This is a genomic window from Scandinavium manionii, assembly GCF_024764775.1.
Lineage (GTDB): Bacteria > Pseudomonadota > Gammaproteobacteria > Enterobacterales > Enterobacteriaceae > Scandinavium > Scandinavium manionii.
This window is the reverse complement of sequence record NZ_JALIGC010000029.1, coordinates 1-107,283: the sequence shown is the minus strand read 5'-3', so window position 1 is coordinate 107,283 and position 107,283 is coordinate 1. Positions and strand designations below refer to the sequence as shown.

Here is a 107,283-nt window from a genome sequence, read left to right as displayed (position 1 = left end):
GGCCTGCCGCCAGCGTTCAATCTGAGCCATGATCAAACTCTTCAATTTAAGTTTGATGCTCATGAATTAAACTTCGTAATGAATTACGTATGTTCACTCATAAGACTTGGTATTCATTTAGTGTCCGAAGACATTAAGAATCCATGTCACTTTGAGTGCCCACACAGATTGTCTGATAAATTGTTAAAGAGCAGTGAGTTACGCGCTTTCGCTTGCTAACTCGAGGTCCCGTATAATACGCTTTCCTCATTCAGAGTCAAGCAATTATTTTCGCTTTTCTCTGTCAGGATTTCCTGAGAAACCCTTCTGACCCGGCGGCTAGCGTGCCGTTGTTCCGTGTCAGTGGAGGCGCATTATAGGGAGTTCTGAGACGTTGACAAGCCCTGTTTGCAAAAAACTTTTCAACCGTCTCTTTTTTACTCAAATGCCTACTAAACAGACAGCTTTTCGAGCCTTTCGAAGCCATAACGCTGCAAAACGGGGAAAAGTTGTTCAGTTTCTGCTGTCTGAGCCATACAGAAAGCGATATTCGTATCTGAAGATTTGGCATCAGGCGCTTCATGTTCAAGCAGCCAGGCCGTTCGCCGTGCAATTGCCGCGCCGGAATCAACCAGCCGCGTACCTTCCGGCAGAACTTCAAGCAGCTCATCCTGCAATAAAGGGAAATGCGTGCATCCCAGAACGACCGTATCTGGTGGCTCTGCCATTCTCAACCATGGGCGCAGAATGCGACGCAGTTCATCGAGTGGTACCGGTTCGCCATGCAGTTTCGCTTCCGCCAGTTCCACCAGCTCCGCTGAACCCAGCATTTCAATATGGCACTCATTCGCAAAGCGCTCGATCAACTCACGTGTATAAGGACGCTTTACCGTGCCACGCGTCGCCAGCAACCCAACCACACCGTTCGCCGTGAGACGTGCTGCCGGTTTAATCGCTGGCACCACCCCCACCACAGGAAAGGCGAATTTTTCGCGCAGACCAGGAAGTGAAACGGTACTTGCCGTGTTGCAGGCGATGATCGCCAGGGCGAGGGGATAACGCTGTTGAACCGCGGTGACTATCTCAAGCACGCGCTCGACGATGAAGGCTTCGCTCTTCTCGCCATAAGGAAAGGCAACGTTATCGAAAGCGTAGATGTAATGAAGATCCGGCAGCAGGTGCCGAATCTCATCATAAACCGACAACCCACCGACCCCGGAATCAAACACCAGGACAGTGGGACGTGGATCAGAAGGTGTAGCTGCCAGACAAGTTGTATTCCCGTCCTGCAGTTTCGTAGCCATAAACTGTCTCGTAGTCTTTATCGAACAGGTTGGCGATTTTACCACGAACTGTCAGGTGAGAGGTGACCGGATATGAAACTGCGACATCCCACAGGCTTACACCACCCATCTTAACGGTCTGATAGGTGTTGTAGTCGGTGTCGTATCGGGTGCCCAGGTAGTGGTACGTCACTCCCCAGTCAAAATCATACACCTGCCAGTCCAGCTGGTACTTCACCTGCTGTTTGGCTCGTCGCGGCAGCAGCTCATCGGTCTGGGCGTTACGAGCATCAAGATAGTCATAGCTCAGGGTGTGCGCTAACGGACCCGTGTCAAAGGATGCGGTAGCCTCAATACCTTTAATGCGCGCTTTGCCCACGTTATAATATTGATTCAGGTGGCTGTCGTAATCGATAAGATTATCGACATCATTACGATAACCAGACACACGCCAGTTCACGCCTGCCGTTAAGCCCTCAAAGGCCCCTTCCCACTGCTTACTTTCTTCCGGATCGAGATTCTCGTTGCCATAGAAGCCGTACAGCTGCCCCAGGTTCGGCGCTTTAAATGCCGTCCCGTAGGACGCCACGAAGCGATAGCCGTCGACAAATTCCCAGGCCGCACTGCCCTGCCAGGTGCCGTGATCGCCAAACTGCGAGTTATCGTCGCCGCGCACTGCGCCTTCAAAGGTAAACTCACCAAACTGTTGCAACGCCGTCAGGAAAATGCCGGTGTTACGAATATCGTAACCATTGGTCACGTAGCTGGTCCCTGGCTCGGTGCTTTGCTTCTGCCAGTCGATACCTGCGCCAACGTTGCCGTGGCCGACATCCACCGAATTCGCCCACTGTACGTTGTATTGTTTGACTTCGTCCAGCGTCGCCGTGGAATCATAGCGACCCAGATTTGGATCGTAGTTGTAATCTTTGCTGTGGCTGTAGCTGGACGTCAGCTGTGAATGGAAGATGTCATTATTGAAACGCACACCCGCGTCCCAGGTCTGGCTATAGAGCTGGCGCGTGTCGACCAATACATCAGGTGTATATGGACTGTAATAGGCATCGTAGGCCGTACGGTTGTCGTAGCCATAGCCACGAACAAACGCGCTCCACTCATCTGAGAAATTATGCTCCAGCGCGCCATACAAACTTTTACTGATAAAGCCATCGCGGTCCGGCTGTGCCAGTCCACCGTTATTACCGTCCGCTACGACATCGTAGCCTTTGGTATAGGTGTAGTCTCCGGCCAGCGTCACACGCGTGTTACCACCCAGCGTCTGCTGAGTGCTCCCGTTATAGCTCTGGTAGCCGTTTGACCCAATCCCGGCGTTCAGCGTCGTGCCATCTTTATCACGAGTGGTGATAATGTTAACCACGCCGCCGATCGCATCAGATCCATATACCGCCGAGCGCGGCCCGCGAATGTATTCGATACGCTGAACCAGGCTCACAGGGAACTGACTCAGGTCTGAGGAACCACTGACGCCGGCCTGGTTGAAACGAACGCCGTCCACCAAAATCAGCACATGGCTGGAGTTAGTTCCGCGAATAAATAAAGAAGAGCTTTGCCCGAGTCCACCATTCTGGGAAATATCAACACCAGGCAATCGACGCATAACGTCAGTAACAGAGGTGGATTGCCAACGGTCGATATCCTCACGCGTCACCACGGTGACAGGCGCCAGAACCGTATTAATAGGTTGTTGAAAACGGTTTGCCGTGACGACCATCGTGTCTGAGCTGCTATCCTGCGCCCAGCCAGAAAAAGCTGTGACGGAGAGCGCCGTCAGCAGCGAAGCTTTTTTAATCATTGTTAAAAGCATCCAATAAATAAGAAGGATGCCGCTGGTCTCATCAGTAGCTCGCGATGATGAGGATCCGTTGCGACGTACTCCGGCAGGTCTTCGGGCTAGAAGGCTCCCCAAACATAATCGGGGCAATGAAACGATGACTTCCCACCTACCGGCAGTGTCTGCTTACGCTCTCATTTCGCCTTACTCTACCGCTGCGCGTCAGCTCCAGATTTACACTGGATTCCCTTTTAACTCACAAGACCGGAAACAGGATGCTACATTCAGTAACATACAGATGTCCAGACTGCTAATCATGTAAGCCTGGCTATCAAGGGCTGGACATCCTGTGAGCATTCCCTACAATCGCCGCGTTATTTATCTCTTTCAGGAAGCATCATGACCCCCGAACACCTGCCGACAGAACAGTACGAGGCCCAGCTAGCAGAGAAAGTTGTCCGCCTGCAAAGCATGATGGCGCCACACAATGCCCCTGCGCCGGAGGTGTTCCGCTCACCTGTCAGTCACTACCGCATGCGTGCAGAATTCCGCATCTGGCACGACGGCGACGACCTCTATCACATCATCTTCGATCAGGCGACCAAACAGCGCATTCGTGTCGATACCTTCCCGGCGGCCAGCGAATTAATTAATGCGCTGATGAAAGCCGTGCTGGATGGCGTCAAGGGCGAAAAAGTCCTGCGTCACAAGCTGTTCCAGATTGATTACCTGACTACCATGAGTAATCAGGCTATCGTTTCTCTGCTTTATCATAAAAAGCTGGATGACGAATGGCAGGTCGCCGCGACCGCATTGCGTGATGTCCTGCGAGCTGCGAATCTGAATGTCCATCTGATTGGTCGTGCGACGAAAACCAAAATCGCGCTTGATCAGGACTTTATTGATGAACGTTTGCCGGTCGGCGGGCGGGAGATGATTTACCGTCAGGTGGAAAACAGCTTCACCCAGCCGAATGCGGCAATGAACATTCAGATGCTGGAATGGGCGCTTGCTGCGACCCAACATTCAAAAGGCGATTTGCTGGAGCTGTACTGTGGCAACGGTAACTTCTCGCTGGCGCTGGCGCGCAACTTTGACCGTGTATTAGCGACAGAAATTGCCAAACCGTCCGTGGCAGCGGCGCAATACAACATCGCGGCAAACCATATTGATAATGTGCAGATTATCCGGATGTCAGCGGAAGAGTTTACCCAAGCGATGAACGGCGTCCGCGAGTTTAACCGCTTGCAGGGTATCGATCTGAAGGGTTATCAGTGTGAAACGATTTTCGTCGATCCACCGCGCAGCGGGCTGGACAGCGAAACCGAGAAGATGGTGCAGGCGTACCCACGCATTCTGTACATTTCCTGTAATCCAGAAACGTTATGTAAGAATCTGGAAACGTTAGGCCAAACGCACAACGTTGAGCGCCTGGCGCTGTTCGATCAGTTCCCGTACACCCATCATATGGAGTGTGGGGTCTGGCTGACGAAGAAATAATCCGCCTTTTAGCCCTCTCATTGAGAGGGCTCATCCGCATTATTCCGCGATTTCAGCGTTACGATTACGCATCCGGAAACCAATCCAGAACACCATAATCACCGACAGCACGGCCGGGAAGAAGTTAGAGCCGATGTCCGGGTATTCCGCACGAACGACGGTACTGTAAACCAGTACGCCGAGGATGAAACACGCGGCGGCAAGCCCTGGCAGCCCAACCGGCATGGTGCGATTTTGGTAACGTTGATGCAGGCAGTACACCGTCAGCACCAGCGCAATCAAGGGGAATACGGTAAAGGGTACGATGGAGCTGAACAGTGCAGCAAATGTCCCATTAATGGATAAACCAGCGACCAACGCCAGTAACAACGTACCTCTGTCTTGACCTGTCTGTTTCATTACTCATCCTTCACGTTTTTCGGAATGGAGTGCACTTTCTCTTGTTCACGGCGATACCAGTAATACGCGCCTTTGGAAATCATCCGCAGCTGCAGTACCAGTCGCTCTTCTAATTGCCGACGCTGTTCAGGGCCGACGTCCAGTGCTTCTGCACCTGCACTAAATACGATGGTGACCATCGCTTCGGCTTGCGCTTCAGTGAAGGCGCGCGGCATATGGTTTTCGATTTCCAGATAGTCAGCAAGTTCCGCAATAAAGTGCTGAATCTCACGGGCGACGGCGGCACGAAACGCCGCAGAGGTGCCGGAACGTTCACGCAGCAGTAAGCGGAATGCGTTGGGGTTATTTCCAATAAACTCCATAAAGGTCGACACGGACGTACGAATAACGCTGCCGCCTTTGGCAATACGCTGACGCGCCTGACGCATAAGCTGACGTAGCATTAACCCGCTTTCGTCGACCATGGTCAGCCCGAGTTCGTCCACATCGCGGAAATGACGATAGAAAGAGGTCGGCGCAATCCCCGCCTCTCGCGCAACTTCACGCAGGCTCAGGCTGGCAAAACTTCTTTCAGCACTCAGTTGACTGAATGCTGCTTCCACCAGCGAACGCCGGGTTTTTTCTTTTTGTAGCGCTCTAACGCCCATCACGATGTCTGAATCCTTCCATCTGCCTTATCGGCACTATACCAGAGATTAAAACTAATCTGTTTGAGGTGCTTTGTGAATGATTGTTTACGGGCGGTTTGTGCTCTCCAGTGTGAAAAAAGCACAACGATAATTGGGTTATCGGGGCAATGATGTTACTATTCTGTTGCTTTTATGTATAAGAACAGGTAAGCCTTACCATGCCACACACCTACGATTATGATGCAATAGTAATTGGTTCTGGCCCGGGCGGCGAAGGCGCTGCAATGGGGCTGGTTAAGCAAGGAGCCCGTGTCGCCGTCATCGAGCGTTATCACAACGTCGGTGGTGGCTGTACCCACTGGGGCACCATCCCATCGAAAGCGCTTCGTCACGCCGTAAGCCGCATTATCGAATTCAACCAGAACCCTCTCTACAGCGACCATACCCGACTACTTCGTTCTTCATTCGCCGACATTCTCAACCATGCCGACAGCGTGATTAACCAGCAGACGCGGATGCGCCAGGGGTTCTACGAACGTAACCACTGCGAAATTCTGCAGGGCGACGCCCACTTTGTTGATGAGCACACCCTCGCACTCGAATGCCATGACGGCTCGGTCGAAACAGTGACTGCGGAGAAATTCATCATCGCCTGCGGCTCGCGCCCTTATCGTCCGGACGACGTCGACTTCTCGCACCCACGTGTCTACGACAGCGACTCCATCCTCAGCCTGCATCATGAACCACGCCACGTGATCATCTACGGGGCCGGGGTGATCGGCTGCGAATATGCATCTATCTTCCGCGGAATGGAGGTCAAAGTTGATTTGATCAACACCCGCGATCGCCTGTTGGCATTCCTCGATCAGGAAATGTCAGACTCCCTTTCGTATCACTTCTGGAACAGCGGCGTGGTCATTCGCCACAACGAAGAGTACGAGAAAATTGAAGGGATGGACGACGGCGTGATCATGCACCTGAAGTCCGGCAAAAAGCTCAAAGCAGACTGTTTACTGTTCGCTAACGGACGTACCGGTAACACCGACAGCCTGGCGTTGGAAAACATCGGCCTGCAAACCGACAGCCGCGGTCAGCTGAAAGTGAACAGCATGTACCAGACCGCCATTCCGCATATCTATGCGGTCGGCGACGTTATCGGTTACCCGAGTCTGGCCTCTGCGGCATACGATCAGGGCCGAATTGCTGCCCAGGCGCTGGTCAAAGGCGAAGCCACCGCGCACCTGATTGAAGACATTCCAACGGGCATCTACACCATCCCGGAAATCAGTTCTGTCGGGAAAACCGAACAGCAGCTGACGGCGATGAAAGTGCCGTACGAAGTCGGTCGGGCGCAGTTTAAGCACCTGGCGCGGGCGCAAATTGTCGGAATGAATGTGGGAACGCTGAAGATCCTGTTCCATCGGGAAACCAAGGAAATTTTGGGGATACACTGCTTTGGCGAGCGCGCGGCCGAAATCATTCACATCGGCCAGGCGATAATGGAGCAAAAAGGGGGTGGTAACACCATCGAGTACTTCGTTAACACCACCTTTAACTACCCGACCATGGCGGAAGCCTATCGGGTTGCTGCGCTGAACGGCTTAAACCGCCTGTTTTAACGGTTTATCGAAATGGCCATCCATCTGCGTGCGGATGGCCTCTGCCAGCTGCTCATAGCGGCTGCGCAGCGGTGACCCTGGACGGTAAACCAGACCGACGGTACGACGAGGCTCCGGCTTAATGCACGGCAGATAAACCACGCCATCACGTTTACGTTCTGGCGGCACAGCCAGCGCCGGTAACAGCGTGATGCCGCTGCCTGCTGCAACCATATTGCGCAGCGTTTCCAGACTGGTGGCGCGGAAATGGGTATCTTCATCCGCCCCCGCTTCAAAGCAAAAGCCCATCGCCTGGTCGCGCAGGCAGTGCCCGTCCTCCAGCATCAGCAGCTTTTCACCGGCCAGATCGGACATCGGCACGCGGTCGCGATTCGCCCACGGGTGATCTTCGTAAATAGCCAGCATCATCGGCTCATCGAACAGCGGCACCTCAATAAAGGCTTCACTCTCTTTGACCAATGCCAGGATTGCACAGTCGAGCTTACCGCTGTCGAGTTGCGCCAGCAGCTGATGGGTCTGTGCCTCGTGCAGATACATTTCCAGTTTCGGGAACGCCTGATGCAGCATAGGGATAATCTGCGGTAGCAGGTAAGGCCCCACGGTGGGGATCAGGCCAATATGCAGCGGTCCGGACATCGCTTCGCCCTGTTGGCTCGCCATTTCCTTGAGCACTTTTACCTCGCGCAGCACGGTGCGCGCCTGATCCACCAGCAATAATCCTGCCTGCGTAAACAGCACCTTACGGCTAGTACGCTCCAACAGCATTACGCCCAGCTCATCTTCCAGCTTACGGATCTGCCCACTTAACGTTGGCTGACTGACGTGACAGGAATCCGCCGCACGGCGAAAATGACGATGCTCAGCTAAGGCAACCAGGTATTCAAGATCACGAATATTCATTATCCATCCTCCATCGCCACGATAGTTCATGGCGATAGATAGCATAGCAATGAACGATTATCCCTATCAAGGGTTGTGGTCAATAATACTCCACATAAACGAGGCGGTACCTCACAAACCCTTGAAGCCACCGACCCGTTCAGAGTTCCTCTCTGATATGAATAACGAAAGCCAACGTGAACTTTGCGGACCCCGTGGTCCGCTTTTTTTACATAAAAAAGCCCGGCATTTCGCCAGGCTCGAACGGTATTTGTAAGCCGGGTAAGCGCAGCGCCACCCGGCATCAGCGATGATCAGAGTAAGCGCGCCTGCGCATCTTTAATCGCCTGCGCAACCTGCTTCGGCGAGACGCCGCCTTGAGCGGCACGCTTATCGAGGCACGATTGCAGCGACAGAATCGGATAAACATCGTCGTCAATCACTGCACTAAACTTCTGCAACTCTGCCAGCATCAGCGCTTCCAGCGGTTTGCCCTGGCGAATGGCTTCCACCACCGCTTCACCCACGATATGGTGCGCTTCACGGAATGGCACGCCTTTGGCGACCAGATAATCTGCAAGTTCGGTAGAGTTGGCATAACCCTGTTGCGCTGCTTCCTGACAACGCGGGCGTTTCACCTGAATACCGTCCAGCACCAGCGCGCCCATATGCAGGCAGTCGAGCCAGGTGTCCAGCGCGTCGAAGAGCCCTTCTTTGTCTTCCTGCATATCTTTGTTATACGCCAGCGGCAGACCTTTCAGGGTCATCATCATACCCGTTAGCGCGCCCTGCACGCGGCCGCATTTACCGCGAATAAGCTCCAGCGCATCCGGGTTTTTCTTCTGCGGCATCAGGGAAGAACCTGACGTCACGCGGTCAGAAAGCTCGACAAAGCCTGCTTCACCGGAGTTAAAGAAAATCAGGTCTTCCGCAAAACGCGACAGATGCACCATGCCAATGGAGGCGTTCGACAACAGCTCCAGCACGTGGTCCCTGTCGGACACGCTGTCCAGGCTGTTACGGGTTGCCGATGCAAAGCCCAGCCAGCCTGCCAGCTGTTCACGATCGATTTCATACGCGGTACCGGCCAGCGCACCGCTGCCCAGCGGGCTCACGTCCAGACGACGCAAGGTATCCTGCAAACGGCTTTCATCACGGGCCAGCATTTCGACATAGGCCAGACACCAGTGAGCAAAGGTCACCGGCTGTGCGCGTTGCAGGTGGGTATAACCCGGCATCACCGCGTCCTGATTGTTTTGCGCGGTTTCCACCAGGGCGACCTGCAACTGGCGATTAGCGCTCAGCAATTCAGCCACGGTGTCTTTGCACCACAGCTTGAGATCGGTCGCTACCTGGTCATTACGGCTACGTCCGGTATGCAGTTTTTTCCCCAGCTGGCCGACTTTATCGATAAGCTTGCCTTCCACCCAACTGTGAATATCTTCCGCGTCGCTCTCCAGAATCTGCTGCGGATTCGCACGCACTTCTTCGAGCAATACGTTCAGCGCTTCTTCAAGCTGCTGCTGTTCCGCTGCGGTCAATACGTGCACCGTCACCAGCGCTTTAGACCAGGCCACAGAGCCAATAATATCCTGCTCCGCCAGACGGTAGTCAAAGCGCAAAGAGTCGTTGAACTGTTTGAACCGCTGATCTGCTGCCTGAGTAAAACGCCCGCCCCAAAGTGCCATAACATGCTTCCTTCTCATTAATTTTCAGTGCCGGATGGCGCGATGCTTATCCGGCCTACAAGCTCAGGTAGGCCCGGCAAGCATCGCGCCGCCGGGCATCAGATCTTAAGCCAGAATACGCGTACCGATTGGCGTGCCGTTAAACAGCGATGGGAGCTGTTCGGCGTGACGCCATGAGGCGATATCTACCGGACGGCCCAGCGTGCGGGCGGCATCCAGCGCGGCATTCACTTTGACGACCATGCCATCGGTGATGATACCCTGGTCGATTAGCTGTTCCGCCTTCGCCGCCGTCATTTCGGCAATACGCTGGCCTTTACCGTCAAGAATACCGCTCACGTCGGAAAGCAGGATCAGATCCGCGCCGAGCGTGGCGGCCAGCGCCGTGGCTGCCTGGTCGGCGTTGACGTTCATCAACTGACCTTCTTCGGTCACGCCGATGGAGCTCACCACTGGCAGGAAACCACCTTCCAGCAAAGTATTAATCAGCTTCGGCGAACCCGGCTTCGCCAGACCGACGTGACCCAGCTCTTCGTCGAGCTGAGAAACCGTCACGCTGTCGCCGTCACCGAGATACAGGCCCACGGAGGCAATATGATGCTTTTTGGCCCACGCCAGCAGCGTTTTGTTGGCCGTTCCCGCCAGCGCACCAGTAATGATGTCAATCTGATCGGCAGGCGTCACACGCAGGCCATTCTTCTTTTTCACGGGCAGATTCAGCTGTTTCATCAGCTCGTCCACCACGCAACCGCCGCCGTGTACAATCACCAGCGGGCGTTGATGTTCCGTGCGGTAATGCACCAGCGCGGTAAACAGACGCTCCAGCGCTTCTTCACTGTCCAGCAGCACACCACCGAGTTTGATAATTAAAGGATTCATCATCAGGTATCCATTAAAGAAGAGACTGGGTTTCGGCATAGCCAAAACGAATGTTCGCGCACTGCACAGCCTGAGCCGCCGCGCCTTTCAGCAGGTTATCTTCTGCGGCGACCACAATCAGGTGCTCGCCCTGAACGGCAAAACCGATATCACAGAATGGCAGGCCAACCACATTTTTCAGTGCCGGCACGCCGTTGTCATACAGGCGCACCAGTGGTTTGCTGGCATATGCCTGATTAAAGACATCAGCCACCTGTTCGCGGGTCACACCCGGTTTCAGACGACAGGTAATGGTTTCCAGAATACCGCGTTTAAAGTTACCCAGATGCGGAGTGAAAATCACTTCTGCGCCCAGGTGAGTGGTGATTTCCGGATGATGGCGGTGGTTGAACACGCCATAAGGCTGCAGGCTAACTTCACAGAAACTATTGGCAATCGCCGCCTTGCGCCCGGCACCGCTGACGCCACTGGTGGCGTTGATCACCGGCCATTGGGAAAGATCTAACAGCCCGGCGTCGATCAACGGTTTGAGCGACAGCTGTGCCGCGGTCGGGTAGCAACCCGGCACAGCAATCAGATTCGCTTCTTTAATTTTGTCACCGCTCCACTCCGCCAGGCCATACACCGCCTGCACCAGCAACTCAGGGTGCTGGTGAGTGAAACCGTAATATTTCTGATAAAAATCAGCATCGTTAACGCGGAATGCGCCGGAAAGATCGAACACCACGCAGCCTGCGTCGAGGAACTGCGGCGCCAGATCGTGGCTCACTTCATGCGCTGTCGCGAGGAAAACCACGTCCACACCCGCGGAAAATTCGCGAATATCGGACATCGGCTGCAGTGGCAAATCGACAATGCCTTTCAGCTGCGGATGCAGATCAGAAATTAACTTTCCGGCATCATTGCTTTGCGCTGAGACCGTCAAAGCGGTTATGTTCATGTGCGGATGACGATTTACGTAACTCACCAGCTCAGCGCCTGCATAACCGCTTGCGCCTACAATCAGCGTATTCAACATCGGGTTCCTTTATGCTCAACGATAGTGTATTTTTATTCACTAATACTGCATGAATATTGATACTATCATGACCTGAGGTGTGTCAACAATGAAAAACAATTTACCGCCATTTATCGAGATTTACCGCGCATTGATCGCCACACCGTCCATCAGCGCCACCGAAGAATCCCTTGATCAAAGCAATGAAGGTTTAATCAATCTGCTGGCAGACTGGTTCTCCACGCTCGGCTTTAAAGTCGCCATTGAGCCAGTGCCTGGCACGCGCCATAAATTCAACCTGCTGGCCAGCATCGGAGAGGGTGCGGGCGGGCTACTTTTAACCGGTCACACGGACACCGTTCCGTTCGACGATGGTCGCTGGACGCGTGATCCTTTCACCCTGACCGAGCACGACAACAAGCTGTATGGCCTTGGCACCGCTGACATGAAGGGCTTCTTCGCCTTTATTCTCGATGCCCTGCGTGATGTCGACGTTACTCAGCTGAAAAAACCGCTGTATATCCTGGCCACCGCCGATGAAGAAACCAGTATGGCGGGCGCGCGTTATTTTTCCGAATCGACCGCGCTGCGTCCGGACTGCGCCATTATTGGCGAACCCACCTCGTTGCAACCGGTACGTGCTCACAAGGGCCATATTTCCAACGCCATTCGTGTGCTTGGGCAATCGGGGCACTCCAGCGATCCGGATCGTGGTGTGAATGCTATCGAGCTGATGCACGATGCGATTGGACGAATTATGCAATTGCGCGATTCACTGAAAGAGCGTTATCACTACGACGCTTTCGCTGTGCCTTACCCAACGCTCAATCTCGGCGCCATTCACGGCGGTGATGCTTCCAACCGCATTTGTGCCTGCTGCGAGCTACACATGGATATCCGTCCGCTGCCGGGCATGACGCTGGACGATCTTAATGGGCTGCTCACCGAAGCGCTGGCACCGGTCAGTGAAAAATGGCCAGGCCGCCTGACGGTGTCCGATTTACATCCACCAATCCCGGGCTACGCCTGCCCGCCAGATCATCAGCTGGTGCAGGTGGTGGAAAAACTGCTCGGCACCAAAACCGAAGTGGTGAACTACTGTACCGAAGCGCCGTATATTCAGACCCTGTGTCCGACGCTGGTACTCGGCCCAGGTTCGATAAACCAGGCGCATCAGCCAGATGAATACCTCGAAACGCGCTTTATCAAACCGACTCGCGAGTTGATTACCCAGGTCGTCCATCACTTTTGCTGGCATTAATTCTGCCATCACCCTCTCTGCCTGAGAGGGTGATCCTCCTCACATTTCCATAAGTAGCGCTTATCTCACTGCCGCTGAGTTAAATTTGGCAAATTTCCGCCATTTCTTCGTTTGCTGAAGCGATTTCGCAACAATTGACGTAGGGGTTTTTACGTGGCTTTATAAAGTGAAGACGAGAAAATACCGAATACCATGTCCGAACGATTTTGTATCGCCGTCAGCGGTCTCATTACGGTTGTGCGAAATCCAGGGACATACATAAATGAGATGGGGTGTCTGGGGTAATGAACGAACAATATTCCGCTTTGCGTAGTAATGTCAGTATGCTCGGTAAGGTGCTAGGGGAAACCATCAAGGATGCCCTTGGCGAGAACATTCTTGATCGCGTTGAAACCATTCGTAAGCTGTCAAAATCCTCCCGTGCAGGCAATGAAGCCAACCGCCAGGAGCTGCTTACCACGTTACAAAACCTGTCTAACGACGAACTGCTGCCGGTCGCCCGTGCATTCAGTCAGTTTCTGAATCTGGCGAATACCGCCGAGCAACATCACAGCATTTCGCCAAAAGGTGAAGCGGCCAGCAACCCGGAAGTGATTGCCCGCACCCTGCGTAAACTTAAAGATCAGCCCAACCTGAACGAAGCGATCATCAAAAAAGCGGTAGAAAACCTGTCGCTGGAACTGGTGCTGACCGCGCATCCGACGGAAATCACCCGCCGGACGCTGATCCACAAAATGGGGGAAATAAACAGCTGCCTCAAACAGCTGGATAACAAAGATATCGCCGACTATGAACGTCACCAGCTGATGCGCCGTCTGCGCCAGCTGATTGCCCAGTCCTGGCATACCGATGAAATCCGTAAGCATCGCCCCAGCCCGGTGGATGAAGCCAAATGGGGCTTTGCGGTGGTCGAAAACAGCCTGTGGGAAGGCGTGCCGAACTACCTGCGCGAGCTGAATGAACAGCTGGAAGAGAATCTTGGCTATCAACTGCCGGTCGATTTCGTGCCAGTGCGCTTCACCTCATGGATGGGTGGCGACCGCGACGGCAACCCGAACGTCACGTCCGATATCACCCGCAATGTCCTGCTGCTGGGCCGCTGGAAAGCCACTGATCTGTTCCTGAAAGACGTCCAGCTGTTGATCTCCGAGCTGTCGATGGTGGAATGCACCGACGAACTGCGCGAATACGTCGGTGAAGCGGGTGCTGCCGAACCTTATCGTTACCTGCTGAAAACCCTGCGCAGCCAGCTGATGGCGACCCAGGCCTGGCTCGAAGCGCGCCTGAAAGGCGAAAAACTGCCGAAACCGGCAGGCCTGCTGACGCAAAATGAACAGCTCTGGGAACCGCTGTACGCTTGCTATAAATCTCTGCAAGCCTGCGGGATGGGCATTATCGCTAATGGCGAACTGCTCGATACTCTGCGCCGCGTGAAATGCTTTGGCGTGCCGCTGGTGCGTATCGACGTGCGTCAGGAAAGCACTCGTCACACCGAAGCCCTGGGCGAACTGACCCGCTATCTCGGCATTGGCGATTACGAAAACTGGTCTGAAGCCGACAAGCAGGCGTTCCTGATCCGTGAACTGAATTCCAAACGCCCGCTGCTGCCGCGCCAGTGGCAGCCGAGCGAAGAAACGCGCGAAGTACTCGATACCTGTAAAGTGATTGCCGAAGCGCCGCAAGGCTCCGTTGCCGCCTACGTTATCTCAATGGCGAAAACGCCGTCCGACGTGCTGGCCGTGCATTTGCTGCTGAAAGAAGCCGGGATCGGCTTTGCGCTACCGGTTGCGCCGTTGTTTGAAACCCTCGATGACCTCAACAATGCTAACGATGTCATGACCCAGTTGCTGAATATCGACTGGTATCGCGGCTTCATCCAGGGCAAGCAGATGGTGATGATTGGCTATTCCGACTCCGCCAAAGACGCGGGCGTGATGGCTGCGTCCTGGGCGCAATATCAGGCGCAGGACGCGCTGATCAAAACCTGCGAAAAAGCAGGCATTGAGCTGACCCTGTTCCACGGTCGCGGCGGTTCTATTGGTCGCGGCGGCGCACCCGCCCATGCAGCGCTGCTCTCTCAACCGCCGGGCAGCCTGAAAGGCGGCCTGCGCGTTACCGAGCAGGGTGAGATGATCCGCTTCAAGTACGGCCTGCCGGAAGTCACCATCAGCAGCCTGTCGCTGTACACCAGCGCAATTCTCGAAGCGAACCTGCTGCCGCCACCGGAGCCAAAACCGGAATGGCGTCACATCATGGCCGAACTGTCGGATATCTCCTGTGACATGTATCGCGGCTACGTGCGTGAAAATAAAGATTTCGTGCCGTACTTCCGCTCTGCCACACCGGAACAGGAACTCGGCAAACTGCCGCTGGGTTCGCGTCCGGCAAAACGTCGTCCGACCGGCGGCGTAGAATCTCTGCGAGCCATTCCGTGGATTTTCGCATGGACGCAAAACCGACTGATGCTGCCGGCCTGGCTGGGTGCCGGTGCGGCGCTGCAAAAAGTGGTCGAAGACGGCAAACAGAGCGAACTGGAAACCATGTGTCGCGACTGGCCGTTCTTCTCAACGCGTCTGGGGATGCTGGAAATGGTCTTTGCCAAAGCCGACCTGTGGCTGGCGGAGTATTACGACCAGCGCCTGGTGAAGAAAGAACTGTGGCCACTGGGTGGCGAGCTGCGTCAGTTGCTGGAAGCGGACATCAAAGTGGTGCTGGATATCGCCAACGATTCGCATCTGATGGCTGACCTGCCGTGGATTGCCGAGTCTATCCAGCTGCGTAATATCTATACCGACCCGCTGAACGTGCTACAGGCCGAACTGCTGCACCGTTCACGTCTGGCCGAAGAAGAAGGCAAAGAACCGGATCCGCGCGTCGAGCAGGCGCTGATGGTCACCATCGCCGGGGTTGCGGCGGGTATGCGTAATACCGGCTAACAGCTCCACGCGATACGTTATAAATGCAAAACAGGCATCGCACAGCGATGCCTGTTTTTTTTGGCTCAGGAAACAGCTTGCTGGATTTTTGTAATATCAGTGTAAAAACACATACTGTTAATAGCCTGCACAACCTCCGAATCAGAAAGGACTAGTCTCATTTTGTGATGTGCATCACACATCAAAATGTGCATTACATTTGTCCAGTTTTTGGCAGATATGTCACGTGGTGGAGAGAGGCCAATCTCCCGTATTCTGTCACCAGAAAATCATTCCGGCTCTCTCCTCGGCGATGTTCATTTTAGGGCACGACGGAGAAGAGATTACTGTTCAGTAAGAGGAAAAAGACTGTGGAATTATATCTTGATACCGCCAACGTGGCGGAAGTAGAACGTCTGGCGCGTATCTTCCCCCTGGCTGGGGTGACAACCAACCCAAGCATTGTTGCAGCAGGAACAGAAACGCTCTGGGAAGTCCTCCCTCGCCTGCAAAAAGCCCTTGGCAAAGAAGGCACGCTGTTTGCACAGACCATGAGCCGCGATGCTCAGGGTATGGTGGAAGAAGCCAGACGTCTTCACGATGCTATACCGGGTATTGTGGTGAAAATCCCGGTAACAGCAGAAGGCTTAGCCGCCATCAAGCAACTGAAGAAAGAAGGAATAACCACCCTCGGGACTGCCGTATACAGTGCATCTCAGGGGCTGCTGGCAGCACTCGCAGGTGCGAAATACGTCGCCCCTTACGTAAATCGCATTGATGCTCAGGGCGGGGACGGTATTCGGACGGTGCAGGAGTTGCAAACCCTGCTCAAACTTCATGCACCTGACGCGATGATCCTGGCTGCAAGTTTTAAAACCCCGCGCCAGGCACTGGACTGCCTACTGGCAGGATGTGAAGCCATCACTCTGCCGTTAGATGTCGCACAGCAGATGCTTAACACGCCTGCGGTGGAATCTGCGATAGAGAAATTTGAGCAGGACTGGAACAGCGCATTTGGTCAACTGACCCTGTAACCGCACCCTTCATACTCCCGGCGCCTGCCGGGAGTATTCAATAACCGCCCAGTTTCATTCTGATGATGTCACACGAAGACCTTACAGCAGGTCGAAGCGATCCAGATTCATCACTTTCACCCACGCCGCCACGAAGTCTTTCACAAACTTCTCTTTGGCATCTTCACAGGCATACACTTCAGCCAGGGCGCGCAGTACGGCGTTAGAACCAAATACCAGGTCTGAACGCGTTGCGGTGTATTTCACTTCCCCGCTCTGGCGGCAACGACCTTCAAACAGCTCATTAGAGGTATCCGTTGCTTTCCACTCGTTGCGCATATCCAGCAGATTTGCGAAGAAATCGTTGCTGAGCACGCCCACGTTTTCAGTGAATACGCCGTGTTTACTGCCATCAAAGTTCGCGCCGAGCACACGGAGACCACCGACCAGGACAGTCATTTCCGGCGCGGTCAGCGTCAGCTGCTGGGCTTTATCAATCAGCAGTGATTCAGTGGTTGCAGCATCCAAACGCGCACGGTAATTACGGAAACCGTCAGCCGCAGGCTCCATCAGATTGAACATTTCAACGTCCGTCTGATCCTGACGCGCATCGACACGGCCAGCAACGAAAGGCACGGTGACAGACACGCCCGCTGCTTTGGCTGCTTGCTCAACACCCACCACGCCTGCCAGCACGATGATATCGGCCAGTGACGCTTTGTGCGCAGATTTATAGATGCCTTCAAGTACCGGAAGAACACGTGCCGCCGTGGCGTTCACTTCCCAATGACGCTGCGGATCCAGTGCCAGACGTGCGCCGTTAGCGCCGCCACGCTTATCACCACCGCGGAAAGTAGACGCAGATGCCCACGCTACCGACACCAGCTCACTGACAGACAGTCCTGAAGCGGCAATATCCTCTTTCAGACTCTCAATATCATACGCTGATGGCTGGAAGAACGGATGCGGCAACGGATCCTGCCAAATCAGATCTTCTTTTGGTACTTCCGGCCCGATATAACGTGCCTTCGGCCCCATATCCCGGTGCGTCAGTTTGTACCACGCGCGAGCAAAGGCTTCATTGAAGGCCTGAGGATCGTTAAGGAAACGACGGGAAATTTTTTCGAAATCCGGATCGAAACGCAACGTCAGGTCGGTGACCAACATGGTCGGCTTACGTTTCTTCGACGGATCGAACGGGTCAGGAACAATTTCTGGTGCATCAGCGGCTTCAAACTGAATCGCACCCGCCGGGCTGCGGGTCTGTACCCACTCATATTTGAAGAGGTTCTCGAAGAAGTAGTTGCTCCACTGGGTCGGGGTTTGCGACCACACCACTTCCAGACCAGAGGTGATCGCGTCTGCACCCACGCCGGTACCGTGGCTGCTCGCCCATCCCAGACCCTGGGACTCAATCGACGCCGCTTCAGGATCGGCCCCCACATGCGTTGCGGCAGCAGCACCGTGGGTTTTACCCAGCGTATGCCCACCCGCAATCAGCGCCACGGTTTCTTCGTCGTTCATCCCCATGTTGCCGAAAGTGGCGCGAATGGCCGCCGCGGCAGACAGCGGCTCGCCGCTGGCGTTTGGCCCTTCCGGGTTCACGTAAATCAGGCCCATTTCAGTGGCTGCCAGCGGGCGTTTTGCCAGAACTTCAGGGTCACGGTGTTCCAGCCAGGCTTTTTCATCGCCCCAGTTTACGTCGAGGTCCGGTTCCCAGACGTCTTCACGCCCGGCACCAAAACCAAAAGTACGGAAGCCGGAGTTTTCCAGGGCGACGTTACCCGCGAGGATAAACAAGTCAGCCCAGGAAATTTTCTGCCCATATTTCTGTTTGACAGGCCACAGCAGTCGGCGAGCTTTATCGAGGCTGACGTTGTCCGGCCAGGAGTTCAGCGGCGCAAAACGTTGCTGACCGCGACCGGCACCGCCGCGACCGTCAACGGAGCGATAAGTACCGGCCCCGTGCCAGGCCATACGGATAAACAGGCCTGCGTAGTTGCCCCAGTCGGCTGGCCACCACGGCTGTGAATCGGTTAACAGCGCTTTGAGGTCGCCTTTCAGCGCGGCATAATCTAATTTGCTAAATTCTTTGCGGTAATCAAACGCTTCGCCCAGCGGGTTCGAGCGGTTGGAATGCTGATTGAGGAGATCGACTCGAAGTTGTTTTGGCCACCAGTCACGCGTGCTGGTCCCTGCTCCTGCGCTTTCATCATGTCCGCCCTGATGAAACGGGCACTTTCCTGCTGACAACGTATTGTGATCGTTTTCGTTTGTGCTCATCTTCCTGCTCCCTTCAGTGTTTTAATACCAGGATATACAGCTCTGCAGATAAGTTATAGATGAAAAAATCTACAGATTTGATAGTTATTTCCTTATGGCTATGAACAAGCTAACAAAAGCTATTAGTGGAAACGTTGATGTATCCGTAAACTTTCAGTAATAGACATAGATTATGCATGGAAAAGCATCTCATGATCTTTCAGCGTTTCTTCGTGAATCAATCGGGAGTGTTAACTTTATGGAACAGAAGGATATCCGCATTACCCGAATCATGGCGTCATTGATTGAATCAATGGATGTTCCCGGCACCTGCTATTTCGCGTCGGAACGCGGAACCCTGCCACCGCTGGCGTTTAAGGTCGATTCCCCCCGCCTGGAGATAGTCCTGAGCGGTGAAATCGGCGACGGCCCGTTTAACCTGCGTCAACACGACATGCTGTTTGTACCTGCGGGGAGCTGGAATTGTCCGCAGTGGACAACACCTGCCACCACTCTCAGTATTCTGTTTGGTAAACAACAGCTAGGCTTTAGCGTCAAGCACTGGGATGGCCAGCAGTTAGTAAACGTGGCGAAGCAGCACGTCGCCCGCCGAGGCCCGCGCGTAGGCTCGTTTTTGCTACAGGCGCTGAATGAAATTCAGATGCAGCCTCAGGAGACGCACACGGCAAAACTGATCGTGTTTAGCCTGCTGAGTCACTGTGCGGATTTGCTGGGTAGTCATATTCAGACGGCCTCCCGCAGTGGCGCGCTGTTCGAAGCGATCCGCAGCCACATCGACACCCATTATGCCGAACCGTTAAGCCGGGAATCCGTGGCCCACGCGTTTTATATTTCGCCCAACTATCTGTCGCATCTGTTCAATAAAAGCGGCACGCTGGGCTTTAACGAATACCTGAACTATACCCGGCTGGAAAAAGCCAAAACGCTACTCAAAAACTATGACCTGAAAGTGAAAGAAGTGGCGCACGTTTGCGGTTTTACTGACAGCAACTATTTTTGTCGCCTGTTTCGTAAGAATACCGAACGCTCCCCGTCGGAGTACCGTCGGCAATATCACAGCCAGTTGCTTATGAAAGAGTGATAGGGGGTGCTGAGGCGCGGAAAGAAGTTTTCGTACCGCGGTGGGCCCCTGCCGATCCTGACCCAGCATCGGCGACAATCCGCCATCGGCAAGTTGCTCTCCGGCGAACCGTCCATCCAGCGTGGCACCCAACGGTACATGCGCGGACACGGTGTATGAACCAGGGGGAAACAGCCCACCGCGCGGGTTGCGGTATTTTTCCACCTCTTTGCAGTAATAACGCAGCAGATCGGCGCTGATGTTGTCCACTTCGTCGATGTCGTTACCGTATTTCTCAAAACGATTGATCAACCTGGCGCGGATTTTTATCCCGTCTTCGCTGGCGAAGTTCGCCTTCAGCACCGCCTCAACGGATGCGCCGTGCAGCGCACTTTCCGTTATTTATACCGACGACGGCGAGAAACCAACTGGCCCTCTCACGAGGGCCGCTTTTTTTACACCGCCGGGCGCACGCCCAGAGTGTGGCAGATGGCGTAACTCATTTCGGCGCGGTTCAGGGTGTAGAAATGGAAATCCTTCACCCCTTCGCGGCTGAGGATTTTCACCATGTCCATCGCGATATTAGCCCCTACCAGCTTGCGGGTTTCCGCGTCGTCGTCCAGCCCTTCGAACATTTTCGCCATCCAGGTTGGGATGCGCACGTTGGTCATGTCGGCAAATTTCTTTGCCTGTTTGAAGTTAGAGACCGGCAGAATGCCCGGAATAATTTCTACGTCGATACCGGTTGAAGCACAACGATCGCGGAAACGCAGATAACTTTCCACGTCGAAGAAGAACTGGGTGATCGCGCGGTTTGCCCCGGCGTCTACTTTACGTTTCAGGTTGAGCAAATCCGCCTGCGCGCTTTTCGCTTCCGGATGCACTTCCGGGTACGCCGCAACTGAGATATCAAAGTCACCCACATCTTTCAGCAGTGCGACCAGGTCTGTGGCATACATGTCCGGTTTACCGCTGCCCGGTGGCAGGTCGCCACGCAGTGCGACGATATGACGAATACCGTTGTTCCAGTAGTCCTGGGCGATGGCGCGCAGTTCATCACGCGTTGCATCGATGCAGGTTAAATGTGGCGCGGCTTCAAGCCCGGTGCGATCCTTGATGCCTTTGATGATGCTGTGCGTACGGTCACGCTCGCCAGAGTTCGCACCGTAAGTGACGGAAACGAATTTCGGCTTCAGGCTGCTCAGGCGATCGATAGAGGCCCACAGGGTCTGCTCCATTTCACTGGTGCGCGGCGGGAAAAACTCAAAGGAAACGTTAATCTGGCCCTGTACTTCTGCCAGGCTCTGATTCAGGGCTTCCCGCTGGTTGGCGTGAAAAAAGCTCATACCTTACCTCTTCAATCGCATGTCGTTATATGTTGTGTTATGAGCATCTATACGTTTAGACGTCCAGATGTAAAAATGACGGAAAAGAGTGATGACGTCAACAGAAAAAACAGCAGAAAGCGTGAGGATTGTTCAGCGAAGATGAAAAAAATTCAGGATGGCAGGGCGTCCTCTCCCGTTGCGGGAGAGGACGTAAACACTACAGCAGCTGTGCCAGACGATTAATGTCCGACTGAATGGCACCGGCGGTCACATCACGACCGGCGCCCGGACCGCGGATAACCAGCGGGTTATCGCGATACCATCGGCTTTCGATGGCAAAGACGTTATCACACGGCAACAGCGCCGCCAGCGGGTGCTCAGGGCGCACGGCTTCAACGCCGACACGCGCTTTACCGTTGGCATCGAAACGCGCCACGTAGCGCAGCACAAGGCCCATTTCCTGCGCGGCTTCCAGACGCTGAATCATCTGCTCGTTAAGGTCTTCACCGTTTTCAAAGAAGTGATCGATAGACCCTTCTTCGCAATGCGATGGCACCAGCGATTCGACACGCACCTGGTCAGGCTCGATGTCGTAACCCGCTTCACGGGCGAGGATCACCAGCTTGCGCATGACATCTTTGCCGGACAAATCAACGCGCGGGTCCGGTTCAGTCAAACCTTGCTGCCACGCCTGATCCACGAGCTCGGTAAACGGCACGGTGCCGTCGAACTGCAGGAACAGCCACGACAGCGTGCCGGAGAAAATCCCGCTGATGGACAGAATAGTGTCGCCGCTGTCACGCAGATCGCGCACAGTGAAGTTCACTGGCAGGCCCGCGCCAACCGTGGCGTTATACAGCCAGTGGCGACCCGTTTTCTCGAACGCATCGTGGATCTGACGGTATTGATCGCTGCTGCTGGCCCCGGCGAGTTTATTGGCACTGATGACATGGAAGCCGTGGCTGGCGAAATCCAGATACTGCCCGGCAAGCTGGCCGCTGGCGGTGACGTCCAGTACCACTAAATCATCGTACGGGTGCGCACGCATCCACAGGAACAGCGATTCTTCATCCTGCTCCACCGCTTCATCATTAAAGAATGCGAGCGCGCGGCTGGCGTCCAGGCCTTCGTAGTTCAGCAGACTGCGACGGCTGTCGACCACGCCTGCCAGCACAAACTCAAACCCGGTACGCGCCGAAAGCGTGCTTTGCTCACGGGCAAACAGCTCCAGCCAGCGTGAACCGATGTTGCCTTTGCCGAACAGCACCAGGCCGATGCGTTTTTCCGCGCGGAACAGCGATTGATGCAGACCCTGAATCAGGCTTTCAGTCGGCCCGGTACGCAGAACCGCCACCAGGCTGATGCCTTCCTCCGACTGCCAGGTGAATTCCACCGGTTGGCCTTTCAGCTGTTGCCAGAAGCGATGGCAGTGCAGCGGGTTACGGGTCACACCCGCGCCGACCATGGCAATCAGGGCCAGATCCTGGCGTAAACGCAGCTCGCCCGGCAGGCCCGCTTCATCGAGCAGCTTCAGCGCGCTGTCCGCCACTTCGGCGGTATAGCAGAACTGCAGCAGATGACGGTCCGGATGCACCCCCACCGCCAGCGGACGCACATGCGCACGCTTGAAAATGAGGTCAATTTCTTTGTGTGCCAGCTTAAAGTCCTGGCTGGTCGGCACCTGGAATTCAATCAGGCAAACGTCATCATGGCTGGTGACGATGCGCGCCCCGGTTCCGGACGCCAGTACGCGTTCGATGCGGGTTGAGCCCTGATCCGGGGTGTAACTGCAGCGCAGTTGTAAATCGATATCGCTGCCGGAGACCGGTTGCAGCGTACGGGCGTGAAGCACCGGAGCCGCCAGTCGTGCCAGTTCACTGGCTTCGTCGAGACGCAGCAGCGGCAGCAGACACGCATCTTTCACTTTACGCGGGTCGGCGCTGTACACGCCTGCCACATCGCTCCAGATGGTGACGCGGGAAACCCCCGCCAGGGCACCAATTTGCGTTGCCGAGTAGTCAGAGCCGTTACGGCCCAGCAGTACCGTGCCACCTTCTGCGTCGCGGCTGATAAACCCAGTCACCACCAGGCGTTTGTTTGGATGCTGCGCCAGCAGTTGCTGAAGCAGCGGGAAAGAGAGGCCTTCATCGACCTGTGGCTGAGCGCCACGTTCGGCGCGCAGAAACGCACGCGCGTCGAGCCAGGCGGCATCCAGACCTTGTTGTTGCAAAACAGCGGCCATCAAACGCGCGGACCACACTTCACCGTGGCCCACGACTTCGGCGTAAACGACCTCGTTGATACCGCCGTCGAGGAGCGTAGCCAGACGTTCAAGATCGTGAATAAATTCAGCGATCATGCTATCGGCTACCTCGGCAGGCAGCAGCCCGGTCATCAGTTCAATCTGATAACGGCGCAGCGCCTGCTGAACCTGATGCGCAGAAAGTCTGTCGGTCTGGCTGAGTTTCAGCCAGCTGATCAGCTGGTTGGTGGTACTGCCAGCGGCGGAAACGACCATCATGTCTTCTGGCTGCGAGTGCTCAGCCATAATCCCTGCCACACGCAGGTAACATTTCACATCCGCCAGACTACTCCCACCAAACTTATGCAGTTGACGAGCCTTCGTCCCTGCCTGCGCTGTCACACTCATGTTTACCCCTCGTTTGCTGCCCGGAACCCATTTTCCAGGTCGGCAATTAAATCTTCACTGTCTTCAATACCGGTCGAAATACGCAGCAGCGTTTCTGAAATCCCTGCCGCTGCACGTGCTTCTGGCGCCATGCCCGCGTGAGTCATGGTTGCCGCGTGAGAAATTAAACTTTCCACGCCGCCTAACGATTCCGCCAGCGTGAACAACTCCAGCCCACCCAGGAAACGGCGCAGGGTGTTTTCGTCGCCGTCCAGTTCAAAACTGAGCATCGCACCGAAGCCTTTCTGCTGACGGGCCGCGATTTCATGGCCCTGGTTTTCCGGCAGAGAAGGATGATACAGCTTTTTCACCAGCGGTTGCTGCTTCAGGAACTCAACAATTGCCGTGGCGTTGCGCTGGGCGACTTCCATACGCGGAGAAAGCGTACGCAGGCCGCGCAGCAGCAGGTAGCTGTCAAATGCTCCGCCGGTGACGCCGATGTTATTCGCCCACCATGCCAGTTCGGTGACGGTTTCCTGATCTTTGGCAATCACCACACCCGCAACGACATCAGAGTGGCCGTTCAGGTATTTGGTGCAGGAATGCAGAACCAGATCGGCGCCCAGCGCCAACGGGTTTTGCAGTGCCGGGCTGAGGAAGGTGTTATCCACCACGCTCACGGCCCCGACTTCACGCGCCAGCTCACAGATTTTCGCAATATCCACGACGCGCAACAACGGATTACTTGGGCTTTCGACCAGAACCAACTTCGGTTTTTCCGCCAGCGCCGCTTTGAGCGCCTGCTCGTTGCTCTGATCGACAAACAGCACGCGATAACAGCCGCGTTTTGCCAGGCTGTCGAACAAACGATAGCTGCCGCCGTAACAGTCATGTGGCGCCACCAGCAGATCGCCCGGCTTGAGGTAAACGGTGGTGACCAGAAGAATGGCGGACATGCCGGTGTTCGTCAGAACAGCACCCGCGCCGCCTTCCAGTTCTGCCAGCGCACGCTGCACGACATCACGGGTCGGGTTACCGCGACGGGAATAGTCATGGGCACGCGGTTCGTTAAATCCGGTGAAATTATACGTACTGGAGAGGTGGATCGGGGGGACAACGCAGCCATATTGCTCGTCATCATTTAACCCGCTACGCACTGCGATAGTGGCTTGTTTACGCGTCATGGTGAATCGTTCCTGGCTTCATCGGTGAAAAGTCAGGCCTCAGAGTAACCACTGCCACAATAGACGTCAATACATCTGGACATCTAAACTTCTTTGCGTATAGATTGAGCAATCGGGAAATAGCCGTTAAAATTATACGCATTAGCGCACATACACAGAGGCTTTGCTGGTGTCATGGTCACACCTCTGGGGTAAACTGTGCGGGATTATGGTCCGGGCGCGCGCCCAGGCCTTTTATTAATGATTAGAGGATGAGAGTCTCATGGCTGAATGGAGCGGCGAATATATCAGCCCCTACGCTGAGCACGGTAAGAAGAGCGAGCAAGTTAAAAAAATTACGGTGTCCATTCCTCTGAAGGTTTTGAAAATCCTCACCGATGAACGTACCCGTCGCCAGGTGAACAACCTGCGCCACGCCACTAACAGCGAACTGCTGTGTGAAGCGTTCTTACATGCGTTTACCGGTCAACCGCTGCCGAACGATGAAGATCTGCGCAAAGAGCGTAGTGATGAAATTCCGGAAGCAGCGAAGATTATTATGCGTGAGCTGGGGATCGACCCGGATACGTGGGAATACTGATTTTCAGATACAAAAAAGGCGCCTTTCGGCGCCTTTTTCTCGGGTAGCTTATTTCGCGCCCGGGATGCTGAAACGCTTGTTGAAGCGGTCAACACGGCCACCGGTAGCAACGTCACGCTGCTTGCCAGTGTAGAACGGGTGGCATTTGCCGCACACGTCCAGGTTCAGATCGTGACCAACGGTAGAACGGATGGTCATTACGTTACCGCAAGAACAGTTTGCAGTAATTTCTGCGTAATTTGGGTGAATACCTTTTTTCATGGGAAACCTCAGTAAAGGCCACGCCGCTCTTCCAGCCCTAACGCCAGACACCGCGTGAAGTTAATAGTATAGGTCTTTTTGGTACGACGTAATGTGCACCAAAGGCGGCGAATCATACAGAATATAACCAGGGGTTGCAATCTGATCCGCACCTCTCCTTGGTGTAATGTGTATACTAACGCGCTCCTTTTCAAGTCAGGAAGATTCGATGCCCGTCGCACACGTTGCCCTGCCCGTTCCGCTTCCCCGTACCTTTGACTATGTGCTGCCAGATGGCATTAGCGCTCAGGCCGGGTGTCGCGTACGCGTGCCGTTTGGCAAACAGCAAGAACGTGTGGGGATTGTGGTCTCAGTCAGCGACGACAGCGAACTGCCGCTCAAGGATTTAAAAAGCGTCATTGAGGTGCTGGATGACGAACCCGTTTATTCGCCTGCCGTCTGGCGCATGCTCCAGTGGGCCGCAGACTATTATCACCATCCAATTGGCGATGTACTGTTTCACGCGCTGCCGATTCTGCTGCGTCAGGGGAAGCCCGCCAGCGCTGCGCCATTGTGGTACTGGTATGCGACGGAACAGGGCCAGGCAGTGGATATCCACACCCTTAAGCGCTCCGCCAAACAGCAGCAGGCCCTGGCCGCACTGCGTCAGGGCAAGATCTGGCGTCATCAGGTTGCCGATTTAGAATTCAACGACGCCGCCCTGCAAGGCCTGCGTAAAAAGGGTTATAGCGATCTGGCAAGCGTAGCGCCTGAGATTTCCGACTGGCGTAATGGCTATGCGGTTACCGGCGAACGTCTGCGTCTGAATACCGAGCAGGCCACCGCCGTAGGGGCCATTCACAGCGCATCGGACAAATTTTCCGCCTGGCTGCTGGCGGGCGTCACCGGCTCCGGCAAAACCGAAGTCTATCTGAGTGTCCTGGAAAACGTGCTGGCGCAGGGGAAACAGGCGCTGGTGATGGTGCCGGAAATCGGCCTGACGCCGCAGACCATCGCCCGTTTTCGCGAACGCTTTAACGCGCCGGTCGAAGTGCTGCACTCCGCGCTCAACGACAGCGAACGCCTGTCGGCCTGGCTGAAAGCAAAAAACGGTGAAGCCGGAATTGTGATCGGCACGCGCTCTTCCTTATTTACGCCGTTCAAAAACCTCGGCGTGATTGTCATCGACGAAGAACACGACAGCTCCTACAAGCAGCAGGAAGGCTGGCGCTATCATGCCCGCGACTTGGCCGTCTGGCGCGCGCACAATGAGCAAATTCCGATCATCCTCGGCTCCGCAACGCCCGCCCTGGAAACATTGCACAACGTTCGCCAGGGAAAATATCACCAGCTCAAACTGACCAAACGCGCCGGGAACGCACGTCCGGCGACTCAGCACGTGCTGGATTTGAAAAGCCAGCAGTTACAGGCCGGGCTTTCTCCGGCGTTAATCAGCCGGATGCGCCAGCATTTGCAGGCCGACAATCAGGTCATTTTGTTCCTCAACCGTCGCGGGTATGCCCCGACGCTGCTGTGTCATGAATGCGGCTGGATAGCGGAATGCCCGCGCTGCGACAGCTATTACACGCTGCATCAGACCCATCGTCACCTGCGCTGCCATCATTGCGACAGCCAGCGCCCGATTCCGCGTCAGTGCCCCTCCTGCGGCTCGACACACCTGGTGCCGGTGGGTTTAGGCACCGAACAGCTTGAGGATGTGCTGGCGCCGATGTTTGCCAACGTCCCGATTTCGCGTATCGACCGCGACACCACCAGCCGCAAAGGTGCGCTGGAACAACACCTGGCGGAGGTGCATCGCGGCGGAGCGCGCATTCTCATCGGCACCCAAATGCTGGCCAAAGGCCACCACTTCCCGGATGTCACCCTGGTGGCGCTGCTCGATGTCGACGGCGCGCTGTTCTCGGCTGATTTCCGTTCCGCCGAACGTTTCGCGCAGTTGTATACCCAGGTGTCTGGCCGTGCGGGCCGGGCCGGGAAACAGGGCGAAGTGATTTTGCAAACCCATCACCCGGAACATCCGCTGCTGCAAACCCTGCTACATCAGGGCTATGATGCCTTTGCACAGCAAGCACTGGCGGAACGTCAAACGCTTCAACTGCCGCCATGGACCAGCCACGTGCTGATCCGCGCGGAAGATCACAATAATCAGGAAGCACCGCTGTTTCTCCAGCAGCTGCGCAATTTGCTGCAGGCCAGCCCGCTGGCGGATGACAAACTGTGGCTGCTCGGTCCGGTGCCGGCTCTTGCGCCAAAACGCGGCGGGCGCTGGCGCTGGCAAATCGTGCTGCAACACCCGTCACGTTTGCGTTTACAGCATATCGTCAGTGGGGCGATGGCGCTGATAAATACCCTTCCCGCCTCGCGAAAAGTGAAATGGGTGCTGGACGTTGACCCAATCGAAGGCTAACCCCTCGCGCTGCGAGGCAGATCGAAAAATTTAGCTTCCGTCACAATTTTCATGAAATTTCTGTAACTCCCCTGACTTACTCTCTGATAAAAAAGAGACTGTTGTCAGAGACAGTGGAAGTCTCTGCCCCCGTCAGCGAGGAGAACCCAGGTGAAGTCCAAAAAAGAGGTTGTTTCGGCAACCATGAAGGATGTGGCTCAGAAAGCGAATGTCTCTACGGCAACCGTTTCCCGGGCATTGATGAACCCCGACAAAGTGTCGCAGTCCACACGTAATAAAGTGGAGCAGGCCGCGCTGGAAGTGGGATATTTCCCACAGGCTTTGGGCCGTAACATGAAGCGTAACGAGTCGAGAACCATTCTGGTGATTGTGCCGGACATCTGCGATCCTTTCTTTAGTGAAATCATCCGGGGTATCGAAATTACCGCTGCTGAACAGGGGTATCTGGTGCTGATTGGCGACTGCGCTCATCAGAATCAGCAGGAAAAAACCTTCATCGATCTCATCATCACCAAACAAATCGACGGCATGCTGCTGCTGGGTTCGCGCCTGCCATTCGACGCCAGCATTGAAGAGCAACGGAATTTGCCGCCAATGGTGATGGCCAATGAGTTTGCACCTGAACTCGAACTGCCGACGGTTCACATCGACAACCTCACTGCGTCCTTTAACGCCGTGAATTTCCTGCACGAGCTCGGACATCAGCGCATTGGCTGCATCGCCGGGCCTGAAGAAATGCCGCTGTGCCACTACCGTTTACAGGGTTACGTGCAGGCGCTGCGCCGCTGCGGGATTACCGTTGATCCGCACTATATCGCTCGCGGTAACTTTACTTTCGAAGCAGGGGCCAATGCGCTGGAGCAACTGCTGGCCCTGCCGCAGCCCCCCACAGCCGTCTTCTGTCATAGCGATGTGATGGCGCTAGGCGCACTGTCACTGGCAAAACGCCGTGGCCTGAAGGTGCCTGACGATCTGTCGATTATCGGCTTCGATAACATTTCCCTGTCGGAATTTTGCGACCCACCGCTGACCACCGTTTCGCAGCCACGATTTGATATTGGTCGCGAAGCCATGCTGCTGTTGCTCGATCAGCTTAGCGGTCAAAATGTCAGTAGCGGTTCCCGTCTGCTCGACTGTGAACTGGTGGTTCGCGGTAGTACTACAAAAAATAAGCCTTAAACTAAACGGCTTTCAGACTAGCGCTTCTGGTCAAAGCCCCGCCGCTTAAGTAACATGGCGGGCTGATGAACGAATAAATACAGCGAAACGACAGTGGCACAACGAGATTATGTAAGCCGCAGCAAACCTGCTGCTTCGCGGCGAAAAAAGAGTCCAACAAGGAACTCACGGAAAAAGCAAAGTAGCCTTCCTGCTGTCTCACCAGCCATGGTCGCTATTGCCGCGGCCGTGCTGGTTGCCTTTATCGGTGGCCTGTACTTCATTACCCATCACAAGAAAGAAGAAGCCGAAGCCATGCAGGGCCGCCAGGCCACGGGTAATGGTTTACCGCCGAAGCCGGAAGAACGCTGGCGCTATATTAAAGAACTGGAAAGTCGCCAGCCTGGCGTGCGTGCGCCAACGGAGCCGTCTGCGGGTGGCGAAGTCAAAAATGCCAATCAGCTGACCGACGAACAGCGCCAGCTGTTAGCACAAATGCAGGCTGATATGCGCCAGCAGCCGACGCAGCTGACGGAGGTGCCGTGGAACGAGCAAACCCCTGAGCAGCGCCAGCAAACGCTGCAACGTCAACGACTTCAGCAACAGGTGCAGCAACAACAGCAAGTTCAACAGCAGCAGTGGTCGCAGACACAGCCGGTGCAGGCACCGCGCACGCAGTCTCGCCCGGTGGAACAGCAGCAAACGCGTACGGTTCAGAGCCAGCCAGCTCCACAGCCGCGCCAGACGCAACCGAAACAAACCACGCAGCAGCCGTATCAGGATCTGATGCAAACGCCGACGCATACCACAGCCAGCCAGCCGAAAGCGCAGCAGGCTGCACCGGTGACGCGTGAGCCAGAACCGGCAAAACAGACCGCAGACGATCGCCGTTGGATAATCCAGTGCGGTTCGTTTAAAGGTGCCGATCAGGCAGAAACCGTTCGTGCCCAGTTGGCCTTTGAAGGATTTGATTCGCGCATTACCACCAATAACGGTTGGAATCGCGTGGTGATTGGCCCTGTGAAAGGCAAAGATAATGCCGATGGCACTATCTCCCGCCTGAAGGTTGCCGGGCACGCAAACTGCATTCGTATCGCCTCCAGGGGTTGAAACCCCCAAAATCCCCCCCATCTATTAATGCATTCTGCCCCGCACAACGTGCGGGGCCTGTATTCTGCTTTACACCCAGGGGGTCCTCTCGTGACAACAATAGTAAGTGTTCGCCGTAACGGTCATGTCGTTATCGCTGGTGATGGTCAGGCCACGCTTGGCAATACCGTCATGAAAGGCAACGTGAAAAAAGTACGCCGTCTGTATAACGACAAAGTGATCGCAGGCTTCGCCGGCGGCACTGCTGACGCCTTCACGCTATTTGAACTGTTCGAACGTAAGCTGGAAATGCATCAGGGACATCTGGTGAAAGCCGCGGTTGAGCTTGCCAAAGACTGGCGTACCGACCGTATGCTGCGCAAGCTTGAAGCGCTGCTGGCTGTTGCAGATGAAAACGCGTCGCTTATCATCACCGGTAACGGCGATGTGGTGCAGCCTGAAAACGATTTGATTGCCATTGGCTCCGGCGGCCCGTATGCCCAGGCCGCAGCCCGTGCGCTGCTGGAAAACACCGAGCTGAGCGCTCGTGACATTGCGGAAAAAGCGTTGGGGATTGCGGGTGATATCTGCATCTACACCAACCACTTCCACACCATCGAAGAATTACCTTCTAAAGCGTAAGGATCTCCTATGTCTGAAATGACCCCACGCGAGATTGTCAGCGAACTCGACAAACATATTATCGGCCAGGACGCGGCAAAGCGTTCTGTGGCTATCGCCCTGCGTAACCGCTGGCGCCGTATGCAGCTCGACGAAGAGCTGCGTCACGAAGTGACTCCAAAAAACATTCTGATGATTGGCCCAACCGGCGTGGGTAAAACCGAAATCGCCCGTCGTCTGGCGAAGCTCGCCAACGCACCATTCATCAAAGTCGAAGCCACTAAGTTCACCGAAGTGGGCTATGTCGGTAAAGAAGTTGACTCTATCATCCGCGATCTGACCGATGCTGCCGTGAAAATGGTGCGTATGCAGTCGATTGACAAAAACCGCTATCGCGCTGAAGAAATGGCGGAAGAGCGCATTCTCGACGTGCTGATCCCACCGGCGAAAAACAACTGGGGCCAGTCCGAAGAGCCGCAGGAGCCGTCTGCTGCGCGTCAGGCATTCCGCAAAAAACTGCGTGAAGGTCAGCTCGACGACAAAGAAATCGAAATCGATCTCGCCGCAGCACCGATGGGCGTTGAAATCATGTCTCCTCCTGGTATGGAAGAGATGACCAGCCAGCTGCAGTCTATGTTCCAGAACCTGGGTGGACAGAAGCAGAAGCCGCGTAAGGTGAAAATCAAAGACGCGATGAAGCTGCTGATTGAAGAAGAAGCCGCGAAGCTGGTGAACCCGGAAGAGCTGAAGCAGGACGCTATCGACGCGGTTGAACAGCATGGGATCGTCTTCATCGATGAAATCGATAAAATCTGTAAGCGCGGCGGCAACTCCTCGGGCCCTGACGTTTCTCGTGAAGGCGTTCAGCGCGACCTGCTGCCGCTGGTTGAAGGCTGCACTGTCTCCACTAAGCACGGGATGGTGAAAACCGACCACATTCTGTTTATCGCCTCCGGCGCCTTCCAGGTAGCCAGCCCGTCAGATTTGATCCCTGAATTGCAGGGTCGTCTGCCGATTCGTGTTGAGCTGAAAGCCCTGACCACTCATGACTTCGAACGTATTCTGACTGAGCCAAACGCGTCCGTAACCGTGCAGTACAAAGCGCTGATGGGCACTGAAGGCGTGAATATCGACTTCACCGACGACGGCATCAAACGTATCGCTGAAGCCGCATGGCAGGTGAACGAAACCACCGAAAACATCGGCGCGCGCCGCCTGCACACCGTGCTGGAACGCCTGATGGAAGATATCTCTTATGACGCCAGCGAACGTCAGGGTGAGTCCTTTACCATTGACGCAGAATATGTGAGTAAACACCTTGATGCGTTGGTGGCAGATGAAGATCTGAGTCGTTTTATCCTATAATCCAGATAATTGCATTTTCATCACCTTTGATGGGGGCTCTTAGCCCCCATTTTTATTGGCTGGAACAATGACTGAACAATCTCTGAGTCGTACCCAGGCGTGGCTGGAAAGCCTGCGCCCGAAAACCTTACCGCTGGCATTTGCCGCAATTGTCGTCGGCACTGCTCTGGCCTGGTGGCAGGGGCATTTCAATCCGCTGGTTGCATTGCTGGCACTTATTACTGCCGGGCTATTACAGATTTTATCCAATCTGGCGAACGACTATGGCGATGCGGTCAAGGGCAGCGATAAGCCAGACCGCATCGGGCCATTGCGCGGGATGCAAAAAGGGGTCATCACCCAGGAACAGATGAAGCGCGCGCTGATGGTCACGGTGGGGCTGATTTGCCTGTCCGGCATCGCCTTGCTGATGGCGTCGTATCAGACGATGGAAGATTTTATTGGCTTTATGGTGCTGGGTGGCGTGTCGATTATCGCAGCCATCACCTACACCGTGGGCACACGCCCTTACGGCTATATCGGCCTGGGCGATATTTCGGTGCTGATCTTCTTCGGCTGGCTCAGCGTGATGGGCAGCTGGTATCTTCAGGCGCATACCCTGGAAGCGGTAACATTTCTGCCTGCTACCGCTTGTGGCCTGCTGGCAACGGCGGTGCTCAATATCAATAACCTGCGCGATATCGACAGCGACCGTGAAAACGGTAAGAACACGCTGGCCGTGCGACTGGGCCCGGTCAATGCCCGCCGTTATCACACCGGTTTGCTGATGGGCGCGCTGCTGTGCCTGGCACTGTTTAACCTGATGGCACTGCACAGTCCATGGGGTTGGCTGTTCATTCTGGCCGCGCCGCTGCTTATCAAACAGGCGCGTTTCGTCTATACGCACCGTTCCCCGGCAGATATGCCCCCAATGCTCGAACGCACGGTAAAAGGCGCGCTTCTGACTAACCTGTTGTTTGTGGTTGGGATAGTGCTCAGCCGCCTGTTTGCGTAACTGACAAATATCAATTAACAATTGATGATTTTGCCAACAATGCACTTAGCACGATATACTGAAATCACCCGCTGCAACTGAACGTTAAGCCTATGAAATACGATACATCCGAGCTTTGCGACATCTACCAGGAAGATGTCAATGTCGTTGAACCGCTGTTCTCCAACTTTGGTGGACGGTCGTCGTTTGGTGGACAAATTATCACGGTGAAATGTTTCGAGGATAACGGGTTGCTGTACGATATGCTCGAACAGAACGGTCGTGGCCGCATCCTGCTAGTGGATGGTGGCGGCTCCGTACGTCGTGCGCTGATTGATGCCGACCTTGCGCGTCTGGCGGTGCAAAACGAGTGGGAAGGCATGGTGGTCTACGGCGCGGTGCGTCAGGTAGACGACCTGGAAGAACTGGACATTGGCATTCAGGCCATGGCCGCGATTCCGGTAGGCGCTGCAGGTGAAGGCGTTGGCGAAAGCGACGTTCGCGTCAATTTCGGCGGTGTGACCTTCTTCTCCGGCGACCATCTCTATGCCGACAACACCGGTATCATTCTGTCGGAAGACGCCCTCGACATCGAGTAAACGCCTTCCTGCATAAAAAAGCCTTCTCTCAGAGAAGGCTTTTTCGTTTTATCAGTCCGGTTACTGAATCTTGCCTAAAAAATCCACCTTACCCAGCGGCACACCGGCCTGGCGCAGAATGGCGTAAGCCGTCGTTGAGTGGAAATAGAAGTTCGGCATCGCGAACTGGAAGACGTAGCTGCTGGCAGTGAAATGCAGCTGATGTTCACGCGCCTGAACCATGATCGGTCGCGCATCGTCACCGTCCAGCTGCGAATCCTGCACGCTCGTCAAAAAGGCCACGGTGGCAGCAATACGCTCATGCAGCTGTGCGAACGTGCTTTCGTTATCTTCCATCGCTGGCGCTTCGACGTTAGCCAGACGCGCAATCGCACGCTTCGCCATATCACAGGTTACCTGCACCTGACGCTTCAGCGGGAACATATCTTCCGCCAGTTTTGCCTCCAACAATGCCGTTTCATCAGTCCCCTGCTCTTTCGCCCAGGTCGCACTCTTTTCCAGAACCGCGCTCAGGCTGACCAGCCCGTGAATAAACTGTGCTTTGGTTTCGCTATACAGTGACATTGTCAATTTCCTCAATAATTACAAAACGGTAGGGTGTTTATTGGATTACGTGTCTCATCGAGGGTAAACCCAGCCCCCCTTAAAGAGAAGCGCTTAATGTGCTGGGAAGACAGATACCAGAGGCAAAAAAAATCCGTAGCCCCTGAAGGCTACGGATCCTGATTTCACGAACGGTCGCGCGGCGTTTAGTAGAGCTTTTTCGCACAGTCCAACAGGTCGGTTTTGAATGGACGCTTCATGTTTTCGATTGCGTCGATGATGTCATGGTGAACCAGTTTCTCGTTCTGGATACCAACACAACGACCGCCGAAGCCTTCCAACAGCAGATCAATCGCGTACGCGCCCATACGGGAAGCGAGGATACGGTCGTAAGGCACCGGAGAACCGCCGCGCTGAATGTGACCCAGTACGGTCGCACGGGTTTCACGTTTGGTTTCGGTTTCGATGTACTTCGCCAGCTCATCGATATCACACATGTGCTCGGTGATAGCGACGATCGCGTGTTTCTTACCTTTGGCGATACCGGCTTTGATTTCAGCGACCAGGTCGTCGCGGCTGAATTCCACTTCCGGGACCACAACAAACTCACAACCACCGGCAATCGCTGCTGCCAGGGTCAGATCGCCACAGTAGCGGCCCATCACTTCAACAATGGAGATACGCTGGTGAGAGGAAGAGGTGTCTCGCAGACGGTCAATAGCTTCAACCACAGTACCCAGCGCGGTGAAGTAACCGATGGTGTAGTCGGTGCCTTTAATGTCGTTATCAATGGTGCCCGGCAGGCCGATGCATGGGAAGCCCATTTCGGTCAGACGCTTCGCGCCCATGTAGGAGCCGTCACCGCCGATAACCACTAACGCGTCGAGGCCGCGTTTTTTCATGTTCTCGATAGCAACTTCACGGATGTGCTCTTCGCGGAATTCCGGGAAGCGCGCAGAACCGAGGAAGGTGCCGCCACGGTTAATCATGTCCGACACGCTGTAACGATCGAGCTGGACCATGCGATCTTCATACAGACCGAGGTAGCCGTCATAGATACCAAAAATTTCCAGACCTTCCGAAAGCGCTGCACGCACAACACCACGGATGGCTGCGTTCATGCCCGGGGCATCACCGCCGCTTGTCAACACACCGATTTTCTTAATCATGACTACCTCTGAACTTAGGAATGCTAAAAATTATTCTGTTGCCCGAAGCGCCCCCACAAAAAGGGAGAGATCGACTATATGGAAATAGTATATCAGGCGCATCGTGCTGAATTGATTCAGGTCAGGCCAATCGGCGGTAATTTAGACAAAAAATGCCGATCCGGCCCACATTTTCACAACGAATTACGAAAGTCCAAAAAGCCCTGGCGCCCCAAAGGGACAACCGAGCACGGATCCTGATGAATAATGACATCAGAACCCGGAAAGCGAAGCAATAACGCCTGCTCAACCTGTTCAGCCACTAAATGCGCCTGAACCAACGGCAGATTATCTTCCATTTCCAAATGAATCTGAATAAAGCGAGTCGGCCCTGACTGTCGCGTACGTAGGTCATGCGCACCGCTGACGCCAGGCCACGCGCTCACGATGTTAATGATTTCTTGACGTTCTTCATCGGGTAACGCCCTGTCCAGTAGCGACTGTACGGCTTCATGCCCCATGCGTATCGCACAATATAAAATATAGATACCAATTCCCAATGCAAACAATGCATCAGCGCGATGCCAGCCGTACCACGCCAGCGCAAGCGCCACCAGAATGGCTCCGTTCATCATAACATCAGACTGATAATGAAGCATATCGGCGCGCACCGCCTGGCTTTGCGTCTTCCGCACCACCCAGCGCTGGAAGGTCACCAGAATTATCGTACTGATGAGCGCAATAACCGTCACCGCCATCCCTACGCCAGGTTCGCGCATCGGTTCGGGCGTGATTAAATGCTGAATGCCGGTCAAAAACAGGAACAGCGCCGAGCCGGAAATAAACATACTCTGAGCCAGCGCCGCGAGAGATTCAGCTTTGCCATGACCAAAAGTATGCTCTTCATCGGCAGGCTGCAGCGAATAGCGCACCACCAACAGGTTAGTCAGCGAGGCGGCGATATCCACCAACGAATCCACCAGCGCCGCCAGAATACTGACGGACCCGGTGTACCACCACGCAAAAATCTTGATCAAAAGTAACGCCGAAGCCATTACCGTCGCGGCAATGGCCGCCCGGCTGACCAGACGGCCATAGGTTTGATTCATAAACACTCCCACTCTCTTATGCGGGTAGTATAGCGGAATGTGATTAAGGTCAGTTGCCGGAAAAAAGGCAAAAAAAACCCCCTCATCATGAGGGGGAAGACAGGGATGGTGTCTATGGCAAGGAAAACAGGGTTTATTACTGGTTACTACGGGTATTGCTACTGCTACTAAACAGCGTCGACATCGAGCCTTGCTGCATCTGTGCAACCTCCCGCAACTGATCCATTCGTTGCTGGTGTCGTTCATTTAAAATCGCTTGCTGGTCTGGCGTTAACAGGCGAAACATCTGGTTGCGAACCCGGGCCATTTCGACCTGGCGGACAACCTGCTCCTGCGCCATTTTCTCTGCCTGTGCCTGCACAGCGATTTCATCAAATTTATCTGCGGTGACAAGCTTATGCATTGTCTCCATTTCGCTAACATTAACAGGGGGCTGCTGTCGCCGAGCCTGTTGCATCAGATCACGCATCTGTTGACGCTGATATTCGGTTAAACTTATGCCGTCAAACATATGGCCCTGATGACTGCTCTGCGTCGCCCCGTCATTAGGGGTCCAGTTAACGCTGGTGACGACTTCAGCAGCCTGGCTATTCGCACTTAGCGCCAGCGTTGAGGCCATGACGGCAGCGATAACATTGCGCATCAATTGCTCCCAAGTACTTTTGTTTCGCGATTCAACGAGAGCCAGTCTACGATTCAGGCTGCAAACATGCGTCAGGGGGTGTAAAACAACGTAAAGTCATGGATTAGCGAGCCTTGATGACGTAATTTCTGCCTCGGAGGTATTAAATTAATGAATAAAATCCTGTTAGTTGATGATGACCGGGAGCTCACCTCCCTGTTAAAGGAGCTGCTCGACATGGAAGGCTTCAATGTGCTGGTTGCCCACGATGGGGAACAGGCACTGGCGCTTTTGGATGACAGCATCGACCTGCTTTTGCTCGACGTAATGATGCCGAAGAAAAATGGCATTGATACCCTTAAAGAGCTGCGACAGACACACCAGACACCGGTCATTATGCTGACCGCACGCGGCAGCGAACTCGATCGCGTACTCGGCCTTGAGCTGGGCGCGGACGACTATCTGCCAAAGCCGTTTAACGACCGTGAACTGGTCGCTCGTATTCGCGCCATTCTGCGCCGTTCCCACTGGAGCGAACAGCAGCAAACCAGTGATACCAGTTCGCCGAACTTAGAAGTGGATTCCCTGAGCCTCAATCCTGGCCGTCAGGAAGCAAGCTTCGATGGTACGACGCTGGAACTGACCGGCACCGAGTTCACACTGCTTTACCTGCTGGCGCAGCATCTCGGCCAGGTGGTTTCCCGTGAACATCTGAGCCAGGAAGTGCTGGGCAAACGCTTAACCCCGTTTGACCGTGCTATCGATATGCATATTTCCAACCTGCGCCGTAAATTGCCAGAGCGGAAAGATGGTCACCCATGGTTTAAAACCTTACGTGGCCGCGGCTATCTGATGGTGTCCGCTTCATGATAGGAAGTTTGACCGCACGCATCTTTGCCATTTTCTGGTTAACCCTGGCACTGGTGTTGATGCTGGTACTGATGTTGCCCAAACTTGATTCGCGCCAGATGACTGAACTGCTGGACAGCGAACAACGCCAGGGTCTGATGATTGAGCAGCACGTCGAAGTGGAACTCGCTAACGATCCGCCCAATGATTTGATGTGGTGGCGTCGGCTGTTTCGCGCCATCGACAAATGGGCACCTCCGGGACAACGCCTTCTGCTGGTGACCAGCGAAGGCCGGGTGATCGGCGCAGAACGCAACGAAATGCAGATCATTCGTAACTTTATCGGCCAGTCCGATAACGCCGATCATCCGCAGAAAAAACGCTATGGCCGACTGGAAATGGTAGGGCCTTTCTCCGTTCGTGATGGGGAAGATAACTACCAGCTCTACCTGATTCGCCCGGCCAGCACCTCGCAATCTGATTTCATCAACCTGCTGTTTGACCGTCCGCTGCTGTTGCTGATTGTCACCATGCTGGTGAGTTCGCCGCTGCTGTTGTGGCTGGCGTGGAGTCTCGCCAAACCCGCCCGTAAGCTAAAAAATGCCGCCGACGAAGTGGCTCAGGGCAACCTCCGTCAGCATCCGGAGCTTGAATCCGGACCGCAAGAGTTCCTCGCCGCCGGTTCCAGTTTCAACCAGATGGTGACGGCGCTCGAAAGGATGATGACCGCCAACCAGCGCCTGCTTTCTGATATCTCCCATGAGCTGCGTACGCCGCTAACGCGTCTGCAGTTAGGCACCGCCCTGCTGCGTCGCCGTGCGGGGGAAAGCAAAGAGCTGGAGCGCATCGAAATGGAAGCGCACCGCCTGGACAGCATGATCAACGATCTGCTGGTGATGTCGCGTAATCAGTCGAAAAACGCCCTGGTGAGCGAAAACCTGAAGGCCAATCAGCTGTGGAGCGAAGTGCTTGATAACGCGGCGTTTGAAGCGGAACAGATGGGCAAATCATTCACCGTTGAATACCCGCCTGGCCCGTGGCCGCTGTACGGTAACCCGAATGCGCTCGAGAGTGCGTTTGAGAATATCGTGCGTAACGCCCTGCGCTATTCACACACCAAAATATCGGTGAGTTTCTCGGTGGATAAAGACGGCATCACGATTAACGTCGACGATGACGGCCCGGGCGTGAGTCCGGAAGACAGAGAGCAGATTTTCCGTCCGTTCTATCGCACTGACGAAGCCCGTGACCGCGAATCCGGCGGAACCGGTCTTGGCCTGGCGATTGTCGAAACCGCAATTCAGCAGCACCGCGGCTGGGTCAAAGCCGACGACAGCCCGCTGGGTGGCTTGCGTCTGACCTTGTGGTTGCCGTTGTATAAACGGGGTTAAGGTTTTACCCCTCGCCCGACAAGGGAGAGGGGTGGATGAGGGGAATTTACTTCCCCCATAACCGCCGTGAATTATCCTCGATATGCCCGCTCAAGCGCCGCTTCTGCATCGTCCTCGTCCAGCTCACCGATAACCCCGCCGCCGACAGCAAACGGCGATACTCCTCATCGTCATAGGGCGTATGCCACGCAATCGCCGCCGCGTCATGCACCGACACATCACTCAGGCGCGAGACGAGCTCCAGTGGCTGCTCGCTCGACACCTTTCCTGCCATAATCACCCGATACAGCCAGCCCATTTTGCCGCTGCTTTGCATCAGGGAAGACAGATCGTTAATGCCGAAATGATAATTGAGCTTAAAGCACGGCGAACGCGGCTGCGTGACCTGAATCAGCGCGTCTCCCCAACGGAAAATATCGCCAATAAACACGTTTTTTTCCGTCAGCCCGACCGTCGATAAGTTCTCGCCAAACCCCGGAGCGCAAAATAATTCAGCCTGCTCGGGAAACTCGCGCACCCAATCGGCGTAATGCTCGCGCGGATAATGACACAGCGCGCGATCGGGCCCGCCGTGAATTTTCTTTTCCGCCTGCTCATCACCCACCAGGCCGCGCTCGGTCAGTTCAAGCTCGCCGTCCACCTGCAACTTTGCAATCGCGCTTGGGCGACTGCCCTCGTACTCCCGCACGCTTCCCGTGAATACATTTACCGGATATTGCATCTTCCCTCTCCTGTTCCCGACCCTCATTACCGCTATTTTTGCACGTAAACTGCGCAAAATGCGACATGCGTAAAGCCGTTGCTGAACGATTCATGTTATCCATTAGTTAAATTGAAACGCCATTTCACTATAAGGAGTCAACGACATGACCCAGCATCTTCGTTTTACCGGCGTCTGGTGCCCCTCGATTACCCCGATGGACAGGGAAGGACAGATTGATTACGACGGGCTGAAACAGCATCTCACCCGCCTCACCGACGCACGCATCGACGTTATCCTGCTAATGGGCAGCATTGGCGAATTCGCGTCGTTTTCGCTGGAAGAACGCCTGACGCTTATCCGCAAAGCGCGGGCGATGTCACCCCTGACGATGGTCGCCAACGTCTCATCCACCTGCCTCAGCGACGTTTTCCTGATGGCGCAGACCGCTTATTCTTCGGGCTACGATGCGGTGATGGTGCTGCCGCCGTACTACTACGGCCAGACAGAAAATCAGGTGCTGAGCTATTTCCGTGAGATTGGCCACCGCCTCGACGGCAAATGGTTCGCTTACAATTTCCCGGCGCGAACCGGCTGCGATATCACGCCCGAAATTGCCGCCACGCTTGCTGCTGAATTTCCGCACTTCGCGGGCATCAAGGATACGGTTGATTGCCAGTCGCACACCCGCAACATGATCCATACCACCAAAGCCGTGCAAGCCGATTTTGCCGTGCTGTCGGGCTACGACGAATACTTCATTCCGAACCTGATGGCAGGCGGCGCTGGGGTGATTTCTGGGCTGAATAACATCATGCCTGAGCTGTTTGTTCAGGCACGGGAAGCATGGCAGGAAGGTGACTTAACCGCATTGACGCACGCTCAACGGGAGATCGGCCGCTTCATGGCAATTTACGCTATTGGTGATGATTTCGTGACCACGATTAAAACCGTCGTCTCTCGCAAATTCGGTTACTGCACACCCGTTTCGCGCAACGCGGGCGGGACGCTCAACGCTGAACAGCTGGCAACCGTCGACCGTCAGTTCGGCATTCGCTAAAAACAAAAAAGCCCGGTTACGCCGGGCCTCTAGTGGCAGGCCCGGCGTAACCGGGCAGAATAATCGCCGCTATTTCACCGTATTACGCACATCAATCGCCACCGCTCTGGCTTTCACTCTGCGTGACCAGACAGACGTAATAATCGGCACCAGAATCGAGGTAACAATCACCGAGGTCGCCACCAGCGACGTCGCTGCCGGGGCCATCGGTTTAAACGCAGGAACCATTTCCGCAATTAACACCGGCGTAGCAACCGCAGCTCCCGCAGAACTGGATGCCGCAATCCCTGCGGTACCGTCACCGCCGCCAATCAGCTTATCGGCAATGATCAGCGGGATTCCCGTCACTACAATCACTGCCAGACCCAGCACAATTCCCAGCACGCCAGTTTGGGCGATCACGCTTAAATCGATGGTATTACCCAGCGCGAAGGCGAAGAACGGGATCAACGTTTGCACCGCTTTGCCGAAGAACTCCCGCAGTTCAGGATCCAGATTACCCAAGAGGAAACCGACCAGGAACGGCAGCACCGCGCCGACAAACACGTGCGGCTCGAACGAGGCAATACCCGCTGTGCCGAGAATAATCATGGTCATCAGCGGGCCGGATTCCAGCGACATCAGGACGAACGCACCCGCTTCTTCTTTGGTGCCGTACTGCTGCATGATAGAGGCGTACAGCCCGCCGTTGGTCATGTCCATACACGCCACCAGCGCCAGCGTGGATAGCCCGGCGAAGAACCCAGCCTCAACGCCATGCTCAGGGATAATACGGGATGCAATGGCGGCAACCACCCACGCCACAGCAATTTTGGTCACGACCAGCGTGCCGGATTTACGCAGAACCGTACCGGTCGCACTCAGTTTGATGGAGGCGCCCATACAGAAAAACCACACCGCCAGAATCGGCACCGTGCCGGTGATCATCCCATTAGTGAATGAGCCGAAGTACTTACCCGCACCAGGAGAAAAGGTATGACACAGTGCGCCGATAAACAGCGGAACCAGCATCATGCCACCGGGGATTTTTTCAATTGCACGTTTGATTTGCATGTCACCACCCGTAAGAACCTGTTGTATTGGCTATATTTTCAGCGTTGTTGTGCGCTCGGGAGCGCCGCAACAGGCAAAACAATAGTCCCTACGGGGAGAAAGAACAGTGATCACACAAACAAATTGAAACGAGGTTTTATATTTAGAGGATCAATGTTTTTATTTTTGACGTTTATCACATCCCACGCATGCAGGCATAAAAAAACCCCGCTATTCAGCAGGGTTTTTGTGCTGCCAGAAGGCAACAGAGGCGTGGGGTCGCCTTATTTTTTAGCCGCGAAACGTGCAGCAGCTTCATCCCAGTTCACCACGTCCCAGAACGCTTTGATGTAGTCCGGGCGACGGTTCTGGAATTTCAGGTAGTAAGCGTGCTCCCACACGTCCAGGCCCAGGATTGGGAAACCGGAGGTGCCAGAAACAGCTTCACCCATCAGTGGGGAATCCTGGTTAGCGGTAGAAACAACGGCCAGTTTGCCGTCTTTCAGTACCAGCCACGCCCAGCCAGAGCCGAAACGGGTAGCAGCAGCTTTCTCGAACTCTTCTTTGAATTTCTCAACAGAGCCGAAGGTGCTTTCGATAGCCGCTTTCAGGTCGCCCTGCAGAGTAGTACCGGTTTTCAGGCCTTTCCAGAACAGGCTGTGGTTTGCGTGACCGCCAGCGTTGTTACGCAGAACGTTTTTCTTGTCTGCTGGCAGCTGATCCAGTTTGGTGATCAGTTCTTCAACAGGCAGGTTTGCAAACTCAGGCAGGCTTTCCAGCGCAGCATTCGCGTTGTTCACATAGGCCTGGTGGTGTTTAGAGTGATGGATTTCCATCGTCTGCTTGTCGAAGTGCGGCTCAAGGGCGTCGTACGCGTACGGCAGGGATGGCAGTGTATAACTCATATTCATCTCCAATTATCATCGGGCGGCAGAGGTGTTACGCCGCGTAAGCAGTTGGTCCATTATAGTTAATTAAATGATATTGAAAATGTTTATCAATGCCGTAATTTTAATAAGGTTATAACTTTTAGGTATGTGGCTGATTTTGTGAGCCCGCTCAAGGGTAACACGCGCTTTTTGCCAGGTATGGGGCATGGACGGCAGCGGTCTGAAGGTTAATCAATTGACTAATTTTTACACTCGTCACGTCAGATGAAAGATTCATCGATGTAAAACATTGAGGGTAAAAAAATGAGTCACGCGATTACGATGGGTATTCTTTGGCATTTGATAGGTGCGGCCAGTGCAGCCTGTTTCTATGCCCCGTTCAAGAAAGTTAAAAATTGGTCCTGGGAAACCATGTGGGCGATTGGTGGTTTTGTCTCATGGTTAATTCTGCCCTGGGCCATCAGCGCCATGTTGTTACCTGATTTCTGGGCGTACTACCGTTCCTTTAATGCCTCTACGCTGCTGCCGGTGTTTCTGTTTGGCGCGATGTGGGGCATCGGCAATATCAACTACGGCCTGACCATGCGCTATCTCGGCATGTCGATGGGGATTGGTATCGCCATCGGCATCACGCTAATTGTCGGCACCCTGATGACCCCGATTATCAACGGTCAGTTCCACGTGCTGGTCGGCACCGAAGGCGGGCGAATGACGCTGTTGGGCGTGCTGGTGGCCGTGATTGGCGTGGGTATCGTCACACGCGCCGGTCAGCTGAAAGAACGCAAAATGGGTATCAAAGCCGAAGAGTTCAACCTGAAAAAGGGGCTGATTCTGGCGGTAATGTGCGGCATTTTCTCGGCGGGGATGTCCTTCGCCATGAACGCGGCCAAACCGATGCATGAAGCGGCGGCCGCCCTCGGCGTCGATCCCCTGTACGTGGCACTGCCAAGCTACGTCATCATCATGGGCGGTGGCGCGGTGATTAACCTCGGCTTCTGCTTCTTCCGCCTGGCAACCAAGCCAAACCTGTCGGTAAAAGCAGACTTCTCACTAGCAAAACCGATGATCATCGGCAATATCCTGTTTTCCGCCCTCGCGGGCCTGATGTGGTATTTGCAGTTCTTTTTCTACGCCTGGGGCCACGCCAGCATTCCGGCGCAGTACGATTACATGAGCTGGATGCTGCACATGAGTTTCTACGTGCTGTGCGGCGGTTTGGTCGGGTTAATTATGAAAGAGTGGAACAATGCCGGCCGTCGTCCGATCGGTGTGCTGAGTCTGGGCTGCGTGGTGATTATCATCGCCGCGAATATCGTGGGCTTAGGCATGGCTAACTGATGAATCCCCCTCCGTCCCGGGCAGTTCGGAGGGGAATAAAAACACTCTTCTGATCAGATGGCGTGGATCTCGCCTGTTTTCGTATCCAGATGGAAATTGCGGCTCGGGCTGCCTTTCAGATATTTATCAATCACGCTGAAAATACTGCCGAAGCGCAGGCGGAAAATCATATCAAACGGACTGTCTGCGGTGACCTCCGGCATCTCGGCAGGCAGAGACTTCGCCAGTGTTAAGGTCAACAGACGGTATTCCCTCAGGCGAGAGACGGAAATATCCCTCAGCGCCAGCTCATCGGCATTGCGCAAGCGATAAAAATCCACTGCCAGATCAAAACCGTTCCAGCCAGCAAACTCCTCAAGCGTCATCCCCGCGTTGCGGGCTAAGGTCCTGGCCCGGCTCTCCGCCTCGCGCCAGGCGGCGGACTCTTTTTTCAGATACAGCCCACTGATATCCCGCGGTGCAGGCGCGCTGCCTTTCGCACAAATCGCATGCGCATCTTGCGGCGTGGTTAACACCTCCTGATAGGCCAGCGGGCTGTTGAGCTGACTTAAAATCAGCATCTCCGCACCGTTCAGGCTGAACAGCATTTGGCGGATTTCGCACGGCCACTCCTCCGGGATAAAGCGCAACCGGGTGAGTTCAGTAATATGCCAGTTGGTGAAATCATAATAATCCCGCGCCCCGAGCACCGCTTTATTCCACAGATGAGGCGAATGGATAGCGTTGAGATGATCCCATTCCTGCTGGTAGTGCTCAAACAGCTCGTTAAAGCGCGGCACGCTGTTGAGGATTATCGTTTGCACATCAATACTGTTCGGGCTGGAAAAATTGAGGATTTTATAGGCCGGGACATAGGCTGCCATGGAGGGCGCCTGAATATTAAACAGCAAACTGCCATCCGGGTATTTACGCACGCCCGTATCGTTGAAGTGCATATGTCCGCCCACGTGAACGCCAATCCCGGTTTTCGCCAGCGCATGGCTGGTATCTTCTTGTGGCGCTCGCGCCAGCTGGAATTTCCCTTTGCCAAAGATATTTTCCAGATCGCCCGCCGCCCCGTTATCAAACTCCACCATCGGGAAATGGCTGAAGGTAATCAGGGTTTTATTCTGCGCTTTCGCACGCTGCGCGACGTCGGTCATCCAGGCTACCGTCTGCTGCTTGTGGGTCAGCATCTTGTTATACCCGGCATCGCCTGAGCCCTCGAAATTGCTGGCTTCCGTCAATTTCGTCGGATCAGCGTTTTTCGTCGGAAGATAGACATTTGCATCCACCGCCATCAACCATAACCCCGGCACCGGTTCAACCAGGTAGCTGCTGTCCGCGACAGTGAAGCACGGCCCGTAGCCCGGTTTTTTATATTTCCCTCCGGTACCCTGGGCGCAAATTTCATACTGCCGCTGGCGGAAATCGCTGGCCTGTTGTGCTTTAGCATAGGAATAATGCTGTTGGTCATACGATGAATACGGTGTTTCCCAGTAGATATCCGTCTGCTGCGGGTTCATACCAAATGGCGCCATCATGTTCATGATGTACTGATAACCGCTACTGACCATCTCCTGGCTGCAAATGGTCGGCAATTCTGCGCCGGTCGCTATCACCGCCGTTTTGCCCTGGTAGCCTTTGCACTCTTTTGCACCAAAACTGAAAATGCGCTGGGTTTTACCACCTGCGCCTAAAAAATCCTCTTCACCGCCGGGTAAATCGAAAGGCCGGTTAGGATCGTGATTCCCGGGAGTGGCAAAAAAACGCATGCCGTATTTTTGCTGATACTCCTGCAACAAGGTCACCAAACCGCGAATATGTACCGGCTGCCCGTCATCGCTGAAATCCCCCGGTAGCGCGATAAGTTTTATGCCTTTGCTGCCCGCATCATCCAGTGCGGCACGAAGGGCAAAATAGTTCTCATTAAATAAACGCGTGGAGGTCAACTGCGCATACATGGTACGGATCATCGCATTCTGTCCGCTTTTTTGATTCTTCAGGCCACTGAACGCCCCATCCTGGAAGGTGCCATACACATCATGAAAGTGGATATCGGGCATGAACGCGACACGGTACTGATACTGTTCAGCCGCCTCCGCAGCGCTGGCGGTCAGCAAAAGGGCGGCAATGTTTGCCATCAAAAATGTCTTCATCACAATGTCCTTTATTAGCGGGTGAGTTCTCGCTCAAGCAAGTCGATAATGGCTTTCGGATCATTGCCTTGCAGTAATTGCTGACGAAAATCTTCATGCATCAGCTTGCGGGCTAGTTTCGAAAAGATTTTCATGTGATCGCCTTTTTCCTGCTCGCTGACTGTCAGCATGAGAACCAGCGACACCTCCACGCCGTCTCCCCACATCAGGGGCGTATTCAGGCGCAATAAAGAGACGCTGCTGCTGGTGACCGCTGCGGATTTACAGTGCGGGATAGCCACCGCGAAACCGAGTGCGGTCGAGAACACCGCCTCCCGCTGCCAGATGGCCGTTTCCACCGCCGTACCGGAGCTTACCCGCTGCTCAACCTCAAGGTTATCCGTCAGGCGTTTGATGGCTTCGGCTTTGCTGGCGACACGCTGATCCAGCATCACCAGCGCCGGATCGAAGACCGGATGGTTGCGCTGTGCCGTTTGCGCTTTGACCCTGCTTTCCACCTCGTTGGCGCTTTCGCAGCTAAAAGCGTCTTCAAGCGTTTGTCGACATGCCGTCGTATCCAGTGACGCCAGATGCTGCTTCACTTGCCCTATCCGCCCGGAGGACATGCTGATTTGTCGCAACCCAGCCCCCAGCAGCAGCGGAAGCGCGGTCGGGTCACCGCCCATTTCACCACACAGGCAGATATCAAGTTTTGCCCGCTGCGCGCTCGCCGTAATGTCGTTGAGGAGCCTAAGGAAGCCAGGATCACAGTGGTTATAAAGGTGACGTATGCGCGGATTGCCGCGGTCACAGGCGAGGAAATATTGCAGTAGATCGTTACTGCCAATGGAGACAAAATCGATATACGCTGCCGCGCGCTCCAGCAGGTAAAGCGCCGACGGTACCTCGGCCATGATGCCTAAGTGCCACTCTCCGATGGCGAGACCTTCGCTCTGTAACTGTTCCGCTATCTGATGGAACTGGGTATGCAGCCACTTCACCTCTTCCAGCGTCGCCACCATCGGCACCATAATATGCAGCGGCCCTGTGGCGCTGGCGCGAAGCAATGCCCGCACCTGATGGCTGAAAAGCGTCAGAAACGCGGGATAGAGACGCACCGCACGCCAGCCAAGGAATGGGTTCTCTTCCGACGGCAGATTGAGATAGTCGCAGGGTTTATCGCCCCCGATATCCAGCGTGCGGATAACCACCTTTCTTCCCTGCGCCTGCTCCAGCACATGGCGGTAAGCCTGGTACTGCTCCTCTTCTTCTGGCGGCGCGCTGCGTTCACAAAACAGCATTTCGGTGCGAAACAGGCCTATTCCTTCCGCCCCCGCAGCAAATGCCCCTTCCGCTTCGGCAGCCAGCGCAATATTGGCCAGCAACGATACCGATTCGCCATCGCGGCTGGTGCCCTTTTGCTGCAACAGCGGCGCTAAGCGCTGGCCGATGCGCGCGTCTTTTTCTGCCTCCATGGCGTACCACTGTTGTGCACACGCATCCGGTGCAATCACCAGCACGCCATAGCGTGAGTCGAGGAGCAACGGCGTTCCGTCCGGCACTCTCACCTCCGGCGCGCAGAGCAACGGAATGCCAAACGAACGGGCGAGGATCGCGGTATGTGATGTCTCACCGCCTTCGCCCATCACAATGCCTTTCAGATGCGTTCCACGCAGCGCCAGAAATTGTCCGGGAGTGATTGGGGATGCGCTGATGACGACAGAATCCTGGGTTAATTCCGGCAAGGTAAAGAGCGGGCCGGGGAGCAGAAACGCCGCCAGACGCAGCCCTAAATCCTGCAAATCCAGCGCCCGCTGTTGCAGATAAACGCTGCGACTCTCACGCAGCGGAAGGCTGAGTTGAGTGATCACTTGTGCCAGCGCCGCCAACGCATTGCGGGCATTGGGCGCAGAAAACAACGCCTGTTCCAGCATCGTGTCGTGCAGCAGTTTCTTGTGCGCTTTCAGCACGTCCGCAGTCTCGCCCTGCGCATGCCGCAATTCTGCCTGCACCTGATCACGTACCGCGCTTAACGCCTGGATCAGCATTTGCCTCTGGTGTTCAGATTCCTGCGGCGCTTCCTGCTCTGCCAGCCGCAACAGATCTACCGTCCCTAACGGCACAGCAATACCTTTGGCCAGCCCCGGACTGATGCCGCCGCCACGCAGACATTGCGCGGTGGTGGCCGCCAGAAAGACAGGCAATGGCTGTTCATGAGAAACGGAGGGAGTGACAAGCGGCGCATCACACTCGGCCAGTTCATTGGTGATAAACGCGCCCAGCGCCTGGCGTGCTGCCTGCTCGTCATCACCATCAATCAGCAGTTCGCAGGCATCCTGAAATACCACGTCTGCGCCAATTAACGCCAGTACACTACGCGCATCCACCTGTCTCTGATTGCGCAGATTATGCAGGGTGACCCGGGCGTTAAATGGCGTCACTCGCTGTTCCAGTTCGCTGGCGGGTCTGGCGTGCAGGCCATTTTCCAGGGGACAAATAAACGGGATTTTAAGCATCGGATTTTCCTTCTTTCGCAGGCTGGATCCGCCAGCTCACCGGCGCGCAAGCAGAAACCGTTTTTTGCGGGGCACAAAGCGGGGTTTCCGCCAGCGTGACAGGCGTGATATCTCCCGCCGCAACAGGGGCCGCACTGGACAGCAGCGAGGTGCCAGGATTCCAGCCACGCAGGATCAGGGCATCGCCGTTTTGCGCTTTTTTGAGCGTACTGAAATGCAACGGCGTATCCCAGCTCAACAGGCTGTACGAGGACGGGAATGACTTGCCGTGCGGGTTGGTTTTAAAGCGCGACCAGCCGGAATCCAGCCAGCCGAGGGCGGGCGTGCGCCAGTTCTCCACGTCGCGCCAGAATGTCGCATCCGGCCCCTGATGCAGCGGCAGGAGTGCAAAATGGCAGTGAAATGGCCCCGTCAGCTGTGAGTCCGGAGAAGGTAAAACCATGCCAGAGGCACGTCCTGGACGCCACGGCATATTGGCTTGTCCCAGCCAGCCGACGCTGCGCAGTAGCGTTATCGCCAGCGTTGCCGGTTTATCCGCCGGGATCTCATATTCGCGTAGTCCCTCTGTCACCACGCACATCCCATGGCTTTGGTTATGCATCATCACCAGACTTTGCATCGGCCACAGCGAAGCGGGCGCTTCCGTCCACTGTTCCTGCTGCCACACCGCCAGCGTTTGCGGGCGATTTTCACGGCGGATCAGACCAAAAGGTTGATCGGCGAAGTGGAACATCTCGCCAATGTCAGTGGGGATTTCGACCTGCAAGCGATGATCACGCAAGGTGTTATCGAGGCTCACCTGCACATCCAGCAGCGGGCAGTCATGATCAAGCGCCAGCGTCATGCTGACATTCAACTGCGTGTTGCACAGATGCTGCTGGCGAGCCAGCTGATCGACGGGGGCAGCAATGGACCAGTTGAGTGTCAGCGTATCGGCAAGCGTACCGCGCTGCCAGGTGGCAGACGTCAACGCGCCATCGCTGGTCACGCGCCAGTCCTCCTCCGGTGGCGAATAGTTGTAGTTATCGCCCGCATCGCCGCCGTCGACCAGTTGCAGAATGTGTTCCCAACGTTTACCACTACGTTTATCGAGCAGGGAGATCTGCCCCTCATCCAGCGTCAGACGCAGCCAGGCGTTTTCCAGCGCTGAAATCTCCCCGCTTGTCGCGACAAACCCTGCAGCACAATCTTCCTGAAGATATAACGTCTGATATCCGCAGGCTGGCAGCGCTTTCGCTTCCAGCAGGAGGGTACATTTGCGATACCAGACCGTCGTCGTGCTGTTAGAAAGCTCCTGCACAATAACCGACATATCCTGCTGTTCTTCATGCACAATCTGCCAGCGACAGGGCTGTCCTGAGGCATCAACGATGCAAAAATCAGTGCCGGGGACATACAGCGTCAGCGCCACCCGGCCGTCGCGCTCGTAAGGAAGCGAGTTGAAGATAATGATTTTTTTGCCTTGCTGGCGGGCATCGATCCCTTCCGCCAGCATTTTCATATTTAGCTCAAACAGCTGGCTGGCGCTTTCCTGCCCGGATGTCAGCCGCGCTTTGACCATCGCATTAACGCGATCGGAGTTACAGCCGCCGATACTGTCATGGGCATGGGATTTCATCGCCTCGCGCCAGATGTTCTCCACAGCGGTTTGCGGATAAGGCAGCCCCAACCGCCACACCACGCTTAGCAGCGGTTCAAGCTGCTGACTGACAAAGTTTTCAAGCCTGGCGTTGGCCTGTTTGATATCCATGCGGGTCGAGAAAATGCCCCGATGGATGCGCATATACTTCGGGCTGAGCAGCTCGCCCTGAAATTCCGTCAGCGTTTCGCCTTCCAGTGCCTGAAAATAGCGGCTGAAATCGCTGCGCACAAAACGGTACTCGTCCTGCTGTTCGTTGAGCGTGTCAAGCATGGCGGGCACGCCATATTCAAAGGGAGACTGATCATTGCCGTTTGGCAGCAATATCTGCGCTGACGCGCTAAATTTCGCCTGTTTTTGCAATATACCCGGCAGCACCCGCCAGGCTTCCTCCGCATTCGTCGGCAGCCATTTAGCGCAACCGTAGCCCCAGGGCAGAACCGCGGTGGTCACACTGCTGCCGTCCGCGCTGCGCCAGATAAACTCGCTGCTGGCGACGTCGTGTTCACACCAGCCGCGCCAGATAACCGCCCGATCGATAGCGAACTGGGCCAGGAACATCGGCAACTGCGCACTCTGCCCGAATGAGTCGGGAACATAACCAACGGGCATACGGCTGCCCAGCGTCTGGCAGTCCGCCATGCCCAACAGCAGATTACGGGTGATGGACTCTGCACCGACCACCAAAAAATCAGTCTGGGTATACCACGGACCGATCAGCAGCCGTCCCGCTGCAATGAGCTTAAGGACTCGCTCACGATTGTCCGGAGCCACCTGGAAATAGTCTTCCAGCACCACCGTCTGCCCATCCAGAACCAGAGGCCCCAATGATTCATCGGCTTCAAGGCGCGCAATGACGTCGGCCATAAAATAATAAAGGACCGTTCGCGAGTCATTCTCTGTGAAATACCACTCCCGATCCCAATGCGTATGCTGAATTAAATGAACTGTCTTCATATTATTTTCCGTATTTAAGATGTGCGACTCCCGCGCGGAGGAAATAATCGATCCACGCTGCAAACTGTTCGGATTAATACGCCAGCAGCGTATTATCTGCTGGCTTTAAATTTCGGCGCAGGCGTTGTTTTATTACCACCCGAAACAGGCGTTGCTTCGCCACGGAAAATGAATAGCGATCCGCACGCAATAATCGCTGAACCACAGGCAATGGACAGGACATAAATCGGCCATTGCTCAACCGCCAGCCAGCCATAAAACCCAGAAATAGGGGCATGGTTACTCGCCCCCAGTCCAACGGCCATCGACGCGCCAACGGCAGAGCCAATGACGTTAACAACAATGATGCGCGGGTTAGCCAGCGCAAAAGGGATCGCCCCTTCGGACACACCGATAAGCCCCATCAGGGTGGAGGCTTTACCGGCTTCGCGCAACGATTCCGGGAAACGCGAAGACCAGATCAACGTCGCCACGCCCAGGCCAATCGGCGGAACAATAATAGCCACCTGAGCCGCAGTATTCGGGTCATAGATACCGGAGGCCAGCAGCGCCATCGCGGTCGTTACCGCCGCCTTATTGACCGGACCGCCAAGGTCGAAGCCCACCATGCCGCCAATCACCGCCGCCAACAGAACTTTGTTGGTGCCCGACATCGACAGCAACCACTGCTCCATACCGTGATTCAGCGCCGCCAGCGGAGTACCAATCACAAAGGCCATCACGATACAGGTCAGCAGCGTGCCGCCTACCGGCAGGATAAAAATTGGCCCCGCGGAGGCCAGGGTTTTCGGTAATTTAATCCAGCGATTCAGGGCCAGAACGATGTAACCTGCCACAAAACCCGCCGCCAGAGCGCCAAGAAATCCGGTGCCCAGATTGCTGGCCAACAGGCCGCCCACCATGCCTGGCGCCAGACCCGGTTTGTTCGCCAGGGCAAAACTGATATAACCCGCCACTACCGGCAGCATCAGCGACAACGCCAGGCCACCGAAACCATCGAATTTATGCAGCATCTGCACCATCACGCTGGCGGCCTGCTCGTGGCTGGCATCCCAGATGTTATCAATGCCGTACAACGAGGCACCGATACGTGCAATCCCCATGATCACTGCCCCGGAGATGACAAACGGCAGCATCCATGAGACGCCGGTCATGATGGCGTTTTTCACCTCTGCGCCCGTGGAGCGCTGCCCCCCGCCCTGAAACTTAGCCATTTGCCACCTCCTGCTCTACGGCTTCAAATACCGCATCGCCAAATTTGATTGGGTCGGAAACGCTGCACTCCAGTTTTATCATGCCGTCGAAGCGCTCTTTATCACTGATAGCCACGTCAGCGGCGATGATTACCGCATCGGCCCGGGACAGGTCGTCAGCGGTAATTTCGTTTTCTGTCCCCAGACCGCCCTGGGTTTCTACTTTGATATCATGACCCCGTTTTTTCCCTGTTATCTCAAGGGCTTCAGCGGCCATAAAGGTGTGCGCGACACCGGTTGGACAAGCAGCGACACAAACAATGTACATAACGCATCCTCTCTGATGAGTTCAGATAATAAAAAAGCACAATGGCGAAAACGCGCATTGTGCTTTATGAATAGCGATGGGCATGCCAGAAGATGATCACCATCTGAGCCACTGGCATGACGGCACATCACCAACTGATGCAGACTCGAATTGCGGAAACTGAATGTCAGTTCCGTTCTTTTACGGCAACCCAATGTCGATGGCGACGCGGGCTGGGCTGACGGGTCGGGCAGATAAAAATGATGCTCGATATTTATGTACAGCGCCTGACCTGCACAATCCCATAAACTCGACCAGTTTTGCGCCATTTGCACATCCATATCACCGTCATCCGGCGTATTATTTGCAGTCAGGTCTTGCAGGGAATTAAACCAGCACACATTATCCAGCAGCGCTTTAATTTTGCTATCAATTGATAGCAAAAAAGCGATACCGTTCATGATAAATGTGATGAAAATAGCTGGCATACTACCTCCGCAAATAATAATCGGAGCATAAAGCAAAAAATCACTGTTAAATGTGATTTATTGCACAGAGCACTCATTTTAATATCACGTGAGGAATAACACTATTAATTGTAGGTTATTTAAAATATTCTCCTTCGCGGTTATTTCAGGCCGCATTACGATGACGCCACTGCCCAGGCGTCATCCCCACTTCCCGGTTAAACACCACTGAAAAGTAGTTACTGTCCTCAAAGCCACAGTGCATCGCAATTTCCCCGATCATCAATTCGGAATGCTGCAGCAGATATTGCGCGTGGCAAATCCGCAACTGGCGTAAATAGTGGTTGATGGTCATGCCCGTCTGACTGCGGAACTGCTGACGCAGCGTGCGTTCACTGCACGTTTGCTGTTCGCAGAATTGATCCAGCGCGAAAGGTCTGTTCAGGCTACCCGCCAGTGCGGTGAGAAGCTTATCGAGCAGCGCCTCGCTTTCGGTGGCCGCCAGGTTATCGGTCGCGAAGCGATGGCGCGTTAATGTCACCACCAGTTGGGCAAATAACAACTCAGCCATATCGTTCGCGTGATGACCGGTTTTATGGCTCTCCTGTTCCAGTGCGGAGATCACCTGTCGTGCCTGGGTCATGCCGCTGCTGCCAATCCGCCAGTGCGGCGTCCAGGCCGTTCCATGCAGGCCGGGAATGTGCGCCGCCCAGTCGAGGTTCAGCTTCAGCCGCTCCGGGCAATAAATAATATTCTGCAAAACCAGATCGTTAACGGAGGCGTAGGAGTGCTTGTCTTCCGCGCGAATGTAAAACAAATCGCCCCGCGTTATGCGGTACGGGCGATCGTTGAGGATATGCAGTCCGTTGCCGCGCCACACCAGCACCAGCTCACAGAACTCATGCGTGTGCTCAGCAAACACGTTTTGCGGGTAGCGATCGGCCACCGCCACCGCTTGCTGCGGCGACGTAAAAAATTCGGCTTTTCGAAGAATGAGTGGTGCAGGCACAGCGAACCTCAAACAGCGGATAACCGGATATTATTAGCTGTTTTTACAGCAAAAAACGGTGACTGGTCTCGCGTTACTGAAGTACCGTGTCGCGCCCCTGACGAATGTCACGCGGAGACCATTGGAACTCGCGACGAAAAAGCGTCGAAAAGTGGTTACTGTCGCCAAAACCACAGCGAAATGCGATGTCTGTAACGCTTTCGTCACTATGGCGAAGCAGGTGACGCGCTTTGGTGAGACGAATGCGATTGAGGTAGCGCTGCGGCGTCATGCTGGTGTGCTGTTTGAGCTGGCGATGCAGGGTACGCAGCGACAGCGAAAAGCGGTCAGCAACCTCTTCCCAGCACACATCGTCGGCGAAATGGTCTTCCAGCCACGCCATCAGCAAACTCAGGCGAGCATCGTTATTGGTCGCCTCTGCCGCAAGGCTGCCTTTGCGCAAATGCACCAACAGCTGCATAAACAAAATTTCGCGGTTGGCGATGGCGTGCATGTCGTCCCCACTATCGAGCGCTTCCATTTGCTGCACAACCTGCCGGACTTGTTGCAACACCGCCTGATTCACCCGCCAGTGCGACGGGTATACGCCATTCTGCTCCTGCGGCAGCAGCTGTTGCAGGCCGGACAGAAACCGGAACGCGTCCGGAGACCGGTACAGCACATTGGTCAGGCATAAATTGTCGGTGTGCTCGTACAAATGACGGTCATGATCACGAACGAAGCACACCGTCCCGCCGGTAATGGTGTATGGCTGGCCGTTGAACACATGGATACCGGTGCCATGCTCCACAATCACAATTTCATGAAAATCATGGTGGTGCTCCGGAAACTCTGCTTGTGGAAGCCGTGGCTCAATGGCAACAGGTGCATGTCCTGACGGAAAAAAATCCACGCTGTGCAGTACGGTCATCATGGCCTCCACGAAATGAGAAAAGTTATCAGGATAATAAGCAGCCCCCGCCATTCTCACCTTGAATTTTTGACACTAAAGCACGCAAACCCTGTCTGTTTTTCAAGAAACGACAGGAAAAAGCAGGAAATGCGTTCAGCGTCACACCCGCATGAAACGGACTTATTACTGGAAATTGTGAAGCCCCTCACGTTCATCTTTGCTTTCTTGCCAGCCACCATTTAGGGCTGTCAGTGGTGAGAAGGTCGATATGACGACGCTCCTTCAGACTGTCTGTAATGACTATCAGAAGGATCTCCCCATGAGTTTTCGCCATTGTGTGGCGGTTGATTTAGGCGCTTCCAGCGGACGCGTAATGCTTGCCTGTTACGACCGCAAAGAAAAGACTCTGACACTGCGTGAAATCCACCGTTTTATGAATACGCTCCAAAAAGTGGACAGCACCGACTGTTGGGATATCGACAGCCTGGAAGCTGAAATTCGCTGCGGGCTGAAGAAAGTTTGCGACGACGGCATTCTTATCGACAGCATCGGCATTGATACCTGGGGCGTGGACTATGTGCTGCTGGATAAAGACGGCAACCGCGTCGGTCTGCCGATTTCCTACCGCGACAGCCGCACGCAGGGCGTGATGCAACTCGCGGAAAAAGAGCTCGGACGCGCCGATATTTACCGCCGCAGCGGCATTCAGTTCCTGCCGTTTAACACCCTTTACCAGTTCCGCGCCTTCGCTGAACAACAGCCGGAAGCGGCGGCCAGCGTCGCCCATGCGCTGTTGATCCCCGACTATTTCGCCTATCGCCTGACCGGCAAAATGAACTGGGAATACACCAACGCCACCACCACCCAGATGGTGAATATCAACACCGATAACTGGGACGAAGACCTGCTCAACTGGGCGCACGCCCCGCGCAGCTGGTTTGGCACGCCAACGCATCCAGGCAACGTGGTAGGACACTGGATTTGCCCGTTGGGCAATCAGATCCCGGTGGTCGCCGTCGCCAGCCACGACACCGCCAGTGCAGTGATTGCTTCGCCGCTGACAGGCAAGCATACGGCCTATCTCTCTTCCGGCACCTGGTCGCTGATGGGCTATGAAAGCAAAACGCCATGTACTAGCGATAGCGCGCTGGCGAACAACATCACCAACGAAGGCGGCGCGGAAGGCCGCTACCGGGTGCTGAAAAACATCATGGGCCTGTGGTTGCTGCAACGCGTTCTGAAAGAGCAAAACGTCAGTGATATCTCAAGGCTTATCGCTCACACACAGATGCTGCCCGCCTGTCAGTTCGTTATCAATCCGAACGATGACCGCTTCATTAATCCCGACAACATGAGCGCCGAAATTCAGGCCGCCTGCCGCGAAAGCCAGCAGCCGGTGCCGGAAAGCGTTGCCGAACTGGCGCGCTGCATTTTCGACAGTCTGGCGCTGCTGTATGCCCGTGTGCTGCACCAGCTCGCTGATCTTCACGGTCACCGCTTTTCACAGCTGCACATCGTGGGCGGCGGCTGCCAGAACGAACTGCTCAATCAGCTCTGCGCCGATGCCTGCGGCATTACGGTTATCGCCGGGCCGATTGAAGCTTCCACGCTGGGCAATATCGGCGTGCAGCTGATGACGCTTGATGAACTCAAGGACGTCGATGATTTTCGTAAGGTGGTGCGCGGCAACCACGCTCTCACCACCTTTAATCCGGATCCGAACAGTGAAATTGCCCGCTACGTCGCGCAGTTTCAGCCACAACAGACTAAGGAGCTTTGCGCATGACCACTCAACTTGAACAAGCCTGGGAACTGGCTAAACAGCGTTATGCCACCGTGGGTGTCGACGTCGAGGAGGCGCTGCGTCAGCTCGACCGTCTGCCTGTCTCAATGCATTGCTGGCAGGGCGATGACGTGGCCGGGTTTGAAAACCCAGGCGGCGCGCTGACCGGCGGCATCCAGGCGACCGGTAACTATCCGGGCAAAGCGCGCAACGCCACTGAACTGCGAGCCGATCTGGAGCAAGCCCTGAGCCTGATCCCGGGCCCAAAACGCCTTAACCTGCACGCCATTTATCTGGAATCAGACCAGCCGGTTGGCCGTAACGAAATCAAACCCGAGCATTTCAAAAACTGGGTGCAGTGGGCAAAAACCAACAAGTTGGGTCTGGATTTCAACCCGTCCTGCTTCTCGCACCCAATGAGCGCCGACGGCTTTACCCTGGCCCACGCCAACGATGAAATTCGCCAGTTCTGGATTGATCACTGCAAAGCCAGCCGCCGCGTATCCGCGTATTTCGGCGAGCAGTTGGGTACCCCGTCGGTGATGAACATCTGGATACCGGACGGCATGAAAGACCTGACCGTCGACCGCTTCGCGCCGCGCCAGCGTCTAATGAACGCGCTGGATGAAATTATCAGCGAAAAACTGAGCCCGGCGCATCACATCGATGCAGTGGAAAGCAAACTGTTCGGCATTGGAGCTGAAAGCTACACCGTCGGCTCCAACGAGTTTTACATGGGTTACGCCACCAGCCGCCAGACCGCGCTGTGCCTGGACGCGGGCCACTTCCATCCGACCGAAGTGATTTCCGACAAAATCTCCGCCGCGATGCTGTTTGTGCCGCGCCTGCTGCTGCACGTGAGCCGCCCGGTACGCTGGGACAGCGACCACGTGGTGCTGCTGGACGACGAAACTCAGGCTATCGCCAGCGAAATCATCCGCCATGACCTGTTCGACCGCGTACACATTGGCCTCGATTTCTTCGACGCCTCGATTAACCGCATCGCCGCGTGGGTGATTGGCACGCGCAACATGAAAAAAGCCCTGCTGCGCGCTCTGCTGGAGCCGACTGCGGAACTGCGTCAACTGGAACTCGACGGCGATTACACCGCGCGTCTGGCGCTGCTCGAAGAGCAGAAATGCCTGCCGTGGCAGGCGGTATGGGAAATGTACTGTCAGCGTCACGATGCGCCAGCAGGCAGCCAGTGGCTCGACAACGTGCGCGCCTATGAGAAAGACGTTTTAGCGAAGCGTAAATAAAAGACATGCCCGGCGGCACTTTGCGTGCCGGGCCTACTGGTAAGAGTAGGCCGGGTAAGCCACGCGCCACCCGGCATTTTCAAAGGAACCACAAGACTATGCAGACCATTACCGATTCCTGGTTCGTCCAGGGCATGATCAAAGCCACCACCGATGCCTGGCTGAAAGGCTGGGACGAACGCAACGGCGGCAACCTGACCCTGCGCCTCGACGACGCCGATATCGCACCGTTCGAAGCAGATTTCCATGCGAAGCCGCGCTATATCGCTCTGAGCCAGCCGATGCCCGCGCTGGCGAATACGCCGTTTATCGTCACCGGTTCCGGCAAATTCTTCCGCAACGTGCAGCTCGACCCGACCGCCAATTTAGGGGTAGTGAAAGTGGACAGCGACGGCGCGGGCTACCACATTCTTTGGGGGCTGACCCACGAAGCGGTGCCAACCTCTGAGCTGCCAGCGCACTTCCTTTCCCATTGCGAACGCATCAAGGCGACCAATGGCAAAGACCGCGTGATCATGCACTGTCATGCCACCAACCTGATTGCCTTGACCTATGTGCTGGAAAACGACACCGACCTCATCACCCGCAAACTGTGGGAAGGCAGTACTGAGTGTCTGGTGGTATTCCCTGACGGCGTCGGCATTCTGCCGTGGATGGTGCCGGGCACCGATGAAATCGGCCAGGCAACCGCCACCGAAATGCAGCAACATTCGCTGGTGCTGTGGCCGTTCCACGGCGTATTCGGCAGCGGCCCAACGCTCGATGAAACGTTTGGCTTAATTGATACCGCCGAGAAATCGGCAGAAGTTCTGGTGAAGGTCTATTCGATGGGCGGTATGAAACAGACCATCACCCGGGAAGAACTGATTGCTCTTGGCAAACGCTTTGGCGTGACCCCAATGGCATCAGCATTAGCGCTTTACGCATAACAGTTTACCGATAATAACATCGCGCCCCGCTCATTGAGACGGGGCGAACACACACCTGCAATCTAACCATTCCCTATGGATTTCGCGGTGCAGAAAGGCGGCTTTGCCGCGAGTCCCCAGGAACTTACTCAAGTAAGTGACTGGGGTGAGTAAGAAGCCAACGCATCTGCAACGTGAAAGACGACGGGAATAACTCTAAGTGGAGTAAAAGCAATGAAAATAAAACTAAGCTTGATCCTCACCGTTGCCGCACTGGCGTTTTCCGGTTCTGCTTTAGCTGAAGTCAAAATCGCCCTCGTGGCAAAATCGCTGGGAAATGGATTTTTTGAAGCAGCCAACGTTGGCGCGCAGGAAGCGGCAAAAGAGTTAGGTGACGTCAAAGTCATTTATACCGGGCCCACCACCACCACCGCAGAAGCACAGATCGAAGTACTGAACGGGTTGATCGCCCAGGGCGTCGATGCGATCGCCATTTCAGCCAACGATCCGGACGCATTGGTGCCGGTACTGAAAAAGGCGATGCAGCGTGGGATTAAAGTGGTCTCGTGGGATTCCGGCGTGGCGCAGGCTGGCCGTCAGATCCACCTGAATCCTTCCAATAACGCGTTGATCGGTGAAACCAACGTCAAACTGGCCGCCGATGCGCTGAAGGCGCTGAAAGTGGACAAAGGCGATGTTGCCATTCTGAGCGCCACTCCCACCTCCACCAATCAGAACATCTGGATTGCGGAGATGAAAAAAGTGCTGCCGCAGTATCCGTCGATCAATCTGGTGACGGTGGCCTACGGCGATGACCTTTCCGATAAAAGCTACCGCGAAGCGGTCGGTTTGCTGAAAACGTATCCTGACCTGAAAGTTATCGTGTCGCCGTCATCCGTTGGCATTGTGGCCGCGGCGCAGGCAGTAAAAGATCAGGGCAAAATCGGTAAAGTGTACGTCACTGGCCTGGGCCTGCCGTCTGAAATGGCTGGGGCAATCAAATCCGGCGCCAGCAAAAGCTTTGCTATCTGGAACCCTATCGATCTGGGTTATGCCGCAACCTATTTAGCGGACGATCTGGTGAAAGGCACGGCCACCAAAACCGAAGCCAGCATGGGTAAACTCGGCAACGTAACGCTGGATGCCGACGGTAACGGCGCGATGGCCAAACCGTTCGTTTACGATGCCAGCAACATTGATAAGTTCTCCAAAATTTTCTGATGCGTTTTGTAGGCCGGATAAGCGTAGCGCCATCCGGCAACACGGCGGGTGGCGTTGCCGCTTACCCGCCCTACAAGACCCCTTTGACGGAGAACCATGATGGCCGAATCCACCCCCTTGCTCCAGCTCACAGGCATCAGCAAATTCTTCCCCGGCGTGCGCGCCCTGGAGAATGTGCAACTTAACCTGTGGCCCGGAAAAGTCACCGCGCTGATTGGCGAAAACGGTGCCGGAAAGTCCACGCTGGTCAAAGTGATGACCGGTATTTATCAGCCCGACGAGGGCGATATTTTGTATAAAGCGATCCCCATCCAGCTGCCCACGCCAGATTCTGCCCACAAAGTGGGGATCACCGCGATCCATCAGGAAACCGTGCTATTTGATGAACTGTCGGTCACCGAAAACATTTTTGCCGGGCAGTACGTCTGTAAGGGCTTTCTGAAGAAACTCGACTGGCCGGAAATGCATCGCCGTGCCCAGGCGCTGCTGTCGAGGCTTGAAGTGCAGATTGACCCACGCGCCACGCTGAAAACCCTGAGTATCGCCCAGCGCCATATGGTCGCCATCGCCCGCGCACTCTCGTTTGATGCCCAGGTGGTGATTCTCGACGAACCGACTGCGGCCCTGTCTCAGCATGAAATTCTGGAGTTTTATCAAATCGTTGAACGCCTGAAACAGGACGGCAAAGCCATTCTGTTTATCTCGCACAAATTCGACGAAATCTTCGAGCTGGCCGATCACTACACCATTCTGCGCGACGGTGCATTCGTGGGCGCAGGTGATATCCACGGTATTACCGAAGAAAAAATGGTGGCGATGATGGTGGGGCGCGCCATTACCCAGACCTTCCCGAAAGTCACCTGCGAACCCGGTGATACGGTGCTGGAAGTGAAAGACTTATGCCATCCGACTGAATTTGCACATATCGATTTCAGCCTGCGCAAAGGCGAGATTCTCGGCTTTTACGGCCTGGTCGGTGCCGGACGTACCGAGTTGATGCAGGCGCTGTCCGGTGTGACGCAGCCGTCATCCGGCGAAATTGTCCTGAACGGCCAGACCGTACACTTCCGCCAGCCCGCCGATGCTATTCAGGCCGGGATTGTTTGCGTGCCGGAAGAACGGCAAAAACAGGGGGCGATCATTGCGCTGCCGATCGCGCAAAACATCAGCTTGCCGCAGTTGCGGAAGCTTAACCCGAATGGCGTGTTACACGAAGAACGGGAATGGAAACTCGCGGACGACTACGCCAGGCGTTTACAGGTCAAAGCCTCCAGCTGGCGGCAAGCCGTTGAAACGCTGTCCGGCGGTAACCAGCAGAAGGTGGTGATCGGTAAATGGCTTGCGACTCATCCCGAGGTGATCATCCTCGACGAACCGACCAAAGGCATTGATATCGGCTCCAAAGCGGCGGTACATCAGTTCATGTCTGAGCTGGTGGGGCAAGGTCTGGCGGTGATCATGGTGTCATCCGAACTGCCCGAAGTGATGGGCATGGCGGACCGCATCATCGTGATGCACGAAGGGCTGATGGTCGCGGAATACCGCGCGGGCGACGCGACGGCGGAAGTTATCGTCAGCGCTGCCAGCGGTGCAAACAGGGAGGCGGCATAATGTTGAAATCTCTGCTTAAACACCGCGAAGCCCTGCTGGCTGCGGTGATTGTGCTGTTAGTCGCCGCCATCGGCAGCCGCACGCCGTCGTTCATCGCCCCGGGTAATCTGGTGGAAATGTTCAACGATACGGCCATCCTTATCATTCTCGCCCTCGGCCAGATGATGGTGCTGCTGACCAAAGGCATCGACCTGTCGATGGCCGCCAATCTGGCCCTCACCGGCATGATTGTGGCACTGCTCAATTTCCACCATCCGGACATTCCGGTGATTGCCCTGCTGGCGCTGGCCACCCTGCTCGGCCTGCTGATGGGCATCATCAACGGGCTACTGGTGTGGAAACTGGGTATTCCGGCGATTGTGGTAACGCTCGGTACCATGAGCATTTATCGCGGGATTATTTTTCTGCTGTCCAACGGCGGCTGGGTGAACTCGAATCAGATGAGCGCGGATTTTCTTGGCCTGCCGCGTGCCTCGCTGTTAGGGCTGCCAGTACTGAGCTGGTGCGCCATCGCCGGGCTGCTCATCGTTGGGTATTTCCTGCGTTACAGCCGCACCGGCCGTTCGCTTTATACTGCCGGCGGCAACGCCACGGCGGCGTATTACACCGGAATCAACGCCGGGAAAATGCAGTTTGTTAGCTTCTGTCTTTCCGGCGCGCTCGCCGGGTTCTGCGGTTATTTATGGATCTCCCGCTTCGCCGTGGCCTATGTCGATGTCGCCAACGGCTTTGAGCTACAGGTTGTCGCCGCCTGCGTGATCGGCGGGATCAGCACCATGGGCGGCACCGGGCGCGTGCTCGGCTGTCTGTTTGGCGCGCTGTTCCTCGGCGTTATCAACAACGCCTTACCGGTTATCGGTGTATCGCCGTTCTGGCAGATGGCGATTTCCGGTGCGGTGATTGTGATTGCGGTGGTGCTCAACGAGCGCGGCAACAAACGCAAAGGTCGCCTCATCCTGCGCGATGCGGCGCTGGCCCGGCAAAAACTGGCGGTGAAACCATGAGCAAAATGCTGACTTCTGACGCTGTGCAAAACGCGTCACCCGCCCCGTCATTTTTCCAGCGCCTGGCGTGCTGGGAAGGCTTTCTTCTGGCGGTCACCCTCGCGGTGTTCGTGGTGAATGCGTTCGCCTCGCCCTATTTTCTCAACATCTGGAACCTGTCAGATGCCACCTTCAACTTCACCGAAAAAGCGATCATCGTGTTGCCGATGGCGATGCTGATCATCGCCCGTGAAATTGACCTGTCGGTGGCAGCGATCATCGCATTGAGTTCTACGGCGATGGGCTTTTGCGCCGTGGCGGGAATGGATACGCCTCTGTTGGTGTGCGTGGGGCTGGGCGTGGGCGTGTTGTGCGGATTAGTGAACGGGCTGTTGGTCACCCGGCTGAACCTCTCTTCCATCGTTATTACCATTGGCACCATGAGCCTGTTCCGCGGCATTTCCTACATTTTGCTCGGCGATCAGGCGCTGAATCACTATCCGGCGAGCTTCGCATGGTTTGGTCAGGGCTACGTCTGGGGCGCGCTGTCATTTGAGTTTGCGCTGTTTATCGTGCTCGCGGCGGTGTTCACCTTCGTATTGCACAAAACCAACTTTGGTCGCCGCACCTTTGCGATTGGCAATAACCCGACCGGCGCGTGGTTTTCGGGCATTAACGTTAAACGCCACAACCTGATGCTGTTTGTGCTGGTCGGGCTGATGTCCGGCCTTGCTGCGGTGCTGCTGACGTCGCGTTTGGGCAGCACGCGCCCGACCATTGCGCTGGGTTGGGAATTATCAGTGGTGACGATGGCAGTGCTCGGCGGCGTCAATATTCTTGGTGGCTCCGGCAGCATGGTGGGCGTGATTATCGCCGCCTTCCTGATGGGGCTGGTGACCTTTGGCCTGAGCCTGCTCAACGTGCCGGGCATCGTGATGTCAATCATCATCGGCGCGATGCTGATCGTGGTGATTTCCCTGCCGATTATTACTCGCAGAGTGCTGCGACGAAGACGGAATTAACGCCGGATGGCGGGTGCCATCGGGCAGTAAAATCAGCAATATTAAGGAGAATAAGCATGAGTTTTATGTTGGCACTACCAAAAATCAGCCTGCACGGCGCGGGCGCAATTACGGATATGGTTGAACTGGTGGCGGGGAAACAGTGGGGTAAAGCGCTGATTGTCACCGACGGACAGCTGGTAAAAATGGGCCTGCTCGATTCCCTGTTTACCGCGCTGGATGCGCACCAGATGTCTTATCACCTGTTCGATGAGGTGTTCCCTAACCCGACGGAAGCGCTGGTGCAAAAAGGCTATCAGGCCTGGCATGACGCCAGTTGCGATTTCATTATCGCCTTTGGCGGCGGCAGCCCGATTGACACCGCCAAAGCCGTCAAAATCCTTACCGCCAACCCAGGCCCTTCCACGGACTATTCCGGCGTAGGCAAAGTGAAGCACCCCGGCGTGCCGCTGGTGGCGATTAACACCACCGCCGGAACCGCCGCGGAGATGACCAGTAACGCGGTGATCATCGACAGCGTGCGTCAGGTAAAAGAAGTCATCATCGACCCGAATATCATCCCGGATATCGCTGTGGACGACGCCAGCGTGATGCTCGATATTCCGGCCTCCATCACTGCGGCAACCGGCATGGACGCGCTAACGCATGCGGTCGAAGCTTTTGTCTCCGTGGGCGCGCATCCGCTGACCGATGCTAACGCGCTGGAAGCCATTCGCCTGATTACGCTGTGGCTGCCAAAAGCGGTGGAAGATGGACATAATCTCGACGCGCGCGAACAGATGGCGTTCGGCCAGTATCTGGCGGGTATGGCATTTAACAGCGCTGGATTGGGGCTGGTCCACGCACTGGCCCATCAGCCAGGCGCGACGCATAATCTGCCACACGGCGTCTGCAACGCCATCCTGTTGCCAATCATCGAAAACTTTAACCGTCCAAACGCCGTTGCCCGCTTCGCTCGTGTCGCACAGGCGATGGGCGTCGACACCCGCGGCATGAGTGACGAAGCGGCAAGCATGGCGGCGATTCAGGCAATTCGTGACCTGAGCGCCCGCGTCGGTATTCCTGCAGGTTTCAAAGAACTCGGCGTCACCCGGGCCGATATTGAAGGCTGGCTGGATAAAGCCCTCGCCGACCCGTGCGCGTCCTGTAACCCACGCACCGCCAGCCGCGACGACGTGCGCGAGCTGTATCTGGAGGCATTATGATCCGTAAAGCGTTTGTCATGCAGGTCCACCCGCATACACACGAAGAATATGAACGTCGCCACAACCCGATCTGGCCCGAACTGGAAGCGGTGCTGAAAGCCCATGGCGCGCACCATTACGCCATTTATCTCGATAAGGCCCGCAACCTGCTCTTCGCGACGGTAGAAATCGAGTCAGAAGAACGCTGGGACGCCGTCGCCAACACCGATGTGTGTCAGCGCTGGTGGAAATTCATGGGTGAAGTGATGCCGTCAAATCTGGATAACAGCCCGGTGAGCGCGGAGCTGAAAGAAGTGTTCTGGCTGGAGTAAGCCTCTACCTGTCCTCCCCAAACGCAGGGGAGGACAACAATTTGTTCGCCATATTATCCAGACGTGTTTTCACTTTTCGCATGGTATAGGCGTGAACGATCGGCCCAAACTTATTGGTCGTTTTGTCATCTTTCAGTAAAGGGGTACCGATAAACGCCACAAATGCCGCATTCGGCAACGCCTGCCTAGCCTCAATCACCGCCAGTGGCAATTAACTGTTCTGCTGCCTGATGCTCTTTGCCGATGGTGCAGGAACCCCCTCCCGATAGTCAATTCTGTGATTAATCTCGCGCTGCGCGATTTCTCCATTATGTTATGTTCTCACCAAACTGGCATACGCCAGTTACACATGGAGAACCAGGCAATGGAAAGACTCAAAGTGGTCACACTCGGCGGTGGCTCTGGCTATACCCCGGAATTGATTGACGGTTTTATCCGTCGCCACCAGGAACTGCCGGTCAGTGAGTACTGGCTGGTCGATATTGATGCGGGAAAAGAGAAACTGGAGATTGTCGGCGCACTCGCCCAGCGGATGGTGAAAAAAGCAGGCATCGATATGACCGTTTATCTCACCACCGATCTGGATAAGGCCCTGGCTGGCGCGGATTTTGTCACCACCCAAATTCGCGTGGGGCAACTTGCCGCGCGTATTCAGGATGAAAAAATCCCGCTGCGCTATGGCGTGCTGGGCCAGGAAACCACCGGACCAGGCGGGTTTATGAAAGCGCAACGCACCATTCCCGTACTGCTTGATTTATGCCGCAAAATGGAACAGCTGTGCCCGGATGCATGGCTGATTAACTTCACTAATCCGGCAGGCATGGTGACGGAAGCGCTTTCTCGGCACTCCGCCATAAAATCACTGGGCATTTGCAGCGGCGCAAACAGCATGATGCGGGATATCGCCACGGCGTATGGTGTGGAAAGAGAGGATGTGTATGCCCGGGTGATGGGGTTAAATCACCTGATCTTCGCCGATCGGATCGCGGTCAAAGGCCAGGATCTGACCGACGATTTCATCGAGAAACTGGCTCAGGGCGTGGGCGGCAACCAGCTCAAAAACATTCCTGATATTGGCCTTCCCGCACAATTCATCCGCGCGCTGAAGCTCTATCCGCTCTCCTATCTGAAGTATTTTTATCTCAGCCGGGAAATGGTAGAGCATGAGCTCCAGGCGCTTGAACACGGTGGCACGCGCGGCGAACAATCACTGGTTATCGAAAAATCCCTGTTTGAACTCTATCGCGACCCGAATTTATGCGAAAAACCTGCGGCGCTTTCCGCCCGCGGCGGAGCGCTTTATTCCGATACGGCATGTTCAATTATCAGCTCTATTTACAACAACAAGCGCGAAATCCACGTGGTGAATGTACCCAACCAGGGCGCCACACCGGATTTAGCCGACACGTCCGTGATTGAAACCAACGCCGTTATAGATGCACACGGCGCACATCCTTTGGCTTATGGGCGGCTTCCTGCAGCGATAAAAGGGCTGATTCAGAGCGTAAAAGCCTTTGAGGAGCTGACGGTTGAAGCGGCGATGACCGGCGATAAATCGACGGCCCTGCTGGCCTTAGCGTCGCATCCGCTGGTGCCCTCCGTGGCCGTTGCAGAGCACATTCTGTCCGACTATCTGGCGGCGAACCGCGACTATTTGCCGCAATACACGCTGTAACGCCGACGGTATTTACAGGGAGTAAATATGAACGATTTTCTTGAGAACAGCGTCGTCCCGGTGCTGGTTAAAATTGGTAATAACGTGGTGCTGGTTGCCGTGCGAAACGGGATTGCGTTTACCCTACCGTTTATTATCGCCGGTAGTATTTTCCTCATCATTGCTAATTTGCCCATTCCGGGCTGGAGCGAGTGGCTCGGCGACTATGCCACGCTGCTGAGCATTCCAGTGCAGGCCACGTTTGGCGCAATTGGTTTGATTGCCGCTATTGGCATCAGTTACCACCTCGCCAAACATTACGCGCTGGACGGCCTGAGCTGCGCCTGTATTACGGTCGCGGTGTTTTTGTTATCGCAACTGGATGACCACCATAAGATTAACGTCGATAATTTTGGCGCCGCCGGGCTTTTTTCCGCCATCATCCTCTCGGTATTGACGGTGTATATCGTGCGTTTTTTCATTGTGCATAAGCTCTACATCAAAATGCCCGAGGGTGTGCCGCCTGCCGTTTTGCAGTCATTCGTCAGCCTGGCGCCAGCCTGCGTCTGCTTAGGACTAATTTGGCTGGTGCGCGTGGTGCTCAATTTCGATATCAATGCATTTTTCACGCTGATACTCAGCCCGCTGGTTCGCGGGCTGGATACGCTGCCCGGCATGCTGGTACTGGTGGGTTTGATCTCACTTCTGTGGTGTTGCGGCATTCATGGCACCAATGTTCTGTCGGGGATCACCAGCCCGATTTTCCTTACGTTTATCGCCGAAAATACCCAAGCGTATCTGTCACATCAGCCCATTCCACACATCAATGCCGAAGGGTTTTACACTATCTTTATTTGTTCGGGAGGTTCCGGGGCGACAATGGGGCTGGTACTGGCGATGCTGTGGTCGAAGAGCCGCTATTACAAGTCAATTGGCCGGGTTTCCTTTGGCCCGGCGCTGTTCTGCATCAACGAGCCGGTGATTTTTGGCGTCCCGATGGTATTCAACCCGCTGATGATGATCCCCTTAATCGCCACGCCGATGGTGATTTGTACCTGCTCGTGGCTGCTGATGTCGTTTGGCATTATCGGTAAACCGGTATTACAGGTCCCCTGGACCATGCCCCCCATCCTTAATGCGTATTTTGCCACGGGCGGCAATATTCCGGCCGCTATCTGGTCAGGCTGTATGGTCATTATCTCAGCCGTGATGTATTTCCCGTTCTTTAAGATGCTGGAGAAAAAACAACTACTACAGGAGCGGGTAGAAATGCAGATGCAGGAAACCCAATTGCGTGAGCACGCGTAAACTTCAGGGCGTGGAAACACGCCCCTCCGATCAACAGTGTTATACTGGTTCCTTTTATTGCTCACTGATACCTCTTTTATGGTTGCCCGTTACATCGAAATTAAGAACAGCATCAAAGACGATATTCTGCATAAGCGCTACCGGGTGGGGGAAAAGATCCCTTCCGAGAGAGAACTGGCGCTGATTTACGGCGTGACGCGGGTGACGCTACAAAAATCGATGCACCTACTGGAGCAGGAAGGCTTCATTGAGCGGATCCACGGGAAAGGGATGTTTGTCACCCGGGTTATCGAAGATAACGTGTATATGCTTAACAACGGCGCCAGCGATACCGTCCTCGGTTTTTCCCGTGAGTTTCATCTTCAGGCAAAAATCTCCAGCCGCCTCATTAGCCATAAATTGCTGCCCGCGACGCCTGAGATTGCGCAACAACTGGCAGTCTTACCGGGGCAGCACGTGCACTTCATCCGCCGCGTGAGACTGATTGATAATACGCCGGTGCTGGTTGAGGACTCATGGATTAATGCAGCAGTCATTACCGAGATCCCCGATACTTTGCTGAATGAAGGCTCACTATATGAATATATCGAAACCTACACTGGCAAAAAAATTAAGTTCTACAACTCGGTGATTGAAGGCGGCCTATTTTCCAGAGAGATGGCTGACCTGCTGGGTATCGCGCCTGGCTTGCCAATGTTAAAGGTTTCCGGCGTCACCAAACTCGAAGATGGCACCATCTTCAACTATTCGTTCAGCTATAATCGGGCCGATAAATTCAAAATAAAAAACAACTGGGTCGGAAAGTAAAAAGCGCCTGTCATCAGGCGCTTTTTTGCTCACATTTAATTAAATTCTTAGAAATAGTATTTAAACCGCACGCGAGCACCGTAGCGATCATCGTTGCTGGAAATCTTCTCGTCGCTCTCAATTTTAGACCAGTAGGTCCCCAGATAAATATTGAAGTTATTCATATCCATCACGTTCTGGATCAAATAAGAAGCATGGATGGTATGAATATCATAGGCCCCTTCGTCAGTGATGATGCAGTCATCATCGCAAACCATGTTTTCAAAGTCGTCGATTTTATTATGCGCGTAGATATAACCCAACTCGAAGTTTCTCCATAACGCGTTCGCGCCGGCAGTGAAATCTTCTTCATTGTCGGCATCCATATAGGCCGTATTAAGGTTAAATGTTACGCCATTTTCAGGATCGGTTTTCTTCCCGTCCCATGTCATGGTTAAACCATAGCCGGTACGATCGGACTGATCGACAAACTCGCCTTTGCTGTTGGTATAACCATAGGCGTTATTAATGACGTTGGATTCCATTGCCGCAGAGAATGAAAGTTCTTTCATTGGAGACCAGGAAATAACCGGTCGCATATAAATGACATTTCTCTCTTTATCCATTTCGCGACCGTGGTAGGTACGGCCATCCGCGTTAACATTATCGCTATCGGCAAAAAGCGTGCTCCCGTCTTCAATCAGGGAATTCAATTCAAAGTACCAGTTATCGATTTGCTTGCTCAACAGGAAGTTACCGCCCGCATCGGAACGCCCGCGACCTTCTTTCATCATGTAGATATAGCCCTGACCATCAGTATAAAGGTCATTGGCCGTGTTACCGGAGTGCTCAACAAAGGTATCCTGATTAAGCGGGAACATATCAAAGGCTTCAAAACGACCCACTTTCACTTTCCAGTCATTTTCCTGACCGAAGTGGAAATACGCGTCATCAAGGTTCATGGTGCCGTACATATCCGCCAGTGGCTGGATAGAGAAGCCGGCAAAACGGCCATCAGCCAGTTTACGCATCCCGTCGAAACCAATCAGAATACGACCATCCATATCCCATTGTTCGGTTGTATTGTCTTCATTGAGTTTGGTCAGCGTCCCTCTCTTACTTTCAGCATCCATGTTAAATTCGACATCGCCGTAAATCTTCAGGTCACCATAGCCGGAAAGCGATAATGCCGGGGCGGTGGCATTATTCGCCGTTTCAGATTTTGGCGTTTCGCTTCTGACTACTGTATTTTCCTGAACGGCCTTGAGCTCTTTTCTGTCCACGGTTTGCTGGCTTTTCAATTCCTGAACTTCACGTTCTGCCGACAGTGCTCTGTTCTCTGCGGACACTAACCTTTCTTCTAATAGTTGCAATCGTTGTTCTACGGTGAGCGGTGCTGATTTAGCCAGGGCGGAATTCCCCACCAGCAATAATCCTATTGCGACAGCCAGAGTCGTTTTTTTCATTCGTTACCTTCCATGACATAATAATAAAGCGGAAATGACATCCCGCGGATAATGTATTTATGCGATGAATGTATTTTATTGTTATTTGATAAAAGAGACGCACGCGTTTATCAAACATGATTTTATTCAGAAATATGCTAAATAAATCAGGCTCAAAGATAATATTATCAAGAAGGGAAAGGTGATAATGGAAATGAGCAACAACGTGAGCGAGCTAACATCCCTGTTTTTCAATCATATAATAAACAAATCAATTCAGCTAAAAACCGCCCATGTTATTGAGGGCGATTATAATTAATTCTGCTCAGCGATCAGAATAGCCTGAGTATCTTCTTTCAGCGCTTTAAACACATGCTCCCGATCGGCGGGATAACAAATGTAATCCCCTTCACCTAACTCTTCTGGCGCTTCCGTTAATCCCACCAACGCCCGGCCCTGAGTCACAATAATATGTTCCACAGAACCCGGCGGATGTGGATGTGAAATACGGTCCGCTCCGGGCTGTGTCATCAGCAGATAAATATCCCGACGCGCACCCGGCGGGCAAGTAGCCAGTAAAATCGCCTGGTAGTTAGCCTGTTCGGCCACCACCTTTGTGCCCTCACCCCGGCGGAGCACCTGGGTCGTGGGGGCCTGCGGCTCCAGCAAGCGGGCAAACGGAATATCCAGCGCCACACACAGCGACCACAGAGTTTCCAGGCTAGGATTACCGTTGCCTGCTTCCAGTTGCGACAGCGTCGACTTAGCTATCCCGGCACGGCGGGCAATTTCGGCCAATGAAAGCCCGGTGCGCTGGCGTTCGCGCACCAGACTGCGGGAGATAACGCCGATTGGCTGTGTCATACACGGCTCCGTGTTTTATAAATCGAACGAATCGTTCATCTTGTAAATCAAATCAACAGCGTTCATTATAATGAATACTCGTTCGATATGGCTAAATTTCTATGTTCCGACGTCACCTCGCCTGCCTGAAAGGCGACACCATTAAAGCAATTCTTCTGGTCGACCTGGCGGTTGGCGTGGTCGGGGTTTCCTATGGCTCGCTGGCGATGTCATGGGGCTTTCCACTGTGGGTGCCGTTGGCGCTATCCACGCTGGTGCTGGCCGGTGCGTCTGAGTTTATGTTCCTCGGGATTATTGTCAGCGGTGGCAATCCACTGGCGGCCGCCGTCGCGGGTTTGTTGGTCAACGCCCGTCATATCCCCTTCGGCGTCGCGGTGCGTAACCTGGTCGGCAAGCGCGCCATCGGCCTGCTTGGCTGCCATGTTATGAACGACGAAAGTGTGGTGTTTGGCATGTCACAACCGACGCCAGAACAACGTAAAGCCGCTTATTGGCTGTGCGGCTGCGGCGTGGCAATCCTCTGGCCACTCGGCGTGTTGTTGGGCAGTGGCGTAGGCAAATTGCTACCGTCCCCTGAAACCATCGGCCTCGATGCGGTGTTCCCGGCCATCCTCGTGGCGCTGGTGATCCCGGCCTTTAAACATCGCACCACGCTTATCCGCGCGATGAGCGGCGCAGCGTTGTCGTTAGCCGCTGTGCCGTTTACGCCCGCAGGCGTGCCGGTCCTGTTGTCGCTGCTGGGCCTGTTTGCGAGGAAGAAATAATGGGCGAGACCTTATGGATTATTGCGGGTATCGCAGTGCTGTCTGTCGGCACCTATTTGATGCGCTTTGGCGGCACCAAACTCGGCAATAAACTGGCGCTGTCCGAACGTTCACAGGCGATACTCAACGACGCAGCGACGACCTTATTGTTTGCCGTCGCGCTGGCGGCAACGTTCTTCGAAGGTAGCCATTTTGCCGGTAGCGCGCGCGTCCTCGGCGTGGCGGTGGCGGTGTTTCTCGCCTGGCGCAAAATGCCGCTTATCGTGGTGATTTTATCGGCAGCGGTGGTCACCGCGCTGCTGCGCTACTTCGGCCTGCACTAATCGGTAACACACTCAGGCCCCGCGTCTGAGTGTGCGCCAGCCCGCAAAACTTAGCGCAGTTTCTGTCAGGCCCGCACGACATATTGCCCATCAGCGTTGTCCCTTCTGCCCGCTACACTGAGTGTCTGTTTTTTAGACGGATTATCAGCATGGCGCTTCTTACCCCCGACTGCATCAACCTCAACATCAGTGGCAATACGCCCTATTCCATTCTGAAATCGCTGGCCGATATGGCGTTCACCCGCGGCTTTGTCAGCGATAAAAACCAGTTCCTGCAAACGCTGTTGCAACGCGAAAAGTTGCACTCCACCGGTTTTGGTTCCGGCATCGCGGTGCCGCATGGCAAAAGCCGCGTGGTTAAACATCCTTTCGTTCTGTTTGCCCGCCGAGAAAGCCCCGTTGACTGGCAGGCCGCAGACGGCGAACCGGTGAACGGCTGGATTTGCATCGGCGTTCCGCAGGAAGGGGAAGAAAACCAGGTGAAAATGATCGGTTCGCTGTGCCGCAAGATTATCCACGCCGACTTTATCAGCCAGCTGCAACAGGGCGACGTCAGCCAAATTCTCACGCAGCTCAATCATACGCTCAGCGACTAACAGGAACCGGCCATGGAATCGTCATTACGCGTTGTTGCCATAACTAACTGCCCAGCGGGGATCGCGCACACCTATATGGTGGCCGAAGCGCTGGAGCAAAAAGCCCGTCAGCTCGGGCACACCATTCGGGTGGAAACGCAGGGCTCCAGCGGGGTTGAAAACCGCCTGAGCGATGCGGAAATCGACGCCGCCGATTATGTCATTCTCGCCACCGGGCGCGGCATCAGTAATGATGATCGGCTGCGTTTCGTTGGCAAAAGAGTCTATGAAATCCCTATCTCACAGGCACTGAAAAATATCGATGCCATTTTCCCTCAGTTGGCGTCCCATTCGCAGACGTTTACCGCCGACAGCAGCATGAAGCTGGGAAAACAGGACGTGGCGCAGGGCAGCGTGATGAGCCATTTAATGGCGGGCGTTTCTGCCGCCCTGCCGTTTGTGATCGGCGGCGGTATCCTGGTGGCGATCGCCAATATGCTGGTGCAAATGGGCTTGCCGTATACCGATATGGCCAAAGGCGCGCCATCGTTTACCTGGGTGGTCGAGTCCATCGGCTATCTCGGCTTCACTTTCATGATCCCCGTAATGGGGGCGTATATCGCGTCATCGATTGGCGATAAACCGGCTTTCGCGCCGGCATTTTTGGTGTGCTACCTGGCGAACGACAAAGCCCTGCTCGGCACGCAGTCCGGCGCGGGTTTCCTCGGCGCAGTGGTACTGGGTCTGGCCATCGGCTATTTCGTGCTGTGGTTTCGCAAGGTCCGCCTCGGCAAAGCCCTGCAACCGTTACTCGGTTCGATGCTTATCCCTTTCGTCACGCTGTTGCTGTTTGGCGTGTTGACCTACTACATCGTCGGGCCGTTTATGTCCGACCTGATGAGCGGCCTGCTGCATTTCCTCAACACCATTCCGCCGTCAATGAAGCTCGGTGCGGCGTTCCTGGTTGGCGCAATGCTGGCGTTTGATATGGGCGGCCCGATCAACAAAACCGCGTGGTTCTTCTGCTTCTCGCTGCTGGAAAAACACATTTACGACTGGTACGCCATCGTGGGCGTGGTAGCGCTGATGCCGCCAATGGCCGCAGGGATCGCCACCTATATTGCGCCGAAGCTCTTCACTCAACAGGAAAAAAGCGCAGCCAGCAGCGCGATTGTAGTGGGCGCTACCGTTGCCACCGAACCGGCGATTCCGTATGCATTAGCCGCCCCACTGCCGATGATCACCGCCAATACCCTGAGCGGCGGCATCACCGGCATGCTGGTTATCGCCTTTGGCATTCAGCGTCTGGCACCGGGGCTTGGCGTGTTTGATCCGCTGATCGGGCTGATGTCGCCGGTCGGGTCGTTTTATCTGGTGCTGGCATGCGGCCTGGCACTCAATATCACATTGATTATTGTGCTCAAAGGCTTTTGGCTGAAGCGCAAAATGGCGAAACAGGACACTCTGCATGAACAACGAACTGCTTAAGCAACTCTGCAATGCCACCGCCGTCAGCGGTGATGAACAGGAAGTTCGCGATATTTTGCGGGCGACGCTCGAAGGCTGTGCGGATGAGATCAGTTTCGATGGCCTGGGCAGCTTTGTTGCCCGCAAAGGCAGCCACGGACCGAAAGTTGCGATTGTCGGTCATATGGACGAAGTTGGCTTTATGGTCAGTCACATTACCGATGACGGTTTTCTGCGTTTCGCCACCATCGGCGGTTGGTGGAGTCAGTCAATGCTCAATCATCGGGTGACAATCCGTACCCGTGCCGGAAAACATGTGCCTGGCGTGATCGGCTCTGTGGCTCCTCATGCGTTGAGCGAAAAGCAAAAGCAGCAACCGGTCGATTTCGACGAAATGTTTATTGATATTGGTGCCAACAGCCGCGAACAGGTGGGAAATCGTGGTATCTGCATTGGTGACTTCATCAGCCCAGAGGCGCATTTCGCCCATTGGGGAGACGATAAAATTGTCGGCAAAGCGCTGGATAACCGCGCAGGCTGCGCCCTGATGGCGGAGCTGTTCCAGTCGGTCAATAACCCGGACATTACGCTGTTCGGCGTGGCAAGCGTGGAAGAGGAAGTCGGCCTGCGCGGGGCGCAGACGTCAGCCGAGCACATCAAACCGGACGTGGTCATTGTGCTGGATACCGCCGTAGCGGGCGATGTGCCAGGCATCGATAGCGTCAAATTTCCGCTTAAACTCGGGCACGGCCCGGCGGCGATGCTATTCGATAAGCGTTATTTCCCCAATCAGAAACTGACCTCAATGCTGAAAGAGTGTGCCAGCCAGACCGAGAGTGACGTGCAGTTCTGCATCATGAAAACCGGCGCCACCGACGGCGGACGCTATAACGTAATGGGCGGCGGCCGCCCGGTTCTGGCGCTGTGTCTGCCGACACGCTACTTGCACGCCAATAACGGGATGATTTCTGAAAAAGATTACAACGCGTTGTTTACCGTGGTCCGCACACTTTTACAGCGGCTGAATGGTGATACCGTGGCGGCTTTGCGGGATTTCAGGTAACAACAGGATGCTTAACGACCGCCAGCTTTCTCTTCTGGAAAAACTGGAACATCAGCCCAGCTCCCTTGCGGAACTGGCGCAACACGCTGGCGTTTCCGCCCGGACCATTTCGCGGGACATTGATTATCTGAATTTTACCCTCAGCGGACGCGCCCGGGTAACCAGTCAGGGCAGCGCAGGCGTACAGCTGGAAATTCTCGACAGAAAGCACTATTTCCAGCTGCTTCAGCGCCATGACAACGACGATCAGCTGCTGGCGCTGCTGTTGCTCAACGGGTTTACCACTCGTCTTCAGCTGGCTGATGCGCTGAATCTTCCCGAAACATTGATTGCGGAGAAGCTGGTGAAACTGCGCCAGCGCTATGAAAAAGTCTTCACCATCGCCGGGCGGCCAGGCGTCGGGTACTTCATCGACGAGCCTGAAGCCCGGCAGATTCTGATCCTCGCTAACCTGCTAAAAAAAGATCCATTTGTGTCGTCTCTCACGGGCTTTAATTACGCCGCCGTCGAACGATTGACGGCTGGCATCAGTGCGCTTCAGGCCTGGCCGGCCATCCACCGCGACTATGTGGTGAGCGTGGTGCTGGCGGTGTGGGCGATGCGAAATCTTATCCGCAATGCGCCCCAGGTCGATGCGGATCGCGAAATCGCTTTATGCATTGAGAATGCAGGGTTTTATTTTAATCAGAAGACATTGAGCGTACTGATTTCGTTGCTGGATGCGTTGCAGTACAACGCCACGCAGATAACGCCAGACAGGATCCAACAACTGCTGGATGAGGCGTTGATTGACCATCCGGGCGGTGTGCAGGACGCACAGCTTATTGAGGATTTAACCGGACACGTGACGCGCTGTGCCGCATCACCGGTTTGGGTGGCGGAAAGCCGTCAGAGCAGCATGAATAACCTGAAAGCTGCATGGCCCGTGGCGTTTGATATGAGCATTCGTTTTATCGGCCTGCTGCGGGAACGGCTGGGAATTATCGTTTCTGACAGCGACTTGATTGGGCTGTATTTCGCGTGCGCGCTGGAACGCCATCAAACAGAGCGGCAGCCGGTGATTTTGCTCGCCGAACAAAACGCCATCGCCACCATTAACAAGCTGGCTATCGAGCGGGATGTGCCTAACTGTCGGGTACATATTGCCCGCAGTCTGTCCGGATTGATGGGCCTGCGTGACGAAATTCAGCCGGTTTGTATCATCAATAACAGCCATCTTGAGCTCAACGTCAACATCGGCAATGTGCTGAATATCCGCAATATCATCACCCCTGCGGGTATCGGGCAGATTAAAGATTTCCTCGATACCGTGTATATCCGCCAGAATCTGGAACGGTTATTTCCCGTCGATGCATGTTTCCATGAAGAAAATCAGCCTAACGACACCTGGCTTGAGATTTGCGCGCGGGTCAGTCAGCGCCTGGTCAGGCAAGGGCATCTCACCGATGAGGAAGCCTGGCGTATTTGTCAGCGTGAACAGGAAGGGGAGAATTTGATCGTCAATCAACTGGCGATTCCCCATTGCTGGAGCGAAAAAGAGACCTCATTTCGCGGCTATTTCATTACGCTTCCCCGGTCTGTTGTCGTCAACCATGAGCCGGTGAGCCATTTGTTGATCGCCTGCGCCAGCGCATCTGCCCGCCATGAACTGAAAATATTCAGCTATCTGGCCAGAACGTTGTACAAGCATTTACCGGGGAAAATTGCGGGATTAAAAAGTGCGGAAGAGTTTGTGCGGTTGCTGCGGGAATGAAACCTGTCCCGGGCTCAAGACGAGCCAGGGACAGTGGCTATGACTTACTTATTTAACTCAGCGGTCATGTGTACGCGGTTACCGGTGAAAGCCTGGGTAATGGTGTAAGAAGATGCGCCAGCTTCCTGAGCCTGTGCTGCGATTTTCGCTTCTGCACCATCGATGGTGGAAGAGGTTGCGGTGACAGTCTGTGCAGCGAAAGAACCGAATGACGTTGCGAGAGCGATAACTGCTACAAAAGTTTTGATGCTTTTCATGATGTATACCCTTCAGTTAAGTTGTCTTGGTAAGGCATGTTTCCTTGATGTGTTAAATAATAGACCCACATACTGACAACGAATAGCGGAAGGTTTTGCTTACATCATTCAAATTAATTGAATTAAAATCAGCCAACCAAAAGGCGCTGAGGATGGGTATAAATCGTCGCCCTACCCGGTTTGCAGAAGCCCACCAGCGTCAGGTTGCAGCGCTCAGCCACTTCCACCGCCAGCGTCGTCGCAGCGGAGACAGCGAACAGGATTTCTACGCCACACATCGCGGCTTTCTGCACCATTTCATAGCTGGCCCGGCTGGAGACCAGCACTGCGCCCTGCTGCCATACATCGCCTCCGCCCGCCCGTCGTCCCAGCAGTTTATCCAGCGCCACGTGGCGGCCGACATCTTCCATTCCTCCTGCCAGGGTGCCGTTAGAGGTGACCCATGCGGCAGCGTGGGTGCAACCCGTCAGACGGCCCACCGGCTGGACATCGTTGAGGTGTTCGAGCGCGAGATCGAGATATTTGAGGCTGAAATTCTGGGTGAACGGCAGCGGTGTAATCGGGCGACCCACATCATCGAGCTGTTCCACGCCGCACACGCCGCAGCCTGTGCGCCCGGCCAGCGCGCGACGACGTTCTTTGAGCGCCATAAAACGCCGGCTGGAGAGTTCAATCTGCACTTCGAGTCCGTTACAGACCTGCAGCACTTCCATCCCGAAAATTTCCGATCGGTTTTCAATAATCCCTTCGGAGAGGGAAAAACCGATGGCAAAAAGCATCAGATCCTTCGGCGATGCCATCATCACCACATGTGAAATACCGTTATAGACCAGCGCCACGGGGACCTCTTCCGCGAGCTCGTCCTGCTGAGTGTGGTGTAAATCCTGGCGCTTCCAGAGATTCACCTGACGCATTCCAGTGATATCACTCACATTACCAACCTGTTCTGATGATTTTTCGTTCACTTTACATTAACCGCATTGGAACAAACGTACACACATTGTGGTATTCTGAAGGCATATCCCTCCGGGAAAGAGGGAGATTACCCCAATTCTGAACCTTTGTGGCAATGACCGCAAAGGTAAATAACAATCCATCCCCTTAGCGGTTTAGGTATTGAGTGGCGACGGGGAAGCAATGTCGAAACAAGGAGTGACCATGCAGGTCAGCAGAAGGCAGTTCTTTAAGATCTGCGCTGGCGGTATGGCAGGCACAACGGCAGCTGCTTTGGGGTTTGCCCCAAGCGTAGCGCTGGCGGAAACGCGACAGTATAAACTGCTGCGCACCCGTGAAACCCGTAATACCTGCACATATTGTTCTGTCGGTTGTGGGCTGTTGATGTACAGCCTCGGTGACGGAGCAAAGAACGCCAAAGCATCCATCTTCCATATCGAAGGCGACCCGGATCATCCGGTAAACCGTGGGGCGCTTTGCCCGAAAGGCGCGGGTCTGGTGGATTTCATCCACTCCGAAAGCCGTCTGAAATACCCTGAATACCGTGCACCAGGCTCCGATAAGTGGCAGCAAATCAGCTGGGACGACGCGTTCGAACGCATCGCCAAACTGATGAAAGCCGATCGTGACGCCAACTTCATCGCACAAAACGCCGAAGGCACTACCGTCAACCGCTGGCTCTCCACCGGTATGCTGTGTGCATCTGCGTCCAGTAACGAAACCGGCTATTTAACCCAGAAATTCTCCCGTGCGCTCGGTATGCTCGCGGTGGACAACCAGGCACGCGTCTGACACGGACCAACGGTAGCAAGTCTTGCTCCAACATTTGGTCGCGGTGCGATGACCAACCACTGGGTGGATATTAAAAACGCCAACCTGGTTGTGGTGATGGGGGGTAACGCCGCTGAAGCGCACCCGGTCGGGTTCCGCTGGGCGATGGAAGCCAAAATACATAATGGCGCCAAACTTATTGTTATCGATCCGCGCTTTACGCGTACGGCATCGGTCGCTGATTTCTATACGCCGATTCGTTCCGGCACGGACATTACCTTCTTGTCCGGGGTTATTCTGTATCTGCTGAATAACGAAAAAATTAACCGTGAATACACCGAGGCGTATACCAACGCCAGCCTGATTGTGCGCGAAGATTACGCGTTCGACGACGGTCTGTTCTCGGGTTATGACGCCGACGCACGCAAGTACGATAAAACCAGCTGGAACTATGAACTGGACGAAAACGGCCACGCCAAACGCGACACCACGCTGACTCATCCGCGCTGCGTGTGGAACCTGCTGAAAGAGCACGTTTCACGCTACACGCCAGAGATGGTTGAGAACATTTGTGGTACGCCGAAAGCTGACTTCCTGAAAGTCTGTGAGTACATCGCGGAAACCAGCGCTCACGATAAAACCGCCTCATTCCTGTATGCCCTGGGCTGGACGCAGCACTCCGTCGGCGCGCAAAACATCCGCACCATGGCGATGATCCAGCTGCTGCTCGGCAATATGGGTATGGCAGGCGGCGGCGTGAACGCCCTGCGCGGTCACTCCAATATTCAGGGCCTGACCGACCTTGGCCTGCTGTCGCAAAGCCTGCCGGGCTATATGACGCTGCCAAGCGAAAAACAAACTGACCTGCAAACCTATCTGACCGCCAATACGCCAAAACCGCTGCTGGAAGGCCAGGTAAACTACTGGGGCAACTATCCGAAGTTCTTCGTCTCGATGATGAAATCCTTCTACGGTGACAAGGCGACAGCGGAAAACAACTGGGGCTTTGACTGGTTGCCGAAGTGGGACAAAGGCTACGACGTGCTGCAGTACTTCGACATGATGTACAAAGGCCAGGTGAACGGCTATCTCTGCCAGGGCTTTAACCCGGTGGCGTCGTTCCCGAACAAAAACAAGATTGTGGCCTCGCTGTCGAAGCTGAAATTCCTCGTCACTATCGATCCGCTGAATACTGAAACGTCTACCTTCTGGCAGAACCACGGCGAGCAGAACGACGTTGACCCGTCAAAAATCCAGACCGAAGTATTCCGTCTGCCATCAACCTGCTTCGCCGAAGAGAACGGTTCTATCGTTAACTCCGGCCGCTGGCTGCAATGGCACTGGAAAGGCGCGGATGCCCCGGGGATCGCCAAAACCGATGGTGAAATCCTGGCCGGTATTTTCATGCGTATGCGTGAAATGTATGCCAAAGACGGCGGCCCGGCGCCTGAGCCGGTGCTCAACATGACGTGGAATTACTCCACGCCGGACGAGCCTGCTTCGGAAGAAGTAGCGATGGAAAGCAACGGTAAAGCGCTGGCAGATATTACCGATCCGGCTACCGGCGCGGTTATCGTCAAAAAAGGCCAGCTGCTCAGTTCGTTTGCGCAGCTACGTGATGACGGCACCACCGCCAGCGGTTGCTGGATTTTCGCCGGCAGCTGGACGCCGGACGGCAACCAGATGGCGCGTCGCGATAACGCTGATCCATCAGGCCTGGGCAATACGCTCGGCTGGGCATGGGCATGGCCGCTGAACCGTCGCATCCTGTATAACCGTGCTTCCGCAGACCCGCAGGGTAAACCGTGGGATCCGAAGCGCCAGCTGATCAAGTGGGATGGCGCGAAATGGGGCGGCGCGGATATTCCGGACTACAGCACTGCAGCGCCGGGGACTGACGTTGGGCCGTTCATCATGCAGCCGGAAGGTATGGGACGCCTGTTTGCTCTCGATAAGATGGCAGAAGGGCCGTTCCCGGAACATTACGAGCCGTTTGAAACGCCGCTTGGCACTAACCCACTGCACCCGAACGTCATTTCGAACCCGGCCGCACGCGTGTTCAAAGACGATATGGAAGCGATGGGTAAACACGATAAGTTCCCGTACGTTGGGACCACGTATCGTCTGACCGAGCACTTCCACTACTGGACCAAGCACGCGTTGCTGAACGCTATCGCGCAGCCAGAACAGTTCATCGAGATTGGTGAGAAGCTGGCGGATAAACTCGGCATCGGCCACGGCGACACGGTGAAAGTCTCCTCCAACCGCGGCTATATCAAAGCCAAGGCGGTGGTGACCAAACGTATTCGCACGCTGAAAGTGGACGGGAAAGACGTGGATACCATCGGGATTCCGATCCACTGGGGTTATCAGGGCGTCGCGAAGAAAGGCTTTATCGCGAATACCCTGACGCCGTTTGTTGGCGATGCCAACACCCAGACGCCGGAGTTTAAATCCTTCCTCGTGAACGTGGAAAAGGTCTAGCGGAGACGAAATATGGCTTATCAATCTCAAGATATTATTCGCCGTTCCGCGACTAACGGTTTCACGCCCGCGCCTCAGGCGCGGGATCATCAACAGGAAGTGGCGAAACTCATCGACGTGACCACCTGTATCGGCTGCAAAGCCTGTCAGGTGGCCTGTTCGGAGTGGAACGATATCCGTGATGAAATCGGTCACAACGTCGGGGTGTACGACAACCCGGCGGATTTGACCGCAAAATCATGGACTGTGATGCGCTTTTCGGAAGTCGAGCAGAACGACAAACTGGAGTGGCTTATCCGTAAGGATGGCTGCATGCACTGTGCCGATCCTGGTTGTCTGAAAGCGTGTCCGTCGGAAGGGGCTATCATTCAGTATGCCAACGGCATCGTCGACTTCCAGTCCGAGCAGTGCATCGGTTGTGGCTACTGCATTGCAGGCTGCCCGTTTGATGTGCCGCGTCTGAACCCGGAAGATAATCGCGTCTACAAATGTACGCTGTGCGTCGACCGCGTCACCGTGGGCCAGGAGCCGGCATGTGTGAAAACGTGCCCAACCGGCGCTATCCACTTTGGTTCGAAAGAGGATATGAAAGTGCTGGCGGGCGAGCGCGTCACCGAGCTGAAAACGCGCGGTTATGACAACGCGGGTCTGTACGATCCTGCGGGCGTCGGCGGTACGCATGTGATGTACGTCCTGCATCATGCCGACAAACCCGGTTTGTATCACGGCCTGCCGGAAAACCCGGAAATCAGTCAAACCGTTAAATTCTGGAAAGGTATCTGGAAACCGCTTGCGGCAGTTGGCTTCGCAGCAACCTTTGCGGCCAGCATCTTCCACTACGTCGGGGTCGGTCCGAACCGCGCCGATGAGGAAGAGGATAATCTGCATGAAGAGAAAGACGAGGTGCGCAAATGAAACGTCGTGACACCATCGTGCGCTACACCGCGCCGGAACGCATCAACCACTGGGTCACCGCTTTCTGCTTCATTCTGGCGGCGGTGAGCGGACTGGGCTTTTTCTTCCCGTCCTTCAACTGGCTAATGCATATTCTCGGCACGCCGCAGCTGGCGCGTATTCTGCATCCGTTCGTCGGGGTGGTGATGTTCGCTTCGTTCATCATCATGTTCTTCCGTTACTGGCATCACAACCTCATCAATCGGGACGATATCTTCTGGGCGAAGAATATCCGTAAGATTATCGTCAACGATGAAGTGGGTGACACAGGACGATACAATTTCGGCCAGAAGTGCGTTTTCTGGGCGGCGATTATCTTCCTGCTGCTGCTGCTGGTGAGCGGCGTGATTATCTGGCGACCTTACTTCGCGCCCGCCTTCCCAATTCCGATTATCCGCATCGCGCTGATGCTGCATTCATTTGCCGCAGTCGCGTTAATTGTGGTTATTATGGTGCATATCTACGCGGCCCTTTGGGTCAAAGGCACCATTACCGCGATGGTGGAAGGCTGGGTCACCAGCGCATGGGCGAAAAAACATCACCCGCGCTGGTACCGTGAAGTCCGCCAGAAAGAGGAAAAATCGACCGAATGAGTATTCGCATAATCCCACAAGATGAACTGGGGAGTAGCGAGAAACGTACGGCGGAAGCAATTCCGCCGTTATTATTCCCGCGACTGAAAAATCTTTATCACCGCAGAGCGGAACGCTTGCTGCAGCTGGCGCAGGATAATCCGCTTGGCGACTACCTGCGCTTTGCGGCGCTGATAGCCCACGCCCAGGAAGTGGTGCTTTACGACCACCCGCTGCAAATGGATCTGACCGCGCGCATCAAAGAAGCGGCAGACCAGGGCAAACCGCCACTGGATATCAGCACGCTGCCGCGCGATAAGCACTGGCAGAAACTTCTGCAATCGATGATTGCCGAGTTGAAACCTGAAATGAGTGGCCCGGCGCTGGCAGTTATCGAGAACCTTGAAAAAGCGTCAGACACTGAGCTGGAAGAGATGGCATCTGCGCTGTTCGCGTCTGATTTTTCCTCCGTCAGCAGCGATAAAGCTCCGTTCATCTGGGCCGCGCTGTCGCTGTACTGGGCGCAAATGGCGAACCTTATTCCGGGGAAAGCCCGCGCGGAATACGGCGAACATCGCCAGTTCTGCCCGGTGTGCGGTTCAATGCCGGTGTCGAGCGTTGTGCAAATTGGTACCACCCAAGGGCTGCGCTACCTGCACTGCAACCTGTGTGAATCCGAATGGCACGTGGTGCGCGTGAAGTGCAGTAACTGCGAGCAGAGCCGCGATTTACACTATTGGTCACTGGATAACGAGCAGTCCTCCGTCAAAGCCGAAAGCTGTGGCGACTGCGGAACCTACCTCAAAATCCTGTATCAGGAAAAAGACCCCAACGTCGAGCCCGTGGCCGACGACCTCGCCTCGCTGGTGCTGGATGCGCGAATGGAACAAGAGGGCTTTGCCCGCAGTTCCATCAACCCGTTCCTGTTCCCGGGCGAAGGGGAGTAATTTCCATTAAGAATCGGGCAGCATTGGGTTGTCCGGCTCTATAAAATGTATGGCGTCACTACGCCGGATATCCCTGAAAAATCTTTTGTATTGCGTGTCAATAAACTGCGCCGATGCACCTGCGCGGTTGCCAGGATGATGGCATCAGGAAGTTTCATTCCATGCTCTTGCCTTATCTGAACACTCTTTTCTGCAATGTCCTTCGAGATGTCGATAACTTCAAATACAGACAGTGCGAGACGCGTCCGGTTTTCCTGGTTATATTTTCTGGCACCGACCATGACTTCCATCCAGGTCACCAGGCTAATTGCGCGCTGCGAAGCATATTTTTCGATCGTTTCCATGGCTTCACGGCGACCACTAAATAAATCAATTAAGATATTGGTATCAAAAAGAGCAGCGGTCATTTCTATTACCACTCCTCTCGCAGTTTTCTTTGATACTCAACGCCTTCTTCATCACAGTTTTTCCAGAGTCCAAGCGCATCTGCAATGGCGTTTTGGTTTTGCCTCTCAAGGTATTGTTCTACGGCCTCCCGCAGAAGCTCGGCTCGCGGAAGGTTACGATGTTGCTTAAGATCATCGAGGCGCTTAATAAGCTCATCCGATAAATCGAGTAATATTCGACCCATATCCATTCCTGACACCATGCTCATATATACCTCAAGTATATCATTGCTGCTCAATTAACCATCAAAATACACATGGTCGTAGAAGGGTTAAAGTCGAAAATTGAGATTCTGATCGCTTTTGCGAGCAGCTTTCCAGAATCTGGACAAAACAGTAAATGGCGGTTTTCAAATAGCAAATTCCAGGTCATAACACTGGATATGCACACAGTAAAATGGATAACAAAATGGCACTGGAAGCAGGTATTGCGGAGTTGGTTAACGGCTTCATTGCAGCGGGCAGACCCTCGCCCAGAACTCAGAGCGTAGAAGAACGCAGAGCCGGATACGTTGCGAGCACGGTGCTGGCTGGGGATAAAGAAATGCGTGTCCAGACACGCTCTTTCGAACACGAAGGCATTCGTTTTTGGGTCGCCTCGCCTTTGCTGCTCAGCGACCCGCGTCCTGCGGTCATTTACTACCATGGCGGCTGCTTTATCAGCGGTGGCGTTACCACTCACGAGAAGCAACTGCGCCACGCATACCGAATCAACAAATGAATTCTGAGCTACATCTTCGCTCACTACTCCTCTTCGTTGCCGCCCTCTTCCAGCGGCCCGAAAGGTTTGGCGGGCAAGACCATGAAGATGCCTTCAAAAATCGCGCCAGAGGTCTCGTCGCCGAATAGCTCAACCTGCAACTGAACGCGGGCTTTACGTCCGCGCGCCAGGCGGTCGAGATCGCCGCTGAGTGAGCCGAGATCGGCTATCGCACTTGGCTTGCCGCTGATCGGTTTGCTGTAGCGAATGTGGGCATCGGCCAGAATGATCGTACCGCCGAGATGACGCTCGCGCAGCATCAGCCAGATCAGGCCCCAGCCGGTCAACGTCGCGAGGGAAAACAGGCTGCCAGCGAAAAGGGTATTATGCGGATTCTGGTTGCCGATTTCCGGCATGGTGGTGATGAATTTTTGCCCGGTGTATTGCTGAATACGTACACCCATTTTCTCGCTCAGTGGAATGTGTTCGTACCACGCCTGCTGAAGCTGTCCACACCAGTCGCCGCGGTGCAGGATATCATCGAGCGTCGCGATGGGTTTAATCATCAGGAAGTGCCGAATCGGCGTCGTTTGTGGCGTGGTGATTTCACCCTGGTTCACGAAACCGAGCTTGGCAAAGAATTCGACGGCGTCTTCACGGGCGCTACAGGTCACGCGCTTCACGCCTTCCTGCCGCGCTACGGACTCCAGCGTCATCGCCATCAACGTACCGAGACCTTTATCCTGCACCGACGGGTCGACCGCCATGAAGCGGATAGAGGCTTCGTTATCGCCATTAATATACAGGCGGCCTACCGCCACCAGCTTACCCGCTTCGTCCACCACCATCTGATGATGCGCCATGGCGTCCCAGGCATCACGCTCAGAGCCCTGCGGCTGATGCAGCGGCTTGCGCAGCATTTCCCAGCGGAACTGGTAATAACACGCTAATTCTTCTTCCGTTTGCGGTACTCGAAGGTGATACATAGCGGAACTCTCTTTTGCGGCCCGCGCCCAACCTGCCTGAGGGCTCATACCTGTAACCAGAAGGTCACGGGACCGTCGTTAACAAGGGAAACCTGCATATCCGCAGCAAAACGCCCGGTCTGAGTTGGCATCTCTTGCTGGCGGCAACGCTCAACAAAATATTCATAGAGTGCTTCTGCACGATCCGGAGCCGCACCGCGGGAAAAGCCCGGACGCATACCACGCTCGGTGTCCGCCGCGAGAGTAAACTGCGACACTACCAGTACGCTGCCGCCAGCCTGCTGCACGTTCAGATTCATTTTGCCGTCGGCATCGCTAAAAATTCGGTAGCCCAGAACGCGTTCGCACAGGCGATTCGCTTTCTGCTCGTCATCTTCCTTTTCGACACCCAATAACACCAAAAGTCCCTGACCAATTTCACCCGTCACCTCGCCCTCCACGGTGACGCTGGCACGGGTTACGCGCTGAATTAATGCAATCATGGTTGTTCGTCTTCTTGTTGTAATGCAGCGAGTTTGAGTTTTCGATATTCCCCGAGAGTGACAGTTATTTCCGCGCCAAGCAAGACGATGCACCACGTCCAGTAGACCCAAACAAACAAAATCGGGATAACCGACAGCACGCCATAAATCAGCTGATAAGACGGGAACGTGGTGATGTAAAGGGCGAAGCCTTTTTTACCCAGCTCAAACAACAGCGCCGCCACCAGCGCCCCGAGCACCGCATCGCGATTTAGCACCCGCGTGGTCGGAACGATACTGTAAAGCATCCAGAAGGAAATCCAGGAGAGCAGCAGCGGAAAGATGCGCAGACCGTTATCGATGACGCCATTAAGCTCGCTCGCCCAGCGCAGCGACAGCAGATAAGAACTGATGACCAGACTCGCCCCGGCCAGTAGCGGCCCTAGGGTCAGTATCATCCAGTATACGGCGAAAGAGTAGATTTTGGGTCGCACGCGCTTGCTGCGCCAGATGGTATTCAATGCACTATCAATGGCATACATCAACAACAGCGCGGTCACGATAAGCCCGCAGGCACCTACCGCCGTCATTTTGCTGGAGTTCGCCACAAATTGTTCGATATAGCGCTGGATAACGTCGCCGGTCGCGGGCAAAAAGTTGGCAAAGACAAAATGGCGCAGCGTAATGCTGACATCGGAAAACATCGGAAATGCCGCGAAAAGAGCAAAAATAACCGCGATCAACGGCACCAGAGAGAGTAACGACACATACGCCAGATTGCCGGCCAGCGTCGTCATGTTGTCTTCATCAATGCGTCGCCAGAGTAATTTCAGCCAGGCAACCAGCGGCCTGGCGTGACGGGAGGCTTTTTGATGAACGTTTTTTATCATAGCTGGTTCGCAAAATACCCGGGGATGGTTTCTTTTCCGGTCACCAAAATGCTGGTGATCCCCAGTTGGTTGGCACCTTCAATATTATCGGTGTTATCGTCGAAAAAGACCGTGTCATCGGCAGAGAAACCTTCCGCTTCCAGTACCCGCTGATAAATTCGCGTTTCCGGCTTACGCATACCCATTTCTTGTGAAAGATAGATATGATCTGCCGCGGCGCGCACTTCAGGGTATTCATCCGGCCAGAATGTGGTGTGCAGGCGGTTGGTGTTAGACAGCACGACCACGCGATGGCCCTGCTCGCGCAGCTTGTGCATGATGGTAATCACGTCCGGACGCAGGCCGACAAAAATGGCCTGCCAGCCATGAGCGAACTGCTCGTAACTCAACGACAGATCCATTTCATGGCACAGCGCTTGTGCAAACGCTTCATCCGTTATTTCACCGCGCTCGTGCTGATGAAAAGCCTCGCCCATGACGAAATTCTGCTTCAGCGTTGCCAACGGTACGCGGCTGAAATCACTCCACGCCCCAAACACGCGGTTGAAGTCGATGTCGACAATCACATTACCTAAATCAAAGATATAGAGCATGATCCTCTCCTTTTGTGTCATGGAAAAATAACTGTAGCGGGAAAGGGTGGGTTTGACTACAGAGATGATGTGTAGGACTGGAAAAGTGCGGGTTGTGAATGGCGTGGGGACCCACTTTGTGTCAAAGCTGGTTAATATCAGGTTGAATGGACCGTTGAAATCGTAAAAAAAGCCGCTGAATCAGCGGCTTTTTAATAGCCGGGTGAGCGTTAACTCAGCCCGGCTGAAGGCTTAGCCCAGAAGAAACTTACGCTTCTTTTGGACCACGGCCAGCACGTTTACGGTCGTTCTCGGTCAGGTGACGTTTACGGATACGGACAGAAGTAGGTGTTACTTCTACCAGTTCGTCGTCATCGATGAACTCAAGAGCCTGTTCCAGGGACATCTTCTGTGCAGGAACCAGAGTTGTCGCTTCGTCAGTACCGGACGCACGCATGTTGGTCAGTTTCTTACCGGTCAGGCAGTTTACAGTCAGGTCGTTAGAACGACTGTGAATACCGATGATCTGGCCTTCGTAAACTTCTGCACCGTGACCCAGGAACAGCTTACCGCGGTCCTGCAGGCTGAACAGCGCAAACGCGACTGCTTTACCCTGGCCGTTGGAGATCAGCACGCCGTTGTTACGCTGGCCGATTTCGCCCGGACGAACGTCGTCGTAGTGGCTGAAGGTGGAGTACAGCAGACCAGTACCGGAAGTCATGGTCATGAACTCAGTACGGAAGCCGATCAGGCCACGCGCTGGGATCAGGTAATCCAGACGAATACGGCCTTTGCCGTCAGGGATCATGTCTTTGACATCGCCCTTACGCTCACCCATAGCCTGCATTACAGAACCCTGGTGCGTTTCTTCGATATCCAGAGTTACGTTTTCGAACGGCTCTTGCATACGGCCATCGATCATACGGTTGATAACTTTCGGACGGGACACAGCCAGTTCGAAGCCTTCACGACGCATGTTTTCGATAAGAACGGACAGGTGCAGTTCACCACGACCGGATACACGGAATGCATCCGCATCTTCGGTTTCTTCAACCCGCAGTGCCACGTTGTGCACCAGCTCTTTGTTCAGGCGGTCGAGGATCTGACGTGAAGTCACGTACTTACCTTCTTTACCACAGAACGGAGAGGTGTTGACGTTGAAGAACATGGTTACGGTCGGTTCATCAACAGACAGCGCTGGCAGCGCTTCTACCGCCTGCACGTCGCAGATGGTGTCAGAGATGTTCAGTTCGCCCAGACCGGTGATTGCGATGATGTCGCCAGCTTCCGCTTCAGCAGATTCGATACGTTCCAGACCGAGGTGGCCCAGGACTTTACCGACTTTACCGTTACGGGTTTTGCCTTCGCTATCAATGATAGTGACTTGCTGGTTCGGCTTCACTTTACCGCGTTTGATGCGGCCGATGCCGATAACACCCACGTAGCTGTTGTAGTCCAGCTGGGAGATTTGCATCTGCAGCGGGCCATCAAGGTCAACGTTTGGTGCTTTAACGTGGTCAACAATCGCCTGGTACAGCGGGGTCATATCTTCCGCCATATCGGTGTGATCGTTACCCGCAATACCCATCAGTGCAGATGCATAGATGATTGGGAAGTCGAGCTGTTCGTCAGTCGCATCCAGGTTTACGAACAGGTCGAAGACCTGATCAACAACCCAGTCAGGACGTGCGCCAGGACGGTCAACCTTGTTGATAACCACGATTGGCTTCAAACCATGGGCAAATGCCTTTTTGGTTACGAAGCGCGTCTGCGGCATTGGGCCATCCATTGCGTCAACGACCAGCAGAACGGAGTCTACCATGGACATTACACGTTCAACTTCACCACCGAAGTCGGCGTGCCCTGGGGTATCAACGATGTTGATACGGTAGTCATTCCATTTGATAGCGGTGTTTTTAGCGAGGATGGTAATCCCACGCTCTTTCTCCAAATCATTGGAGTCCATCACGCGTTCGGTGGCTTCAGCACGTTCGTTACTGAAAGTACCAGATTGCTGCAGCAGCTTATCAACCAGGGTAGTTTTACCATGGTCGACGTGCGCGATGATGGCGATGTTACGCAGATTTTCGATCACAACTTTGCCTCAGGCATTAGAAATAGCGCGTTATTGTACACGGATTAATCGCAGGACTAAACAGGATCACAAACATCCTCTGCAAACAAGTATCGCAGAGTTGTCGTGTGATCGCTTTCACGAAGAGTAAAAAGGGCCTAATCACGCAAATTGCACCAAAACAGTGCCCGCATTTCACACATGAGCACTATTTTGGTGCAAGATATCCATCGTGGTGCAGCCCTTTTGCACTATGGTGCGCATCATAACGCCTTTTGGGGTGTATTTAAAAGTTGGCACAGATTTCGCTTTATCTTTTTCAAGGCAACAACGCCACATTAAGCAGTGCCAAGAATAGTTCGTTACCACGACGACACTGACAAATCCGGGAGAGTTTAAGTATGTCCGCTGAACACGTTTTGACGATGCTGAACGAGCATGAAGTGAAGTTTGTTGATCTGCGCTTCACCGATACCAAAGGTAAAGAACAGCACGTCACAATTCCTGCTCATCAGGTAAATGCCGAGTTCTTCGAAGAAGGCAAAATGTTTGACGGCTCCTCTATCGGTGGCTGGAAAGGTATCAACGAATCTGACATGGTTCTGATGCCAGACGCTTCCACTGCTGTCATGGACCCGTTCTTCGAAGAGTCTACTCTGATCATTCGTTGTGACATCCTTGAGCCTGGCACTCTGCAGGGCTACGACCGTGACCCGCGCTCCATCGCTAAACGCGCTGAAGAATACCTGCGTTCCACCGGCATCGCAGACACCGTTCTGTTCGGGCCAGAGCCAGAGTTCTTCCTGTTCGATGATGTGCGTTTCGGTAGCTCTATTTCCGGCTCCCACGTTGCTATCGATGATATCGAAGGCGCATGGAACACCGGCACCAAATACGAAGGCGGCAACAAAGGCCACCGTCCAGCGGTTAAAGGCGGTTACTTCCCGGTTCCACCAGTCGATTCCGCACAGGACCTGCGTTCTACCATGTGTCTGGTGATGGAAGAAATGGGCCTGGTTGTTGAAGCTCACCACCACGAAGTAGCAACTGCTGGTCAGAACGAAGTGGCAACCCGCTTCAACACCATGACCAAAAAAGCTGACGAAATTCAGATCTACAAATATGTGGTTCACAACGTCGCGCACCGTTTCGGTAAAACCGCGACTTTCATGCCAAAACCTATGTTCGGTGATAACGGTTCCGGTATGCACTGCCACATGTCCCTGTCCAAGAACGGTACTAACCTGTTCGCGGGTGACAAATATGCAGGTCTGTCTGAGCAGGCACTGTTCTACATCGGTGGCGTAATCAAACACGCTAAAGCGATCAACGCCCTGGCGAACCCAACCACCAACTCCTACAAGCGTCTGGTCCCGGGTTACGAAGCACCGGTTATGCTGGCTTACTCTGCCCGTAACCGTTCTGCATCTATCCGTATCCCAGTGGTTGCGTCTCCGAAAGCACGTCGTATCGAAGTGCGCTTCCCGGACCCAGCGGCTAACCCGTATCTGTGCTTCGCAGCTCTGCTGATGGCTGGTCTTGACGGTATCAAGAACAAGATCCACCCAGGCGAAGCAATGGACAAAAACCTGTACGACCTGCCGCCAGAAGAAGCGAAAGAGATCCCACAGGTTGCAGGTTCTCTGGAAGAAGCACTGAACTGCCTGAACGAAGACCGCGAGTTCCTGACTGCGGGCGGCGTGTTCACTGACGAAGCGATCGATGCTTACATCGCTCTGCGCGTTGAAGAAAACGACCGCGTTCGCATGACTCCGCATCCGGTAGAGTTCGAGCTGTACTACAGCGTTTAAGAAGTTAGTCATCTCCGATGGTTTTCGCGTTGTAACAAGGCGGCAACTGAGTAAGTCCCAATGAGCTTAGTCCACTAAGTGATTTGGGCGAACAAAGGCAGCCAACACTGTTGCAGCGTGAAGGACACGGAGATTGAGTTGCCGTGGAAACTTTTGGCCCATCTTAGGATGGGCTTTTTTCTCCAGCAACAGTCTGATATCAGGCGCTTTGCGGAAGAAAACCGCTATAATGCACTAAATTGGTGCACACCTTTCAGGAGACTGCCGGATGGCAACAGGCGTGCTGCCCGATGCTGGGCAGATCCTCAATTCTTTAATCAACAGTATCCTACTGGTCGATGACGAGCTGGCGGTTCATTACGCCAACCCGGCAGCGCAGCAGCTGCTCGCCCAGAGTTCGCGTAAATTATTCGGTACACCGCTGCCGGAACTGTTGAGTTATTTTTCCCTGAACATTGACCTGATGCAGGAAAGTCTGCTGGCAGGACAGGGTTTCACGGACAACGAAGTGACGTTGGTCATTGATGGCCGCTCGCACATTCTGTCGTTGACCGCTCAACGGCTGCCTGATGGCCTTATCCTGCTCGAGATGGCGCCGATGGATAACCAGCGTCGTCTGAGCCAGGAACAGCTGCAGCATGCTCAGCAGGTCGCTGCACGCGATTTGGTGCGCGGTCTGGCCCATGAAATCAAGAACCCGCTTGGCGGCCTGCGCGGCGCGGCTCAGCTTTTGAGTAAAGCGCTGCCCGATCCGTCACTGCTGGAATACACCAAAGTTATCATTGAGCAGGCCGATCGCCTGCGCAATTTAGTGGACAGGCTTCTTGGTCCACAGCAGCCAGGAATGCATATCACTGAAAGCATTCACAAAGTTGCTGAACGTGTGGTGAAACTGGTGTCGATGGAGCTTCCGGACAACGTGCGTTTAACACGTGATTACGATCCAAGCTTACCGGAATTACCGCACGATCCCGACCAGATAGAGCAAGTTTTACTGAATATCGTGCGTAATGCTCTACAAGCACTGGGCCCGGAAGGCGGCGAAATTATTCTGCGTACCCGTACCGCGTTCCAGTTAACGCTCCACGGCGTACGTTACCGTCTTACCGCCCGCATTGACGTAGAAGACAACGGACCGGGCATCCCCTCTCACCTGCAGGATACGCTGTTTTATCCGATGGTCAGTGGGCGCGAAGGCGGCACCGGTCTGGGCTTATCCATCGCCCGAAGCTTGATCGATCAACACTCCGGCAAAATTGAGTTCAACAGTTGGCCGGGCCATACAGAATTTTCGGTTTACCTGCCCATTCGGAAATAGAGGTGCATTTTATGCAACGAGGGATAGTCTGGATCGTTGATGACGATAGTTCCATCCGTTGGGTGCTTGAACGCGCGCTCACCGGGGCAGGATTAACCTGCACCACGTTTGAAAGTGGTAGCGAAGTGCTCGACGCGCTGGCCAGCAAGACGCCGGACGTGCTGCTGTCTGATATCCGAATGCCTGGTATGGACGGGCTGGCGTTGCTCAAACAGATTAAACAACGCCATCCGATGCTCCCTGTCATCATAATGACGGCCCATTCCGATCTGGATGCGGCCGTGAGCGCCTACCAGCAAGGGGCTTTCGACTATCTGCCGAAGCCGTTTGATATCGACGAAGCGGTAGCACTGGTCGAACGGGCGATTAGCCACTATCAGGAACAGCAGCAACCGCGCAATGTGCAGGTCAACGGGCCGACAACGGACATTATTGGCGAAGCGCCTGCGATGCAGGACGTGTTCCGCATTATCGGCCGTCTTTCCCGTTCGTCTATTAGCGTCCTGATCAACGGTGAATCCGGGACCGGTAAAGAGCTGGTTGCTCATGCCCTGCATCGCCATAGCCCTCGCGCGAAATCACCTTTCATCGCGCTGAACATGGCGGCAATTCCTAAAGATTTGATTGAGTCTGAACTGTTTGGCCACGAAAAAGGCGCGTTTACTGGGGCGAATACTATTCGTCAGGGCCGCTTTGAACAGGCCGACGGCGGGACGCTGTTCTTAGATGAAATCGGCGATATGCCGCTGGATGTGCAGACGCGTCTGCTCCGCGTGCTGGCCGATGGTCAGTTTTATCGCGTGGGTGGTTATGCGCCGGTGAAAGTGGATGTCCGCATCATTGCGGCAACGCACCAGAACCTTGAGCTGCGCGTACAGGAAGGTAAATTCCGTGAGGATTTATTCCACCGCCTAAACGTCATCCGGGTGCATCTGCCACCGCTGCGCGAACGCCGGGAAGACATTCCGCGTCTTGCGCGTCATTTCTTGCAGGATGCGGCCCGCGAGCTTGGCGTTGAAGCCAAACAGCTTCATGCCGAAACCGAAGCCGCATTAACGCGCCTCGCGTGGCCAGGGAACGTACGCCAGCTGGAAAACACCTGCCGCTGGCTGACGGTGATGGCCGCCGGTCAGGAAGTGCTGATTCAGGATCTGCCCGCAGAGCTGTTTGAGAGCAGCGTGCCGGACAGCCCATCTCATTCGCTGCCTGACAGCTGGGCAACGCTGCTGGCCCAGTGGGCTGACCGCGCGCTGCGTTCCGGTCATCAAAACCTGCTCTCTGAAGCGCAACCGGAAATGGAGCGTACGCTGCTAACTACCGCCCTACGTCATACCCAGGGGCACAAACAGGAAGCCGCGCGCTTGCTCGGCTGGGGTCGAAATACCCTGACGCGGAAGCTGAAAGAGTTAGGAATGGAGTAGTCCGTTTGAGATTGCTGATAGTGAAACGGGCCATTCGGCCCGTTTTTTATATCACGCGTGAGAACTGCTGCATCCGCGCTTTCTGGCGCAGATAGGTATCGAAACACATGCAGATGTTGCGGATCAGCAACCGCCCTTTCGCCGTCACCTGAATACCTTGCGCATTCACGTCCACCAGCCCATCTTTCGCCAGTGGCGCCAGCAGCGTTAAATCTTCGGCAAAGTATTGCTGGAAATCTAACGCCCATTGCGTCTCGACATCAGCAAAATCAAGGCGGAAGTTACAAATCAGCGCCTTGATCACATCGCGGCGAATGCAGTCGTCCTGGGTGAGCGCAATGCCACGCCACAGCGCGTTCCCGCTTTCGTCTACCTGCTGATAATAGCGCTTCAGCTCTTTCTGGTTCTGCGCATAGCTGTCGCCAATCATGCTGATGGCTGAAACACCGAGCCCCAACAAATCGCTGTCACCCTGGGTGGTATAACCCTGGAAATTGCGGTGCAGTACACCTTCACGCTGGGCAATCGCCAGCTCATCACCCGGACGTGCAAAGTGGTCCATACCGATAAACTGATAACCGGTTTCGGTCAGCGAGGTGATTGTTTCCTGCAGGATGTCGAGCTTTTGCTGAGCCGACGGTAAATCTTCGTCTTTGATTTTACGCTGTGCCGCGAACAGCGTTGGCATGTGCGCGTAGTTAAACACGCTCAGACGGTCGGGATTCAGCTCTGCAACCCGCTTAAGGGTAAAGGCAAAGCTCTCCGGTGTTTGCTTCGGCAGGCCGTAAATCAGGTCGATATTGGTCGACGTGAAGCCAATCTCGCGGGCGCGGTTCAGCAATGCAAAGATAAACTCTTCGTCCTGCTCACGGTTTACCAGGCGCTGAACCTCTTTATTGAAGTCCTGCACGCCCATACTCAGGCGGTTAAAACCTTCGCTGCGCAAGTGATCCAGCACGTCCAGTTCGATTTCACGCGGGTCGACCTCAATGGAAATCTCAGCATCCGCAATAAAATCAAAATGCCCGCGCAGGAGCTGCATCAGGCGGCTGATTTGCGCTTTGTTCAGATAGGTTGGCGTCCCGCCGCCCCAGTGCAGCTGGCTGACCTTGCGACCGGCAAACAATGGCGCACGGTGGACAATTTCCTGTTCCAGCGCGTCGAGGTACTGATCGGCTTTGTGCTGCTGGCGGGTGACAATCTTATTGCAGCCGCAGAAGTAGCAGAGCTTATGGCAAAACGGGATGTGAACGTACAGCGACAGCGGACGTTCAGGATAACGGGCAACTGCCTGTTGAAAGTCGGTTTCGCCGAACGCGTCGGAAAATTCCAGCGCGGTGGGGTATGAGGTATAACGTGGCCCGGAATAGTTGTACTTCTGGATCAGGGCCAAATCCCAGTCGATTAACTGCTCAGACATGCTTACTCCTTCCGGTGGTATCGCGAACGACGACGGCGTGCCGGCTGACCCGTCATTCGGGTACTCAGCCGGTTGCGCAGCCAATGCTGACGCCGCGACAACCGTCGTAGTTTAACGAATAACCACCCCAGATAACACATAACCAAAAGGGTTATAAGCAGGACAGGCAGTCCGAAGGGGTGCAAACGTTAGTTTCCGCCTTTCAGCAAACGCATCATGTCTTCTTTGCCTTCGTCTTCTTCTTCGTCTTCATCGTCGTCGTAAGAAAGACCCAGTTCTTGCATCAGCGCATCAATGCGGTCGAGTTTTGCGTCAACCCAGGTTTGTTCTTCGGCGCTAAGGGCTTCGCCCTTCTCGAGACGTTCCAGTAGCGCGTCCAGGCGCTCATCGTTTTCCAGTAAATCCAGCTCGGCCTGCGGTGAAAGCATAGGTTTCTCGCTCTTCGGTTTTTGCTGCCGGGTTACCGGACGCTCGACAGCGCCCAGCTGAATCGGAGTTTTACTGCCAATACGTGGATCTTTCTGTTGGCCCTGTTTCTTGCCACCAGTGCCAGCCTCACCGCCACTCGCGCGGCTACCTGCTGCGTGACCACGATGCTTTTTGGTGCGTTTACGGTCACGCGCTTCCTGATCAAGCTCTTCACGCGTCTTGCGACGGGCTTTGCCAGATGCTGTGCTACGCGGTGCGGATGTTGGTTTTTTCATGATGATGGGTTTCTTTACGTTGTTTACTACAGTATAGAATTGAGCCGGAATCTAGCAGAAAGCAGACAAAGAAAAAAGGCGACAGAGTAATCTGTCGCCTTTTTTCCTGACTCACAACCCATTACGGGTCTTACAATCCCTGTTTGCCAACAACTCACCCTGTTTTTCCCTGGCGCAGAACACTCCATGTCTTCTTCCTGATCCTTTTCCGACGTCTCCAGACGTTTGCCTCCTGGCAATTCCTTTGTCTTCGCCTCCTGGCGCTCCTGACCCTCTTCCTGAGTTCTTATCCTTTTCGGCATCCTCGCCTGATGAGGTGTACTTTACCGTTTTATCCTTAACACTCAAGGGGGTATCTGGCCTAAAAATGTCATTTCGGAATAATACTAAAATCTAACCAATTGATTTAATTATGATCGATAAAAATAGCCCCTACGACTTCTCTGAAAGTTCGCATAGTAATAATGGTGAATGTCCTACAAAGAGAAGGGGAAATGCTTACACCCCCCTATTCGACAAACACCGCCTTTTGCCATTGTTCAGGTATACTCCCCGCCATAGCCCGATTTTATGGAGACGACCCTTTGACTAACCTGAACTATCAACAGACGCATTTTGTTCTCAGTGCGCCTGATATTCGCCACTTGCCATCCGATACCGGTATTGAAGTGGCATTTGCCGGTCGCTCCAATGCAGGTAAATCGAGCGCACTGAATACCCTGACCAACCAGAAAAGCCTGGCACGTACGTCCAAAACACCGGGCCGTACGCAGCTCATCAACCTGTTTGAAGTCACTGAAGGCAAACGCGTTGTCGACTTACCGGGTTACGGCTACGCCGAAGTACCGGAAGAGATGAAGCTTAAATGGCAGCGAGCGCTGGGTGAGTACCTGGAAAAACGCTTGTGCCTGAAAGGGTTAGTCGTACTGATGGATATTCGCCATCCGCTGAAAGACCTTGATAAGCAGATGATCGAATGGGCCGTCGACAGCAATATTGAAGTGTTGGTGCTGCTGACCAAAGCCGACAAACTGGCAAGCGGCGCGCGTAAAGCGCAGCTGAATATGGTGCGCGAAGCCGTGCAGGCCTTTAATGGCGATATTCAGGTAGAAGCGTTTTCTTCACTGAAGAAAATTGGCGTAGATTTATTGCGTAAGAAACTCGATACCTGGTACAGCGAAATTGCGCCTCAGGAAGAGCAAGAGGAAGAGACCGGCGGGGAATAATTCTGACCGGCGAATTACCCAGATAAGCGCGGCACTCTCCGCGCTTTTTGTTTTCTTTCGCGCAATAAAAAACGCCCCAGTCATTACTGACTGGGGCGGCTAAATATTCAGCCAAATCCGATTACGTGAAGTAAAAGGTCTGAAAGATAGAACATCTTACCTCTGTACCCTACGCGAATAACTCTACTCTTTTTTCATGAGCCCAGAAAGCACTTTTTGTAGTTTTTTTTCACTTCTTACATAGCGAATTCCAATGATCATCACAAAACGCTATAAGTTATGTTGCTTACTTACAAAAAGTCCCGACGAAATCACCGGGCTTAAAACACGTATTTTGGCGAATATTCAGCCTGAGGCAGACGCTTAGTGCGCCAGATCCCAGTTAACGCCGCTGCCCACTTCCACCAGCAATGGAACATCGAGCGTCGTGCTGTTTTCCATCAGCTCATGGACTTTCTTCGTGACCGCATCGAGATCGTCTTTATGCACTTCGAACACCAGTTCATCGTGCACCTGCATGATCATTCGCACGCGCGGCTGCTCTTTCAGCAACCAGGCATCGACCGCAATCATGGCACGTTTGATGATATCTGCCGCCGTGCCCTGCATCGGGGCGTTAATCGCCGCACGCTCAGCGCCTGCCCGACGGGCCGCATTGCTGGATTTGATGTCCGGCAGATACAGACGACGCCCTTCCAGCGTTTCAACATAACCCTGTTCTTTGGCCTGCTCGCGCGTGCGTTCCATATATTCACGCACGCCAGGATAGCGCTCAAAGTAGAGATCCATGTACTTCTGGGACTCTTTGCGCGGAATATTCAGCTGACGGGAAAGACCGAACGCACTCATACCATAAATCAGGCCGAAGTTGATCGCCTTCGCGCTACGACGCTGTTCGTTACTGACGCTATCTAACGGCAGACCAAAAACTTCCGCTGCGGTAGCACGGTGAATATCTTTGCCTTCGGCAAAAGCCGTTAGCAGGCCTTTATCGCGGGAGAGGTGAGCCATGATGCGCAGCTCAATTTGCGAGTAGTCCGCGGAAACAATCAGATAATCCTCTGGTGCGACAAACGCCTGACGAATACGACGCCCTTCTTCATTACGCACCGGGATGTTTTGCAGGTTCGGCTCTGTAGAAGACAAACGTCCCGTCGCCGCAACCGCTTGGTGATAGGAAGTGTGTACGCGGCCCGTTTTCGCATTGATCATCAGCGGCAGCTTGTCGGTGTAGGTCGATTTCAGCTTCGCCAGCCCACGATATTCGAGGATAACTTTCGGCAGCGGGTAATCCAGCGCCAGCTCTTCCAGCACTTCTTCAGAGGTGGACGGCGCGCCACCTGGGGTTTTCTTCAGCGGCTTAATACCCTGCTTTTCAAACAGAATAGTCTGCAGCTGTTTTGGTGAGGACAGATTAAATGCCTCCCCCGCAATCTCGTGGGCTTTTTGCTCAAGCTCAATCAGACGCGTCGCAAGCTCCGCTGAATGGTTGTGCAGCACGTCCGGGTCGATGTTGACCCCATTACGTTCAACACGAGAAAGGACAGGCACTAACGGCATTTCGATATTCTGGAAAACATTCAGTGGGCCTTCCTGCTTTTGCAGTTTTGGCCACATTTTCAGATGCAACTGCAGCGTGACGTCGGCGTCTTCTGCCGCATAACGACCCGCTTCTTCAAGGGCAATCTGATTAAAGGTGAGCTGATTTTTCCCCTTACCTGCAATTTCTTCGAAAGTGATGGTTTTGTGTTTTAACCACCGATCAGAGAGGCTGTCCATGTCATGGCGACCGGCCACGCTGTCGAGCGTGTAGGACTCCAGCATGGTATCGAACGCAATACCACGTAGCTCAATTCCGTAGTTCGCCAGGATGCCGCGATCGTATTTCAGGTTCTGGCCGACTTTCAGGCTCTTATCATCTTCCAGTAGCGGTTTCATCAACTCCAGCACGCGCTCGAGTGAGAGTTGCTCCGGCGCATCGATATAATCATGTGCTACCGGAACGTAGGCAGCTTCGCCCGGCTCAGCGGCAAACGACAAACCAACCATATTAGCGGAGACGTTGTCGAGGCTGTCGGTTTCAGTATCGAACGCAAGGACTGGCGCTTTCTTCAGTTTTTCAATCCACTGTGTGAGCGTTGCTTCATCGAGAATAGTGACGTAGTTTTCCGAAGACAGCGCGGTTGCTGGCTCTTCAGGCTCTTCTTCCACCGCAGCGGCGGCTGCAGCCAGCGGTTTTGCTGATGGTTTTCCGCCTTTGGCCTGCATCCATTTCCCGGCTTCAATGTCCGTAATCCAGCGCTTGAATTCATACTGCTTAAACATACTGAGCAGTTCATCAGCAGCTGGCTCCTGAACCTCAAGCTGATCACAGGTTAATTCCAGCTCAACGTCGGTTTTGATGGTCGCAAGCTTGTAGGAGAGATAGGCCATCTCTTTATTCTGCTCGAGCTTCGCGGCCATTGTTTTCGCGCCACGGAAGGTGAGCCCGGCGATTTTCTCCGGCTCAGCATACAGCTTATCCAGACCGCCCAACCCTTGTAGCAGCGCCTGTGCCGTTTTCTCACCCACGCCTGGAACACCTGGAATGTTATCCGAGGAGTCACCCATCAGGGCGAGGAAATCGATAATCAGCTCTGGCGGCACGCCATATTTGGTAACCACTTCTTCCGGGCCAAGCACGGTATTCGTCATGGTATTGATGAGCGTTATCTCAGGCGTGACCAACTGGGCCATGTCTTTATCACCGGTGCTGATCAGCACCGGACGGCCCGCTTTTTCGGCTTCACGCGCCAGGGTGCCAATCACGTCATCAGCCTCAACGCCTGAGACCGCCAGCAACGGCAGGCCCATCGCCTTGACCATCGCGTGCAGCGGTTCAATCTGCGCACGAAGATCATCAGGCATCGGTGGACGATGAGATTTGTAATGTTCGAACAGTTCGTCACGGAAAGTTTTGCCCTTGGCATCAAAGACAACCGCCGCATGCGTTGGTTGATACTGCATGATCAGGCTGCGCAGCATATTCAGTACGCCGTACATGGCGCCCGTCGGTTCACCTGCGCTGTTCGTCAGCGGAGGAAACGCGTGATATGCGCGGTAGAGATAAGAGGAGCCATCAACCAGGATGAGAGGGTTTTCTTGGATCTGAACCATAATTTCCGTGCCTGTTTATCTGATTAAGGGTAAAGGATGCCACAGACAGAGCTAAAACATGAGTTTTTCGCCGTTATTGCGCTAAAAGTTTTGTAGATCCTCGGGATCGCTCGCAACCTTGTTCTGTGGATAAGTTTGTGTATAAATTTATTCCATCGAATAAATCCTGGTCAGACGTGATTCCATGTAACAATAATTATTATATTTTTCATTGTGTTAACTTGGATTTATGTCATTTAACCCACTATTGGTGACAATTTGCGCCGTGTGGATATAACTATTCGATATTTTTCTGTTCTACCAGGACCCGTCTTCAGGGGTGATTTCTGGTAAAATCAGCCTCTTGTGCCTGTCTAAGCCGTACTTTATACAATTAACTATCTGAATAAATTGATTATGTCGAGATTACTCGCTGCGATGACGCTTTTGCTGAGTATCGCCCTTACCATTATCGTGACCATTTCGTGCTCCGTGCCAATCATCCTGGCGGGCATTATCAAACTGGTGCTTCCCTTTCCCGTGGTATGGCGTTCCGTCTCGGCGTTTTGCAACCTGATGATGTACTGCTGGTGTTCTGGCCTTGCGTTATTACTTCATCTGAATCCGTGGCTAAAGTGGGATGTCGAAGGCCTTGAAGGGCTGGATAAGAAGAACTGGTATCTGCTTATCTGCAATCACCACAGCTGGGCAGATATCGTTGTGCTGTGCGTTTTATTCCGCAAGCATATCCCGATGAATAAATACTTTTTAAAGCAGCAGCTGGCCTGGGTCCCGTTTATCGGTCTGGCCTGTTGGGCGCTGGATATGCCCTTTATGCGCCGCTACTCCAGGGGGTATTTGATTCGCCATCCGGAACGTCGTGGGAAAGATGTGGAAACCACGCGGCGTTCATGCGAGAAATTCCGCACTCATCCCACCACCATTGTGAATTTTGTCGAAGGCTCTCGATTTACGGAAGAAAAGCGCATTGAAACGCGCTCGCCTTATAAGCACCTGCTTCCGCCAAAGGCTGCAGGGATCGCGATGGCGCTGAACGTGTTGGGAAGCCAGTTCGATAAGCTGATGAACGTCACACTGTGCTATCCAGAAAACGATCGTACGCCCTTTTTCGATATGCTGAGCGGGAAGTTAACCCGCATTGTCGTACATGTAGATCTGGTGCCTGTCGCGCAAGAGCTGCATGGCGATTACGTGAACGATAAGAACTTTAAGCGCGGCTTTCAGCGTTGGCTGAATACCTTGTGGACGGAAAAAGATGCGCGAATCGAAGAGATGAAAGCGGCGGCAAGTGTGAAATGAATTTACGTCATTAGCCTTCTGATATTTCTGGGCACAGAAACAATAACGCCGGTCAGTGACCGGCGTTTTTTTTATTTCTTCTCAACCAGTTGCTTCACGGTATCGGCATATTGCTGCACGAAGACATCCATGTTGCTGGTATCCATACCCTGCGGGTTCAGCTGGTATTTACCGTTGACGTACATCGCCGGAACGCCCTGCAGCTGCAGATCGGCAGCGGCTTTTTGTTCCTGAGCAACGATGGATTTCACCACGAAGCTGTTCCAGGCTGCGTCATAATCTTCGCCTTTAATGCCTGCATCTACGAAGACCTGACGGATGTCAGCAACAGTTTGTACGGTCTGGGTTTTCTGCACGGCTTCAAACATTGGGGAGGTGATCTTATCTTCCACACCCAGCGCCATAGCGACTGCCCACGCCTGAGTCAGCTCTTTGCCCAGTGGGCCCAGGAACTCAACGTGGTACTTGGTCATTTTTGTGCCTTCAGGCAGTTTCTTCTTCACGGCATCGGAGACGTGAAGCACCTGCTCAAACTCATAGCAGTGCGGGCAATAAAATGAGAAGAACTCCAGAACCTGTGGTTCACCGGCTACAGGTTTCTCCAGCGTGGTGTACTGTTTACCATCGGTGATTTGCGCAGCGGCGGCGCTGAATGCGAGAACCATGCCTGCCAGCGCCAGAAAAATCTTTTTCATTGTTAACTCTCTCCTGAAAATGTCTGTTAATACATTGGCGTTAATTGTAATGGTGGCTCCTGGAGAACTCTGACTTGTTCCAGGAACATTTGGGTTTGCCTGCGCCAGTTATCTTCCTCGGCAAGCCAGGGGAAATTAACAGGAAAGGCGGGATCACCCCAGCGGCGGATTAACCACGCCAGGTAGTAAACCATACGCATCGCGCGTAGCGGTTCAATAAAGGAAAGCTCAGCAGTATCGAACGTGCTGAACTCTTCATAGGCTTCAAGAATGATATCAAGCTGCATCAAACGTTCAGCACGATCACCGTGCAACAGCATCCACAAGTCCTGAACGGCTGGTCCATTTCGGGCATCATCAAGATCGACAAACATCGGCCCATCGCGCCAGAGAATGTTACCGGCATGGCAATCGCCATGAAGTCTCAGAGATGTAAAACGGGTGTGCCATTGCTGCATGACGGCATCAATCAGTTTGTCTGTGGCAGCGAGGAAATCAGCTTTCAGCGAAGATGGAACCAGCGGCGTAGTTTCAAAAATCTGGCGGGGTTCCAGTAAATATTCCTGTAGCCCTATGTCCGGGCGCGCGGTAAACAGCTTCTTGCGACCGGTCTGATGAAGGCGTCCCAATGAGCGGCCAACCCATTCCATCTGGTCGAGGTTATCAGGTTCAAACTGACGTCCCCCGACGCTTGGGAAAACTGCAAAGGAAAACCCCTGTTGGTTCAGAAGCGTTTCACCCGCAAATTCAATCGGTGCCGCAACAGGCACATCATCGGCCTGTAAGTCCTGCGCGAACTGGTGCTCTTCACGGATTTGGTCTGCGGACCAGCGCTGTGGACGATAGAATTTCACGACGAAGCGACGTCGGTCTTCATCCTGAAATTGCCAGACGCGGTTCTCGTAGCTGTTGAGTGGAGTCAAACCTGAATCCACCCGAATACCCTGATCAAAAAGTGCATCAACGATGGTATCCGGGTGTAGAGTCTGGAAAGTAAAAGCCTTATCGTTCATCCGATTATCCGGAAATTACTGCGAATAATTCAGGATATCATTTCACAGCCTTTTCGGTCGCCCCTCTTACAAGCTTTTACTCTTTAATTACGCCGCGAGCGCGGAGCAGTGCGGTTTTAAAATCTTCTTCATAATCTTTCTTAATGCCCGGGATAGCGGCATCTTTCGCGGAGTCGCGCATTTTCAGATGATAAATCAGAATATCATCTGAAAGATCCGTCAGCTCACCGTCAAAACCTGACTCCTTCGCCAGTTTCTGTAAGAATTGCATCAGATTCAGCTCAGGCTCTTTTTGCCAGGCTGGCTGGAGAAGCTCAATCACTTCGTTCAGACGTTTACATTTCATTTATTTGCTCCTTACGCTTAACAGTCACACGTTAGCAGGGTCAAACCCACAATAAAAGAGGCGATATTCGTGAATCAGCATCAGGGGATAACTGGCGTCGTACTGGCGGGTGGGAAGGCAAGCCGAATGGGTGGCATCGATAAAGGATTACAGGAGCTTAACGGAATTCCGCTATGGCAACACGTCGCCGCCACGCTTTCTGTGCAAACGGAAACGCTGGTCGTCAGCGCTAACCGTTCACTGAATATATACCGTTCCCATGGTTATGCCGTCGTAGAGGATACATTACCGGATTACCCTGGTCCTCTTGCCGGAATGCTCTCTGCAATGCAGCAATTACCGGGCGAGTGGTTTCTCTTTTGCCCGTGCGATACGCCTTTTATTCCAGAATTTTTGACCGACCGTTTTTTACAGTTCAGAGTCCAGGCACCCGTAATATGGGCCTATGACGGCGAACGCGATCATCCCGCTGTTTCTCTCATTCACCGCAGCGTGGTCCCCGCCCTGGAAAAATATCTTGGGGCAGGAGAACGCCGGGTAATGGTCTTTCTTCAGCAGTGTGGTGGCCATCGCGTTGATTTTAGCGATATCAAAGACGCATTTATCAACGTGAATACACTCGACGATTTGCAAAGCATGCAGGAGAAATCATGACACCCATTCTGGCCATTGCCGCGTGGAGCGGCACGGGGAAAACGACCTTACTAAAAGCGTTGATCCCGGAACTGTGTGCACGCGGTTTACGTCCGGGGCTTATCAAACATACTCATCATCGGATGGATGTCGATACGCCGGGGAAAGACAGCTATGAACTGCGTAAAGCAGGTGCCGCCCAAACGCTGGTTGCTAGTGCACAGCGCTGGGCATTAATGACGGAAACGCCAGAAGCTGAAGAGCCTGACCTGCAGTATCTGGTTAGCCGCATGGATCTCTCAACGCTGGATCTGGTGCTGGTTGAAGGTTTTAAACACGAGCCGGTCGCGAAAATGATGCTCTTTCGACAAGGTACTTCTCACACGATTGAAGAACTGACCCTCGACGAATACATAATCGCTATTGCCAGTGACACACCTATTGATGCACCTTACCCATTATTGGATCTCAATAACATCAATCAGATAGCTGATTTTGTTGAGCAATGGGTCGGACAACAGAAAGCCTGAAAACCGTTAAGCAGGAGCGATAATCGGAATTAAGATTGCGAATGCAAAGATTATAGAGAGAATTAATGACGTATAAACGCAAAAAACCCCGGCCTTTCGGTCGGGGTTTCTTACTTGTTTGATGCCTGGCAGTTCCCTACTCTCGCATGGGGAGACCCCACACTACCATCGGCGCTACGGCGTTTCACTTCT

Annotated in this window: 93 protein-coding genes, 3 pseudogenes and 1 riboswitch; of the genes and pseudogenes, 48 read left to right on the top strand and 48 right to left on the bottom strand. The window is 54.3% G+C overall.

Annotated features, from left to right (window positions below; genetic code table 11):
* Positions 1-431: 431 nt before the first annotated feature.
* On the bottom strand, positions 432-1,283 hold the full coding sequence (murI, locus tag MUU51_RS01870; protein ID WP_159776378.1) for a glutamate racemase: 852 nt from the start codon (positions 1,281-1,283) through the stop codon (positions 432-434).
* Positions 1,228-3,072 (bottom strand): TonB-dependent vitamin B12 receptor BtuB, encoded by a 1,845-nt coding sequence (btuB, locus tag MUU51_RS01865; protein WP_258966971.1) that lies wholly within the window; start codon positions 3,070-3,072, stop codon positions 1,228-1,230. The genes murI and btuB overlap by 56 nt, the downstream gene beginning before the upstream one ends.
* A 67-nt stretch (positions 3,073-3,139) precedes the next feature.
* A riboswitch (cobalamin riboswitch) is annotated at positions 3,140-3,335 on the bottom strand.
* A 115-nt stretch (positions 3,336-3,450) separates the two neighbouring features.
* Here btuB and trmA point away from each other — a divergent pair.
* Positions 3,451-4,551, top strand: a complete 1,101-nt coding sequence (gene trmA / locus MUU51_RS01860; RefSeq protein ID WP_159776382.1) for a tRNA (uridine(54)-C5)-methyltransferase TrmA — start codon at positions 3,451-3,453, stop codon at positions 4,549-4,551.
* Between the two features lie 39 nt (positions 4,552-4,590).
* Here the strand turns inward: trmA and MUU51_RS01855 are convergent, their stop codons facing one another.
* Positions 4,591-4,950, bottom strand: a complete 360-nt coding sequence (locus MUU51_RS01855; RefSeq protein ID WP_110511840.1) for a YijD family membrane protein — start codon at positions 4,948-4,950, stop codon at positions 4,591-4,593.
* On the bottom strand, positions 4,950-5,600 hold the full coding sequence (gene fabR / locus MUU51_RS01850; protein WP_159776385.1) for an HTH-type transcriptional repressor FabR: 651 nt from the start codon (positions 5,598-5,600) through the stop codon (positions 4,950-4,952). The genes MUU51_RS01855 and fabR overlap by 1 nt, the downstream gene beginning before the upstream one ends.
* Before the next feature lie 197 nt (positions 5,601-5,797).
* Here fabR and sthA point away from each other — a divergent pair, with 197 nt between their 5' ends.
* Positions 5,798-7,198 (top strand): Si-specific NAD(P)(+) transhydrogenase, encoded by a 1,401-nt coding sequence (sthA, locus tag MUU51_RS01845; RefSeq protein WP_159761565.1) that lies wholly within the window; start codon positions 5,798-5,800, stop codon positions 7,196-7,198.
* Here the strand turns inward: sthA and oxyR are convergent.
* The 4 genes from oxyR to argC form a co-directional block, all read right to left on the bottom strand.
* Entirely contained in the window at positions 7,181-8,098 is a 918-nt protein-coding gene (oxyR, locus tag MUU51_RS01840; RefSeq protein WP_159776387.1) for a DNA-binding transcriptional regulator OxyR, read from the bottom strand. The two genes, sthA and oxyR, sit on opposite strands and share 18 nt — an antisense overlap.
* Before the next feature lie 293 nt (positions 8,099-8,391).
* The gene (gene argH, locus MUU51_RS01835; protein ID WP_258966970.1) at positions 8,392-9,765 is read right to left on the bottom strand and encodes an argininosuccinate lyase; all 1,374 of its coding nucleotides are present in this window, start codon (positions 9,763-9,765) and stop codon (positions 8,392-8,394) included.
* A gap of 105 nt (positions 9,766-9,870) precedes the next feature.
* The gene (gene argB / locus MUU51_RS01830; protein ID WP_159776391.1) at positions 9,871-10,647 is read right to left on the bottom strand and encodes an acetylglutamate kinase; all 777 of its coding nucleotides are present in this window, start codon (positions 10,645-10,647) and stop codon (positions 9,871-9,873) included.
* 10 nt (positions 10,648-10,657) lie between these two features.
* The gene (argC, locus tag MUU51_RS01825) at positions 10,658-11,662 is read right to left on the bottom strand and encodes an N-acetyl-gamma-glutamyl-phosphate reductase (protein WP_258966969.1); all 1,005 of its coding nucleotides are present in this window, start codon (positions 11,660-11,662) and stop codon (positions 10,658-10,660) included.
* 88 nt (positions 11,663-11,750) lie between these two features.
* On the opposite strand from argC, the gene argE reads away from it, so the two are divergent.
* The 3 genes from argE (at position 11,751) to fsa (ending at position 16,851) form a co-directional block, all read left to right on the top strand.
* Entirely contained in the window at positions 11,751-12,902 is a 1,152-nt protein-coding gene (gene argE, locus MUU51_RS01820; protein ID WP_159776395.1) for an acetylornithine deacetylase, read from the top strand.
* A gap of 284 nt (positions 12,903-13,186) precedes the next feature.
* Complete coding sequence (ppc, locus tag MUU51_RS01815; protein WP_159776397.1) at positions 13,187-15,838, top strand: phosphoenolpyruvate carboxylase; 2,652 nt, start codon at positions 13,187-13,189, stop codon at positions 15,836-15,838.
* Positions 15,839-16,188: 350 nt separating this feature from the next.
* The gene (fsa, locus tag MUU51_RS01810; protein ID WP_258966968.1) at positions 16,189-16,851 is read left to right on the top strand and encodes a fructose-6-phosphate aldolase; all 663 of its coding nucleotides are present in this window, start codon (positions 16,189-16,191) and stop codon (positions 16,849-16,851) included.
* Positions 16,852-16,932: 81 nt separating this feature from the next.
* On the opposite strand, the gene katG is transcribed toward fsa, so the two are convergent.
* Positions 16,933-19,113 (bottom strand): catalase/peroxidase HPI, encoded by a 2,181-nt coding sequence (gene katG, locus MUU51_RS01805; RefSeq protein WP_159776401.1) that lies wholly within the window; start codon positions 19,111-19,113, stop codon positions 16,933-16,935.
* A 271-nt stretch (positions 19,114-19,384) separates the two neighbouring features.
* Here katG and MUU51_RS01800 point away from each other — a divergent pair, with 271 nt between their 5' ends.
* Positions 19,385-20,194 (top strand): AraC family transcriptional regulator, encoded by an 810-nt coding sequence (locus MUU51_RS01800; RefSeq protein WP_374684781.1) that lies wholly within the window; start codon positions 19,385-19,387, stop codon positions 20,192-20,194.
* Between the two features lie 18 nt (positions 20,195-20,212).
* Here the strand turns inward: MUU51_RS01800 and MUU51_RS01795 are convergent.
* From MUU51_RS01795 to metB, 4 genes and pseudogenes are all read right to left on the bottom strand, one after another.
* Positions 20,213-20,539 (bottom strand): annotated as a pseudogene (locus tag MUU51_RS01795) (pyruvate formate lyase family protein); the annotation flags it as partial.
* An 89-nt stretch (positions 20,540-20,628) separates the two neighbouring features.
* The gene (gene metF / locus MUU51_RS01785; protein ID WP_110511850.1) at positions 20,629-21,519 is read right to left on the bottom strand and encodes a methylenetetrahydrofolate reductase; all 891 of its coding nucleotides are present in this window, start codon (positions 21,517-21,519) and stop codon (positions 20,629-20,631) included.
* A gap of 199 nt (positions 21,520-21,718) precedes the next feature.
* Positions 21,719-24,151 carry a bifunctional aspartate kinase/homoserine dehydrogenase II gene (locus MUU51_RS01780; RefSeq protein WP_159776403.1) on the bottom strand — a complete coding sequence of 811 codons (2,433 nt, stop codon included), beginning with the start codon at positions 24,149-24,151 and terminating at the stop codon, positions 21,719-21,721.
* Between the two features lie 2 nt (positions 24,152-24,153).
* A complete protein-coding gene (metB, locus tag MUU51_RS01775) occupies positions 24,154-25,314 on the bottom strand; it encodes a cystathionine gamma-synthase (RefSeq protein WP_159776405.1) in 1,161 nt (386 codons plus the stop codon).
* Positions 25,315-25,576: 262 nt separating this feature from the next.
* On the opposite strand from metB, the gene metJ reads away from it, so the two are divergent.
* Positions 25,577-25,894, top strand: coding sequence for a met regulon transcriptional regulator MetJ (gene metJ / locus MUU51_RS01770; RefSeq protein WP_072571323.1), 318 nt, complete (start codon positions 25,577-25,579; stop codon positions 25,892-25,894).
* Between the two features lie 48 nt (positions 25,895-25,942).
* On the opposite strand, the gene rpmE is transcribed toward metJ, so the two are convergent.
* Positions 25,943-26,155, bottom strand: coding sequence for a 50S ribosomal protein L31 (gene rpmE / locus MUU51_RS01765; protein WP_110511854.1), 213 nt, complete (start codon positions 26,153-26,155; stop codon positions 25,943-25,945).
* Between the two features lie 208 nt (positions 26,156-26,363).
* Here rpmE and priA point away from each other — a divergent pair, with 208 nt between their 5' ends.
* From priA to rraA, 7 genes are all read left to right on the top strand, one after another.
* Positions 26,364-28,562, top strand: coding sequence for a primosomal protein N' (gene priA / locus MUU51_RS01760; protein ID WP_258966967.1), 2,199 nt, complete (start codon positions 26,364-26,366; stop codon positions 28,560-28,562).
* A 150-nt stretch (positions 28,563-28,712) separates the two neighbouring features.
* Positions 28,713-29,741: a DNA-binding transcriptional regulator CytR gene (gene cytR / locus MUU51_RS01755; protein WP_159776409.1), complete on the top strand. Its 1,029-nt coding sequence runs from the start codon at positions 28,713-28,715 to the stop codon at positions 29,739-29,741.
* Positions 29,742-29,834: 93 nt separating this feature from the next.
* A complete protein-coding gene (gene ftsN / locus MUU51_RS01750) occupies positions 29,835-30,830 on the top strand; it encodes a cell division protein FtsN (RefSeq protein WP_159776411.1) in 996 nt (331 codons plus the stop codon).
* A gap of 90 nt (positions 30,831-30,920) precedes the next feature.
* Complete coding sequence (gene hslV / locus MUU51_RS01745; protein WP_110511858.1) at positions 30,921-31,451, top strand: ATP-dependent protease subunit HslV; 531 nt, start codon at positions 30,921-30,923, stop codon at positions 31,449-31,451.
* Positions 31,452-31,460: 9 nt separating this feature from the next.
* On the top strand, positions 31,461-32,795 hold the full coding sequence (hslU, locus tag MUU51_RS01740) for an ATP-dependent protease ATPase subunit HslU (RefSeq protein ID WP_159776413.1): 1,335 nt from the start codon (positions 31,461-31,463) through the stop codon (positions 32,793-32,795).
* Positions 32,796-32,862: 67 nt separating this feature from the next.
* A complete protein-coding gene (gene menA, locus MUU51_RS01735; protein WP_159776415.1) occupies positions 32,863-33,789 on the top strand; it encodes a 1,4-dihydroxy-2-naphthoate polyprenyltransferase in 927 nt (308 codons plus the stop codon).
* Positions 33,790-33,881: 92 nt separating this feature from the next.
* Complete coding sequence (gene rraA, locus MUU51_RS01730; protein WP_110511861.1) at positions 33,882-34,367, top strand: ribonuclease E activity regulator RraA; 486 nt, start codon at positions 33,882-33,884, stop codon at positions 34,365-34,367.
* 60 nt (positions 34,368-34,427) lie between these two features.
* On the opposite strand, the gene MUU51_RS01725 is transcribed toward rraA, so the two are convergent.
* The 4 genes from MUU51_RS01725 to cpxP form a co-directional block, all read right to left on the bottom strand.
* Positions 34,428-34,931, bottom strand: coding sequence for a DUF1993 domain-containing protein (locus MUU51_RS01725; RefSeq protein ID WP_235033724.1), 504 nt, complete (start codon positions 34,929-34,931; stop codon positions 34,428-34,430).
* Positions 34,932-35,116: 185 nt separating this feature from the next.
* Positions 35,117-36,079: a 6-phosphofructokinase gene (pfkA, locus tag MUU51_RS01720; RefSeq protein WP_159776419.1), complete on the bottom strand. Its 963-nt coding sequence runs from the start codon at positions 36,077-36,079 to the stop codon at positions 35,117-35,119.
* A gap of 173 nt (positions 36,080-36,252) precedes the next feature.
* Positions 36,253-37,167 carry a CDF family cation-efflux transporter FieF gene (gene fieF / locus MUU51_RS01715; RefSeq protein ID WP_258966966.1) on the bottom strand — a complete coding sequence of 305 codons (915 nt, stop codon included), beginning with the start codon at positions 37,165-37,167 and terminating at the stop codon, positions 36,253-36,255.
* A 136-nt stretch (positions 37,168-37,303) separates the two neighbouring features.
* The gene (gene cpxP, locus MUU51_RS01710; RefSeq protein ID WP_159776425.1) at positions 37,304-37,810 is read right to left on the bottom strand and encodes a cell-envelope stress modulator CpxP; all 507 of its coding nucleotides are present in this window, start codon (positions 37,808-37,810) and stop codon (positions 37,304-37,306) included.
* A 150-nt stretch (positions 37,811-37,960) separates the two neighbouring features.
* Here cpxP and cpxR point away from each other — a divergent pair, with 150 nt between their 5' ends.
* Positions 37,961-38,659 (top strand): envelope stress response regulator transcription factor CpxR, encoded by a 699-nt coding sequence (gene cpxR / locus MUU51_RS01705; RefSeq protein ID WP_110511866.1) that lies wholly within the window; start codon positions 37,961-37,963, stop codon positions 38,657-38,659.
* Entirely contained in the window at positions 38,656-40,029 is a 1,374-nt protein-coding gene (cpxA, locus tag MUU51_RS01700) for an envelope stress sensor histidine kinase CpxA (protein ID WP_159776439.1), read from the top strand. The genes cpxR and cpxA overlap by 4 nt, the downstream gene beginning before the upstream one ends.
* A gap of 46 nt (positions 40,030-40,075) precedes the next feature.
* Here cpxA and yiiM read toward each other — a convergent pair whose 3' ends face one another.
* Positions 40,076-40,750, bottom strand: coding sequence for a 6-hydroxyaminopurine reductase (gene yiiM, locus MUU51_RS01695; protein WP_159776441.1), 675 nt, complete (start codon positions 40,748-40,750; stop codon positions 40,076-40,078).
* Positions 40,751-40,895: 145 nt separating this feature from the next.
* Between yiiM and MUU51_RS01690 the strand changes: the two genes are divergently transcribed.
* Complete coding sequence (locus MUU51_RS01690; RefSeq protein ID WP_258966965.1) at positions 40,896-41,789, top strand: dihydrodipicolinate synthase family protein; 894 nt, start codon at positions 40,896-40,898, stop codon at positions 41,787-41,789.
* A gap of 69 nt (positions 41,790-41,858) precedes the next feature.
* Here the strand turns inward: MUU51_RS01690 and kdgT are convergent, their stop codons facing one another.
* Both kdgT and sodA read right to left on the bottom strand, forming a co-directional pair.
* Positions 41,859-42,842: a 2-keto-3-deoxygluconate transporter gene (kdgT, locus tag MUU51_RS01685; RefSeq protein ID WP_258966964.1), complete on the bottom strand. Its 984-nt coding sequence runs from the start codon at positions 42,840-42,842 to the stop codon at positions 41,859-41,861.
* A gap of 263 nt (positions 42,843-43,105) precedes the next feature.
* On the bottom strand, positions 43,106-43,726 hold the full coding sequence (sodA, locus tag MUU51_RS01680) for a superoxide dismutase [Mn] (RefSeq protein ID WP_125353096.1): 621 nt from the start codon (positions 43,724-43,726) through the stop codon (positions 43,106-43,108).
* Positions 43,727-44,014: 288 nt separating this feature from the next.
* On the opposite strand from sodA, the gene rhaT reads away from it, so the two are divergent.
* Positions 44,015-45,049: an L-rhamnose/proton symporter RhaT gene (gene rhaT / locus MUU51_RS01675; RefSeq protein WP_159776447.1), complete on the top strand. Its 1,035-nt coding sequence runs from the start codon at positions 44,015-44,017 to the stop codon at positions 45,047-45,049.
* 53 nt (positions 45,050-45,102) lie between these two features.
* On the opposite strand, the gene MUU51_RS01670 is transcribed toward rhaT, so the two are convergent.
* From MUU51_RS01670 to rhaS (MUU51_RS01635), 8 genes are all read right to left on the bottom strand, one after another.
* Positions 45,103-47,187, bottom strand: a complete 2,085-nt coding sequence (locus MUU51_RS01670; RefSeq protein ID WP_258966963.1) for a metallophosphoesterase family protein — start codon at positions 47,185-47,187, stop codon at positions 45,103-45,105.
* 14 nt (positions 47,188-47,201) lie between these two features.
* Positions 47,202-49,682, bottom strand: coding sequence for a phosphoenolpyruvate--protein phosphotransferase (ptsP, locus tag MUU51_RS01665; RefSeq protein ID WP_159776451.1), 2,481 nt, complete (start codon positions 49,680-49,682; stop codon positions 47,202-47,204).
* On the bottom strand, positions 49,675-52,278 hold the full coding sequence (locus MUU51_RS01660; protein WP_258966962.1) for a glycoside hydrolase family 38 N-terminal domain-containing protein: 2,604 nt from the start codon (positions 52,276-52,278) through the stop codon (positions 49,675-49,677). Before MUU51_RS01660 ends, ptsP begins: the two co-directional genes overlap by 8 nt.
* Positions 52,279-52,370: 92 nt before the next feature.
* The gene (locus MUU51_RS01655) at positions 52,371-53,492 is read right to left on the bottom strand and encodes a PTS fructose transporter subunit IIC (protein ID WP_159776455.1); all 1,122 of its coding nucleotides are present in this window, start codon (positions 53,490-53,492) and stop codon (positions 52,371-52,373) included.
* Entirely contained in the window at positions 53,485-53,799 is a 315-nt protein-coding gene (locus MUU51_RS01650) for a PTS fructose transporter subunit IIB (RefSeq protein ID WP_258966961.1), read from the bottom strand. The genes MUU51_RS01655 and MUU51_RS01650 overlap by 8 nt, the downstream gene beginning before the upstream one ends.
* Complete coding sequence (locus tag MUU51_RS01645; RefSeq protein ID WP_159776460.1) at positions 53,724-54,266, bottom strand: hypothetical protein; 543 nt, start codon at positions 54,264-54,266, stop codon at positions 53,724-53,726. Before MUU51_RS01645 ends, MUU51_RS01650 begins: the two co-directional genes overlap by 76 nt.
* Before the next feature lie 145 nt (positions 54,267-54,411).
* The gene (rhaR, locus tag MUU51_RS01640) at positions 54,412-55,254 is read right to left on the bottom strand and encodes an HTH-type transcriptional activator RhaR (protein WP_258966960.1); all 843 of its coding nucleotides are present in this window, start codon (positions 55,252-55,254) and stop codon (positions 54,412-54,414) included.
* A 73-nt stretch (positions 55,255-55,327) separates the two neighbouring features.
* Positions 55,328-56,164, bottom strand: a complete 837-nt coding sequence (rhaS, locus tag MUU51_RS01635; RefSeq protein ID WP_159776545.1) for an HTH-type transcriptional activator RhaS — start codon at positions 56,162-56,164, stop codon at positions 55,328-55,330.
* Positions 56,165-56,465: 301 nt separating this feature from the next.
* Between rhaS (MUU51_RS01635) and rhaB the strand changes: the two genes are divergently transcribed.
* From rhaB to rhaM, 9 genes are all read left to right on the top strand, one after another.
* Positions 56,466-57,932, top strand: a complete 1,467-nt coding sequence (gene rhaB / locus MUU51_RS01630; protein WP_258966959.1) for a rhamnulokinase — start codon at positions 56,466-56,468, stop codon at positions 57,930-57,932.
* A complete protein-coding gene (rhaA, locus tag MUU51_RS01625; RefSeq protein WP_159776466.1) occupies positions 57,929-59,188 on the top strand; it encodes an L-rhamnose isomerase in 1,260 nt (419 codons plus the stop codon). The genes rhaB and rhaA overlap by 4 nt, the downstream gene beginning before the upstream one ends.
* 98 nt (positions 59,189-59,286) lie before the next feature.
* On the top strand, positions 59,287-60,117 hold the full coding sequence (gene rhaD, locus MUU51_RS01620) for a rhamnulose-1-phosphate aldolase (RefSeq protein WP_258966958.1): 831 nt from the start codon (positions 59,287-59,289) through the stop codon (positions 60,115-60,117).
* Positions 60,118-60,330: 213 nt separating this feature from the next.
* Positions 60,331-61,317 (top strand): rhamnose ABC transporter substrate-binding protein, encoded by a 987-nt coding sequence (gene rhaS / locus MUU51_RS01615; protein WP_159776470.1) that lies wholly within the window; start codon positions 60,331-60,333, stop codon positions 61,315-61,317.
* Positions 61,318-61,416: 99 nt separating this feature from the next.
* Positions 61,417-62,928 carry a sugar ABC transporter ATP-binding protein gene (locus tag MUU51_RS01610; RefSeq protein ID WP_159776547.1) on the top strand — a complete coding sequence of 504 codons (1,512 nt, stop codon included), beginning with the start codon at positions 61,417-61,419 and terminating at the stop codon, positions 62,926-62,928.
* Positions 62,928-63,932, top strand: a complete 1,005-nt coding sequence (locus MUU51_RS01605) for an ABC transporter permease (protein ID WP_159776472.1) — start codon at positions 62,928-62,930, stop codon at positions 63,930-63,932. Before MUU51_RS01610 ends, MUU51_RS01605 begins: the two co-directional genes overlap by 1 nt.
* On the top strand, positions 63,929-64,933 hold the full coding sequence (locus tag MUU51_RS01600; protein WP_159776474.1) for an ABC transporter permease: 1,005 nt from the start codon (positions 63,929-63,931) through the stop codon (positions 64,931-64,933). The genes MUU51_RS01605 and MUU51_RS01600 overlap by 4 nt, the downstream gene beginning before the upstream one ends.
* A gap of 56 nt (positions 64,934-64,989) precedes the next feature.
* Positions 64,990-66,138 (top strand): lactaldehyde reductase, encoded by a 1,149-nt coding sequence (gene fucO / locus MUU51_RS01595; protein WP_159776476.1) that lies wholly within the window; start codon positions 64,990-64,992, stop codon positions 66,136-66,138.
* Complete coding sequence (gene rhaM / locus MUU51_RS01590) at positions 66,135-66,449, top strand: L-rhamnose mutarotase (protein WP_258966957.1); 315 nt, start codon at positions 66,135-66,137, stop codon at positions 66,447-66,449. Before fucO ends, rhaM begins: the two co-directional genes overlap by 4 nt.
* 73 nt (positions 66,450-66,522) lie before the next feature.
* Here rhaM and MUU51_RS22160 read toward each other — a convergent pair.
* A pseudogene (locus tag MUU51_RS22160) lies at positions 66,523-66,633 on the bottom strand (hypothetical protein); the annotation flags it as partial.
* Positions 66,634-66,813: 180 nt separating this feature from the next.
* On the opposite strand from MUU51_RS22160, the gene MUU51_RS01580 reads away from it, so the two are divergent.
* The 3 genes from MUU51_RS01580 to MUU51_RS01570 are packed head-to-tail and all read left to right on the top strand — an operon-like array spanning position 66,814 to position 70,218.
* Positions 66,814-68,124, top strand: coding sequence for a 6-phospho-beta-glucosidase (locus MUU51_RS01580; RefSeq protein WP_258966956.1), 1,311 nt, complete (start codon positions 66,814-66,816; stop codon positions 68,122-68,124).
* A gap of 27 nt (positions 68,125-68,151) precedes the next feature.
* Positions 68,152-69,411, top strand: a complete 1,260-nt coding sequence (locus MUU51_RS01575) for a PTS sugar transporter subunit IIC (protein WP_258966955.1) — start codon at positions 68,152-68,154, stop codon at positions 69,409-69,411.
* A gap of 57 nt (positions 69,412-69,468) precedes the next feature.
* On the top strand, positions 69,469-70,218 hold the full coding sequence (locus MUU51_RS01570) for a GntR family transcriptional regulator (protein WP_235033725.1): 750 nt from the start codon (positions 69,469-69,471) through the stop codon (positions 70,216-70,218).
* Between the two features lie 47 nt (positions 70,219-70,265).
* On the opposite strand, the gene MUU51_RS01565 is transcribed toward MUU51_RS01570, so the two are convergent.
* Positions 70,266-71,663, bottom strand: coding sequence for a carbohydrate porin (locus MUU51_RS01565; protein WP_159776484.1), 1,398 nt, complete (start codon positions 71,661-71,663; stop codon positions 70,266-70,268).
* Positions 71,664-71,957: 294 nt separating this feature from the next.
* A complete protein-coding gene (locus MUU51_RS01560) occupies positions 71,958-72,506 on the bottom strand; it encodes a helix-turn-helix domain-containing protein (protein ID WP_258966954.1) in 549 nt (182 codons plus the stop codon).
* A 101-nt stretch (positions 72,507-72,607) separates the two neighbouring features.
* Here MUU51_RS01560 and MUU51_RS01555 point away from each other — a divergent pair, with 101 nt between their 5' ends.
* From MUU51_RS01555 to MUU51_RS01530, 6 genes are all read left to right on the top strand, one after another.
* The gene (locus MUU51_RS01555) at positions 72,608-73,270 is read left to right on the top strand and encodes an AzlC family ABC transporter permease (RefSeq protein WP_159776488.1); all 663 of its coding nucleotides are present in this window, start codon (positions 72,608-72,610) and stop codon (positions 73,268-73,270) included.
* On the top strand, positions 73,270-73,593 hold the full coding sequence (locus MUU51_RS01550) for an AzlD domain-containing protein (protein ID WP_159761608.1): 324 nt from the start codon (positions 73,270-73,272) through the stop codon (positions 73,591-73,593). The genes MUU51_RS01555 and MUU51_RS01550 overlap by 1 nt, the downstream gene beginning before the upstream one ends.
* Before the next feature lie 149 nt (positions 73,594-73,742).
* The gene (locus MUU51_RS01545; protein ID WP_258966953.1) at positions 73,743-74,189 is read left to right on the top strand and encodes a PTS fructose transporter subunit IIA; all 447 of its coding nucleotides are present in this window, start codon (positions 73,743-73,745) and stop codon (positions 74,187-74,189) included.
* Positions 74,190-74,201: 12 nt separating this feature from the next.
* Positions 74,202-75,656, top strand: coding sequence for a PTS fructose-like transporter subunit IIBC (locus tag MUU51_RS01540; RefSeq protein WP_258966952.1), 1,455 nt, complete (start codon positions 74,202-74,204; stop codon positions 75,654-75,656).
* Positions 75,637-76,698 carry an aminopeptidase gene (locus tag MUU51_RS01535; RefSeq protein ID WP_258966951.1) on the top strand — a complete coding sequence of 354 codons (1,062 nt, stop codon included), beginning with the start codon at positions 75,637-75,639 and terminating at the stop codon, positions 76,696-76,698. The genes MUU51_RS01540 and MUU51_RS01535 overlap by 20 nt, the downstream gene beginning before the upstream one ends.
* A 7-nt stretch (positions 76,699-76,705) precedes the next feature.
* Entirely contained in the window at positions 76,706-78,451 is a 1,746-nt protein-coding gene (locus tag MUU51_RS01530; RefSeq protein ID WP_258966950.1) for a putative frv operon regulatory protein, read from the top strand.
* A gap of 44 nt (positions 78,452-78,495) precedes the next feature.
* Here the strand turns inward: MUU51_RS01530 and MUU51_RS01525 are convergent, their stop codons facing one another.
* Together MUU51_RS01525 and fdhD are read right to left on the bottom strand one after the other, a co-directional pair.
* Positions 78,496-78,708: a YdgH/BhsA/McbA family protein gene (locus MUU51_RS01525; protein ID WP_110511886.1), complete on the bottom strand. Its 213-nt coding sequence runs from the start codon at positions 78,706-78,708 to the stop codon at positions 78,496-78,498.
* Between the two features lie 128 nt (positions 78,709-78,836).
* Complete coding sequence (gene fdhD, locus MUU51_RS01520) at positions 78,837-79,673, bottom strand: formate dehydrogenase accessory sulfurtransferase FdhD (protein WP_258966949.1); 837 nt, start codon at positions 79,671-79,673, stop codon at positions 78,837-78,839.
* A gap of 193 nt (positions 79,674-79,866) precedes the next feature.
* Between fdhD and fdnG the strand changes: the two genes are divergently transcribed.
* From fdnG to fdhE, 4 genes are read left to right on the top strand one after another with little or no spacing between them, the layout of a single operon-like run.
* Complete coding sequence (gene fdnG / locus MUU51_RS01515; protein ID WP_159776552.1) at positions 79,867-82,917, top strand: formate dehydrogenase-N subunit alpha; 3,051 nt, start codon at positions 79,867-79,869, stop codon at positions 82,915-82,917.
* 12 nt (positions 82,918-82,929) lie between these two features.
* On the top strand, positions 82,930-83,832 hold the full coding sequence (fdxH, locus tag MUU51_RS01510; RefSeq protein WP_110511892.1) for a formate dehydrogenase subunit beta: 903 nt from the start codon (positions 82,930-82,932) through the stop codon (positions 83,830-83,832).
* Complete coding sequence (gene fdoI / locus MUU51_RS01505) at positions 83,829-84,464, top strand: formate dehydrogenase cytochrome b556 subunit (protein WP_159776503.1); 636 nt, start codon at positions 83,829-83,831, stop codon at positions 84,462-84,464. The genes fdxH and fdoI overlap by 4 nt, the downstream gene beginning before the upstream one ends.
* Positions 84,461-85,390, top strand: a complete 930-nt coding sequence (gene fdhE / locus MUU51_RS01500; RefSeq protein WP_159776504.1) for a formate dehydrogenase accessory protein FdhE — start codon at positions 84,461-84,463, stop codon at positions 85,388-85,390. The genes fdoI and fdhE overlap by 4 nt, the downstream gene beginning before the upstream one ends.
* A gap of 38 nt (positions 85,391-85,428) precedes the next feature.
* Here fdhE and MUU51_RS01495 read toward each other — a convergent pair whose 3' ends face one another.
* A complete protein-coding gene (locus tag MUU51_RS01495; RefSeq protein ID WP_159776506.1) occupies positions 85,429-85,797 on the bottom strand; it encodes a type II toxin-antitoxin system VapC family toxin in 369 nt (122 codons plus the stop codon).
* A 5-nt stretch (positions 85,798-85,802) separates the two neighbouring features.
* The gene (locus MUU51_RS01490; protein WP_159776511.1) at positions 85,803-86,045 is read right to left on the bottom strand and encodes a ribbon-helix-helix domain-containing protein; all 243 of its coding nucleotides are present in this window, start codon (positions 86,043-86,045) and stop codon (positions 85,803-85,805) included.
* A gap of 200 nt (positions 86,046-86,245) precedes the next feature.
* Between MUU51_RS01490 and MUU51_RS01485 the strand changes: the two are divergent.
* Positions 86,246-86,533 (top strand): annotated as a pseudogene (locus tag MUU51_RS01485) (alpha/beta hydrolase); the annotation flags it as partial.
* A gap of 47 nt (positions 86,534-86,580) precedes the next feature.
* Here the strand turns inward: MUU51_RS01485 and fabY are convergent.
* The 5 genes from fabY to typA all read right to left on the bottom strand — a co-directional run bounded on the left by fabY (position 86,581) and on the right by typA (position 91,540).
* A complete protein-coding gene (fabY, locus tag MUU51_RS01480; RefSeq protein WP_159776554.1) occupies positions 86,581-87,522 on the bottom strand; it encodes a fatty acid biosynthesis protein FabY in 942 nt (313 codons plus the stop codon).
* Positions 87,523-87,566: 44 nt separating this feature from the next.
* On the bottom strand, positions 87,567-88,004 hold the full coding sequence (gene dtd / locus MUU51_RS01475) for a D-aminoacyl-tRNA deacylase (RefSeq protein ID WP_159776515.1): 438 nt from the start codon (positions 88,002-88,004) through the stop codon (positions 87,567-87,569).
* A complete protein-coding gene (locus MUU51_RS01470; RefSeq protein ID WP_159776517.1) occupies positions 88,001-88,873 on the bottom strand; it encodes a virulence factor BrkB family protein in 873 nt (290 codons plus the stop codon). Before MUU51_RS01470 ends, dtd begins: the two co-directional genes overlap by 4 nt.
* On the bottom strand, positions 88,870-89,466 hold the full coding sequence (gene yihX, locus MUU51_RS01465) for a glucose-1-phosphatase (RefSeq protein WP_159776519.1): 597 nt from the start codon (positions 89,464-89,466) through the stop codon (positions 88,870-88,872). Before yihX ends, MUU51_RS01470 begins: the two co-directional genes overlap by 4 nt.
* Positions 89,467-89,713: 247 nt before the next feature.
* The gene (gene typA / locus MUU51_RS01460) at positions 89,714-91,540 is read right to left on the bottom strand and encodes a ribosome-dependent GTPase TypA (RefSeq protein WP_110511900.1); all 1,827 of its coding nucleotides are present in this window, start codon (positions 91,538-91,540) and stop codon (positions 89,714-89,716) included.
* 380 nt (positions 91,541-91,920) lie between these two features.
* On the opposite strand from typA, the gene glnA reads away from it, so the two are divergent.
* From glnA to glnG, 3 genes are all read left to right on the top strand, one after another.
* Positions 91,921-93,330 (top strand): glutamate--ammonia ligase, encoded by a 1,410-nt coding sequence (glnA, locus tag MUU51_RS01455; RefSeq protein WP_159776521.1) that lies wholly within the window; start codon positions 91,921-91,923, stop codon positions 93,328-93,330.
* Positions 93,331-93,598: 268 nt separating this feature from the next.
* Positions 93,599-94,648: a nitrogen regulation protein NR(II) gene (glnL, locus tag MUU51_RS01450; RefSeq protein WP_258966948.1), complete on the top strand. Its 1,050-nt coding sequence runs from the start codon at positions 93,599-93,601 to the stop codon at positions 94,646-94,648.
* Positions 94,649-94,659: 11 nt separating this feature from the next.
* Positions 94,660-96,069, top strand: coding sequence for a nitrogen regulation protein NR(I) (gene glnG / locus MUU51_RS01445; RefSeq protein ID WP_110511903.1), 1,410 nt, complete (start codon positions 94,660-94,662; stop codon positions 96,067-96,069).
* Between the two features lie 46 nt (positions 96,070-96,115).
* On the opposite strand, the gene hemN is transcribed toward glnG, so the two are convergent.
* Positions 96,116-97,489, bottom strand: a complete 1,374-nt coding sequence (hemN, locus tag MUU51_RS01440) for an oxygen-independent coproporphyrinogen III oxidase (RefSeq protein ID WP_258966947.1) — start codon at positions 97,487-97,489, stop codon at positions 96,116-96,118.
* Between the two features lie 188 nt (positions 97,490-97,677).
* Entirely contained in the window at positions 97,678-98,193 is a 516-nt protein-coding gene (gene yihI, locus MUU51_RS01435) for a Der GTPase-activating protein YihI (protein ID WP_159776526.1), read from the bottom strand.
* A 584-nt stretch (positions 98,194-98,777) separates the two neighbouring features.
* Between yihI and yihA the strand changes: the two genes are divergently transcribed.
* Entirely contained in the window at positions 98,778-99,419 is a 642-nt protein-coding gene (gene yihA, locus MUU51_RS01430; protein WP_159776528.1) for a ribosome biogenesis GTP-binding protein YihA/YsxC, read from the top strand.
* Between the two features lie 107 nt (positions 99,420-99,526).
* Here yihA and spfP read toward each other — a convergent pair whose 3' ends face one another.
* Both spfP and polA read right to left on the bottom strand, forming a co-directional pair.
* Positions 99,527-99,574, bottom strand: coding sequence for a small protein SpfP (spfP, locus tag MUU51_RS22230; protein ID WP_071892919.1), 48 nt, complete (start codon positions 99,572-99,574; stop codon positions 99,527-99,529).
* Positions 99,575-99,782: 208 nt separating this feature from the next.
* Positions 99,783-102,575, bottom strand: a complete 2,793-nt coding sequence (gene polA / locus MUU51_RS01425) for a DNA polymerase I (RefSeq protein WP_258966946.1) — start codon at positions 102,573-102,575, stop codon at positions 99,783-99,785.
* 396 nt (positions 102,576-102,971) lie between these two features.
* Here polA and yihG point away from each other — a divergent pair, with 396 nt between their 5' ends.
* Entirely contained in the window at positions 102,972-103,874 is a 903-nt protein-coding gene (yihG, locus tag MUU51_RS01420; RefSeq protein WP_258966945.1) for a 1-acylglycerol-3-phosphate O-acyltransferase, YihG family, read from the top strand.
* A 71-nt stretch (positions 103,875-103,945) separates the two neighbouring features.
* Here yihG and dsbA read toward each other — a convergent pair whose 3' ends face one another.
* The 3 genes from dsbA to MUU51_RS01405 all read right to left on the bottom strand — a co-directional run bounded on the left by dsbA (position 103,946) and on the right by MUU51_RS01405 (position 105,928).
* Positions 103,946-104,569: a thiol:disulfide interchange protein DsbA gene (dsbA, locus tag MUU51_RS01415; protein ID WP_258966944.1), complete on the bottom strand. Its 624-nt coding sequence runs from the start codon at positions 104,567-104,569 to the stop codon at positions 103,946-103,948.
* Positions 104,570-104,595: 26 nt separating this feature from the next.
* Positions 104,596-105,582, bottom strand: coding sequence for a serine/threonine protein kinase (locus MUU51_RS01410; protein WP_258966943.1), 987 nt, complete (start codon positions 105,580-105,582; stop codon positions 104,596-104,598).
* 76 nt (positions 105,583-105,658) lie between these two features.
* Positions 105,659-105,928: a YihD family protein gene (locus MUU51_RS01405; RefSeq protein WP_110511913.1), complete on the bottom strand. Its 270-nt coding sequence runs from the start codon at positions 105,926-105,928 to the stop codon at positions 105,659-105,661.
* A gap of 69 nt (positions 105,929-105,997) precedes the next feature.
* On the opposite strand from MUU51_RS01405, the gene mobA reads away from it, so the two are divergent.
* Together mobA and mobB are read left to right on the top strand one after the other, a co-directional pair.
* Positions 105,998-106,582, top strand: a complete 585-nt coding sequence (gene mobA / locus MUU51_RS01400) for a molybdenum cofactor guanylyltransferase MobA (protein ID WP_258966942.1) — start codon at positions 105,998-106,000, stop codon at positions 106,580-106,582.
* On the top strand, positions 106,579-107,091 hold the full coding sequence (gene mobB, locus MUU51_RS01395; protein WP_258966941.1) for a molybdopterin-guanine dinucleotide biosynthesis protein MobB: 513 nt from the start codon (positions 106,579-106,581) through the stop codon (positions 107,089-107,091). The genes mobA and mobB overlap by 4 nt, the downstream gene beginning before the upstream one ends.
* Positions 107,092-107,283 lie beyond the last annotated feature (192 nt).

What these genes read in the sequence shown, in the direction of transcription:
- MUU51_RS01655 (WP_159776455.1), bottom strand. Translation starts at nt 53,492, where the DNA reads ATGGCTAAGTTTCAGGGCGGGGGGCAGCGCTCCACGGGCGCAGAGGTG.
- MUU51_RS01535 (WP_258966951.1), top strand. Translation starts at nt 75,637, where the DNA reads ATGAACAACGAACTGCTTAAGCAACTCTGCAATGCCACCGCCGTCAGC.
- MUU51_RS01575 (WP_258966955.1), top strand. Translation starts at nt 68,152, where the DNA reads ATGAACGATTTTCTTGAGAACAGCGTCGTCCCGGTGCTGGTTAAAATT.
- fabY (WP_159776554.1), bottom strand. Translation starts at nt 87,522, where the DNA reads ATGTATCACCTTCGAGTACCGCAAACGGAAGAAGAATTAGCGTGTTAT.
- argE (WP_159776395.1), top strand. Translation starts at nt 11,751, where the DNA reads ATGAAAAACAATTTACCGCCATTTATCGAGATTTACCGCGCATTGATC.
- pfkA (WP_159776419.1), bottom strand. Translation starts at nt 36,079, where the DNA reads ATGATTAAGAAAATCGGTGTGTTGACAAGCGGCGGTGATGCCCCGGGC.
- yiiM (WP_159776441.1), bottom strand. Translation starts at nt 40,750, where the DNA reads ATGCAATATCCGGTAAATGTATTCACGGGAAGCGTGCGGGAGTACGAG.
- kdgT (WP_258966964.1), bottom strand. Translation starts at nt 42,842, where the DNA reads ATGCAAATCAAACGTGCAATTGAAAAAATCCCCGGTGGCATGATGCTG.
- fdoI (WP_159776503.1), top strand. Translation starts at nt 83,829, where the DNA reads ATGAAACGTCGTGACACCATCGTGCGCTACACCGCGCCGGAACGCATC.
- MUU51_RS01690 (WP_258966965.1), top strand. Translation starts at nt 40,896, where the DNA reads ATGACCCAGCATCTTCGTTTTACCGGCGTCTGGTGCCCCTCGATTACC.
- glnL (WP_258966948.1), top strand. Translation starts at nt 93,599, where the DNA reads ATGGCAACAGGCGTGCTGCCCGATGCTGGGCAGATCCTCAATTCTTTA.
- cpxA (WP_159776439.1), top strand. Translation starts at nt 38,656, where the DNA reads ATGATAGGAAGTTTGACCGCACGCATCTTTGCCATTTTCTGGTTAACC.
- MUU51_RS01490 (WP_159776511.1), bottom strand. Translation starts at nt 86,045, where the DNA reads ATGAGCATGGTGTCAGGAATGGATATGGGTCGAATATTACTCGATTTA.
- MUU51_RS01600 (WP_159776474.1), top strand. Translation starts at nt 63,929, where the DNA reads ATGAGCAAAATGCTGACTTCTGACGCTGTGCAAAACGCGTCACCCGCC.
- sthA (WP_159761565.1), top strand. Translation starts at nt 5,798, where the DNA reads ATGCCACACACCTACGATTATGATGCAATAGTAATTGGTTCTGGCCCG.
- metJ (WP_072571323.1), top strand. Translation starts at nt 25,577, where the DNA reads ATGGCTGAATGGAGCGGCGAATATATCAGCCCCTACGCTGAGCACGGT.
- MUU51_RS01405 (WP_110511913.1), bottom strand. Translation starts at nt 105,928, where the DNA reads ATGAAATGTAAACGTCTGAACGAAGTGATTGAGCTTCTCCAGCCAGCC.
- MUU51_RS01660 (WP_258966962.1), bottom strand. Translation starts at nt 52,278, where the DNA reads ATGAAGACAGTTCATTTAATTCAGCATACGCATTGGGATCGGGAGTGG.
- MUU51_RS01545 (WP_258966953.1), top strand. Translation starts at nt 73,743, where the DNA reads ATGGCGCTTCTTACCCCCGACTGCATCAACCTCAACATCAGTGGCAAT.
- MUU51_RS01670 (WP_258966963.1), bottom strand. Translation starts at nt 47,187, where the DNA reads ATGAAGACATTTTTGATGGCAAACATTGCCGCCCTTTTGCTGACCGCC.
- rhaS (WP_159776545.1), bottom strand. Translation starts at nt 56,164, where the DNA reads ATGACCGTACTGCACAGCGTGGATTTTTTTCCGTCAGGACATGCACCT.
- MUU51_RS01550 (WP_159761608.1), top strand. Translation starts at nt 73,270, where the DNA reads ATGGGCGAGACCTTATGGATTATTGCGGGTATCGCAGTGCTGTCTGTC.
- MUU51_RS01605 (WP_159776472.1), top strand. Translation starts at nt 62,928, where the DNA reads ATGTTGAAATCTCTGCTTAAACACCGCGAAGCCCTGCTGGCTGCGGTG.
- murI (WP_159776378.1), bottom strand. Translation starts at nt 1,283, where the DNA reads ATGGCTACGAAACTGCAGGACGGGAATACAACTTGTCTGGCAGCTACA.
- cpxR (WP_110511866.1), top strand. Translation starts at nt 37,961, where the DNA reads ATGAATAAAATCCTGTTAGTTGATGATGACCGGGAGCTCACCTCCCTG.
- MUU51_RS01410 (WP_258966943.1), bottom strand. Translation starts at nt 105,582, where the DNA reads ATGAACGATAAGGCTTTTACTTTCCAGACTCTACACCCGGATACCATC.
- fieF (WP_258966966.1), bottom strand. Translation starts at nt 37,167, where the DNA reads ATGAATCAAACCTATGGCCGTCTGGTCAGCCGGGCGGCCATTGCCGCG.
- MUU51_RS01560 (WP_258966954.1), bottom strand. Translation starts at nt 72,506, where the DNA reads ATGACACAGCCAATCGGCGTTATCTCCCGCAGTCTGGTGCGCGAACGC.
- dtd (WP_159776515.1), bottom strand. Translation starts at nt 88,004, where the DNA reads ATGATTGCATTAATTCAGCGCGTAACCCGTGCCAGCGTCACCGTGGAG.
- MUU51_RS01525 (WP_110511886.1), bottom strand. Translation starts at nt 78,708, where the DNA reads ATGAAAAGCATCAAAACTTTTGTAGCAGTTATCGCTCTCGCAACGTCA.
- btuB (WP_258966971.1), bottom strand. Translation starts at nt 3,072, where the DNA reads ATGATTAAAAAAGCTTCGCTGCTGACGGCGCTCTCCGTCACAGCTTTT.
- fdxH (WP_110511892.1), top strand. Translation starts at nt 82,930, where the DNA reads ATGGCTTATCAATCTCAAGATATTATTCGCCGTTCCGCGACTAACGGT.
- metB (WP_159776405.1), bottom strand. Translation starts at nt 25,314, where the DNA reads ATGACGCGTAAACAAGCCACTATCGCAGTGCGTAGCGGGTTAAATGAT.
- MUU51_RS01495 (WP_159776506.1), bottom strand. Translation starts at nt 85,797, where the DNA reads ATGACCGCTGCTCTTTTTGATACCAATATCTTAATTGATTTATTTAGT.
- metF (WP_110511850.1), bottom strand. Translation starts at nt 21,519, where the DNA reads ATGAGCTTTTTTCACGCCAACCAGCGGGAAGCCCTGAATCAGAGCCTG.
- yihX (WP_159776519.1), bottom strand. Translation starts at nt 89,466, where the DNA reads ATGCTCTATATCTTTGATTTAGGTAATGTGATTGTCGACATCGACTTC.
- MUU51_RS01530 (WP_258966950.1), top strand. Translation starts at nt 76,706, where the DNA reads ATGCTTAACGACCGCCAGCTTTCTCTTCTGGAAAAACTGGAACATCAG.
- ptsP (WP_159776451.1), bottom strand. Translation starts at nt 49,682, where the DNA reads ATGCTTAAAATCCCGTTTATTTGTCCCCTGGAAAATGGCCTGCACGCC.
- rhaT (WP_159776447.1), top strand. Translation starts at nt 44,015, where the DNA reads ATGAGTCACGCGATTACGATGGGTATTCTTTGGCATTTGATAGGTGCG.
- rhaB (WP_258966959.1), top strand. Translation starts at nt 56,466, where the DNA reads ATGAGTTTTCGCCATTGTGTGGCGGTTGATTTAGGCGCTTCCAGCGGA.
- rhaD (WP_258966958.1), top strand. Translation starts at nt 59,287, where the DNA reads ATGCAGACCATTACCGATTCCTGGTTCGTCCAGGGCATGATCAAAGCC.
- MUU51_RS01470 (WP_159776517.1), bottom strand. Translation starts at nt 88,873, where the DNA reads ATGATAAAAAACGTTCATCAAAAAGCCTCCCGTCACGCCAGGCCGCTG.
- MUU51_RS01650 (WP_258966961.1), bottom strand. Translation starts at nt 53,799, where the DNA reads ATGTACATTGTTTGTGTCGCTGCTTGTCCAACCGGTGTCGCGCACACC.
- argB (WP_159776391.1), bottom strand. Translation starts at nt 10,647, where the DNA reads ATGATGAATCCTTTAATTATCAAACTCGGTGGTGTGCTGCTGGACAGT.
- dsbA (WP_258966944.1), bottom strand. Translation starts at nt 104,569, where the DNA reads ATGAAAAAGATTTTTCTGGCGCTGGCAGGCATGGTTCTCGCATTCAGC.
- sodA (WP_125353096.1), bottom strand. Translation starts at nt 43,726, where the DNA reads ATGAGTTATACACTGCCATCCCTGCCGTACGCGTACGACGCCCTTGAG.
- rhaM (WP_258966957.1), top strand. Translation starts at nt 66,135, where the DNA reads ATGATCCGTAAAGCGTTTGTCATGCAGGTCCACCCGCATACACACGAA.
- katG (WP_159776401.1), bottom strand. Translation starts at nt 19,113, where the DNA reads ATGAGCACAAACGAAAACGATCACAATACGTTGTCAGCAGGAAAGTGC.
- cpxP (WP_159776425.1), bottom strand. Translation starts at nt 37,810, where the DNA reads ATGCGCAATGTTATCGCTGCCGTCATGGCCTCAACGCTGGCGCTAAGT.
- MUU51_RS01725 (WP_235033724.1), bottom strand. Translation starts at nt 34,931, where the DNA reads ATGTCACTGTATAGCGAAACCAAAGCACAGTTTATTCACGGGCTGGTC.
- MUU51_RS01780 (WP_159776403.1), bottom strand. Translation starts at nt 24,151, where the DNA reads ATGAGTGTGACAGCGCAGGCAGGGACGAAGGCTCGTCAACTGCATAAG.
- rhaS (WP_159776470.1), top strand. Translation starts at nt 60,331, where the DNA reads ATGAAAATAAAACTAAGCTTGATCCTCACCGTTGCCGCACTGGCGTTT.
- menA (WP_159776415.1), top strand. Translation starts at nt 32,863, where the DNA reads ATGACTGAACAATCTCTGAGTCGTACCCAGGCGTGGCTGGAAAGCCTG.
- MUU51_RS01580 (WP_258966956.1), top strand. Translation starts at nt 66,814, where the DNA reads ATGGAAAGACTCAAAGTGGTCACACTCGGCGGTGGCTCTGGCTATACC.
- glnA (WP_159776521.1), top strand. Translation starts at nt 91,921, where the DNA reads ATGTCCGCTGAACACGTTTTGACGATGCTGAACGAGCATGAAGTGAAG.
- argH (WP_258966970.1), bottom strand. Translation starts at nt 9,765, where the DNA reads ATGGCACTTTGGGGCGGGCGTTTTACTCAGGCAGCAGATCAGCGGTTC.
- polA (WP_258966946.1), bottom strand. Translation starts at nt 102,575, where the DNA reads ATGGTTCAGATCCAAGAAAACCCTCTCATCCTGGTTGATGGCTCCTCT.
- MUU51_RS01555 (WP_159776488.1), top strand. Translation starts at nt 72,608, where the DNA reads ATGTTCCGACGTCACCTCGCCTGCCTGAAAGGCGACACCATTAAAGCA.
- fucO (WP_159776476.1), top strand. Translation starts at nt 64,990, where the DNA reads ATGAGTTTTATGTTGGCACTACCAAAAATCAGCCTGCACGGCGCGGGC.
- hemN (WP_258966947.1), bottom strand. Translation starts at nt 97,489, where the DNA reads ATGTCTGAGCAGTTAATCGACTGGGATTTGGCCCTGATCCAGAAGTAC.
- fdhE (WP_159776504.1), top strand. Translation starts at nt 84,461, where the DNA reads ATGAGTATTCGCATAATCCCACAAGATGAACTGGGGAGTAGCGAGAAA.
- trmA (WP_159776382.1), top strand. Translation starts at nt 3,451, where the DNA reads ATGACCCCCGAACACCTGCCGACAGAACAGTACGAGGCCCAGCTAGCA.
- ppc (WP_159776397.1), top strand. Translation starts at nt 13,187, where the DNA reads ATGAACGAACAATATTCCGCTTTGCGTAGTAATGTCAGTATGCTCGGT.
- yihI (WP_159776526.1), bottom strand. Translation starts at nt 98,193, where the DNA reads ATGAAAAAACCAACATCCGCACCGCGTAGCACAGCATCTGGCAAAGCC.
- oxyR (WP_159776387.1), bottom strand. Translation starts at nt 8,098, where the DNA reads ATGAATATTCGTGATCTTGAATACCTGGTTGCCTTAGCTGAGCATCGT.
- glnG (WP_110511903.1), top strand. Translation starts at nt 94,660, where the DNA reads ATGCAACGAGGGATAGTCTGGATCGTTGATGACGATAGTTCCATCCGT.
- rpmE (WP_110511854.1), bottom strand. Translation starts at nt 26,155, where the DNA reads ATGAAAAAAGGTATTCACCCAAATTACGCAGAAATTACTGCAAACTGT.
- MUU51_RS01800 (WP_374684781.1), top strand. Translation starts at nt 19,385, where the DNA reads ATGGCGTCATTGATTGAATCAATGGATGTTCCCGGCACCTGCTATTTC.
- rraA (WP_110511861.1), top strand. Translation starts at nt 33,882, where the DNA reads ATGAAATACGATACATCCGAGCTTTGCGACATCTACCAGGAAGATGTC.
- MUU51_RS01645 (WP_159776460.1), bottom strand. Translation starts at nt 54,266, where the DNA reads ATGCCAGCTATTTTCATCACATTTATCATGAACGGTATCGCTTTTTTG.
- rhaA (WP_159776466.1), top strand. Translation starts at nt 57,929, where the DNA reads ATGACCACTCAACTTGAACAAGCCTGGGAACTGGCTAAACAGCGTTAT.
- MUU51_RS01855 (WP_110511840.1), bottom strand. Translation starts at nt 4,950, where the DNA reads ATGAAACAGACAGGTCAAGACAGAGGTACGTTGTTACTGGCGTTGGTC.
- mobB (WP_258966941.1), top strand. Translation starts at nt 106,579, where the DNA reads ATGACACCCATTCTGGCCATTGCCGCGTGGAGCGGCACGGGGAAAACG.
- MUU51_RS01610 (WP_159776547.1), top strand. Translation starts at nt 61,417, where the DNA reads ATGGCCGAATCCACCCCCTTGCTCCAGCTCACAGGCATCAGCAAATTC.
- yihG (WP_258966945.1), top strand. Translation starts at nt 102,972, where the DNA reads ATGTCGAGATTACTCGCTGCGATGACGCTTTTGCTGAGTATCGCCCTT.
- hslU (WP_159776413.1), top strand. Translation starts at nt 31,461, where the DNA reads ATGTCTGAAATGACCCCACGCGAGATTGTCAGCGAACTCGACAAACAT.
- MUU51_RS01540 (WP_258966952.1), top strand. Translation starts at nt 74,202, where the DNA reads ATGGAATCGTCATTACGCGTTGTTGCCATAACTAACTGCCCAGCGGGG.
- argC (WP_258966969.1), bottom strand. Translation starts at nt 11,662, where the DNA reads ATGTTGAATACGCTGATTGTAGGCGCAAGCGGTTATGCAGGCGCTGAG.
- MUU51_RS01565 (WP_159776484.1), bottom strand. Translation starts at nt 71,663, where the DNA reads ATGAAAAAAACGACTCTGGCTGTCGCAATAGGATTATTGCTGGTGGGG.
- priA (WP_258966967.1), top strand. Translation starts at nt 26,364, where the DNA reads ATGCCCGTCGCACACGTTGCCCTGCCCGTTCCGCTTCCCCGTACCTTT.